101 protein-coding genes, 3 tRNA genes and 2 pseudogenes (2 of these 106 only partly in view) are annotated in these 114,680 nt (G+C 63.7%); 63 read left to right on the top strand and 43 right to left on the bottom strand.

Annotation, left to right across the window (positions count from 1 at the left end; genetic code table 11):
* On the bottom strand, window positions 1-681 hold the 5' portion of the coding sequence (locus VCS63_RS06690) for a Bug family tripartite tricarboxylate transporter substrate binding protein (RefSeq protein ID WP_042795280.1). 285 nt of this gene lie to the left of the window's left edge; the window shows 681 of its 966 coding nt (coding positions 1-681); its start codon is at window positions 679-681; its stop codon lies beyond the left edge, outside the window.
* Window positions 678-1,559: a dihydrodipicolinate synthase family protein gene (locus VCS63_RS06685; RefSeq protein WP_280133466.1), complete on the bottom strand. Its 882-nt coding sequence runs from the start codon at window positions 1,557-1,559 to the stop codon at window positions 678-680. The genes VCS63_RS06690 and VCS63_RS06685 overlap by 4 nt, the downstream gene beginning before the upstream one ends.
* Window positions 1,560-1,730: 171 nt before the next feature.
* Here VCS63_RS06685 and VCS63_RS06680 point away from each other — a divergent pair, with 171 nt between their 5' ends.
* From VCS63_RS06680 to VCS63_RS06665, 4 genes are all read left to right on the top strand, one after another.
* Window positions 1,731-2,177 carry a cupin domain-containing protein gene (locus VCS63_RS06680; protein WP_063639508.1) on the top strand — a complete coding sequence of 149 codons (447 nt, stop codon included), beginning with the start codon at window positions 1,731-1,733 and terminating at the stop codon, window positions 2,175-2,177.
* 73 nt (window positions 2,178-2,250) lie between these two features.
* Window positions 2,251-3,225: a Bug family tripartite tricarboxylate transporter substrate binding protein gene (locus VCS63_RS06675; RefSeq protein ID WP_076817462.1), complete on the top strand. Its 975-nt coding sequence runs from the start codon at window positions 2,251-2,253 to the stop codon at window positions 3,223-3,225.
* A 34-nt stretch (window positions 3,226-3,259) separates the two neighbouring features.
* Window positions 3,260-4,003, top strand: coding sequence for a GntR family transcriptional regulator (locus tag VCS63_RS06670; RefSeq protein ID WP_323879002.1), 744 nt, complete (start codon window positions 3,260-3,262; stop codon window positions 4,001-4,003).
* A gap of 144 nt (window positions 4,004-4,147) precedes the next feature.
* The gene (locus VCS63_RS06665; protein WP_042795284.1) at window positions 4,148-4,825 is read left to right on the top strand and encodes a GntR family transcriptional regulator; all 678 of its coding nucleotides are present in this window, start codon (window positions 4,148-4,150) and stop codon (window positions 4,823-4,825) included.
* Here VCS63_RS06665 and VCS63_RS06660 read toward each other — a convergent pair.
* From VCS63_RS06660 to VCS63_RS06635, 6 genes are all read right to left on the bottom strand, one after another.
* The gene (locus tag VCS63_RS06660) at window positions 4,797-6,143 is read right to left on the bottom strand and encodes an MFS transporter (protein ID WP_042795286.1); all 1,347 of its coding nucleotides are present in this window, start codon (window positions 6,141-6,143) and stop codon (window positions 4,797-4,799) included. The two genes, VCS63_RS06665 and VCS63_RS06660, sit on opposite strands and share 29 nt — an antisense overlap.
* 96 nt (window positions 6,144-6,239) lie before the next feature.
* Window positions 6,240-6,725, bottom strand: a complete 486-nt coding sequence (locus VCS63_RS06655; RefSeq protein WP_063639505.1) for a cupin domain-containing protein — start codon at window positions 6,723-6,725, stop codon at window positions 6,240-6,242.
* Window positions 6,726-6,983: 258 nt separating this feature from the next.
* Entirely contained in the window at window positions 6,984-7,679 is a 696-nt protein-coding gene (locus VCS63_RS06650) for a glutamine amidotransferase (RefSeq protein WP_149063650.1), read from the bottom strand.
* A gap of 11 nt (window positions 7,680-7,690) precedes the next feature.
* Window positions 7,691-7,963, bottom strand: a complete 273-nt coding sequence (locus VCS63_RS06645; RefSeq protein ID WP_042795288.1) for a hypothetical protein — start codon at window positions 7,961-7,963, stop codon at window positions 7,691-7,693.
* A 5-nt stretch (window positions 7,964-7,968) separates the two neighbouring features.
* Window positions 7,969-8,811, bottom strand: coding sequence for a YggS family pyridoxal phosphate-dependent enzyme (locus tag VCS63_RS06640; protein ID WP_042795289.1), 843 nt, complete (start codon window positions 8,809-8,811; stop codon window positions 7,969-7,971).
* 112 nt (window positions 8,812-8,923) lie between these two features.
* A complete protein-coding gene (locus tag VCS63_RS06635; RefSeq protein ID WP_323879000.1) occupies window positions 8,924-9,790 on the bottom strand; it encodes an AraC family transcriptional regulator in 867 nt (288 codons plus the stop codon).
* Window positions 9,791-9,912: 122 nt separating this feature from the next.
* Between VCS63_RS06635 and VCS63_RS06630 the strand changes: the two genes are divergently transcribed.
* Window positions 9,913-10,458, top strand: coding sequence for a carboxymuconolactone decarboxylase family protein (locus tag VCS63_RS06630; RefSeq protein WP_042795292.1), 546 nt, complete (start codon window positions 9,913-9,915; stop codon window positions 10,456-10,458).
* Window positions 10,459-10,464: 6 nt separating this feature from the next.
* On the opposite strand, the gene ptsJ is transcribed toward VCS63_RS06630, so the two are convergent.
* Together ptsJ and VCS63_RS06620 are read right to left on the bottom strand one after the other, a co-directional pair.
* Window positions 10,465-11,760 carry a transcriptional regulator PtsJ gene (ptsJ, locus tag VCS63_RS06625; protein WP_323878999.1) on the bottom strand — a complete coding sequence of 432 codons (1,296 nt, stop codon included), beginning with the start codon at window positions 11,758-11,760 and terminating at the stop codon, window positions 10,465-10,467.
* A gap of 115 nt (window positions 11,761-11,875) precedes the next feature.
* Window positions 11,876-14,140, bottom strand: a complete 2,265-nt coding sequence (locus tag VCS63_RS06620) for an arginine/lysine/ornithine decarboxylase (RefSeq protein WP_323878998.1) — start codon at window positions 14,138-14,140, stop codon at window positions 11,876-11,878.
* Between the two features lie 162 nt (window positions 14,141-14,302).
* Here VCS63_RS06620 and VCS63_RS06615 point away from each other — a divergent pair.
* Window positions 14,303-14,376, top strand: a tRNA-Cys gene (locus VCS63_RS06615).
* A 28-nt stretch (window positions 14,377-14,404) separates the two neighbouring features.
* Here the strand turns inward: VCS63_RS06615 and VCS63_RS06610 are convergent.
* On the bottom strand, window positions 14,405-15,295 hold the full coding sequence (locus tag VCS63_RS06610; RefSeq protein WP_042795295.1) for a LysR family transcriptional regulator: 891 nt from the start codon (window positions 15,293-15,295) through the stop codon (window positions 14,405-14,407).
* Between the two features lie 104 nt (window positions 15,296-15,399).
* Between VCS63_RS06610 and VCS63_RS06605 the strand changes: the two genes are divergently transcribed.
* The 6 genes from VCS63_RS06605 to VCS63_RS06580 are packed head-to-tail and all read left to right on the top strand — an operon-like array spanning window position 15,400 to window position 20,351.
* A complete protein-coding gene (locus VCS63_RS06605) occupies window positions 15,400-16,560 on the top strand; it encodes a M24 family metallopeptidase (RefSeq protein WP_131798616.1) in 1,161 nt (386 codons plus the stop codon).
* A 57-nt stretch (window positions 16,561-16,617) separates the two neighbouring features.
* On the top strand, window positions 16,618-17,373 hold the full coding sequence (locus VCS63_RS06600; protein WP_042795296.1) for an ABC transporter permease: 756 nt from the start codon (window positions 16,618-16,620) through the stop codon (window positions 17,371-17,373).
* A gap of 24 nt (window positions 17,374-17,397) precedes the next feature.
* On the top strand, window positions 17,398-18,375 hold the full coding sequence (locus VCS63_RS06595) for an ABC transporter substrate-binding protein (RefSeq protein ID WP_063639498.1): 978 nt from the start codon (window positions 17,398-17,400) through the stop codon (window positions 18,373-18,375).
* A gap of 2 nt (window positions 18,376-18,377) precedes the next feature.
* On the top strand, window positions 18,378-19,181 hold the full coding sequence (locus tag VCS63_RS06590; protein ID WP_278487049.1) for an ABC transporter ATP-binding protein: 804 nt from the start codon (window positions 18,378-18,380) through the stop codon (window positions 19,179-19,181).
* Window positions 19,178-19,918: an arylmalonate decarboxylase gene (locus VCS63_RS06585; RefSeq protein WP_323878994.1), complete on the top strand. Its 741-nt coding sequence runs from the start codon at window positions 19,178-19,180 to the stop codon at window positions 19,916-19,918. The genes VCS63_RS06590 and VCS63_RS06585 overlap by 4 nt, the downstream gene beginning before the upstream one ends.
* 13 nt (window positions 19,919-19,931) lie before the next feature.
* The gene (locus VCS63_RS06580) at window positions 19,932-20,351 is read left to right on the top strand and encodes an Lrp/AsnC family transcriptional regulator (RefSeq protein WP_149063645.1); all 420 of its coding nucleotides are present in this window, start codon (window positions 19,932-19,934) and stop codon (window positions 20,349-20,351) included.
* Window positions 20,352-20,372: 21 nt separating this feature from the next.
* On the opposite strand, the gene VCS63_RS06575 is transcribed toward VCS63_RS06580, so the two are convergent.
* Window positions 20,373-21,452, bottom strand: coding sequence for a sensor histidine kinase (locus VCS63_RS06575; protein WP_063639495.1), 1,080 nt, complete (start codon window positions 21,450-21,452; stop codon window positions 20,373-20,375).
* 113 nt (window positions 21,453-21,565) lie between these two features.
* Between VCS63_RS06575 and VCS63_RS06570 the strand changes: the two genes are divergently transcribed.
* Window positions 21,566-22,252, top strand: coding sequence for a LytR/AlgR family response regulator transcription factor (locus VCS63_RS06570; RefSeq protein WP_063639494.1), 687 nt, complete (start codon window positions 21,566-21,568; stop codon window positions 22,250-22,252).
* A 157-nt stretch (window positions 22,253-22,409) separates the two neighbouring features.
* Here VCS63_RS06570 and VCS63_RS06565 read toward each other — a convergent pair whose 3' ends face one another.
* The gene (locus VCS63_RS06565) at window positions 22,410-24,014 is read right to left on the bottom strand and encodes a gamma-glutamyltransferase family protein (RefSeq protein WP_323878991.1); all 1,605 of its coding nucleotides are present in this window, start codon (window positions 24,012-24,014) and stop codon (window positions 22,410-22,412) included.
* A 7-nt stretch (window positions 24,015-24,021) separates the two neighbouring features.
* The gene (locus VCS63_RS06560) at window positions 24,022-25,041 is read right to left on the bottom strand and encodes a Bug family tripartite tricarboxylate transporter substrate binding protein (RefSeq protein ID WP_082884494.1); all 1,020 of its coding nucleotides are present in this window, start codon (window positions 25,039-25,041) and stop codon (window positions 24,022-24,024) included.
* 142 nt (window positions 25,042-25,183) lie between these two features.
* Between VCS63_RS06560 and VCS63_RS06555 the strand changes: the two genes are divergently transcribed.
* Both VCS63_RS06555 and VCS63_RS06550 read left to right on the top strand, forming a co-directional pair.
* Window positions 25,184-26,098 carry a LysR family transcriptional regulator gene (locus tag VCS63_RS06555; protein WP_323878988.1) on the top strand — a complete coding sequence of 305 codons (915 nt, stop codon included), beginning with the start codon at window positions 25,184-25,186 and terminating at the stop codon, window positions 26,096-26,098.
* Window positions 26,099-26,207: 109 nt separating this feature from the next.
* Window positions 26,208-27,821 (top strand): diguanylate cyclase, encoded by a 1,614-nt coding sequence (locus tag VCS63_RS06550; protein WP_149063641.1) that lies wholly within the window; start codon window positions 26,208-26,210, stop codon window positions 27,819-27,821.
* Between the two features lie 142 nt (window positions 27,822-27,963).
* Here VCS63_RS06550 and VCS63_RS06545 read toward each other — a convergent pair whose 3' ends face one another.
* A complete protein-coding gene (locus VCS63_RS06545) occupies window positions 27,964-28,749 on the bottom strand; it encodes an IclR family transcriptional regulator (RefSeq protein WP_323878986.1) in 786 nt (261 codons plus the stop codon).
* Between the two features lie 204 nt (window positions 28,750-28,953).
* Here VCS63_RS06545 and VCS63_RS06540 point away from each other — a divergent pair, with 204 nt between their 5' ends.
* The 14 genes from VCS63_RS06540 (at window position 28,954) to VCS63_RS06475 (ending at window position 44,864) form a co-directional block, all read left to right on the top strand.
* On the top strand, window positions 28,954-30,096 hold the full coding sequence (locus tag VCS63_RS06540) for an ABC transporter substrate-binding protein (protein WP_323878984.1): 1,143 nt from the start codon (window positions 28,954-28,956) through the stop codon (window positions 30,094-30,096).
* A gap of 28 nt (window positions 30,097-30,124) precedes the next feature.
* Complete coding sequence (locus VCS63_RS06535; protein ID WP_042795305.1) at window positions 30,125-31,000, top strand: branched-chain amino acid ABC transporter permease; 876 nt, start codon at window positions 30,125-30,127, stop codon at window positions 30,998-31,000.
* Window positions 31,001-31,002: 2 nt separating this feature from the next.
* Window positions 31,003-31,980 carry a branched-chain amino acid ABC transporter permease gene (locus VCS63_RS06530; protein ID WP_063639491.1) on the top strand — a complete coding sequence of 326 codons (978 nt, stop codon included), beginning with the start codon at window positions 31,003-31,005 and terminating at the stop codon, window positions 31,978-31,980.
* The gene (locus VCS63_RS06525; protein WP_063639490.1) at window positions 31,977-32,756 is read left to right on the top strand and encodes an ABC transporter ATP-binding protein; all 780 of its coding nucleotides are present in this window, start codon (window positions 31,977-31,979) and stop codon (window positions 32,754-32,756) included. Before VCS63_RS06530 ends, VCS63_RS06525 begins: the two co-directional genes overlap by 4 nt.
* On the top strand, window positions 32,743-33,438 hold the full coding sequence (locus tag VCS63_RS06520; RefSeq protein ID WP_063639489.1) for an ABC transporter ATP-binding protein: 696 nt from the start codon (window positions 32,743-32,745) through the stop codon (window positions 33,436-33,438). The genes VCS63_RS06525 and VCS63_RS06520 overlap by 14 nt, the downstream gene beginning before the upstream one ends.
* A 19-nt stretch (window positions 33,439-33,457) precedes the next feature.
* Complete coding sequence (locus VCS63_RS06515) at window positions 33,458-34,786, top strand: aspartate aminotransferase family protein (protein WP_323878983.1); 1,329 nt, start codon at window positions 33,458-33,460, stop codon at window positions 34,784-34,786.
* Complete coding sequence (locus VCS63_RS06510; RefSeq protein WP_063639487.1) at window positions 34,783-36,801, top strand: hydantoinase/oxoprolinase family protein; 2,019 nt, start codon at window positions 34,783-34,785, stop codon at window positions 36,799-36,801. Before VCS63_RS06515 ends, VCS63_RS06510 begins: the two co-directional genes overlap by 4 nt.
* Window positions 36,802-36,816: 15 nt before the next feature.
* Window positions 36,817-38,457 (top strand): hydantoinase B/oxoprolinase family protein, encoded by a 1,641-nt coding sequence (locus tag VCS63_RS06505; protein WP_323878980.1) that lies wholly within the window; start codon window positions 36,817-36,819, stop codon window positions 38,455-38,457.
* 200 nt (window positions 38,458-38,657) lie between these two features.
* Complete coding sequence (locus VCS63_RS06500; RefSeq protein WP_323878978.1) at window positions 38,658-39,644, top strand: Bug family tripartite tricarboxylate transporter substrate binding protein; 987 nt, start codon at window positions 38,658-38,660, stop codon at window positions 39,642-39,644.
* A gap of 47 nt (window positions 39,645-39,691) precedes the next feature.
* Window positions 39,692-40,603, top strand: coding sequence for a fumarylacetoacetate hydrolase family protein (locus VCS63_RS06495; protein WP_063639484.1), 912 nt, complete (start codon window positions 39,692-39,694; stop codon window positions 40,601-40,603).
* 46 nt (window positions 40,604-40,649) lie between these two features.
* Window positions 40,650-41,852 (top strand): aromatic amino acid transaminase, encoded by a 1,203-nt coding sequence (locus tag VCS63_RS06490; RefSeq protein ID WP_063639483.1) that lies wholly within the window; start codon window positions 40,650-40,652, stop codon window positions 41,850-41,852.
* 290 nt (window positions 41,853-42,142) lie between these two features.
* Window positions 42,143-42,802, top strand: coding sequence for a molecular chaperone (locus tag VCS63_RS06485; RefSeq protein WP_063639580.1), 660 nt, complete (start codon window positions 42,143-42,145; stop codon window positions 42,800-42,802).
* Window positions 42,799-43,794: a fimbrial protein gene (locus VCS63_RS06480; RefSeq protein ID WP_063639482.1), complete on the top strand. Its 996-nt coding sequence runs from the start codon at window positions 42,799-42,801 to the stop codon at window positions 43,792-43,794. Before VCS63_RS06485 ends, VCS63_RS06480 begins: the two co-directional genes overlap by 4 nt.
* A gap of 107 nt (window positions 43,795-43,901) precedes the next feature.
* Window positions 43,902-44,864, top strand: a complete 963-nt coding sequence (locus VCS63_RS06475) for a bifunctional GNAT family N-acetyltransferase/nucleoside diphosphate kinase regulator (protein ID WP_063639481.1) — start codon at window positions 43,902-43,904, stop codon at window positions 44,862-44,864.
* An 11-nt stretch (window positions 44,865-44,875) separates the two neighbouring features.
* On the opposite strand, the gene VCS63_RS06470 is transcribed toward VCS63_RS06475, so the two are convergent.
* Window positions 44,876-45,841: a fimbrial protein gene (locus tag VCS63_RS06470; protein WP_063639480.1), complete on the bottom strand. Its 966-nt coding sequence runs from the start codon at window positions 45,839-45,841 to the stop codon at window positions 44,876-44,878.
* A gap of 212 nt (window positions 45,842-46,053) precedes the next feature.
* On the bottom strand, window positions 46,054-46,980 hold the full coding sequence (locus VCS63_RS06465; RefSeq protein ID WP_063639479.1) for a LysR family transcriptional regulator: 927 nt from the start codon (window positions 46,978-46,980) through the stop codon (window positions 46,054-46,056).
* Window positions 46,981-47,041: 61 nt separating this feature from the next.
* On the opposite strand from VCS63_RS06465, the gene VCS63_RS06460 reads away from it, so the two are divergent.
* Both VCS63_RS06460 and VCS63_RS06455 read left to right on the top strand, forming a co-directional pair.
* Window positions 47,042-48,184 carry a 4-oxalomesaconate tautomerase gene (locus VCS63_RS06460; RefSeq protein WP_063639478.1) on the top strand — a complete coding sequence of 381 codons (1,143 nt, stop codon included), beginning with the start codon at window positions 47,042-47,044 and terminating at the stop codon, window positions 48,182-48,184.
* A gap of 59 nt (window positions 48,185-48,243) precedes the next feature.
* Window positions 48,244-49,212 (top strand): Bug family tripartite tricarboxylate transporter substrate binding protein, encoded by a 969-nt coding sequence (locus tag VCS63_RS06455; protein WP_063639477.1) that lies wholly within the window; start codon window positions 48,244-48,246, stop codon window positions 49,210-49,212.
* 78 nt (window positions 49,213-49,290) lie between these two features.
* Here the strand turns inward: VCS63_RS06455 and VCS63_RS06450 are convergent, their stop codons facing one another.
* Window positions 49,291-49,668 (bottom strand): hypothetical protein, encoded by a 378-nt coding sequence (locus VCS63_RS06450; RefSeq protein WP_207545743.1) that lies wholly within the window; start codon window positions 49,666-49,668, stop codon window positions 49,291-49,293.
* Between the two features lie 321 nt (window positions 49,669-49,989).
* Window positions 49,990-50,946, bottom strand: coding sequence for a DUF2332 domain-containing protein (locus VCS63_RS06445; RefSeq protein WP_063639476.1), 957 nt, complete (start codon window positions 50,944-50,946; stop codon window positions 49,990-49,992).
* Between the two features lie 195 nt (window positions 50,947-51,141).
* Here VCS63_RS06445 and VCS63_RS06440 point away from each other — a divergent pair, with 195 nt between their 5' ends.
* On the top strand, window positions 51,142-51,807 hold the full coding sequence (locus tag VCS63_RS06440; protein WP_416379181.1) for an imm11 family protein: 666 nt from the start codon (window positions 51,142-51,144) through the stop codon (window positions 51,805-51,807).
* A gap of 593 nt (window positions 51,808-52,400) precedes the next feature.
* Here VCS63_RS06440 and VCS63_RS06435 read toward each other — a convergent pair.
* Window positions 52,401-53,405, bottom strand: coding sequence for an AraC family transcriptional regulator (locus VCS63_RS06435; protein ID WP_323878973.1), 1,005 nt, complete (start codon window positions 53,403-53,405; stop codon window positions 52,401-52,403).
* Window positions 53,406-53,636: 231 nt separating this feature from the next.
* Between VCS63_RS06435 and VCS63_RS06430 the strand changes: the two genes are divergently transcribed.
* Window positions 53,637-59,627: an autotransporter outer membrane beta-barrel domain-containing protein gene (locus tag VCS63_RS06430; RefSeq protein ID WP_323878971.1), complete on the top strand. Its 5,991-nt coding sequence runs from the start codon at window positions 53,637-53,639 to the stop codon at window positions 59,625-59,627.
* 10 nt (window positions 59,628-59,637) lie between these two features.
* On the opposite strand, the pseudogene VCS63_RS06425 reads toward VCS63_RS06430, so the two are convergent.
* From VCS63_RS06425 to VCS63_RS06415, 3 genes and pseudogenes are all read right to left on the bottom strand, one after another.
* Window positions 59,638-59,997, bottom strand: a pseudogene (locus VCS63_RS06425) (nucleotidyltransferase family protein); the annotation flags it as partial.
* A gap of 272 nt (window positions 59,998-60,269) precedes the next feature.
* Entirely contained in the window at window positions 60,270-61,130 is an 861-nt protein-coding gene (locus VCS63_RS06420) for an NmrA family NAD(P)-binding protein (protein WP_323878968.1), read from the bottom strand.
* 354 nt (window positions 61,131-61,484) lie between these two features.
* The gene (locus VCS63_RS06415; protein WP_063639467.1) at window positions 61,485-62,240 is read right to left on the bottom strand and encodes an SDR family NAD(P)-dependent oxidoreductase; all 756 of its coding nucleotides are present in this window, start codon (window positions 62,238-62,240) and stop codon (window positions 61,485-61,487) included.
* A 120-nt stretch (window positions 62,241-62,360) separates the two neighbouring features.
* On the opposite strand from VCS63_RS06415, the gene VCS63_RS06410 reads away from it, so the two are divergent.
* Entirely contained in the window at window positions 62,361-63,428 is a 1,068-nt protein-coding gene (locus VCS63_RS06410; RefSeq protein ID WP_323878966.1) for an AraC family transcriptional regulator, read from the top strand.
* A gap of 144 nt (window positions 63,429-63,572) precedes the next feature.
* On the opposite strand, the gene groL is transcribed toward VCS63_RS06410, so the two are convergent.
* The 4 genes from groL to VCS63_RS06390 all read right to left on the bottom strand — a co-directional run bounded on the left by groL (window position 63,573) and on the right by VCS63_RS06390 (window position 67,700).
* Complete coding sequence (groL, locus tag VCS63_RS06405) at window positions 63,573-65,195, bottom strand: chaperonin GroEL (protein ID WP_323878965.1); 1,623 nt, start codon at window positions 65,193-65,195, stop codon at window positions 63,573-63,575.
* 31 nt (window positions 65,196-65,226) lie between these two features.
* Window positions 65,227-65,544: a co-chaperone GroES gene (locus VCS63_RS06400; protein ID WP_042795319.1), complete on the bottom strand. Its 318-nt coding sequence runs from the start codon at window positions 65,542-65,544 to the stop codon at window positions 65,227-65,229.
* Window positions 65,545-65,704: 160 nt separating this feature from the next.
* Window positions 65,705-66,325 (bottom strand): hypothetical protein, encoded by a 621-nt coding sequence (locus VCS63_RS06395; protein WP_063639464.1) that lies wholly within the window; start codon window positions 66,323-66,325, stop codon window positions 65,705-65,707.
* A 430-nt stretch (window positions 66,326-66,755) separates the two neighbouring features.
* On the bottom strand, window positions 66,756-67,700 hold the full coding sequence (locus VCS63_RS06390; RefSeq protein ID WP_175201840.1) for an AraC family transcriptional regulator: 945 nt from the start codon (window positions 67,698-67,700) through the stop codon (window positions 66,756-66,758).
* A 290-nt stretch (window positions 67,701-67,990) separates the two neighbouring features.
* Between VCS63_RS06390 and VCS63_RS06385 the strand changes: the two genes are divergently transcribed.
* The 7 genes from VCS63_RS06385 to VCS63_RS06355 all read left to right on the top strand — a co-directional run bounded on the left by VCS63_RS06385 (window position 67,991) and on the right by VCS63_RS06355 (window position 74,210).
* Window positions 67,991-69,205: a cytochrome P450 gene (locus VCS63_RS06385; protein WP_323878962.1), complete on the top strand. Its 1,215-nt coding sequence runs from the start codon at window positions 67,991-67,993 to the stop codon at window positions 69,203-69,205.
* A gap of 12 nt (window positions 69,206-69,217) precedes the next feature.
* Window positions 69,218-69,451, top strand: coding sequence for a ferredoxin (locus VCS63_RS06380; protein WP_164794631.1), 234 nt, complete (start codon window positions 69,218-69,220; stop codon window positions 69,449-69,451).
* Between the two features lie 37 nt (window positions 69,452-69,488).
* A complete protein-coding gene (locus VCS63_RS06375) occupies window positions 69,489-70,433 on the top strand; it encodes a PDR/VanB family oxidoreductase (protein WP_323878960.1) in 945 nt (314 codons plus the stop codon).
* Window positions 70,434-70,521: 88 nt separating this feature from the next.
* A complete protein-coding gene (locus tag VCS63_RS06370) occupies window positions 70,522-71,400 on the top strand; it encodes a fumarylacetoacetate hydrolase family protein (RefSeq protein ID WP_164794633.1) in 879 nt (292 codons plus the stop codon).
* Between the two features lie 38 nt (window positions 71,401-71,438).
* Window positions 71,439-72,263, top strand: coding sequence for a polysaccharide deacetylase family protein (locus tag VCS63_RS06365; RefSeq protein ID WP_323878957.1), 825 nt, complete (start codon window positions 71,439-71,441; stop codon window positions 72,261-72,263).
* A 103-nt stretch (window positions 72,264-72,366) separates the two neighbouring features.
* Complete coding sequence (locus tag VCS63_RS06360) at window positions 72,367-73,293, top strand: SphA family protein (RefSeq protein WP_164794635.1); 927 nt, start codon at window positions 72,367-72,369, stop codon at window positions 73,291-73,293.
* Window positions 73,294-73,580: 287 nt separating this feature from the next.
* On the top strand, window positions 73,581-74,210 hold the full coding sequence (locus VCS63_RS06355) for a LysE family translocator (protein ID WP_323878954.1): 630 nt from the start codon (window positions 73,581-73,583) through the stop codon (window positions 74,208-74,210).
* Between the two features lie 76 nt (window positions 74,211-74,286).
* Here VCS63_RS06355 and VCS63_RS06350 read toward each other — a convergent pair whose 3' ends face one another.
* Window positions 74,287-77,604, bottom strand: coding sequence for an autotransporter outer membrane beta-barrel domain-containing protein (locus VCS63_RS06350; protein ID WP_323878952.1), 3,318 nt, complete (start codon window positions 77,602-77,604; stop codon window positions 74,287-74,289).
* Window positions 77,605-77,877: 273 nt separating this feature from the next.
* Between VCS63_RS06350 and VCS63_RS06345 the strand changes: the two genes are divergently transcribed.
* The gene (locus tag VCS63_RS06345) at window positions 77,878-78,798 is read left to right on the top strand and encodes a helix-turn-helix domain-containing protein (RefSeq protein WP_323878949.1); all 921 of its coding nucleotides are present in this window, start codon (window positions 77,878-77,880) and stop codon (window positions 78,796-78,798) included.
* Window positions 78,799-79,256: 458 nt separating this feature from the next.
* Here VCS63_RS06345 and VCS63_RS06340 read toward each other — a convergent pair whose 3' ends face one another.
* Window positions 79,257-80,138 (bottom strand): YihY/virulence factor BrkB family protein, encoded by an 882-nt coding sequence (locus tag VCS63_RS06340; RefSeq protein ID WP_323878946.1) that lies wholly within the window; start codon window positions 80,136-80,138, stop codon window positions 79,257-79,259.
* Between the two features lie 98 nt (window positions 80,139-80,236).
* Window positions 80,237-80,310, bottom strand: a tRNA-Gly gene (locus VCS63_RS06335).
* A gap of 183 nt (window positions 80,311-80,493) precedes the next feature.
* Here VCS63_RS06335 and trmB point away from each other — a divergent pair.
* The 5 genes from trmB (at window position 80,494) to lysM (ending at window position 83,560) form a co-directional block, all read left to right on the top strand.
* A complete protein-coding gene (gene trmB, locus VCS63_RS06330; protein WP_063639457.1) occupies window positions 80,494-81,318 on the top strand; it encodes a tRNA (guanosine(46)-N7)-methyltransferase TrmB in 825 nt (274 codons plus the stop codon).
* The gene (gene pip / locus VCS63_RS06325; protein WP_042795328.1) at window positions 81,318-82,256 is read left to right on the top strand and encodes a prolyl aminopeptidase; all 939 of its coding nucleotides are present in this window, start codon (window positions 81,318-81,320) and stop codon (window positions 82,254-82,256) included. Before trmB ends, pip begins: the two co-directional genes overlap by 1 nt.
* Window positions 82,257-82,270: 14 nt before the next feature.
* Complete coding sequence (gene thiS, locus VCS63_RS06320; RefSeq protein WP_042795329.1) at window positions 82,271-82,471, top strand: sulfur carrier protein ThiS; 201 nt, start codon at window positions 82,271-82,273, stop codon at window positions 82,469-82,471.
* Between the two features lie 281 nt (window positions 82,472-82,752).
* Entirely contained in the window at window positions 82,753-83,070 is a 318-nt protein-coding gene (locus tag VCS63_RS06315; protein ID WP_042795331.1) for a hypothetical protein, read from the top strand.
* A gap of 43 nt (window positions 83,071-83,113) precedes the next feature.
* Window positions 83,114-83,560 (top strand): peptidoglycan-binding protein LysM, encoded by a 447-nt coding sequence (gene lysM / locus VCS63_RS06310; RefSeq protein ID WP_042795332.1) that lies wholly within the window; start codon window positions 83,114-83,116, stop codon window positions 83,558-83,560.
* A 306-nt stretch (window positions 83,561-83,866) separates the two neighbouring features.
* Here lysM and ffh read toward each other — a convergent pair whose 3' ends face one another.
* Window positions 83,867-85,273 (bottom strand): signal recognition particle protein, encoded by a 1,407-nt coding sequence (gene ffh, locus VCS63_RS06305; RefSeq protein ID WP_063639456.1) that lies wholly within the window; start codon window positions 85,271-85,273, stop codon window positions 83,867-83,869.
* 107 nt (window positions 85,274-85,380) lie between these two features.
* On the opposite strand from ffh, the gene VCS63_RS06300 reads away from it, so the two are divergent.
* The 4 genes from VCS63_RS06300 (at window position 85,381) to VCS63_RS06285 (ending at window position 87,780) form a co-directional block, all read left to right on the top strand.
* Complete coding sequence (locus tag VCS63_RS06300; protein ID WP_323878944.1) at window positions 85,381-86,223, top strand: cytochrome C assembly family protein; 843 nt, start codon at window positions 85,381-85,383, stop codon at window positions 86,221-86,223.
* Window position 86,224: 1 nt separating this feature from the next.
* Window positions 86,225-86,488, top strand: coding sequence for a PP0621 family protein (locus VCS63_RS06295; RefSeq protein ID WP_042795333.1), 264 nt, complete (start codon window positions 86,225-86,227; stop codon window positions 86,486-86,488).
* A 75-nt stretch (window positions 86,489-86,563) separates the two neighbouring features.
* A complete protein-coding gene (ampD, locus tag VCS63_RS06290; protein ID WP_042795334.1) occupies window positions 86,564-87,142 on the top strand; it encodes a 1,6-anhydro-N-acetylmuramyl-L-alanine amidase AmpD in 579 nt (192 codons plus the stop codon).
* A gap of 17 nt (window positions 87,143-87,159) precedes the next feature.
* A complete protein-coding gene (locus tag VCS63_RS06285) occupies window positions 87,160-87,780 on the top strand; it encodes a glutathione S-transferase family protein (protein ID WP_042795335.1) in 621 nt (206 codons plus the stop codon).
* A gap of 23 nt (window positions 87,781-87,803) precedes the next feature.
* On the opposite strand, the gene VCS63_RS06280 is transcribed toward VCS63_RS06285, so the two are convergent.
* Window positions 87,804-88,622 carry an IclR family transcriptional regulator gene (locus VCS63_RS06280; RefSeq protein ID WP_063960801.1) on the bottom strand — a complete coding sequence of 273 codons (819 nt, stop codon included), beginning with the start codon at window positions 88,620-88,622 and terminating at the stop codon, window positions 87,804-87,806.
* Window positions 88,623-88,960: 338 nt separating this feature from the next.
* On the opposite strand from VCS63_RS06280, the gene VCS63_RS06275 reads away from it, so the two are divergent.
* Genes VCS63_RS06275 through VCS63_RS06260 form a run of 4 tightly spaced genes read left to right on the top strand, consistent with a single transcriptional unit; the run spans window position 88,961 to window position 93,123 of the window.
* Entirely contained in the window at window positions 88,961-89,962 is a 1,002-nt protein-coding gene (locus tag VCS63_RS06275) for a 2-dehydro-3-deoxygalactonokinase (protein ID WP_063639454.1), read from the top strand.
* Between the two features lie 9 nt (window positions 89,963-89,971).
* Window positions 89,972-90,625 carry a 2-dehydro-3-deoxy-6-phosphogalactonate aldolase gene (locus VCS63_RS06270; RefSeq protein WP_063639453.1) on the top strand — a complete coding sequence of 218 codons (654 nt, stop codon included), beginning with the start codon at window positions 89,972-89,974 and terminating at the stop codon, window positions 90,623-90,625.
* Entirely contained in the window at window positions 90,622-91,770 is a 1,149-nt protein-coding gene (gene dgoD / locus VCS63_RS06265; RefSeq protein WP_042795338.1) for a galactonate dehydratase, read from the top strand. The genes VCS63_RS06270 and dgoD overlap by 4 nt, the downstream gene beginning before the upstream one ends.
* Window positions 91,771-91,812: 42 nt before the next feature.
* The gene (locus tag VCS63_RS06260) at window positions 91,813-93,123 is read left to right on the top strand and encodes an MFS transporter (RefSeq protein ID WP_323878940.1); all 1,311 of its coding nucleotides are present in this window, start codon (window positions 91,813-91,815) and stop codon (window positions 93,121-93,123) included.
* Between the two features lie 92 nt (window positions 93,124-93,215).
* On the opposite strand, the gene VCS63_RS06255 is transcribed toward VCS63_RS06260, so the two are convergent.
* The 5 genes from VCS63_RS06255 to VCS63_RS06235 all read right to left on the bottom strand — a co-directional run bounded on the left by VCS63_RS06255 (window position 93,216) and on the right by VCS63_RS06235 (window position 98,941).
* Window positions 93,216-94,391: an amidohydrolase gene (locus VCS63_RS06255; RefSeq protein ID WP_323878938.1), complete on the bottom strand. Its 1,176-nt coding sequence runs from the start codon at window positions 94,389-94,391 to the stop codon at window positions 93,216-93,218.
* Between the two features lie 51 nt (window positions 94,392-94,442).
* Complete coding sequence (locus VCS63_RS06250) at window positions 94,443-95,750, bottom strand: MFS transporter (RefSeq protein WP_104653848.1); 1,308 nt, start codon at window positions 95,748-95,750, stop codon at window positions 94,443-94,445.
* 222 nt (window positions 95,751-95,972) lie between these two features.
* On the bottom strand, window positions 95,973-97,172 hold the full coding sequence (locus tag VCS63_RS06245; RefSeq protein WP_042795340.1) for an MFS transporter: 1,200 nt from the start codon (window positions 97,170-97,172) through the stop codon (window positions 95,973-95,975).
* 205 nt (window positions 97,173-97,377) lie between these two features.
* Window positions 97,378-98,154: an IclR family transcriptional regulator gene (locus tag VCS63_RS06240; protein ID WP_063960803.1), complete on the bottom strand. Its 777-nt coding sequence runs from the start codon at window positions 98,152-98,154 to the stop codon at window positions 97,378-97,380.
* Entirely contained in the window at window positions 98,141-98,941 is an 801-nt protein-coding gene (locus tag VCS63_RS06235) for an IclR family transcriptional regulator (protein WP_063960804.1), read from the bottom strand. The genes VCS63_RS06240 and VCS63_RS06235 overlap by 14 nt, the downstream gene beginning before the upstream one ends.
* Window positions 98,942-99,133: 192 nt before the next feature.
* Between VCS63_RS06235 and VCS63_RS06230 the strand changes: the two genes are divergently transcribed.
* The 5 genes from VCS63_RS06230 to VCS63_RS06210 all read left to right on the top strand — a co-directional run bounded on the left by VCS63_RS06230 (window position 99,134) and on the right by VCS63_RS06210 (window position 105,731).
* Entirely contained in the window at window positions 99,134-100,300 is a 1,167-nt protein-coding gene (locus tag VCS63_RS06230) for an acyl-CoA dehydrogenase family protein (protein ID WP_323878935.1), read from the top strand.
* 102 nt (window positions 100,301-100,402) lie between these two features.
* On the top strand, window positions 100,403-101,386 hold the full coding sequence (locus VCS63_RS06225; RefSeq protein WP_063639448.1) for a Bug family tripartite tricarboxylate transporter substrate binding protein: 984 nt from the start codon (window positions 100,403-100,405) through the stop codon (window positions 101,384-101,386).
* A gap of 29 nt (window positions 101,387-101,415) precedes the next feature.
* A complete protein-coding gene (locus VCS63_RS06220) occupies window positions 101,416-102,585 on the top strand; it encodes an acyl-CoA dehydrogenase family protein (RefSeq protein WP_323878933.1) in 1,170 nt (389 codons plus the stop codon).
* Window positions 102,586-102,603: 18 nt separating this feature from the next.
* The gene (locus VCS63_RS06215) at window positions 102,604-103,599 is read left to right on the top strand and encodes an acryloyl-CoA reductase (RefSeq protein WP_175201826.1); all 996 of its coding nucleotides are present in this window, start codon (window positions 102,604-102,606) and stop codon (window positions 103,597-103,599) included.
* A 17-nt stretch (window positions 103,600-103,616) separates the two neighbouring features.
* The gene (locus VCS63_RS06210) at window positions 103,617-105,731 is read left to right on the top strand and encodes an acetate--CoA ligase family protein (protein ID WP_323878930.1); all 2,115 of its coding nucleotides are present in this window, start codon (window positions 103,617-103,619) and stop codon (window positions 105,729-105,731) included.
* A gap of 207 nt (window positions 105,732-105,938) precedes the next feature.
* Here the strand turns inward: VCS63_RS06210 and htpG are convergent, their stop codons facing one another.
* Together htpG and VCS63_RS06200 are read right to left on the bottom strand one after the other, a co-directional pair.
* Entirely contained in the window at window positions 105,939-107,837 is a 1,899-nt protein-coding gene (htpG, locus tag VCS63_RS06205) for a molecular chaperone HtpG (protein ID WP_042795347.1), read from the bottom strand.
* Window positions 107,838-107,971: 134 nt separating this feature from the next.
* Window positions 107,972-109,375 carry a DKNYY domain-containing protein gene (locus VCS63_RS06200; RefSeq protein WP_323878928.1) on the bottom strand — a complete coding sequence of 468 codons (1,404 nt, stop codon included), beginning with the start codon at window positions 109,373-109,375 and terminating at the stop codon, window positions 107,972-107,974.
* Window positions 109,376-109,546: 171 nt separating this feature from the next.
* On the opposite strand from VCS63_RS06200, the gene VCS63_RS06195 reads away from it, so the two are divergent.
* The 3 genes from VCS63_RS06195 (at window position 109,547) to VCS63_RS06185 (ending at window position 112,067) form a co-directional block, all read left to right on the top strand.
* The gene (locus tag VCS63_RS06195) at window positions 109,547-110,935 is read left to right on the top strand and encodes a uracil-xanthine permease family protein (RefSeq protein WP_042795349.1); all 1,389 of its coding nucleotides are present in this window, start codon (window positions 109,547-109,549) and stop codon (window positions 110,933-110,935) included.
* 120 nt (window positions 110,936-111,055) lie between these two features.
* Window positions 111,056-111,140, top strand: a tRNA-Leu gene (locus VCS63_RS06190).
* A 303-nt stretch (window positions 111,141-111,443) separates the two neighbouring features.
* Window positions 111,444-112,067, top strand: a complete 624-nt coding sequence (locus VCS63_RS06185) for a hypothetical protein (RefSeq protein ID WP_323878926.1) — start codon at window positions 111,444-111,446, stop codon at window positions 112,065-112,067.
* A 139-nt stretch (window positions 112,068-112,206) separates the two neighbouring features.
* On the opposite strand, the gene VCS63_RS06180 is transcribed toward VCS63_RS06185, so the two are convergent.
* The 4 genes and pseudogenes from VCS63_RS06180 to VCS63_RS06170 form a co-directional block, all read right to left on the bottom strand.
* Complete coding sequence (locus VCS63_RS06180; protein WP_323878924.1) at window positions 112,207-112,761, bottom strand: hypothetical protein; 555 nt, start codon at window positions 112,759-112,761, stop codon at window positions 112,207-112,209.
* Between the two features lie 15 nt (window positions 112,762-112,776).
* A pseudogene (locus VCS63_RS29750) lies at window positions 112,777-112,902 on the bottom strand (restriction endonuclease); the annotation flags it as partial.
* Window positions 112,903-113,192: 290 nt separating this feature from the next.
* Window positions 113,193-113,840, bottom strand: coding sequence for a DUF4145 domain-containing protein (locus VCS63_RS06175; RefSeq protein ID WP_323878922.1), 648 nt, complete (start codon window positions 113,838-113,840; stop codon window positions 113,193-113,195).
* Window positions 113,841-114,441: 601 nt separating this feature from the next.
* Window positions 114,442-114,680, bottom strand: the end of a protein-coding gene (locus VCS63_RS06170) for a metallophosphoesterase (protein ID WP_323878919.1). It continues 451 nt past the right edge of the window; 239 of the gene's 690 nt are visible here — the last part of the coding sequence; its start codon lies off the right edge, out of view; it ends in the stop codon at window positions 114,442-114,444.

Genomic DNA, 114,680 nt, shown 5'->3' with positions numbered 1-114,680 from the left:
CGACGAAGTCACGGCAAACGGACGGATCTGCTTTGCCTCGATGAAACCTACGGCCGTGACGGCCGAAACCGCCGTCAGGTCCGTGTTGCGGCTCATCACCGCCGTCATGGACTCCGAACCGCTCTTGTAGGGCACGTGCAGCATCTTTACGCCGGTAGCCTGTTGCAGCAGCTCCAGCACCTGGTAATTGTCGGAACCTTCGCCCGCGGTGGAAAACGCGATCTTGTCCGCCTGCGCCGAAGCGGCCTTGATGATGTCGGGCAGAGACGCGTACGGACTCTCCGCTCCCACCGCCAGCACGGTAGGCGTATTGGCCAGCATGGCAACGTAGGTGAAGTCCTTGTTCGGATCGTAAGGCAGCTTCTTGTAGATCAGCGGATTCACGGCGACCATGCCGTTGGTGATCACCAGCAGCGTGTAGCCATCGGCCGGCGACTTTGCCACCGCGCCCGCAGCAATGGAGCCGCCCGCGCCGCCCCGATTCTCGACCACGACGGGCTGGCCCAGCTCGCGTGTCAGGCCCTCGGCGAACACGCGCGCCGTCGTATCCGTCACGCCGCCCGCGCCAAAGGGCACGATCAGGCGTATGGGCTGATCGGGATAAGGCCCCGCCCAGGCCACCGCGGCCGGAATCACCACGCCCAACAAAGCCGCCGTCCAGCGGCGCAATCCCTTGTTCATCGAACTATCTCCATTTTTTTGAGGATTTCAAGTAGCCGTTGTTCCGGTTCCGCGGCCAGTGGCGCCAGCGGCGCGCGCAGGCGTCCGGGGTCAAAGCCGCGTAATTGCAGGCCCGCGGCGACGGTCCTGGGCAAGCCATGGTCCATCAGGAAGTTCAACAGGTCGATCTGCCGGGAGAACCATTCATCAGCGCCGCGCGCGTCCCCAGCCGTCGCACAGCGGTAGAGATTCAGGGCGTGCGATGCGCTGATGTTGGCCGATGCGGTGCACCAGCCCGCAGCGCCTTCCGCGAATCCCGTGCGCGCCATGCAGTTCAAGCCGATGTACACGGCCGTCTTTGCCGGGCAAGCCGCCCGCAACCTTGCGATCTTGGTTGGATCGGGGCTGCTTTCCTTGATCATGGTGACATTGGGAAGTTCGGCCAGACGGGCCAGGAACTCGACAGGCAGATCCATGCCCGTGGTGAACGGATTGTTGTAGACCATCACCGGCGCGGATACCGACTCGCAGACTTCGCGGTAGTAGGCAAGGATCTCGTCCTGGGTCAGCTTCCAGTAGGTGCTGGGCAAGAGCTGCAGGGCCGCCGCGCCCGCGCGTTCCGCATAGCGCGCATGTCGCACGGTGCTGGCGGTGCTCAAACTGGAAACGCCCGCAAGCACTGGCACACGTCCGCGCGCCGCGCCGATGACTGTGTCGATGACCTCCTCGCGCTCGCCATCGTCCAGGTACGGCAGACAGCCCACACTGCCCAATGGCGCAAGCGCATGCACGCCTTCGCCGATCAAGCGCTCGACGTGTGCCTCCAACAGCGCATGGTCCACCCCGCCGCTTTCGTCGCAAGGCGTGAGCAGATACCCGATGATTCCCTTCAAATGCATAGCTCGCTTCTCCATGTCGGCTTGCAGTCTAGGGAGGTCGCGCAGGCCGGTCCAATACCTATTTCCTGGGTGCCTGATATCTCGCGCGCGCTGCCAACGGCGAATCTTGTATCCAGTAATTCCCGCGCAACACCGATAGACTTTCCTCGCCAATTCACGAAGGAGCAAGCCATGAGCAGCAACGATGTTCTCGACCCCGTGCAAACCCATCACATGCCCGAGTACCGCAGGCCGGAAGATATGGAATGGGAAATGGGCAGATTCAAGAACAAGACGAAGTTCCTCTTCCATACGCGGGAAGAACGCCCCACCGAACCCAATGCCGGCTTTCTGCGCTATGAACCTGGCGCGGGATTCCGGCTCCACAAGCACGACTTTGCGCAGGTCTGGTACGTCATCGAGGGCGAGTTCAACATGGGCGGCAAACAGTACGGCCCTGGCACCGTCGTCTTTCATCCTGATCCCCACATCGAGGAGGCGCTCAGTACCGAGACCGGCGGCACGCTGTTCTTCGTGCAGTACCAGGGCCCCACGACCGGCGGCCGGCCGGTGTACGAAGGCCGCATGAACATCAAGGGAGATCTGCCGGAAATCACCGAGCAGGACCTCGAACACTGATATCCGCGGGCCGGCGGGGCGGTCCCGACATGCCGTCCGCCCAGAACCAGAAAAAACCAAGGAGACAAACACCATGCACGCCCCCAACCCGCGCGCCTGCCTTGCGTCCCTGACGCTTGCGCTGTCGTTCACGCTGTCCGCTCCCACCCTTGCGGCCGCCTGGCCGGATCGGCCCATCACGCTGGTCGTGCCCTTCGGCGCGGGCGGCATCACCGACCTCACGGCGCGCACGGTGGCCAAACAGCTGCAAGCCGAGCTGGGCCAGCCCGTGGTCGTGGAGAACAAGCCCGGCGCCGGTGGCAACATCGCCGCGGACATCGTGGCCCGGGCCAAGCCCGACGGCTACACGCTGATGGTGATCACGAACGGCATGGTCGCCGTCAATCCGCTCATCCACAAGCAGCTGAACTACGACGCGCTCAAGGACTTCGCCTACGTCTCTATGATCGCCAACACGCCTCTGGCCCTGGTCGTTCCCGAAAACTCTCAGGTCCAGGATCTGCCCGCGTTGATCGCCCGCGCCCGCAGCCGCCCCGACGCCGTTTCGTTCGCCAGTTCCGGCCAGGGCACGTCGATACACCAGGTTTTCGCCCTGATGCAGCAGCAGACCGGCGCCACGTTGATGCACGTGCCCTACAAAAGCGGCGCCGAAGCCGCCACCGCTCTGCTGTCCGGCGTGGTGGACGTAACCGCGGTGGAGACCGTGGTCGCCGGACCGTTCATCCAGTCCGGCAAGATGCGGGCGTTGGGCGTAACGTCGGGCCAAAGGGTGCCGAACCTGCCGGACGTTCCCGCGGCCCGCGAAAGCCTGGGCGCTGAATTCGACGTCGGCTCGATCTCCGGACTGGTCGCGCCCGCCGCAACGCCCCAGGACATACTCGACAAGCTGGAGCGCGCCATGCACGCAGTCGCGGGGAGCCAGGGCATGGCACAGCTGTACGCGCAGGGCAGCCAGCCCATGCCCCCGGGTTCGCAGGTCTTCCTGGAACGCATGCGCCTGGAGCAAAAGAAGTGGGCGCTGGTATTCTCCGCGGAACCCGCAAAATAGCCGCATGATCGTTACCGGATAAGGAAGTCAGGCCATGGATCGCGCATATCCCGCCGCCGAAGAGTTGGTGCAGCACCTGGTAGAGTCCATCTCCGCAAAGATCTTCAATGGCGCCTATGCGCCCGGGCAGAAGCTGCGGCAGGAAAGCCTGGCAGAGGAATACGACGTCAGCCGCACGCCGGTGCGCGAAGCATTCCGGCAGTTGGAGATCAAGGGCCTGATCGTGCAGCAGCCGCGTTACGGCGCCACGGTAGTCGCGCCGACCATCAAGGACATCGGCGCGAACTACTGGCTGCGCGGCGAACTCGAAGGCATGGCCGCCGAGCTGGCGGCGCGCTGGATTTCCGACGCAGACCTGCAACGGCTGCACTCCACCCATACCGAGTGCGCGCATGCCGTCACCGCGCTGTATGCCGAGGTCAATGAGGGAGGCGCTGGCGCGCCGAGCCATGCCGCCGCGTCCATGCGGCACTGGGTCATCAAGAACCAGGAATTCCACGCCCTGATCTTCCGCGCCGCCGACAACCCGTCGCTGGAACGCATCATCAAGGACCTGCACACCGACTACACCAAGAACATCCTCAACATGACCGTGCTGGGCATGTACGAAGCCCGCATGAAGAAGAACATCGAACACCATGCGGCCATCGTTGCAGCGCTGACGGCGCGCGACGCCGCCGCCTCGCGCGCGGCCATGCGCAGCCATATCCACGAGTCCGGAGAGTTCGTGGTCGAATGGCTGCAAAAGCGCCCTGAAGTCCGCCGACCGCGGCGGTAGCTTCGGCCCCAATTCGCTCGAAAGCCGCGTGCTACCATGCCGGCGAAAGGGCGCAACGCGTAGCCCAGGCGCATGTATAGGCTTGGCAATCCGCGTACCGTAGAGCGCCTGCCGACACGCACAGGAAGCGACACGGATTCGAGCATGAGCGAGACCAGGAACACGTCTAGATCCTCGATCGAGATCTCGGAAGAGATTCTGCGGCGGATCAGGAACGGGCAATACCTGCCCGGCGATGCCTTGAGCCAATACGAGCTTGCGACCGAGTTCGAAACCAGCCGCACCCCCATCCGGGAGGCGCTGCGGTTTCTCGAAGCGCGCCGAGCCATCACGCTGACCAGCACCGGACGCGCCGTGGTCACCGTACCGTCCATCCGGGCGATCCGCGAAGCCTTCCAGATCCGCGCAGAACTCGAAGGGCTGGCCGCACAGTTGGCGGTCGACTGGATCGACGACAAAGACCTGGAGCTGCTGGCGCAACACCAGAAGCATTATGCGGACGCCTTGCGCTCGCGCGTGCGCAGCGAAAGCGGTTCCGACTGGCTCAAGTTCAACGCCAAGTTCCATAGCTTGATCACCCAGGCCAGCCATAACGAGCGGCTGCATGAGCTGGTCGGCGAATTGCAAGGCAGCATCGTGTCCAACGTGCTGGGCTTCGCCTCCAAGATGCCGCCCCGCCTGATGGAAGAGAACATCAAGCAGCACGAGGACATCATCGCCGCCCTGACCCTGCGCAATGGCCCCGCCGCGCGAGAGGCGATGGCCACGCATATTTCCCGGACGACCGAGCTCGTTATCGAATGGATGGAGACGCGGCGCTAGCCAGTTTCGCGCTGACCGCGGCGCGTTGCTGCCCATAGGGGCGCATCAAAATGCCGCAGCCCGCCGCGATCAGGCCAAGTCCGACCAGGTAAAGCACGATCAGCCGCGGCGATCCGTCGCCCAGCGACAGCAGGTACGTCGCCACCAGCGGCGCAGTGCCGCCTCCAATTGCTCCACCTATCTGCACGGCCAGCGATATCCCGGTATAGCGGACCGCAGGCGGAAACATGCTGGAGAATAGACTGGACTCCTGCGCGTACATCGCGGCATAGACCACGCCGAAGGCCACCACCATCGCGATGTTCGTGTGATAAGAGGTCTTTTCACCCAGCAACGAGAAGAACGTCGAGCTGAACAATGAAATGCCCAGGGCGCCGACGATGAATATCGCGCGCTTGCTGATCACGTCGCCCAGCAGGCCGAATAATGGAATGGTGAACAGCGCCGCCACCGCCCCCCAGATGACCCCGGTCAATATGGTCTCGCGAGGCAGGCCCAGCGTGCCCACGGCATAGGTCAATGAGAACGTCGCCAGCGTGTAGAACCAGGTCTTTTCGGATATGCACGCGACCAGCGCGGTCAGCACGGGAACCTTGTGCTGTGCCAGCACCGTCTTCAAAGGCAGCGCATCCTGCCTGGGTTGGGCCTGGGCCTGCTTGAACTCCGGCGATTCGCTGACCTTGGCGCGGATGTACCACCCCACCAGTAGCAGGAATACGCTTGCCAGGAACGGCAGCCGCCATCCCCAGCTCAGCATGTCTGCTTCCGGCAACCGCGAGACGGCGCCCATCGCAAGCGAAGACAGGATCAAGCCGGGAGCAACGCCCACCTGCGGCAAGCTGCCGAACAATCCCTTCTTGCCTTCGGGCGCATGCTCCACCGCCATCAGAACGGCACCGCCCCATTCGCCGCCCACGGCCAGTCCCTGGAGAAAACGGAAGAAGACGAGAGCCACGGCGCCCCAATACCCGATCGCCTCGTAGCTTGGTGTCAAGCCGATCAGGATAGTGGGCACGCCCATCAGCATCAGGCTGATCATCAGCATCGACTTGCGTCCGACGCGGTCGCCGAAGTGGCCGAACACGATTCCGCCCAAGGGCCGCGCAATGAAGCCGACAGCATAGGTGCCAAATGCCGCCAAGGTCCCGCTGATGGGATCAATGGCGGGAAAGTAGATCTTGTTGAAAATCAGTGCTGCCGCAATGCCGTAAAGAAAGAAGTCATACCACTCGATGGTGGTCCCGATCATGCTGGAAAGACCCGCGGTCACGTAATGCTTCTTCGAGCGCGAGGAAGGCTGTTCTGAGATGGCTTTCATCTCTGGTCTCCAATATTTTTTTCTGCGCCGGCGCCTGGGCCATGCCCTGCTGCGCGCAGGGCTTGGGGCCCAGTAGTCGGCAGGCTTACCGTCCGGCTAGACCGCGGTGGTTTCTTCGGCCAGGCTCTTTCTTTCGCTGACGTTGAAGCGGCCTTCGTAGATCGCGCCCTGGCGGGTGTGCGGGCCCACGTATTGCACGTACAGGATGGAGCCGGCCTCGATCGTCTCCAGCGCGCTTTCGAAGTGGGGGTCCGGGTGGAAGATCATGGATCCCTTGCCGTAGAGCTTGCCTTCAATCAAGAATTTTCCGTCCAGGATGTACCAGACCTGCGCGAAGTAGTGGTTGTGCAGCGGGTGCCCGGAACCCTTTTCGTACCGCACGATGCCCGCATTCGGAATCGTTGGATCCTCCGCCGTCGGATGGAACATCATCTTCGCGAACTGGCCTTCGTAACGCAGGTTGGTCCACTCGAGATCATCCTCGTGATGGGCGCGCATGCCCTGGTGGTCTTCGGTCAGCGGGCCTGCGCGGCCGCCCTCGTTGATGATCTTCTTGCCTGTAATGGTGTCGATGCTGGTCATGTGCAGTCCGTCCAAAGAAAGTGACACATACAAATGGGATCCCATTTATATAAATCGGGATCCTATTGATCACGCACCTGGGCGGCTACTGGGTTTAACCCTTAGGTCCAGCGTGAGGAATGGCGGCCGATTGAAATGCCGACAGCCGCAAGGCTGCGGCGGGCAAAAGCGGGGCGCGGCGCGCCCCAAAGACACCTGGGCGAGGCGATGACGTCTAAGGAGCCCGGTTGCCCCAAAGGCGCCAACGCAGGGGAAAACTCAGATCTGGTCCAGCCACCGTTCCATCACGAGGCGCGCGCTGCGTTCAAGCCGTTGACCGTAACGCCGCGCGTCCTCCCGGATCGCTGCGGGATCGATATGGCGCAGGCTTAGCTCGCAGGCATGACCGATCAGCCAGCGTTCGATCTGCGTGGCATCCGCCTCCAGATGGAATTGCAGGCCCAGTATCCTCGGTCCAAGCGCGTACGCCTGGTTCGGGAAACCCGGCGTTTCAGCCAGGCGCGCCGCTCCCTCGGGAATAGCGAACTGGTCTCCGTGCCAATGCAGCACGGGCACGGACTCGACCGCGCTCAATACGGATTCCTGCCCTTGGGGCGTGAGCGTCAGCGGCGCATAGCCGATTTCCGCGCGGCCGGTGGACACTACCTCCGCGCCCAGGGCCGCCGCCATGAGTTGCGCGCCCAGGCAGATGCCCAGCGTGGGCTTGTCCAGCCGCAAGCGGTGCGCGATGGCGCGCAACTCCAACTCTAGAAAGGGATAGCGGCCGGTTTCGTAGACTCCGATCGGCCCGCCCAGGACCACGACGAGGTCGGCGTTGCCCAGGGTGGCGGCGTCGATAGCGTCGATGCCGGCATCCAGGTATTGCACGCTGTAGCCGCGTTCAGCCAGGATAGGCGCCAGGATGCCCAGGTCTTCAAAAGGAACGTGGCGGATCGCCACTGCGTTCAGACTCATTCGGGACTCTCCTATTGCGGGTTCGGGTGGCCGTCCAGGCCGCCCAGCAAGCCGTCGGGCGTAGAAACGAACAGGTTTTCCGACGCCAGCAGCCGGATCCCCTGGGGCGTGCTTTCCAGCAGACGCCGTTCGCCGTCTGCAACCTGCAGGCTGAGTTGGTAGCCGTCCTTGGCCGGCAGCCGCGCCGCGATGTCGCGGCTGTCGGCCAGCGCGGAAGCGGCGGTAGATTCGAAGTGCCCGATCAGGCGGCCGTCGCGCCTGATGATGAGTCGATACACCGGCATGCGCGTTACTCCTGCCCGTTGGGCGAGCGCGACTCCGCGCCGCTTTCGGTCGGCCAATAGTACGAATCGGGCGTGTTGCGCGCCCCGAAGATGGCTTGCCCGACACGTACCACGGTGGCCCCTTCCTCGATGGCGATCTCGTAGTCGCCGGACATGCCCATGGACAATTCATCCAGGCCTATCCCCGATGGCGCATCCTGACGCAACTGATCGCGCAAGTCTCGCAGCAACACAAAGCACTGACGTACGCGCGCCGCCTCGGCCGAGAACAGCGCCAGGGTCATCAAGCCGCGCACACGCAGTCCCGAGAACGCCGGCAGTTCGCGCAGGAATGCCGCCGTCTCGTCCGGCTGCAACCCGTACTTGCTGGCTTCACCGGATGTGTTGACCTGCACAAACACGTCCAGCTGCCGACCTTCCGCCTGCAGCCGGCGATCCAGCGCCTCCGCAACGCGGAGGCTGTCCAGCGCTTGAAATTCGGCCGCATAGCGGGCCACGAGCTTGGCCTTGTTGGTCTGCAGGTGGCCAATGACCGACCACTTCAGATCGGTCAGGTCCGCCATCGCTTCCCATTTTCGGGACACTTCCTGAAGCTTGTTCTCGCCGAGATAGCGGCACCCGGCCTCGTAGGCGAGCCTGATGCGCGCTTCTTCCACGGTCTTGCTCACTGGCAGCAGGCGCACCGCTGCGGGGTCGCGGCCGGCGCGCCGGGCCGCGTTGGCGATGCGCTCATGGACCGTAGCCAGGTTGTGCCGGAAGTCCTCGACCGTCTGCGCCTGCGGCCAGCGGCCATGCTGGTCATGCTGTGTCTGGGTGCCGTTGTCTTGTTCCGGGCCGTGCTCGCTCATGCCTGAACCTCGCGTAGGAATGACGGCCCGCGTTCTGCATAACGCTTATGCCGTCCGTTGTTTTGTCATAGGTCAATATTATCACGATGACATGGGCGTCTGCGGACAGACTTCAAACCTTGGCGGTCAGCCATTCCCGCGGCGACACGCCCATCCGTTGGCGGAATGCCTTGGACAGCGACGATGCGCTGGCGAACCCCAACTCCGCGGCCACCAGCTTGACGGCGCGCCCCGATCGCATCATGGACGCCGCCAGGCTCAACCTCCAGTCCGTCAGATAGGCCGCAGGCGTAGAGCCCGTTGCCTCCTTGAAGGCCGCCGCGAATGCGCTGCGAGACATGCCTGCCATCGTCGCCATCCTGGCCAGGGACCACTCTTCGCAAGGAGACCGATGCAGCGCCACCAATGCCCGGGCCAGGCGAGGATCCGCCAGCCCCATTACCAGGCCGCCGGTCACGCCCGCTTCCTGCGGGTGATCGAGTATCCACCTCAACAATTGGATCAGCACCACCTCGAACAAGCGGTCGGCCAGCAAACGCGAACCGCAGCGCACGTGATCCGCCTCGGCGAATAGCAGGTCCAGCGCAGGCCTCAGACCTTCCACCGCATCCAGCGGTATCCGTATCACGGATGGCAGCGACTGAACGATGGGATTGCGTTCTCCGCCGTCGAAATCGAGCGCCGCGCAGGTGAAGTCCGAACCGTCCCGCGGCGGGTTCACGAACTCATGATGCACGGCGCGCGGGTAGAACAACAAGGTCGGCTCGGCCAATCGCAGGCACGGCGTGGCGGTTTCGCCCGGCCGGTGCCGCACTTCCATCTCGCCTCGGCGCAACACATGCAGAAAGCCACGTCCCGGCACAGGCTCGAACGCCTGGGTGCCGCACAACGCGCCCGTGTGGAACAACGTGGCGCGCACGCGGAAACGATCCAGCAGCGCCGACAGGCGGTCAACCTGGAAAGGGATAGGATCGTTCATGCATTGGACTCCAGGACATATTTTATGGACTGAACAACACCTTTCGTCCAGACATTCTACGTACGATTTCTCCAGCCAGTCCGATACCGGCGGCCCTTTTTTCATTTTCAGGAGTTACCGACATGTCCCGAGTCCCTCTTATCGATGCCAGCACCACCACTGCGGACCGCAAGGCGCTGCTTACCCAGATCCATGGCGCATTTGGCGCAACCCCGAACATGTTCAAGGCGGTCGCCAACTCGCCTGCGGCGTTGCAAAGCATGTGGGGTGCATTCGGCGCCTTGGGCGGCGGCGTCATTCCCGCCAAGCTAGGCGAGCAGATCGCCGTGGCCGTGGCCGACCGCAATGCGTGCGAATACTGCCTTGCCGCCCATACGGCTCTCGGCCGCAAGGCTGGCGCCAGCGCCGAGGAAATGTCCGCCGCCCAAGGCGGCAACGCCGCCGATCCCAAGACCGCCGCGGCGCTGCGCTTCGCGCTGAAGCTGGTGGACGCGCGCGGACAGGTGAGCGAAGCCGACGTGCAGGCGGTGCGTGCGGCCGGCTACAGCGACCAGGAGATCGTCGAAATCCTGGCGCACGTTGCGCTCAACCTGTTCACTAACTACGTCAACGTGGCGTTTGCAGTACCGGTGGATTTCCCGGCGGTAAAACTGCGCCAAGCCGCGTAAATCGTTTCAGCCCAAGCTTTCCCGGATGTCGCGCGCCAACTTGCGGCACTGGCCGGGCTCGATGGCAGATATGGTGATGCGCAAGCCCCTGACCGGCTCCTGCACGCCGAAGGCGTCGCCGTGGCGTACCAGCCAGCCGCGATGGGCCAAGGCCAACGCAACGGCCTGGTCGTCGGTGTCCAGCGGCACCCAGAGGTTCAGCCCGTCGCCTTCCGTAGCACACGGCACGCCCTGCTCAAGCAGGGCATTTTCCAGGTCTTTGCGGCGCTGCGCGTAATCCTTGCGCGCCTGCGCCATCTGCTTGGCGACCTCGGGGCGGCCCAGCGTAACTTCGACCACGTCCTGAAGCAGATGGCTGACCCAGCTGGTTCCCGAGGCCAGCCGCAGACGCAACTGCCGCGACGTCGCGGGATCGCTGGCCACCATCGCCAGGCGCACGTCGGGCCCCAGGGTCTTGGAGAACGAACGAATTAGCGCCCAGCGCTGCACGCCCGCCGGCAGCACTGAATGGTATTCCTTGTCCGATAGCAAGGCGTAGTGGTCGTCCACAATGACCAGGGCGTGGGGATACCTGGCCAGCACCCGCGCCAGCGCGCGCGCCCGCTTTTCCGTCAGGCTGCACCCCGTGGGGTTGTGAGCCCGTGGGGTCAGAATGACGGCCTGCGCGCCCTTCGCGAGCGCCGTTTCCAGGGCCTGTGCCTGCATGCCCTCGGCATCCACGGGCACGCCTAGAGCTTGCAGGCCGGCGATGCGCAGCATATTGATGCTGCTCAGGAAGCAGGGATTCTCGACAGCCACCTTATCCCCAGCCACCAGGTGAGAGCTGAGCAGCCGCTCGATGGCGTCCACCGCGCCATGGGTCAGATTGACCTCGAAGGGCATCGGGCAGTCAGGCGCGAACCAGGCCTGCGCAAAACTCTCCAGCCCGGCGTTGACGGTGGGCTCGCCATACAGCCGCGGCTTGTACGGCCGGATGGCCAGGGCCGCGCTCAGGTCAGGCAACCACGCCGGGTTCGGATTGCCGCTGGCCAGGTCTGCCAGCGGGGAATCCGATAGCGCGCCTTCCTGTTCACCGGGGCCGGATTGGTCGCGAATGATCGTACCCAGCCGGCCCTGCGTCAGGGCTATGCCTGCCGTCACCAGCCGCTTGTAGGCAGCCGCGACGGTATTGCGGTTGATGTCCAGTTCGACCGCCAGATCGCGCACCGGGGGCAGCGCCTGGCCCGGCGGCAGCTGTCCCGATTGTGCCAGCGCACGCACGCAATCGAAGATTTCTGCGGCGGTCTTTCCTTGTATTTTCATAGCGTCCTAAGACAATCCGGTTCCTGGCACTGACAGCGGCCGGCCCGCGTGAAGTCAATGCTGGTCAATTCCAGGCGTAAGTTTGACACGGATCGCATGTCCGGATAAAGCGTGCTTACCGCACGCAATCCACGTAATAGCGGCGGTTTCCGTCCGCATCGGGCAGCTCGACGAAGCCATGGATGTCCGTGCCGAATCCCGGACATTCCCGGTTCAGTTCGCGAGAGAACTTCAAGTAATCGACGATGGTCCGATTGAACACTTCGCCCGGCACCAGCAGCGGAATCCCTGGCGGATAGGGCGTAATGAGGCTGGTGGTGATGCGGCCCTCCAGATGGTCGATCTCAACCCTTTCTGTCCGGCGCTGGGCAATGCAGGCATAGGCGTCGCAGGGCTTCATCGCCGGAGTCACGTCGGTCAGGTACATGTCCGTCGTCAGCCGGGCGATATCGTGACGGGCATACGTCGCATGCACGTGCTGGCACAAGTCGCGCAGGCCCATCCCCTCGTAGCGCGGAAACTTGCGGCAGAACTCCGGCAGGATCCGCCACATGGGCTGGTTTCGCTCATGGTCCTCCTTGAACTGCTGTAGAGCCGTCAGGAGAGAGCTCCAGCGGCCTTTGGTGATCCCTATCGTGAACATGATGAAGAAGCTGTACAGGCCCGTCTTCTCGACGATGACGCCATGCTCGGCCAGGAACTTGGTGACGATAGAAGCCGGAATGCCGCTGCCAGCGAAGTTGCCGTCCAGATCCAGCCCGGGCGTGACGATGGTGGACTTGATCGGATCCAGCATGTTGAAGCCGTCGGCCAGCGCGCCGAATCCGTGCCAGGTCGCCCCGGCGTCGCCTGCCCGAATGATCCAGTCGTCAGGCGAGCCTATGCCTTCCGGCGCAAGCGATTCCGGCCCCCACACCTTGAACCACCAATCATCCTGCGCGAAATGCGAGCCGACCTCCTTCATCGCCCGGCGGAAGTCCAACGCCTCCGCGATGCTCTCCTCCACCAGCACGGTTCCGCCGGGCGGCTCCATCATGGCCGCGGCCACGTCGCAGCTGGCGATGATGGCGTACTGGGGGCTGGTGCTGGTGTGCATCAGGTAGGCCTCGTTGAACAGGTGACGGTCCAGCCGCCGCGTCATGGAGTCCTGCGCCAGCACATGGCTGGCCTGGCTGATGCCCGCCAGCAGCTTGTGGGTAGACTGCGTGGAGAACACCAGCGATTCCCTGGGCCGCGCGCGTTGCTTGCCCATGCAGTGGTACGCGCCATAGAACGGGTGGAACACCGCATGCGGCATCCAGGCCTCGTCGAAATGCAAAGCGTCCACGTAACCGTCCAACGCCGCCTTGATCGTCTCGGTGTCGTAGATGATGCCGTCGTAGGTGGACTGCGTCAGCGCCATCACACGTGGACGGACCTCTTCGGCGTCCAGATGCTTAAGCAGCGGGTGGGCGCGAATCTTCTCCCGGATCGTCTGGACATCGAACTCGCTACGCGGAATCGGGCCGATGATGCCGAAATGGTTGCGCGTGGGCCGCAGGAACACGGGAATGGCTCCCGTCATGACGATGCTATGCAGGATCGACTTGTGGCAGTTCCGGTCCACCAGCACCACGTCGCCCGGCGCCACCATGTGGTGCCAGACGATTTTGTTGCTGGTGCTGGTGCCATTGGTCACGAAGTAGCAATGGTCCGCATTGAAGATGCGCGCCGCGTTGCGTTCGCTGGCGCCGATGGCGCCGTTGTGGTCCAGCAGCTGGCCCAGTTCCTCCACCGCGTTGCAAACGTCCGCGCGCAGCATGTTTTCACCGAAGAACTGATGGAACATCTGGCCGACCGGGCTTTTCAGGAAGGCGACGCCGCCGGAATGCCCGGGACAGTGCCAGGAATAGGAGCCGTCCTCCGCGTAATCCAGAAGCGCCTTCAGAAAGGGTGGCTTGACGCCTTCCAGATAGGCACGCGCCTCGCGGATAAGGTGCCGCGCCACGAACTCCGGCGTGTCCTCGTACATATGGATCACGCCCTGCAGCTCGCGAAGGATGTCGTTCGGAATATGCCTGGCGGTCTTGGTTTCGCCGTACAGGTAGATCGGCACGTCCGCGTTGCGGCGCCGGACTTCGTTGATGAATTCACGCAACGCCAGCAACGCGGGCGCCACGCCCTCCCCGTGAAGAAGCTCCTCGTCGTCGATGGAGAGTATGAAGGCGCTGGCACGGCTTTGCTGCTGCGCGAACAGGCTTAGATCGCCATAGCTGGTAGTCCCCAGCACGTCGAAGCCCTCGGCCTTGATGGCCTCGGCCAGGACCCGGATGCTGAGGCCGGACGTGTTCTCCGAGCGGAAGTCCTCGTCGATGATCACGATGGGAAACTGAAACTGCATGGCTGTCCTCTGACGAATCCGGGCCGCCCCCATGGCGGCCCAGCGGCAAGGACAGCCGCGCCCCCTGTGCATAGGGGTGCGCGGCAGCAGTGCGTCGCATTGGACGCTTGCAAATTATTTTGTCCTCGGTCAGAATTATATATGTCTTAGGACAAAACAAATGGCGCGGTGGCAGAGTGGCTATGCAACGGATTGCAAATCCGCGAAGGTTGGTTCGATTCCAGCCCGCGCCTCCAGTTTCCTGGCCGGGACGGATGCGGCGCTCTAGGTTGCGTGATCGCGCAGATGCTCGCGCAACGCGTCCGCGAAGGACAAGGCAATGACCGACGACGGCCAGTGCTCCGGCCACACCAGGCTCAGGTCGAAGGACGCCACCGGCTCCAGCGGCCGCAACTGATCCAGCCCGCCCGGGATGCGCGCGGCGGTCAGGCGGTCCACCAGCGCGATGCCAACGCCGCGCATCACGAGTTCCATCGCCACCGATGTCCAGAACACCTGCACGCGCCGGCGCGCGTAGACCTTCTGTTGTTCCAGCAGCGCTTCCAGCCAGAAGCGCGTGTGATCCAGGTTGTCATAGATGATGAGATCCCGGCCGGCCAGCTGTTCGACACGGATGGTGTCGAACTTTTCCAGCGGGTCGCCAGGAGGAATGGCGCAATACAGCTGCAGGCTGACCAGCGGCTCTGCCACGATGCCCGGGTGCTGCGCCGCGCAGAAGCACACGCCCATGTCCACTTGGCGCGCGGCCACCCACTCCACGATGCGCGCCGAACTGCGTGTCTGCAGCGCCACGGAAATATTGGGACGTTCCGCCATGAAACTGGCCAACACGTCAGGCATGACGGTCAAGGACAGCAGCGGCAGGGAGGCAACGGTCAGGTGCCCTTGTTTTTCGCTGCCCAGGTCCTTGATAAAGCTCTCCAGCTGCGAAATACCCGAAAAAAGCCGGTCGACCTGTCCGTAGAGCGCCCTGCCTTCGGGCGTGGGCAAGAGGCGCCCGCCCTTGCGCACGAACAGCGCCACGCCCACGCGCCGTTCCAGCTGGGCGATGTATTTGCTGGCGGCAGGCTGCGAAATCAGCAGCACCTGGGCTGCCCGGGAAACCGAGCCTTCGCGCATCACCGCCCTGAAGATTTCTATCTCTCGCACGTTCATGCGGTGACTATAACTATTTGGCTATAGACATGGCAATTATTGGTATTAGGCAGTTATGTAGTTTGTTCCTAGGATGAACGCTCGACTTCTCTCCAGGACCCATCGTGTCGGAAAACTACGCTTCCATGGAATTGCCGTTCGGCCCGGACGTCTATGCCGCGAATCTTGCGCTGCTTGCGCGAGACATCGGGACCCAGGGCCTCTCGGCGGCCATTCTGTTCGACCCCGAGAACATCTACTGGCTTACCGGCTACCGCTCCATCGGCTACTTCACCTTCCAGTGCCTGGTGGTCACCGCCGACGGCCGCATCTCCATGGTTTCACGCCAGGTCAACCACGCCGTGGCGACCGGCAACCGCAACATCGCGCGCTTCATCGCCATCGACGACGTCAGCGATCCGGTCGAGGTGCTGGCTGCCTACCTGAAAGACATCCTGCCGTCCGGCCGCATCGGCCTGGAAACGACGTCCGGCTACCTGAGCGTGGCCGCCTACAAGCAGCTGCTGGCTCGCCTGGACGCGCGCCTGGCCGACTGGCAAGGTCCCATCGAAGAGGCGCGCAAGATCAAAACCCCCGCGCAGCTGGGCTTCATGCGCCAGGCGGCGCAAGCGGCAGTCGCCGGCATCGATGCGGCGGTGCAGTCCATCGCCGTGGGCGCCACCGAAAACGACCTGGCCGCTGCCATGTTGCACGGGGCCACCAAGGCCGGAAGCGAATACACCCGCGTACCGCTGGTGGCGGTCGGGCACGCCAGCGGCGTGTGCTTCACGACCTGGCAGCGCCGCGAGCTCAAGCGAGGCGATCTGGTGTTCCTGGAGGCCGCGGCCAATATCAACCGCTATCACGCCATGATCTCGCGCAACTGCGTGGTCGGGCGCGCGACCGAGCGGCAGCGGTTCCTGGCCGGCACTGTCATCGCCGCGCTGGACGCCGCCATCGACGCCATCCGGCCCGGCGTCACGTCCGCGCAAGTGGATCAGGCTTGCCGGGCGGTTTTTGAACGCGCCGGCCTTGCGCACTACTTCGACCACCGCACCGCCTACGGCATAGGCATCGGGTTTCCGCCCAATTGGGCCGAAGGACGGTTCCTGGCGCTGCGCCCGGACGATCCCACGGTGCTCGAACCGGGAATGACCTTCCATCTCGTGCCTTCGCTGTTCATGCCCGAGGGCGGTTTCATGGCCAGCGAAAGCGTGGCTGTCGCCGAGGACGGCTGCGAAGTCCTCACCCGCTACCCGCGTGAGCTGATCGAAATCGACGCCTGACAACCAAGACCGGCGCGCCAACAACATACAAGGGGAATTGCCGTGTTGAAGAATTGGATGTATCCAACGATCGCGGTCATCGGGGTGCTGCTGCTGTGGCACTTCTCGATACCGCTTTTCGGCCTGCCTGCCTACCTGCTGCCCACGCCGCTGAGCGTGCTTGAACGGCTGTGGACGGACTCGGCCTTCCTGGGGCACCACACCTGGGTCACCTCCGTCGAGACGCTGGGCGGCTTTCTGCTCAGCATCGCCGTCGGCATACCGCTGGGCATCGTGCTGGTCTGGTCGCGTCCGCTGGAACGCGCCATCATGCCGCTGCTGGTCGTGTCGCAGGCGTTTCCCAAGGTGGCGGTCGCCCCGCTCATCATCATCTGGTTCGGCCTGGGCCTGTTTCCCAAGATCCTGATCGCCTTCTCGGTGGCCTTTTTCCCCATCGTAGTCAGCACGGTGGCCGGCATGCGTTCGGTGGACGCGGACCTCAACGACCTGGCCCGTTCGATGCGGGCGGGCGCCCTGCGGACCTTTCTGCGCATCCGCTTGCCCTATGCCCTGCCACAGATATTTTCCGGCCTGAAGGTCGCCATCGCTTTCGCCACCGTGGGTGCGGTCGTAGGTGAATGGGTGGGCGCGGAAAGCGGCTTGGGCTATGTCCTGCTGTCCGCCAACGCCAACCTGGACACCACACTGCTCTTCGCCGTGCTGGTCGCGCTCATGCTCATCGGCCTGGTCTTCTATTACCTGGTCGAATTTTCCGAACGGTTCCTGATTCCCTGGCACATCAGCGTGCGCAGCGACGCCCTGCCGTCGGTTTGATCCTGTCCTAACGGAGACTCCATCATGAAATTCCAAACCCGACTTGGCTGGGCCCTGACTTTGCTGCTGGCTGCCGGCGCCGCCAGCGCACAGGACAAATTGAGCCTGCGCCTGGACTACAGCATCTATGGCACGCATGCACCGCTGTACTACGGCATCGACAAGGGCCTCTACAAGGCCGAAGGCATAGACCTGAGCATCGGCGAAGGCAGCGGCTCGAGCAACACCGCGAAACTGGTGGCGCAGGGCATCGATCCCGTCGGCTTCATGGACTACGGCACCATGCTCAAGGGCGTGGCCGCAGGCATGCCGCTGAAGGGCATTTTCGCCGTGCACCAACGTTCGCCCATGGTCATCATCAGCCATGCCGACGCCCCCGTGCGCGCGCCCAAGGACCTGGAAGGAAAAGTCCTGGGAATGAGCGCGTCCGAATCGACGGCCCAGATGTTCCCCGTGCTGGCCGCCCTGAACGGCGTGGACCAGAAGAAAATCAACGTCATTGCCCCCGCCGTAGGCACCAAGACGGCCTTGTTCCTCCAACGGCGCGCCGACGCCATCACCGGCGTGACCTACTTCCACATCCCTCCGCTGGAAACCCAGGGCGCCAAGGTGCATTACTTCTCCTATGCCGACTTCGGCGTCAACGCGCTGGAAGGCGGACTTGCAGCCAACACCAAATGGCTGGAGGCCAATCCCGAGATTGCGCGCCGCTTCCTGCGCGCCACTCGCAAGGCCTATGAGGCGGCGCAAGCCGACCCCGCCGCTACGGTCGACGCCCTGGTGCGCCAGCGGCCCGAACAGGCGCGCAACCGCGAACAGCTGGTGCGGCAGCTGCAACTCTCGTTGCAGGCGGCCAGCACGCCCAATACCAAGGGGCTGCCGTTCGGCGTGTCTTCGGAAAAGGACTGGCAAGCCATGGTCGATCAGTTCGTTCAGTCGGGTCAGATCGCAAGCCCGGTCCCGACCAGCACGCTCTACACCAACGACTACAACAAGGACTAGACATGGCGCACCACGCAGCCCTGGCGCTCGCCCCCGACGCGGACGCGCCCGATACCGCCATCGACATCCGCGGCATGGTCCAGCGGTTCGGTTCCTACGTCGCAGTCGACGGCATCGACCTTTCCATACCCGAAGGGCAGTTCCTGTCCGTGCTCGGCCCGTCAGGCTGCGGCAAGAGCACGCTGATGCGCGCGGTGGCAGGCCTGACGCCACCCACCGCCGGTGAAATCCAAGTACTGAGGGAACGCGTGACCGAACCGGGTGCCAACGTGGGCATCGTGTTCCAGCGGGCGGCGCTCTTGCCCTGGCGCGATGTAGCCGGGAACATTTCTCTGCAACTGGAAATGCGCAATCTGCCCGCGGCACGTTACGAGGCCCGGTTGCGTGAACTGATCAAGCTCAGCGGTCTGGAAGGCTTTGAACAATGCCTGCCGCACCAGCTTTCCGGCGGCATGCAGCAGCGCGTCGCTCTATGCCGCGCGCTTATCCACAATCCCGACATCCTGCTGATGGACGAACCCTTCGGCGCCTTGGACGCGATGACGCGTGAAGCCATGAACCTTGAGCTGCAGCGGGTATGGCTGGAAAGCAAGAAGACCGTCATGTTCATCACCCACAGCATCTCGGAAGCCGTGTTCCTGTCGGATCGCGTGGTGGTGATGAGCAAGCGCCCCGGGCGGGTGGCGCTGACGGTGGACATCGACCTGCCGCGGCCGCGCGACTACACCATGGTCGGCCATCCAAACTTCGTCAAGGCGGCCACGGTCATCCGCGAGTGTTTCGATGCCGCAGGGATGACGGAATGAAGCCCATCCGCTACGACGCCGGCCCGTATCCGCGGGCGCGCCTCGCCTTCCTGTGCGTGGCCAATGCGGGCCTGACCGAAGGGGAGATGCACGCCATGGCTCCCGATGGCGTGGGACTGAGCTTCGGCCGCGTGCCCATGGCGGCCGCGTGCTCAGTGGAAAGCCTGGCCGCCATGGAGAGCGAGCTGCTCCAGGCCCTGGGCAGCCTGGCGCCGGAGCGCCGCGACATCGACGTGGTCTGCTACAACTGCACCGCCGGCAGCGTCGTGATCGGCAACGACAAGGTGCGCTCCCTGCTCGCGCAGGCACGGCCCGGTGCGATCGCGGCGACGCTGCTGGACGGCGTCACGGCGGCGCTGGCCGCGGTAGGCGCCCGTCGCCTGGCCATCGCCACCGCCTACGACGATGCGGTCAATGAGCTGGAACGACGCTGCTTCGAGGGCATGGGCTACGACGTCATCTCGTTGCAGGGCCTGGACCTGCCTGATGATGAAACCATGAACCGGGTCTCGCCCGAGTTTCTGTACGAATTCGCCCTCTCGGTGGACCGGCCCGACGCGGACGCCGTCTTCATCAGCTGCGGCGCGCTGCGCTCCACGGCCGTAATCGAACGCCTGGAGGACACGCTGGGCAAGCCCGTGATCGGCAGCAACCAGGCCAGCATGTGGCATTGCCTGCGCCTGGCTGGGGTTCGCGAACGGATGCGCGGATACGGCAGCTTGTTCAAAGACCATTGAATCCGCCCGAGCCATGGACGAAATCGATACCCGGCTGATCGGCATCCTGAGGCGGGACGCCCGCACCCCGCTTTCCGTCTTGGCCAGCAAGGCCGGCGTGTCGCGCGGCACGGTCTCCAACCGCCTGCGCAAGCTGGAGGATGACGGCGTCATTGCCGGCTATACGCTGAAGCTGCGTCCCGACGCAGACCAGGACGGCCTGCGGGCCTGGATGGGCATTACCGTGGACGGCAACCAGACTCGCGCGGTACTGGCCAGCCTGCTGGGCGAACCCAGCGTCGAACAGCTGCACGACACCAATGGCCGCTGGGACCTGTTGGCCGAAATCCGCGCCGACTCTACGGCCGACCTGTCCAAGGTGCTGGAACGCGTGCGCCTGATCAAGGGCATAGCCTCCACCGAAACCAGCATCCTGCTGGCAACGTATCGCTAGAGGCGCCCCCCCGTCCGTGCATCACGCCGGCTCGGGCTCGCCTCGCAACCGGATCTGCGCCACGGTTCTTTCCCCGCGCTGCTCCAGCAGGAACGCATGCCTGTCGGGGTACCTCAGCACCAGGCGGCGGCACAGATTCCCCAAACCGCCCCCGCCGTTGGCCAGATCGAAGGGCGCGTGCAGGCGGCCAGGGTTGTCCACCTCGATGAGCAGTTCATCTCCCTGCAACCGCGTGCGTATGCAGATGGGGAAATGCGCATGTTCCGAGCGCATGCCGTGCTTGATCGCGTTTTCCACCAAGCCCTGCAATGTCATGCGCGGGATGTTGATTTCAAGCGTGGCCGGATCGATCTGGCATCGGCATTCGAGTTTCTTGTCAAAGCGCAGCGCCTGTATGCGCACATAGGCCTCGGCAGCCTCGATTTCCTCTTCCAGCCTGGACAGCCCCCGCCCGCGCCGATCCAGCGAATAGCGCAGGTACTCTGCCAGGCTGCGAGTCATTTCCTCGGCGATGGCGGGCCGATCGGCGATCTCCGCCACGATGGTGTTAAGCGAATTGAACAGGAAATGCGGTTCGATCTGCAGCTGCAGGTGTTCCAGCTCCAGCTTCAGCGAGCGCGTCTCCGCCTTCATCTTGGACAGCCGCTCTGTGCGCGCGCTCAGTTCCGCGGACACGCCGAAATAGATCAACGTCCAGATCGAGAGCATGCCCATGTAATAGAGAAAGCCCAGCCGATACTGATTGCCCGGCAGGACCCGTATCGCGCCGGGCAGGAACAGACTGTGGATGCCATAGGCGATCGAGGCCAGCAGCGCCGATGCGGTCAGGCAGAACAGCACCGCGCAAACCAGCACCAGAAGGGGTGGATCGCCCTTGCCGGAGCGGCGGCCATGCAGCACAGCCGCCCCGCTCGTCAGGACGAATGCCAGCGGCTCCAGGGCCGCGGTAAGCCAGAAGGCCGCCGTAGCGTTGCCGAATATCGCCAGCCGGATAAAGAAACCCACGATCGCAAGAAAGACCCAACCCAGCGTCTGCGCCCGCCAGAAGCCGAGCGACGACTCCCCGGGGCTGAGGCCCTGGTTGATGGATGTGAACTTCATGAACACGCCCTCCGGGCCGGCAAAGGGTTCTCTGGAAACTGCATTGGCCTTATATTTACCCGCGTGCCAGACCGCACGACTATACCCGCCACATCACGGCGCCAGGGAGGAGAATGCTGCGCGCGCTTGTCATTGACGATGAAGCCCCGGCGCGGCGCTACCTGCGCCGGCTGCTCGAAGCCTCGGCCGCCGTCCACGTCGCGGGCGAAGCCGGAACGCTCGAACAGGCGCGTACCTTGATCCGCGAGCATCGTCCCGACGTCCTGTTCCTGGATATCGAACTGACTTCCGGAACCGGCTTCGATCTGCTGGACGAGCTGGAGGCTCCGCCCGCCGTGGTCTTCGTCACCGCGCACAGCGACTACGCAGCCCGTGCGTTCGACGTCCAGGCCGTCGACTACCTGCTCAAGCCCGTCCGTCCGGACCGGCTCGAACAGACGCTGGCGCGGCTGCGCCCGCGCGCCAGCGATCATCTGACGCTGCGGACCCGCAACGGCACCAAGCTCATCAAAGTCCATGAACTGACCATGGCGCAGGCGCAGGGAGACTACGTGCTGCTTTGCAGCGCCCTGCACGCGAATGAACTGATGCACATCACCTTCAAGCGCCTGGCGGCCCAGTTGCCCTGCCCGCCTTTTTGCGCCTTGTCCCGGTCCGTCATCATGAATCTGGAACATATCTCTCATCTGTCGGCGCTGCCCGGCGCGCAGACGGAGGTGACGTTCAATAATGGCGTCGCTGCCGTCGTGCTGGGCCGGGTCGCGTCGCAGCGCCTGCGGCGCGCGGTAGCGCAGCGTTGAACCGTTCGGCGCGGCATGGCCCGCGCCGGGAATGGACCGCCGCGCCCCGCTACTGCACCGGAATGGTGCCGATTGTCATCGAGCGGCGGCGGGATTTCACCCTATTTTCGACGAAACAGGGGTTTGCCTCGACCAAACGTCGGTCTGGCAGGCGGCGTCAATAGCCTATCGGGTAGCCATCCTTGCGATGATCCGATGCGGCCAGGTAGCCGCCCTGCTCAAGCCGCATGGCCATCTGCGCGCTGCCGAACTCCAGATCAAAGCGTGGCGCCACGTCTACCTTGTGGCCGCAGGCGCGCAGATGCTCGACGGCTTCCGGCGGGCAGTTCCATTCCACCGCCACGCCGACGTTGTCGTCCTTGATGCGCCAGCGCGGCGCGTCGCTGGCGGCCTGCGGGTTCTGGCCGAAGTCCGCCAGGCGGCTGGTGACCTGCAAGTGGCCTTGCGCCTGCATGGACCCGCCCATGACGCCGAAGCTCATCAACGGGCGCCCACGCTTCATCAGGAAGCCAGGAATGATGGTGTGGAACGGCCGCTTACCCGGCGCCACCACATTGGGATGCCCGGGCTTCGTGGAAAAGCCCCAACCACGGTTCTGCATCGCGATGCCCGTTCCCGGCACCACCACGCCAGACCCGAAGCCCTTGAAGTTTGACTGGATGAACGACACCATGGTGCCGTGCCGGTCGGCGGCAGTCAGATACACCGTGCCGCCGCTATGCGGATCGCCCGGCCGAGGCGCGCCCGCGCGATCCGGATCGATCAGCTTCGCGCGTTCGGCCAGGTAGGCCGGATCCAGCAACTGCGCGCTGGACACTTTCATGTGAGCTGGATCGCCTACGTGTTCGTACAGATCGGCGAAAGCCAGGCGCATGGCTTCTATTTGCAGGTGCAGCGCGCGGCCGCTATCGCGACCGCAACTGGCCAGGTCGAAATTTTCCAGCATGCCCAACGCCATCAATGCGCCGATGCCCTGTCCGTTCGGACCGATCTCGAACAGTTCCAGGTCCCGGTACCGCATGCCTATCGGCCCCACCCAGTCGGCGGCATGGTTCGCCATGTCGGCCTCGGTGATGTAGCCGCCCGTATTGCGCGCGTGGGCCGCGATCGCCGCAGCCAGTTCACCGCGATAGAAGCTTTCGCCCTTGCTGCGGGCGATGCTCTCCAGCGTGCTGGCCTGACCCGGGCTGCGAAACCGTTCTCCGGGCAGCGGCGCCCGGCCGCCCGGCGCAAAGGATTCGGAAAACCCCGGCTGGCCGCTCAGGCGCGGCACCTGCTTCTGCCATTGGCGATGGACCGTGGGCGACACCAGGTAGCCGTCCCGCGCATAGCGTATGGCAGGTTCGAACAGGTCTTCGAACGGCAGCGAGCCGAACTTCTCCCAGATGGCGCGCCAGCCGGATACAACGCCGGGCACGGTCACGCTGCCCCAGCCGATCGGGTCCATGCCGTCCAGGTGGGCGAATCTGCCGGTCTCCCAGGCCGCCGGCGCGCGTCCGGACGCGTTCAGTCCATGCAGGCGTCCGCCATGCCAGACGATAGCGAACATGTCGCCGCCGATGCCGTTCATGCACGGCTCGACCACTGTCAACGCTATGGCGGTGGCCAGCGCCGCATCGACCGCGTTGCCGCCGCGGGCGTACATCTGCAGGCCGGCGGCGCTGGCCAAGGGCTGCGACGTGCTGACCACGTTGTCCGCCAGCACGGGCATGCGCTGCGATGCATAGGGAAGCTGCCAGAAGGGATCGTTGGGTATGGGCATGGGATGGCTACTTGCTTGCGGTGATGTTCAAGGCCTTGACCTTGTCGCGCCAGAATGCCTGCTGGTCCAGGATGAACTGCGGCAGTGTCTTCGCCGGAATCTCGCTGATCTGGAAGCCCTGGGCTTCGATGGCCTTACGGAATCCTGCATCGCCCTGCGCCTTGGCAAGCGCGCCGGCCACGATATCCAGCCGGTCCTTCGGCGTGCCCTTGGGAGCCATCAGCGCAAACAGGTTCTCGGCTTCGAGGCCCTGTACGCCCAATTCCTTGAGCGTAGGCACGTCGGGCATGACGGGCAGGCGTTTGGCGGAGGCCACGCCCAGCACGTCGATGCGGCCGCCCTGCTTGTGCGGCAAGGAGCTTGTCACGCTGTCGAACATGAATACCGATGCACCCGAGATCACCTCGGGCAAGGCTTGGCTGCTGCCCTTGTAGGGGATCTGCAGCGCGTCCACGCCTGCCTGCTCCTTGAAGATTTCACCTTCCAGGTTGGACAGCGTGCCCGCGCCCATCGACGCGTAGTTGTACTTGCCCGGCGCTGCCTTCAGGTAGGCCACCAGGCTGGCATAGTCCTTGATCCCCAGCGTTGAAGGCGTCACCAGGATGTGCGGGGCGCTCGCTATCGCGCCCACCGCATCGAAATCTCCATCCAGCGACACCTGCTGTTTGCCGTTGAGCGCTTCGTAGATCGAGTTGGACATCACCGACGAGATATACAGCGTATAGCCGTCCGCCTCGGAGCGCGCTGCCGCCTGCATGCCAATCAAGCCGCCCGCGCCGGGCCGATTCAATACCACCACGGACTGGCCCAGCGTATCGCCCAGCTTCTGGCTCAGCTCGCGCGCCAGCACGTCGGTTGCGCCGCCAGGCGGGAACGACAGGATCAACTGGATCGAACGCTGCGGAAAGTCCGCCGCCCCCGCGCCTGCCGCCGCCGACAACGCCAGCACGGCAAAGGCGCGCCTCAGAAAACGGATTCCTTGCGGCCGCGTGACGGCGCGGCCCGATTTGCAAACAACAGTAGCCATGCGATTCCCCTTGAATGAAGAGCTGCCCGCGGGTCTGTTGCCCGTGTGTCGTGGCGGCCCTGATCAGCCCATTCTATGAATTGCCTTTCAGGCAATCAATATCAATAATTAGCACCTTGATTGCGTTTTTGTGAATCGAATCATGCTCAGCACCGCGCACCGCTATTTCCTGGAAGTCGTCCGCGCTGGCAGCATCAAGGACGCCGCGGCCGCCCTGCATGTGGCGCCCTCGGCAATCAGCCGGCAAGTCGCCAAATTGGAGGAAGGCTGTGGCGCAGCCTTGTTCGAACGCCGACCGCATGGCATGGAATTGACGCGGGCAGGGGAAATGCTGGCCGACTACGCGCGTCGCGTCGCCATGGACGCGGAACACGTGCTGCGCGACATCCGCAGCTTGCGCCACGCGGAACTGACCACCATCCGTATCGGCTCGAACGAGGCCGTGGCGCGCAACGTGTTGCCGCCGATCCTGGGCGCCTATCGTTCCCGCAACCCCGGCGTTGCGTTCCAGGTTCACGTCGCGTCGCCGGGTGTCGTGACGCAGCGCCTGCGCGACGGCAGCATCGACGTGGGCCTGGCCTTCAGCCTGAACGCAGGCAGCGGCATCGATGTGCGCTACGAGATCGTCTCGCCCGTGCGCGCCATCATGGTGCCTGGTCATCCGCTTGCCGGGCGCGGCAGCGTGTCGCTGGAAGACCTGCGGCAGTATCCGATAGCGTTGACGGATTCTGGCACCACCGTGCGCCTGCTGTTCGACAGCTCGGCCGCCGGCAGCGATGGCCCGCCCTTCGATGTCGCCTACTCGAGCAATTCCTCCTCGGTCATCCGCGCCGTCGTCGAGGCCGGCCACGCCGTCACGCTGGCCGGCGAGATCACCCTCGCCGAACCGTTGCGCAGCGGCGCGCTGGTCGCCGTGGCATTGCAGCAGCCGATATTCGCCGAGCGCACGCTGCAGGTCCAGACCGCGAGCCACGCCCAGTTACCCGAAACGACAGACGCATTTGTGCTGCACTTGATCGAAGCCCTATCCCCAGGCGCGCATCAACGCAATTCTTGACTTCGCACAGGCTTGCCGCAAAACTGAACCTCCTACGCGCGCAAGGGCACTGCCGGGCGCGGAATGCCCCGATTCAATGGTCATAGAGAATGATTGAAGGAGCGCCGCATTGACCACTGCAGGTATGCCCAGACTGAAGTTGCGCCGGTTGGTCACCATGCTGGCGCTGGCAAGCGGAATCATTGCCTTCGTCAATACGCTGTACGCGGCCTATCTGGTCCAGCGCGAACAACTGATCGCGAACACCCTGGAGGCCAACCGCGCCTATGCGATCAAGCAGGCGGAAGTCACCGACCTGTACATCGAATCCATCCAGCGCCAGTTGACTCTCGCCGCCAACCGCGCCCCAGCCCTGCTGGGCTCCAGGCCCGCCATGGAAGATGAACTGGCGCGCCTCGTCCATCAAACCGACGGCGTCATGACCGCGGCCATCACCGACAAGAACGGCACCATCCTGGCCACCGCGCCGGCCCATCTCGGCATGGAAGGCAAGACGCTGGTGCCCCAGCAGCTGGCGTCCGGCCCTCAACGGCTGGAGGGGCGGATATCCGCGCCTTACATCGGCATGGCGGGACATCTGATCCTGGCTTTCTCCGAGCCCTTCCTGGACACCGGAGGAGCCTATGCCGGCACGATCGTCACCGCCATACCCCTGAGGCAGGGCAACGAGCTGGACAAACTGGTCGGAGACCACTTCTACCGCGACGGTTCCTATCTGTACGTGGTCGATGGCGAGGGCAACATCATCTATCACAAGGACAAGGAACGCATCGGCACCAGCGAGAGGGACAACGCCGTGGTCGAGGCCGTGCTGCGAGGCGAGACCGGCGCCATGCCCGTCGTCAATACCCGGGGCACGCACCTGCTGGCCGGGTACGCTGCCCTCAAGCATGCGGGCTGGGGCGTGGTCGCGCAACGCCCCTTGGACGAAACGCTCCGCCCCCTCCAAAGCCTGACCTACAGGATCGTGCTGTACGCCCTGCCCGTGGGGCTGATCATGTTCCTGGCGATCTACCTGCTGGGCCGCTGGATCTCCAGACCCCTGGAAGAACTGGCGCAGGTCATCGAACGGGACCAGCCCGGCGCGACGGCCGACGACCTCGGCAGGATAAAAGGCTGGTACTACGAAGCCGCCCGGCTGAGGAATGCCGTGACGATGAGCCAGCATTCGCAGAACCAGCGCATCGACAAGCTGAACTCCGACACCATCACCGACCCGATGACCGGCCTCATCAACCGCAGGGGACTGGCCCTGCAGGTCGCCAAGCAACAACAAGCGCGACAGGCATTCGCAGTGCTCGCGCTGGACCTCGACCACTTCAAGCGCGTGAACGACACCTTTGGGCATGCGGCCGGCGATCAGGTGCTGATCGCCCTGGCAGGCATACTGCGGACCAGCATCCGCGGAGAAGACATGCCTTGCCGCGTCGGCGGCGAAGAATTCCTGGTACTGATGCCGGACGCCTCGCCCGCAATCGCGGGGAAGGTCGCGGAACGCATCAGGTCGGCAACCGCAGGCCACACGATGCCGCAGGCAGTCGGCCACATCACGGTTTCCATCGGAGTCGCACTCTGGCCAGCGGACGATCCCGCCATCGAGCAAGTCCTGGTCAAGGCCGACCAGGCCTTGTACAGGGCAAAGCATTCGGGGCGCAACCGGGTGGAGGCCTGGTCGACAACCACCGCCATGAGATCGGACGGCGTTGGTACCCGGGAAGGATAGGTCACGACCGCCTCCCCGCGCCGCCGCCGGATGCTTACTCCAGTTCTTCGATGCTCTTCAGCCGAGTGGGTTGTTTAACTAAGCCGGACGATCCTGCCTTCCGGCGAGTTCTGCCGAAGGGCAACGCCAAGGCCACGCAGTCTTAGCCTTGATCGGCGGGGCGCCGCGTATAGCCCGCGGCCAATGCGTGCGCGACGCGTTCGGCGTATCGCTGCATGACGGCAGCCAATGTCTCAAGGTTCTTGGATTTCAACCGCTGCAATGGCCCGGTTACGCCGAGGCTGTAGATCACACCAAGGTGTTCCAGATGCACCGGCACGCCCAGTGCAGCCAGGCCCTCATCGATTTCGCCGATGCACGTCGCATAACCCTGCTGGCGAACCACCGCGTATTCCTCCTTGATGCGGTCGCTATCGATGCATGTATGCGCGGTAAGGCGCGGTAGCGGTTCCGCCAACGCGGCATCGATGACATCGGGAGCTTGAAACGCAAGTATTGCCTTGGCCGATGCGGCGGCATGCGGCGCCATGCCCTTGCCTGGCAGCACGAACCCGCGCCAAGGCGTATCGGGCGCTTCCATCAGCACCGAGGACACCCGGTGGTCGCCGTGCAGCTTCGCCAGATAGCAGGTTTCGTCGGTTTCGGCCGCAAGATCCGCCAAGTGCGGCCTCACGACCGCGCCGATCCACTCCGTGTCCGCGCTGGCATACGCAAGCCGCTTCACCCGCGCTCCCAACACGTAGGTGCTGGAGACCAGATCCACAAGTTGCGAGTCCTGCATGGTGCCAAGCAGGCGATGCGCGCTGGTCTTGGGAAGCGCCAGCATGCGCGCGATCTCGGTCAGCGCCAATCCATCGGGAAAAGACGCAAGCAACTCAAGGATGCGCATGTAGCGCTCCAGCGGGGGAAGTTTGGAATCTTGGCTCATAGACGTTCCTTGAAGGCCGGATTGTAGGGGCGGCAGAACGCCCATGCCGGGAAAACCCGGTCTTGCTGTCCATGCCAGCAGTTTTTTATTATACCGAAAAAAGGAACGTTGTACCGATTTTCGGAACGCCTACGAGTCCATTGAAAACAACCAAGGGGAAAGCCGCCCCGCCTTCAACGTCAATCGTTACAGGAGCGCAGCACCATGTCCATCAAGCACATCCTCACTCTCACTCGCCGCATCCTTCCGGCGATTACCCTGGCAACCATGGCCGGCGCCGCCTGCGCGCAAAATGTAATCGTGGGCGCCACGGTCCCCCTCACCGGCCCCTTGTCGTTGACCGGCAAGCAGTACTTCAACTCGCTCAAACTGGCCGAGGACGACATCAACAAGGCAGGCGGCCTGCAGGGCAGGCCGGTCAAGTTCGTGTTTGAGGATGCCCAGGCCTCCAACGGCACCGCGGTCAACGCCTATGTGAAGCTGGCGCAGGAGAACAAGCCCGCCTTCACCTTCCTCACGAGCTACAGCACCCAGAACATGGCCGTTGCGCCGGAAGTGGCGAAAGCCGGCATTCCCGCGATGTATGCCGGCGGCGCCGACGCCGTCGCGGACCTGCGCAATCCCTGGATGTTCCGCATCCGCCCTCAGGACAGCACGGCGGCCGTCGCCATGGCGCGATTCATCAAGGACGAGCTCAAGCTGTCCAAGCCCGGCATTCTCTATATCCAGAATGATTTCGGGCAGGGCGGCGCCAACGCCGCAGCAGCTTTCCTGAAAGACCAGGGCATCACCCCCGTCGGCACCGAAGCCTATGGCCAGAACGACAAGGACATGTCGGCGCAGATCCTCAGCCTGAAGAACAAGGGCGCCGACGTCATCCTGGCTTTCGTCTATCCGCAAGACGGCGCAATGGTGCTGCGCCAGATCAAAATGCTCGGCCTCAAGCAACCCGTCGTGGCCTCGTCGGCCGCCTTTGTCCCTGCCGCGATGCAGCTGCTGTCGCCTGCCGATCTGGATAACGTCTGGGGCGTGATCGACACCTACCTGCCCGCGACCGACAAAGGCAAGAGCTATGCGGAACGCTTCAAGCAACGCTTCTCCATGGACGCCGACCCCTACGGCGCCGCTTACTACGACGGTGCGATGCTGATGGCCCAGGCCATCAACGCCGTTGGCGCCGATCCGCAAAAACTTCAGGGTTATCTCCAGGACCTGAAGGGCTACCAAGGCGTTTCGCACGTCTACAGCTTCGATGCCAAAGGCAATGGGGTGCACGATGTTGCCATCGTGAAGTTCGCCAAGGGAAGCAAGGACATGCAGTTCATCAGCACCATCAAGGTCGACTGAACATGGCCGGCGCCACAAGGGGAACACCATGCAGGAAATGATCCAACTGCTGGTCAACGGCGTCGCGCTCGGCAGCGTCTACGCCTTGGCCGCGCTGGGCTTCGTCATTGTGTATTCGGCCACCAGCGTGGTGAACTTCGCCGCAGGCCAGTTCGTCATGCTGGGCACCTTTTTCGGGGTCAGCACCATCATCCAGGCGCAGTGGCCCGCGGCCCTGGCCTATCCCGTGGCCATTGCGATGATGGCGGCCTTCGGCCTGCTGTTCTATGCACTGGTCCACCTGCCGCTCCAGAACCGCCCCGTCGTGACGGTCATCATCGGCACGGTCGCCGCCGGCATCGCCATGCAGAACGGCGCGCTCCTGGTCTGGGACGCCTGGCCCTTCCGCATGCCTTCCCCTTTTGGCGATGGCACGATCAGCCTGGCCGGCGGCGTCATCACGGTACATGCGCTGGCCACCATCGTCATCACGTTGCTGTTGATTGTCGGGCTCTACGCGCTCCTGCACCGCACCTCCCTCGGACGTTCAATGCGGGCGGTGGCGCAGGACGTTGAAACCGCAAGGCTTATGGGCCTGCCGGTGCGCATGTTGCTGGGCTTCGCCTGGCTGCTGGCTGCCGTCTTTGCAGGCTTCGCAGGCCTGTTGGTGGGGCCCATGTGGTTCGCCGACGTCAACATGGGCGACGCCGTCGCGCTCAAGGCCTTCGCCGCCACCATCATCGGCGGGTTCGGCAGCGTGCCCGGCGCGATAGCGGGCGGACTGGTCGTGGGCCTGATCGAAATCCTCGGCGCGGCGTACCTGTCTTCCACCTACAAGGACCTGCTGGCCTTTGGAATCATGATTCTCTTCCTGCTGCTGCGGCCGCAGGGCATCTTCGGCGAACGCATCGCCGATCGGGGCTGACCATGAAACGATCCCATCTGCTCTGCGGCCTGGCTGTCCTGGCGCTGGCCGCCGCCCTGCCTCTTTTCACGCAGGGCTACGGCAACCGTCTTGCCAATACCGCCGTCATCTCGGCCATTGCCGTCATCGGTTTGAACTTCGTTTTCGGCTATGCGGGGCTGATCTCGCTCGCCCACGCCGCCTTCATGGGCGTGGCCGCATACACGGTGGCCGTGCTGACCACGTCCCACGGTTGGAATCCCTGGCTGGCGGCGCTGCTCGCCATTGCCGCCACCTGCCTGGTCGCCTATGTCACTGGCCGCATCCTGCTGCGCTTGAAAGGTCACTACCTGGCGTTGGCGACCTTGGGATTGAACGTCAGCTTCACCATCGTCGTTTCCAACTGGATCGACATCACGGGCGGCACGAATGGCATATCAGGCATTCCGCCGCTCACGCTGGGCGTCATCAAGCTCGACGACGAGCCCAGCTTCTACCTGTTTTCGCTGGCGGTCCTGACGTTGCTCGCGCTGCTCGCCGCCCGCATCCGCCACTCCCACGCAGGCCGCACGCTGATGGCGGTGCGCGACGACGAGCTGGCTTCGGCCATGACCGGCCTGCCGGTCACCGAAGTCAAGGTCGCCGCCTTCACGCTAGGCGCAGCCTACGCTGCGGTGGCCGGCTGCCTGTTTGCCTTCCACATCCGCTTTGTTTCTCCCGAGGACTTCAACTTCTCCCACTCCATCATTTACCTGGCCATGCTGGTCGTGGGCGGAGAAGGCAGCATCATCGGAGCGATTCTGGGCGCGGTGAGCGTTACCCTGCTGCCCGAGCTGCTGCGCGGCGTCGGCAACGCCTATCTGCTGGTTTTCGGCATCCTGGTGCTGGTCATCCTGATCGTGCTCCCCCGCGGCCTGATCAGTTTGATCGATCCGGCCACCTACCGCCGGCGCGCCAAACGCGGGAACCGCGGCGTTGTGCATGGAGGCAGCCTGTCATGAGCCTCATGCAAGTACAGAACATCAGCAAGCACTACGGCGGCGTGCAGGCGCTTTCCAATGTCAGCCTGGACATCGGCGCCAACCAGTTCTACGCCATCATCGGTCCGAACGGCGCCGGCAAGAGCACCTTGCTCAATGTGATGACCGGCCTGGTACCTCCGACGTCCGGCCAGGTCAGATTCGACGGCAAGGTGCTGACGGGGCTGCCCACGCACGCAATCATCCACGCGGGCATAGGCCGGATATTTCAAAGCGGCCGCCTGTTCACGCGTCTCAGCGTCCTGGAAAACGTCATGTTGGGTGCTGCGATGCGTGACCCGCGCTCGCTGAGCGCGCTGCTGCTGCGCCCCAGGTCCACCCGGGAACGCGAGAAGACCGCCCGCGATGCCGCCTACGAAACCCTGCGTCAATTCGACCTGCACACGCTCGCCGACCGCAGCATAGGCTCACTTTCCTATGGCAACCGCCGCCTGGTCGAAATGGCGAGGGTCATGGTGGCGCGCCCCCGGCTGCTGTTGCTGGACGAACCAGCGGCCGGCCTGAACTCCGGCGAGGTCGAGCAATTGATGGACCTGCTGCGACGCCTGCGCGAGCAGCACCGCCTCTCCGTCGTGCTGATCGAGCACAACATGGGCATGGTGATGCGACTGGCCGAGAACGTGGCAGTACTCAACTTCGGCGCCAAACTCGCCGAAGGCACACCCGCCGAGGTGCAGTCCGATCCCGCGGTGCTCGAAGCCTATCTTGGAGGAGGCTATCAGCATGTTGCAGTGTAGAAACCTGGGCGCGGCCTACGGCGACATCGTCGCATTGCGCGCTATCGATCTCGACGTTCGCGCCGGTGAAGCCGTGGCGCTGATCGGCGTCAACGGCGCCGGCAAAACCACGCTTTTGCGCGCGATTTCAGGGTTGCTTCCCACGACGGGCGCACTGAATTTCGACGGCGGCTCCCTGGATGCCTGGCCAATCCAACGCCGTGTAAAGGCGGGCATTGCGCACGTCCCGGAAGGGCGGCGGATCTTTCCGGGCCTCACCGTGAAGGAAAACCTGGAGGTCGGCGGCTCGGTGCGCGGCGGCGGATCCAGCGAGGACTTCGACCGCGTCTATGACCTCTTTCCACGACTGAAGGAGCGGGCCAGCCAGCTGGGCTGGTCCTTGTCTGGCGGCGAACAGCAAATGCTGGCGATCGGCCGCGCCTTGATGGCGCGTCCGCGTCTGCTCCTGCTGGATGAACCGTCGCTCGGCTTGGCGCCGCGCCTGGCCGAAGAAGTCTATGCCCGCATCGCCCGTATCAATGAGGGCGGCATGACCGTCCTGCTGGTCGAGCAAAACACCGTGCTCGCGCTCGGCGTGGCCAATCGCGGCTACGTCATCGAAAACGGCAGCATCGTGCTGACCGACACCGCCGAGACGCTACGTCGACACCCGCGCGTCCGGGACGCTTACCTGGGCCGCTAAATCCTGCTTGAGAGAAACCATGTATCCCGATCCCTCCTCCCGTTCACAGGCATTGCACACGCGCGCCAAGCGCTCCCTTCCGGGCGGCAATACCCGCACGACCGTCTATCTGTCGCCGTACCCCGTGTACGCCGCGCATGGCGCCGGCTGCCGCGTCCATGACGTTGACGGCAATGTATTGATCGACTGCATCAACAATTTCACTGCGCTTATCCATGGTCATGCGCACCCCGCGCTGGCCTCTGCAGCGCATCGCCAAATTGATCTGGGCACAGCCTTCGGCATGCCGACCGAAAGCGAAATTGCGCTCGCCGAACTGCTGGCCGAACGCGTGCCGGGCATCGAGCAAATCCGCTTCACCAATTCCGGCACCGAGGCCGTCATGATGGCCCTGAAGGCCGCCCGCGCCTATACCGGTCGACCCAAGATCGCCAAGGTAGAGGGGGCCTATCACGGCTCGTACGATTATGCCGAGACCAGCCTCGATGCGAGTCCCGCCAACTGGGGCGAGGCGGCCGCGCCCGCGTCCGTGGCGCACTCGCTTGGAACGCCACAGGGCGTGACCGCAGATGTCGTGGTGCTGCCCTTCAATGACAGCAAGGCCACCGAGGCCCTGCTGCGGGCAAATGCCGCCAGCCTGGCCGGCGTACTGATAGACCTGCTACCCAACCGCGTCGGATTGATTCCCGCCAGCGCCGAATACCTGGAAATGCTGCGGCGGGTCACCACGGAACTGGGCATCCTGCTGATCGTCGATGAAGTCATCACGCTGCGCCTGGCGTCCGGCGGCGCGCAATCGCGTCTGGGAGTCACCCCCGATCTGACCACCGTCGGCAAGATCATGGGCGGCGGCTTTCCCATCGGAGGCGTGGCCGGACGCGCGGACGTAATGGCCGTCTTCGATCCCAGCGCCGGCCGCCCTGCAGTCCCCCACGGCGGCACCTTCTCGGCCAATCCCGTCAGCATGGTGAGCGGGCTTGCCGCCATGCAATTGCTGGATGAGGCAGCCTACGCCCAGCTCGACCGCCACGGTGACATGCTGCGGCAGGGATTGAACCAGGCTTTCGCCGACACCGGCATCGCTGGCCAGGCCACCGGACTGGGATCACTGATCAAGCTGCATCTGAAAGCAGACAAGCTCACCAGCTACCGCGATGCCTACCCCAGCCCCGAACAGGCGCGGGCCATGGCGCGCTTCAACCGCGAAATGCTGAACCGCGGCGTCCTGATGGCCAGCTATGGACTGATCGCGCTGTCCACGCCCATGCAGGACCCGGACATCGCACAGATCATCGAGACCGCGCATGAAGCGCTCAATGTCTTGCGCCGCGAGGAGGTGCTGGCATGACGATCACCGTAGGCATAGACGTAGGCGGCACTTTCACCGACCTCATCCTGGTGGATGACGCATCCGGCGCGGTACGCATTTCCAAGGTTCCCAGCACGCTGGAGAATCAGGCGTTTGGCGTGCTCGAGGCGCTGCGCCGCACCGGGGTCCCTCTGGAACGCGTAGACAGCATTGTCCATGGCACCACCACCACAACCAATGCCGTGCTTGAACGCAAGCTCGCCAAGGTCGGCCTGATCACCACCGAAGGATTTCGCGACGTGCTCGAACTGGGCCGGCGCACGCGGCCGCATGCTTATGGGTTGACGGGCAGTTTCGTGCCGCTGATTGCACGTGAGTTGCGGCGCGAAGTCGCTGAACGCATGGACGCCCAGGGCAATGTGCTGACTCCGCTGGACGAAGAGGCTTTCGTGGCCCGGGTGCGGGAATTGGTGGAGACCGGCGTGGAAGCCCTGGTCATACACTTCCTGCATAGCTACGCCAATCCCGCCCATGAGCTTCGCGCCCTGGAACTGGCGCGCCAGCACTGGCCCAACGACTACATCACCGCCGGGCACACCATCATTTCCGAGTTCCGCGAGTTCGAACGCGGCACCGCCGCCGCCGTCAACGCCTCGGTGCAGCCGATTCTCGACCGCTACATCGACCGCCTGCAGAACAGCCTCACGGCGGCGGGCTTTCGCAATGATCTGTTGGTTATGCAAGGCAATGGCGGGACCGTCTCGGCGCGCACCATCTCGCGCGCGGCCATCAATACCGTCATGTCCGGGCCGGCCTCCGGAGTCATGGCCGCCGCCTATTCCGGCAGGATGTCGGGCTACCCGAATCTGATCACGTACGACATGGGTGGGACGTCCTCCGATGTCGCTCTCATCGAAAACAGCATTCCCAAGGTATCCAGCGAACTGGAGCTCGAATACGGCATGCCCCTGCACGTGCCGATGGTCGATGTCCATACCGTCGGCGCGGGCGGCGGATCCATCGCCCGAGTGCAGGCTGGCGGCTTGCTGCGCGTTGGACCCGACAGCGCCGGCGCCCGCCCCGGTCCCATCTGCTATGGGCGTGGCGGCGAACTGCCCACCCTGACCGACGCCAATCTGGTGCTGGGACGTCTCGACCCAGACCGGCTGCTCGCCGTCGATCGCGCCGTCAGCGTGGACGAGGTTGCGGCACGCATCGAAGAGACCATCGGCCGCCCCCTGGGCCTGGACGCCGTGCAGGCTGCGGCGGCCATTCTGCAGATCGGCAACAACAATATGGCGGGCGCCGTGCGCCTGGTCAGCCTCGCGCGTGGCTATGACCCGCGCGACTTCGCGCTCTTCGCCTTCGGCGGCGCGGGGCCGCTGCATGCCGTCGCGCTGGGGCGTGAACTGTCCATACCGACCGTGCTCATTCCCGTGCGGCCCGGCCTGACCAATGCTCTGGGCTGCCTGGTGGCGGACGTGCGGCACGACTTCGTCAAGTCATTCAACAGACCGCTGAAGGATCTGACGGACGCCGATCTGCAAGCCTGCCTGCATGACCAGATCGCCCTTGGGCATGCCGCGATCGAACGCGACGGCATCGCCGTCTCGGACATCGAGATCTTCCACCACGCGCAGATGCAATTCCAGGGCCAAAGCCACCTGCTGACGGTCGCTGTCGACGCGGGCGCCGCCACGGTCACCCAATTGCAAGAGGCCTTCGCCCGCGCCTACTGGCAACGTTTCCAGGTCGAACTCTCCGAGCTTCGTCCGGTGCTCGTGACGCTGGACACCAGCCTGGTAGGCAAGCGTTATGCCATATCGCTGGACTCGCTGCGCAGCACGGGCGCCCCGGCCGCCGCGCCACGACGCCGCCAGGTATGGTTTACAGAGACCGGCTGGATCGACACGCCCATCTACGCGCGCGAGCATATCCCCGCCGAAGGCCTGCATGGCCCCGCGATCATTGAACAGTTGGACGCCACAACCGTCATCGACCCAGGCGCGCATGCCCGCGGCGACGACTACGGCAACCTCATCATCACTCTCTAGGGCAGATGCATTCCCATGACCCATATCGACCCCGTGACGCTGACCGTCATCCAGAGCGGACTTCATCAGGTGTGCAACGAAATGGACCTCGCGCATTGCCGTGCGGCCTTCTCGCCCATCATTTCCGAATCGCAGGACCGGTCCAACGGTATTTACCACCGGGACAGCGGTGAACTGATTGCTCAAGGAGAGCTCGGCCTGCCCATATTCGTGGGTACCATGCAGTTCTCCACCCAGGCCGTGATCGCCTTGGCCAAGGATATCGCCCCGGGCGACATCTTCATGGTCAACGATCCCTATCTAGGTGGTACACATTTGATGGACGTGCGCTTCGTCAAGCCCTACTTCTATCGCGGCAAGCTTTACGCCTGGCTGGCCAACACCGGCCACTGGCCCGACATGGGCGGCATGGTTCCCGGTGGATTCTCCGCTCACGCCACCGAAATCGAGCAGGAAGGTCTGCGTCTACCCCCGGTCAAACTGTACAAGAAGGGGGAGTTGGATCCGGAAATCCTGTCCATCCTCATGTCCAACATTCGCATCTCCGAGCAACGCATCGGCGACATCAAGGCCCAGGCCGCCGCGCTGGCTATCGGCGAACGCCGGTTGACTCAGCTGCTGGACCGATACGGCCTGGACACCGTCGATGCCGCCATCGCCGAACTCAAGCGCCAGGCTTCCGTCCAGACACGCGCCGTGATCACCGCCATCCCCGACGGCGAGTACCACGGCCAGGCCTTTCTGGATTCCGACGGCGTCCAGGACCAACCGCTGAAGGTGTCCGTTCGCATCCGCAAGGAAGGCGAACTCATGAACTTTGACCTAAGCGAATCCAGCCCCCCCTGCGCGGGCCCCATGAATAGCGTCATTGCCACCACGCGCTCTTCCATTTACCTCGCGATCAAGCACGTTTTCCCGGAACTGCCCATCAACGCGGGCCTGTTCGAGCCGCTGCGTATCCAGGATCCCGAAGGCACTTTCCTGTATGCGAAGTATCCCCGGCCGGTATCCGGTTGCGCGGCGGAGGTCAGCCAGCGCATCGCCGAGGCGGTCTTCGACGCCTTGCAGAAGGCGATTCCGCACCGCCTGTTCGCCGCCCCCGCGGGCACGACAGCCAACCTCGCTATTGGCGGGGACGATCCCATGCACGGACGCTCCTATGTCATGTACGTGATTTCTGGAGGCGGCTATGGCGGCCATCCGGGAGGCGACGGGCTGACCAATGGCTGCTCCACCATCGGAATATCCAAGGCGGCCCCTGTCGAAGTGCAGGAACAGTTGTATCCCATACTCTTCGAGCGCTACGCAATCCACGAAGGCTCAGGCGGGCGCGGCGAGTTCCGCGGGGGCATGGGCATCCACTATCGCATCCGCCTGCGGGCGGGCTCGGCGCGGGCGTCCATGGTCATGGATCACGGAAAATTCGGCCCGCCCGGCGCCGCTGGCGGCGAGGACGGCGGACGCACGCGGGTCACGGTCTATCGAGACGGCACGGCCTACGTGCCGGCCCATGTCTCCAAGGATCAGGGAATCGCCATGCAGGCAGGCGACGTAATTGAGGTCTACACGCCCGGCGGGGGAGGTTATGGCGACCCCGAGCGACGTTCACCGCTCGCCCGTGAAAACGATATCCGACAGGGCTATTACCCTGGTTGATCGAGATTCGCGCATGAAGCGCGACAAACGTTGTCCACACGGCAGCCGCGGAGATCGCTCCGCGGTGTCGACGCCCGCGCTTCCAGTTTCTGACATTCCTCTTTACTTTCACCCGATGACTATTCTTCATTAGACGGTTTTCACCAGCCGCCTAAAATCCCGGCCAGGGTCAACCCATATAAAAAGACCGTGGAGACAAGATGAAGAATGCCGTGCCTGGCGGGTCCTCCTTTATCACCCGACTCAAGTATCTTGCGCTGGCCGGCCTGTTGATGGCTGCCTCGAGTCATGCGCAACAGCAACCGGCCAAGCTGGTCGTGGGCCTGCCCGCAGGCGGCTCCTTTGACACCATCGCCAGAATCGTGGCGGAAAAACTTCCCAGCTATCTGGAGCGGCCCGTGGTGGTGGAAAACCGCCCTGGCGCGCAGACGCGCATCGCCATTCAGGCGGTCAAGGGCGCGGTTCCGGACGGCAACAACCTGCTGGTCGCGCCCGGCGTGGCGATCTTTCTCTATCCGCATCTGTTCCGCCAGCTGAGCTACGACCCCTTTACCGATCTCAAGCCAGTGACGCAATTGGTGAGCTGGGACATCGTGCTCGCCGTCGCGGCGGATAGCCCCATCGCCTCGTTCGAGGAATTCCGCGCCTGGACCAGACAGCATCCCGACAAGACGTTCTACGGCACGTCTGGTACGGGCAGCCTGCAGCATTTCCTGGGAGTATCGCTGGCCAAACGACTGGGCACGCCTCTGGAGCACATCGCGTTCAAAGGCGGCAAGGACGCGGTTACCGCGCTGCTTGGGGGCCACATCAACGCCATCGTGATGGATGCTGGCGAAGTGGTGCCGCTGGCCCAAGCCGGCAAGCTGCGCGTGCTGGCGACCTTCAGCGCGCAGCGTGAACCTGCCCTGCCGCAAACGCCAACCATGCGCGAGCTGGGCCTGGGCGAACTGGAAACCTCCGGCTGGGCTGGACTGTACGCGCCAGCCGGCACGCCCGAGCCGGTCGTCCACAAACTGAACGCAGCAGTAAATGACATCCTCGCGCTGCCCGACGTGGCACGACGCATCGCGGAACTCGGCATGCGTCCGGCGGGCGGCACGCCGCAAGCCGTCGATGCGCTGGCACGCGAGCAACTCGAGCAGTGGCGCGATACGGTGGTCCAGTCCGGCTTCGTAGTCGACTGAACCTCATCGCGCCCTCCAATCCTTCCCTATCGTCGGATCTTCACCCCATGTTTGCATTGACCACTCTCGACATTGCCGCTCGCCCCGTCGCCTGCCTGGAAATCGACGGCAGGAACTACCCATTGGCCGCCTGTGCCAAATTACTGGACCTGCCGGCTCTGGACACGTCGGTCCGGGACCTCTTCGAAGACTGGCCGCGCTCGCTGGCGCTGCTTGAACAGGCGGCCGCCCGCCGGGCGGCGCTCGCGGGCCACGAGGTCACCGGGACAGTACGGCACCTGGCCCCGCTGCAGTACCCAGGCAAGGTGCTTTGCGCCGGCGCCAACTACCACGACCATCTGGCCGAGATGAATGTTCCTGACGCGGCGAACAAGTCGGCGCAGCGCCTGTTCTTTTTTTTCAAACCGCCGCGCCAGGCCGTGGTTGGAGAAGGTCCCACGGTGCGCATGCCTATCGATTGCCAGCGCCTGGACTGGGAGATCGAACTTGCACTGGTTATCGGCAAGACCGCCAGGAATGTGAGCCTGGAAAATGCACTGGAGCATGTCGCCGCCTATACCGTTGCCGTGGACATGTCGGCACGCGATCTCAACAAAGCGCCCGACACCTTCTACAAGCTGGACTGGGTGGCCGGCAAAGCCCATGACACGAGCTGCCCGCTGGGCCCCAGGCTGGTGCCCTCAGCATTCATCCGCGACCCCATGGACCTGGGCCTCAAGCTCAGTGTCAACGGTCAGATCAAACAGGATGCCCGCACCAGCGGCATGGTGTTCGACATCCGGGAACAGCTGGTGACCCTGAGCCGCATCATGACGCTGGAGCCTGGCGATCTGATACTGACTGGCACGCCCGCCGGCGTGGGCGCGCCACAGGGCACGTTCTTGAAGGTCGGCGACGAAGTCAGTGCCACGATCGAAGGCATCGGCACGCTGGCGGTACAGATACAAGCATCACGCTGAAATCCCGGCCTGACCGTGGCCGCTCTCTTCTTCATGAGGCAGTTCCATGCAGTCGCTTTTTTCTCCCCTGCCCGCGGTAAGCGGCGACGCGATCTTCGCGCTGGTTGAAGCATTCCAGAACGACCCAACCCCCAATAAAGTCAGCCTCAGTATCGGCACCTACTTCGATGAGAATGGCAATATTCCGGTGATGCACGCCGTGCGCCAGGCTCGCGACATGCTCGCGCAGGCAGGCACGCCGCACCCCTATCTGCCCATTCCCGGATCGGCGGCGTATCGCGACGCCGCCAGATCCCTCGTCTTCGGCGCGAATGGCCCGGAACCCGACCGCGTGGTGACCGTGCAAAGCGTGGGCGGGACCGGTGCCTTGAAAGTGGGTGCGGACCTGCTGCGCCGTACCTGCCCTGAAGCCGCCATCTGGGTCAGCGATCCAACCTGGGAAAACCACGGCCAGATCTTCCGTCAAGCGGGATTCGCCGTACATGAGTATCCCTACTACGATGCCGCGACCGCCACCGTGCGCTTCGCGCAGATGCTGGCCGCGCTGCAGGCCTTGCCGAAGGGCTCCATCGTCGTACTGCACGCCAGTTGCCACAATCCCACTGGAGTGGACCTATCCTCGGAGCAGTGGGAAGCTTTGACCGGGCTGTTCGAGCGCCAGGGCTTGATACCCTTCTTCGATCTGGCGTATCAGGGATTCGGCCAAGGCCTGGAAGCAGATGCGGCGCCCATCCGGATGATGGCGCGCGCCGGCCTGGAGTGCCTGGTCGCCAGCTCCTTCTCGAAGAACTTCTCTCTGTATGGCGAACGTTGCGGCGCTTTGCATATCGTTTGCCATGATGCCGCCGCCGCCGACCGGGCACTGGGCCAGGTCAAATCCCTCATCCGTGGTAACTATTCGACCCCTCCCACGTTCGGCGCCGCGCTCATTGCCTGCGTCTTGAACGATACCGAGCTGCGGCGACTCTGGGCCGAAGAGTTGGAGCAGATGCGTAAGCGGCTAGCCGGCTTGCGCACACGCCTGTCCGCCACCCTGGCACAACTGACCGGCGAGGCCGACGCCTGGCAATACATTGAACAGCAGCAAGGGCTATTCAGCTACCTGCGGCTTAACCCTCTGCAAGTCGAATCGCTACGCCAGGAACATGCCGTCTACCTGCTGAAGTCCGGCCGGTTGTGCGTGGCCGGCCTGACGGATGGCAACATCGATTACGTAGGACGCGCCATTGCGGCCGCCGCGCGGCGCTGAACGCCCTGCCCCCACGTCCAGGCCGAAGCGCCCATTTGGCCTGAACGCGGCACAACCGCGGTCTCTTTTCCACTAAGCGGCCCGCTTTAGTAAGGCATTTCCTAAATTACTCGCAGCAAGAGCAAAATCCACGCTTGCTTTGCTAAGCTCTCACAAATTCATAAGGCCAGGCTACGTCCAGCTGGCGCGGGCGATTTTCCGTGAGAGTATTTTCCACATCAAAAAACATCGTGTTCGGATTTGCCAGAATAGTGCTCCTGGCATGCGCTTTCCTGGCCTCGTTCCCCTCCATGGCTGATATCCAGCTAGCGGGAAAAAACCGGGTGATATTCACAGGCGACCAGCGTAGGGTTTTACTGCAGCTCGTCAATTCCGACGATAGCGCCGCGCTGGCCAATATCTCCCTTGACTGGGGAGACGGGCGGCAGGCGGACCCTCATATGGTCGTATCCCGCCCCGTGATCAGTATTCCTCCGCATGAGCAGGGCTCGGTCGAGGTGTTCTATCAAGGCGTTGGATTGCCGCAGGACAGAGAATCCTATTTTCTGCTGAGCCTGCTAAGCGCCCCACTTGCGCCCAGCCCCGGAAACACCCTGCAAGTGGCTTTGCGGCACAGATACAAGTTCTTCTATCGCCCTCAACTGACCGTCGCTCCAGCGGAAGCCGCAAACAGCCTGAGGTGGCAACGCGTCCGTAAAACAGGCGCAGTCAAGGCGATAAACCCTTCACCCTATTACCTGACGATCACCGATTTGAAATTGCAGGAAAAATCCGGGAAAAATTGCGGAATCCATATTCCACACACGATGCTTGCCCCATTTTCCGAAGCCACGCTGCAAACCGAAGGCTGCGAAAAAGCCATAGAACGTTTGCAATACAACCTCGTCTCGGATAGCGGCCGGGAGCATAGCCATGTCGTCGTCGTCAGCCAGCCGGAAGTGGAAACATGAAATTTCTCCTCTCGATCATTTTCTTTGGGGCTCTGTTGTTCTCCCAAAGCAGCTTTGCCGCCATATGCCTGCAGGACGGCACCAACTCGACCGCAACAATATCCTTCAACGGCACGATAGCGGTTCCCAGCACGGCCCCCAAAGGCATGATTCTGTGGCGCTCCCCTGATTACGTCACAGAAATCATCTGCTACCAGGAAACAAATTGGGGCATGGGTGAAGATGTTTACTTCTACCTGAGCCCCACGGATCAGGGCATGGTGCAGTTGGGCCCGGACCTCGAGTTCGGCGTGAACTTGGGTGGAGTCGACATGACATGCAGCAGCCTGCCCAAGTGCCGCACCAAGATAGGCATTATTGATCCCTGCATCGGGCCTTCCTGCACTAGCCGTAAAAATCGGTTCACGCTTTCCTATAACTTTTTTGTCGCCAAGCGGTCGACCGCGGAGCAAAGCAAAGGCAAGGATGGCCCGCTCGCAGGCATTGCGTCGTATGACGCCTTCCAGATCGATGGCGCGAACGGAATCAATGCCAAGCCGGACAAGAACTTTCGCATGACTGTTCAGGGGTTGGAGCAAATACGATTCATCGATTGCTTTTCCCAACTGCAAATACTTCCCCAAACCATCGACTTCGGCAGACTGCACGTATCTACTGCAAAGGCCTCAACGGTTGCCAAAGAGAAAGATTTTTCCATCCTGATCAGCAAATCGTGTTCCAGCGTCTATGGCATCTCTGCCGTCATGACACCCATAGACGCGACGGTGCAAGGCGGGGATACCTTGGTGCCCAGACAAAATGATTCCGTGGGGATCATGCTGCTGCGCGACAATAAAGTGCCGCTGCCATTCCATCGGGAATTCGAGCTGACTTCACCCACCGGCGACCAGCTGGTGACCAAGCGGTTTACCGCACAACTGAAGTGGCTCACCGATCAGCCCAAAGTGGGAAGCTTCAGCGCCGGCGCAACATTTGATATTTACTATAAATAGACCAAACCCGCGCCTGAGAGATCTGCCTCGCAGGCGCGGCCGTGGCGCGCCTTTTCGACATCCGCTCGCTTCCGTCCTAAAATCGCGGATTTGCCGAAAGAACCGTCATGGCCATAGCCATGAAGGGCTTTCATCCTTTACAAATAAGTGTGGTGAAGATGAACAAGCCTTTCATTTCGCTGTGCCCTGAAATCACTCGGGCACACGCGCTGACTCTGATGGACTGGTTGGAAGACGAGCGCGTCACCTGCTACTTGAGCGATTCGCGCCATGTCTCGCGCTTTATCGAACAAGCCATCAATCGGACGCAACTGCCGATTCTGACCCATCTGTTTAATCAGGGCGGCCGATTCTTCATGGCCTATGACAGGCGTGACACCCCGGTGGGGTTCGTGCGTCTCGTCAAGACCGGCCCGGACTGCGAAATCGTCCTGGTCATCGGCGACAGCGACAACTGGGGCCAAAACCTGGGCGCAAGCACGATCCGCGAAGGCATGAAACTGGCCTTCCTGGATATGCGGTCCGAGAAGCTCATCGCCAAGATTCACCCGGACAATGTGCGCTCGCTGAAGGCCTTTCTGCGCACCGGCTTTCTGCTCGAAAGCGAAACGCCAACACTGAAGTCATTGTCCCTCACTGCGGGGCGCTATCTCCGGCTGCTGCGCGAGGGCGCCATCGTTGATTCCACTGATATCTACATCACTGAAATCGACAAGGCCCGCCTCAAGAACCTGATCGAACTCGAGTATGGCCCGGCTGTTGTCGAACTCGAGCACGAGATTGAACGAGCCATCGTGGTCAAGCCCGAGCAGGTCGCGGGGAACGTGGTCACGATGAATTCCAGGGCCTTGCTGCAACTGGACGACGAAGAAATGGAAGTCGCCCTGGTCTACCCCGAAGACGCCGACAGCAGCGCCGGCAAGTTTTCCGTGTGTTCCGACGTAGGGGCCGCCATCCTGGGCTATCGGGAGGGCGACGCTATCGACTGGCGAATTTCGGACCGAACCCGCCGGATCGGCATCAGAAAAGTGCTTTACCAGCCTGAAGCCGCTGGCGATTTCCACCTGTAGATCCGCGTTCGCTACAGGTAACTCATGATGAAGGTTACCTCAGTGTTGGCGGCGCCGGGCCTGAGCGGCTCGGTGCCCACGCGGTAATAGTTGGCGGCCAGAGGGACCCGGAAGTTGGTGCCATTGGTGGGGTAGCCGCTGAACGTGCGCATGGTGTTCAACGGCACGGGCAGGCCGTTTGCGTCCTTGATCTGCAGGCCGATGCCCGCGGCGGACGACGTCCGGTTAAGTCCAACGACGCCTAGGGTAGCGTTGATGACCGGGGTGAGCGCCTGCAGTTGGTAATTGATCTTGGTGATCCCTGCGGGACAGTTGTTCAGCTGGAGGTAGAAAGGAACTTCGCGGGTGGTGGAGCCTGGGCCGCCGAAGTCGAATAACTTGTAGTTGTCGCCCATTGCCACCGCGACATCCGGCGTTTCGCAGGATCCAGCCACGACATTGATGTCTCGACCCAGCACGAGATCCACGATTCTTCTGGGACCATATCTCACAAGCCCCAGATCGCCCGCGCCGACGACTCTGCGAGGCGCCAAGGGACCAGTTTTGTAGATTTCCAGGATCACGTCGCCTTCGAGGTGGTAGAAGCCCCACCTGAGCGGAGCCAATGACGCGATATAAGCCAAGCCATCTCCCAGTTTCGTCTTGATCCTAAAGGAAAGCCCGGTATTGCCGAGGGGAAATTCTTCCACGTTCGGCTTCGGAACACGCCCACGCCCGGGGGCCAGTTCCAGCCCCCAAAGCTCCTCGCTTGTGCAATCGAATTCGCTGCGAGGGATGACCTGGGCTTCGGTGTAGACCAGCGTTCCATCCGGCGTACCGGTCGGTATCGTGAGATTGATGGGGCCGGCATAAGTAAGGTAGCGCGTGGAGTGCCCAAAACATATTGCCTGGGCGGTATCCATGACACCTAACATAGCGACTATGACAACGAGGATGCGGATAGCCAGTTTGCCGTGGGGGAATTTGCCATGGTTCATGCTGCCTGTACTCTCCTATGGGCCTGTCGCTCCTCTTTGTCAGTCAGCAATTGAGAGCGCTCTGAAAAAGAGCCTTAGAGCCTATAGAGCAGCCGGCGGGCGCTCCATCAGACAAGTCCTAATTTCCTTGCCTTTCCCGCAGACAATGGCAGGTAGTGCGCGGATTGGCGGCGGCTTGCGGCTCCATGGGGTCGGAGACTCAGGGCGCGGCGTCAAGCTTGCTTGGGAGGGCCGCGCTTGGCGCCTTTGCCGGCCTGCAGGACAAGGTTGTAGAGCTGTTGCGCGGCAGGCGCCAAAGGGCGGCCCCGGCGCGAGATCAACCCCAGGCTGCGGGTGACGCGTGGATGTTCCAGCTTGATGCCGGCCAAGGTCGCGTGGCCGGCTGGCGGCATCGCCAGCTGCGGCACGGCCGCCACGCCCAGGCCCGCCTCCACCAGACCCAGCAGGGTCATGACGTGGCTGACCTCGAAGGCGCTGACCGTGCGCTTGCCGCTCTTGGCCAGGGCGTCGTCAATCAGCAGGCGGTTGCCGCTTTCCTTGGCCACGGTCATGAAGCGTTCCTGCGACAGCTCTTCCCACGACACGCTGCGACGCGCGGCCAGCGGATGGTCGCGCCGCACCGCCAGCACGAAGTCTTCGCGCAACACTGCCTTGAAATCCACGTCCGGCTCCTGGGTGCCGAAAAAGCTGATGCCAAAGTCCGCACGGCCGGTCACGACGCTATTGAGCACGGTGTGGGCGGTCTCGTCGATGATGCGGACCCGGATGCGCGGAAAGCGCTCGGCGTACTCGCGGACGATGGCAGGCAGGAAGTAATAGGCCACCGACGGCACGCAGGCCACTGTCACCAGCCCGCCACGCTGCGCCGCCAGGTCGCCGATGCTGAGCACCGCGCGTTCCAGTTCGTCGATGGCGCCGCGTGCCCGTTCCAGGAAGATGCGACCCACGTGAGTCAATGCCACGCGGCGGGTCGTGCGCTCCAGCAGACGCGCGCCCAGCAAGTCTTCCAGTTTTTCGATGCGGCGGCTCAGCGCCGGCTGCGACAGGTTCAAGTCTTCGGCCGCGGCGCGGAAACTGGCGCGTTCGGCCACCGCAACGAAAGCCTGCAATTCCTGTAAATCGAAATTGATGCGCGCCATGCATTAATCCATCCGTAAGTTGCAATTCAAATAATAACCGCCACGTCGGAGAATGCACCGCATGGAAACGATCATCCCTTGCGTACTGATGCGCGGCGGCACCTCCCGTGGCCCCTTTTTCTTGGCAGACTGGCTGCCGGCCAATCCCGCCGACCGCGACCGGCTGCTGCTGCAGGCCATGGGCTCGCCCCACGCGCTGCAAGTCGACGGCCTGGGCGGCGGTAACTCGCTGACCAGCAAGGTCGCGATCGTGTCGCGCTCGACCCGGCCGGACTGCGATATCGACTATCTGTTCGCGCAGGTCTCCGTAGACCGGGCCAGCGTCGACACCCGTCCCAATTGCGGCAACATGCTGTCGGGCGCCGCGCCCTTCGCCATCGACGAGGGGCTGATCGCCGCGGCCGATGGTGAAACCTCGGTGCGCGTCCACAACGTCAACACAGGCGCAGTGATCGAGGCCGTGGTGCAGACGCCGGGCGGCCGCCTGACCTACGAGGGCGACACACGCATCGACGGCGTGCCGGGCGCCGCAGCCCCCGTGCGCCTGAATTTCCTCGACGCCTGGGGAGCGGTCACCGGCCGCCTGTTTCCCACCGGGCGACGCCAGGAAACGGTGGACGGCGTGGCCGCCACGCTGATCGACGCCGCCATGCCCATGGTGTTGCTCCTTGCGGCGGACCTTGGCCTGCGCGGCGACGAATCGCCCGCGGAGCTGGACGCCAACCCCGCGTTGCTTGCGCGCCTGGAACGCATTCGCCGCGAAGCCGGCGCCCGCATGGGCCTGGGTGATGTATCGGACAGCGTCATCCCCAAGCCGGTGCTGCTCGCGCCGGGCAGCGACATCTCCGTCCCGTCTCTGCGCTCCCGTTACTTCACGCCTCATGCCTGCCACCGCGCCCACGCCGCCACTGGCGCGGTGGGCGTGGCCGCCGCCTTTCTCATGCCGGGCACGGTCGCGCATGATTGTGGCGGCCCGGCGCCGCTACCAGGCTACCGGGGCGTACGCATCGAACATCCGTCGGGCGCCATGGACATCGACGTGAAGCTGAACGACGCCAGCGGCGAAGTGCAGACCGCCGGCTTGGTGCGCACCGCGCGCAAGATCATGAAGGGCCTTCTGTATGTGCCGGGGCGCTATGGCGCGGCACGGCAAGAGCAGGAGGCACGCGCCCGGCTGGCATCGCGCCAACCGGTCGCGGCGTAAAAAAACTCGACACACAGCGGTCCGCAGAGGCCGCCCACAGATCCATCTGGAGACATGACATGGCTATTCCCACCCGCGCCACCTTGTGCGCCGCCACCCTTTGCCTGGCCCTGGGCAGCACGGCCGCGCACGCCGAATTTCCCGAACGTGCCATCACCATGGTGGTGCCCACCGCCGCTGGCGGCGGCAACGATACCCTGGCCCGCGTGATCGGGCAGAAAATGGGCGAACTGCTGGGCCAGACCGTCATCGTGGTCAACAAGCCCGGCGCGCAGGGCGCCATCGCCGCCGACTACGTGGCGCGCCAGCCGGCCGACGGCTACACCCTGATGCTGGGCTACATCGGCACGCACGGCATCAATCCGGCGCTGCAAAAGGTCAACTACGATCCGGTGCGCGACTTCACCGCGATCGGCATGGTGGCTGACTCTCCCACGCTCATGGTGGTATCCAGCAGCATCGGCGTGCAGGACGTGGCGGGCCTGCTCAAGTATGGGCAGGCCCATCCCGACGGCCTGAGCTACGCCTCGGCCGGCCCGGGCACGGCGCCAGCGGTCGCGGGCGAACTGTTCAACCGCGCCACCGGCGCGGCCATGCTGGAGATTCCCTACAAGGGTTCGGCGCCCGCCATGACTGACACGCTGGCTGGCGTAACGCAGGTCATGTTTCCCAGCCTGTTCAGCGCCTATCCGCACCTGAAGTCGGGCAAGATCCGCGCGCTGGGCGTAGCCGGCACGCGCCGCGCCAAGGTGCTGCCAGACATGCCGACCTTGGCCGAACTGGGTGTGCAGGGCGTGGACGTAGCGCAGTGGTACGCAGTATTCGCGCCCGCCAATGCCGATCCGCAAGTCGTCGCCAAGCTCAACAGCGCGCTCAATGGTGCGCTCAACGATCCGGCCGTGGCCGCCAAGATCGACGACCAGGGTGCCGAAGTGCGCACCAGCACCCCTGCCGAACTGGCGGCGTTCGTGCGCGAAGAAGCCGTCAAGTGGAAACGGCTGGCCTCGACGATCCACGCCGCGCTGTAAATGAGTCCGACACCGTGGAGTCGGAATGGCGCCTTGAGCTGCCGAGGGGGCCCAGATACAAGGGCTCCCAACGACAAGTCAAGGCATGGTCACGGTAACCAGGTAAGTGCCGGAAGTGACGGGCTTGCCGGCGCGATCAACCAATGTGTACTGCTGATCGTAGTAGCGACCCAGGGTCATCCTGCTGGCGACCAGCTTAGCCTGCACCGGCGTGTGATCCGTTGCACTGAGCGACGATTTCGGCTGGACACGCCGCACATCCAAATCAATGTTGCGGGAAGGCACTGGACAAGCATCCATACGCAAGCCGTTGGCCTGGAAGGAGGTTGTGCATGGGGATTCGACCACTCGGCCGCTAAAACGAATGACCCCAGACCCCATCGATGTCTCTGCTTGGCACATGGGAAATGCACTCAGCATTGCTATCGCGACAACTAACGAAAACTTGCCGTTCACGCCAGATCTCCTTGAGGAATAGCCTCACCTTGGGTATCGACCGAACCATGGGATTCTTAAGGATTGTCTGATTGCGAATAACAATGGCTAAACGCCGCTGCTCTATGAAAATCGGGTCATTTGGGGCTGCAACGCGAACGAAAAATCAGACCGTCGGAAGTCGATAGTTCTGCTCAACCATCGGCTCGGTCGCAAGCTTTGATGCCGATACGGGATGACCAGCCTGCTTGTAGTGAGCACCGACGGCAATCGCCCCAAAGCGATCTCTTGCATCTCTTGATGACGAAGATTCCGACGGCGGGTAGTGAAGAAAGCGCTGAATCACAGCCATTGCAGCGCAGCACCATGCGGATCCGTCCAGGCCAACGCATGGCCATCGGCGCATAACAGGAACATGCCGGACGGTTGCGGCGTGGCCGCGGGCACGAATTGTGGAAAAACCAATGGACTTTCGTTGCTAACCCAGACGCAACGCGAGGCCAACATGTTGCGTGCGAATTCATTGCGCAGCGCCTGGTCCATCACGTAGTTCAGGACAGCGGAGTGATACACAACCACGGTCGCTTCCGCCGGAGCCTGTTCGATTAAGGAAGCAAGATCCCGCAGCAAATCGCCCCGGACGATCTGAGGCGGCTCGCGTCTGCAGATCCGCAGCGCAGACTGAAGGCGCGCGAGTCGATTGCCATCCTCGGGCCACACCAAGTCCTCCAGCCACTTCCTGTCCTCATCGCAGTGAACGTCGATTGGGCTCAGGTCTAGTCCCGCCCTCCACACAATTTCAGGATAGGTGTGGGGGAGCGAGCCCGCGCCGGTGACCGCACAGGGAAATACCGGATAACCCGAATCGTCTCCACACGGAACCAGGCGTTGGGACCCCCAGTTGTAGCCGTATTTGTCCATCAGCAGGCACAGCCCTGCAGAGGCCCCCACTTCAATGAGCGCTATCTTGCCCCCGATCGAAGCGAGAGCAGGCAGCAATACTGCACAGCGCCCCGGTTCGTTAGTCTGCGTGGAACGAGTCAGCATAAGATCCCGGATGGCGGCGCCATGTTGCGCCAGGCCTGCATCGAACTCCGCGGTCGACGTGGGCGCGCCTACGGTATGCCGGAACGCTGCAAACAGCAGATTGGGTTGCTGTTTATCGACAGGCAGACCCTGTAAAAACGCCAGTGCGTCAAACGAATTCGCGACATGCAACGCCCATTTTTCATACAAGGGCGAGCGGCCCGCCGCCTCGATTCTTGCAAATCTCAAATAGCGGTCAGCAATTCGATCCATGACATCTCCCATACGCAGATGAGTCTCGGCAGATTAGCATCGGTCGCGGGGAGCTATCATCTGTCGACCATTTTCCGAACCCTCCCGGGACTCACGTGGATCACGTATCCTGGGCACCGTTTCGACGAAACTTGTGGCTGCGCTAAAGCCCCGCTAGCATCGGCTCAAATGCACTCCCGCCCTGCCCCCGCATCCATGACGGAAGCCACCATGACCGAACCCACCGACATTGAAGTTTCCGCCGAAGCCGAAACTCATAAGGGCGAATTTTTCCTGATCGACGCCAGCTTCTTGGGCAACGGCGGGGTTCCCGGCATAGAAATCGCCAACGAAGAGAAGCTGATCGATCCAGGGATGAATGTCGTCTCGCGTCCTAATGGAATGCCAGACCAGTATCCGGAGCGTCCCCACCTGGTTCATGTACCGGCGAAGGGCGTAATGCCACGCGATCTGGAAGAGCTTGCTGGCATATGGATTGTGTCGGAGCCGTTGAAGCAACTGTTTGAGCAGTTGGACGCCGAGGCGTTTGCATTTGTGGCATGCGACTTCAGCCTTGCTGACGGCAGCCCCGCCCCTCGGTACTACCTGGGCAATGTGCTGCGCAGGCTGGATGCCCTGGATGAAGCCGCTTCTCGTGTGAGGATCAAGCTCGACCACAATGATCAGACCGGCAAGGACGAGAAACTTTATAGCCTCGTCGGCGGGGCCAGCTTGGTGTTCAAGCAGGACGTTGTGGGAGATGCCCATATCTTCCGCCAGGATCGCATGGGAGCACCGCCCATCTGCGACCGCGCGATGTTTGATGCATTGCGTGCGGCCAACTTCTCGGGCGTACGGCTGCGCGATGTCGCCGATATTTAGCAAGACCACCTGGTGCGCGGCCGTCGGATCACTCCTGATCTCCTGGGCCAGTGCGCCGCCCGTTACGGCGTCTCTCTGACGGCCTCAATTGTCAGGTGGCTGGAGTTCACCCATCAGGCTGCCTTTGCGCATGACAAACAATCCGCCTTCATTCGAACTCTCACCTTCAGCAGATCAGGTAGAAAGCTCGGGCCATTTTTCGCTTCAGAGCGAACACTCGTTTGACCTTAATGAATGTCCGTTTTTCGCCGGGAGCGGTCATCGAATGACAGACAGATCCCGACTCATAGCAGTCGTTCGGGGCGGGCTTGGCCAGCGCCTGTTTTGCGGTGCCAACGCCTCGGGTTCGTTTGTGTTTCTATTGCAGCAGTGTGTGCAAATGTCCGATACCGATGGGCATCCGAAGGCTCAGCCAGACTCAAGAGCACTCGTCCGAACGACTATCGAAATAGCGGACGGCGCGGATTGGGCTGTGCGAGGACGCACTCTTGAGCAAATTGGCACCAGAAAGGAGTTCAAAACTCTTGATTTGATCTTTGCCGATTCCCGTACTGCTTCGAAGAGCGCATCCCAGGTCTGAAGCCGAGAACCTGTTATGAGATCCGGCGGCGCGTCTGTAATGGTGTTTCGCCGAAAGCCTGGCGGTACGTTCGCGAAAAATCGCCCAGATGTGTGAAGCCGAACCGCTCCGCGATCTCACTGACCTTGTCCGTGTTCCCGTCCTGCGACAAGGCCCGCCGGACCGCCTGCAGGCGTTGCACGCGCAGCCATTGCAGGGGCGACTGCCCGCACTCGTCCTGGAACAATGCTTGTAAGCGTCTGATCGACAGGCCGCAGTGGCTGGCGACCATGGCCACCGGCAGGCGTTCGCCCAGGTGTTCAAGCATATACCCCTGTGCGCGGCGGATGGCCTGGGGCGCGGAAGGCGGCGGCGCTGGCCAAAGATGCGCCGCCATACTGTGGGGCTGGTGCAATAGCAGCGTGGTGGCGACCAGCATCTCGGTCTGGGCCAGCAAGGCTGCCAGGGCGACGTTCTCTCCCTCGCGCAGGCCGGCGCACCGCACCACCCATTGCAGCATGGGAATCAGCGCCTGCCAGCCGGCGGTATGCAAGGGGATGACCGCATCGAAACAGATGTCGGGCGCTTGCTCCTGAGCTGTCAGGCTGCACCAGGCGTCGGCGATGGCCGTTCTGTCCAGGCGTAGCAGGACCTGTTCGTAGTCATGGCTGGCCGTGAAATGAAACGGCCTGTCGGGGCTTAGGAGGAATGCCTTGTCCGGCGACACCTCTATGTGGTGCCCATCAAAATGAAATTCCGCATGCCCCTGCGTAGGCAGTACCAGCAGGTAATAGCCGTCCAGGCCTTCGCAATCGGGATCGATGCTGATGTCCGCCCCGTACCCATGCCTGAGCTTGAGCAGCGACAGGCGCCCGCACGGAACGAGCTCCAGCCGGCTGTGTACGATGCGCCCGCGAATGACATGCAAGCGGTATGAATTGAGCACGCGGCCGATCTGCTGCCGCGCCTCGTCGAGGTCGGCGGTATTCACTATCCGATACTGCTCGAACGGCACTTGGGCAAACAGGGTGGCGGTCATCGAGGTTCACGTGTGCGGGGTGCTCACATATTACTGGGCATTCATCGCGGCGCAACAAAAAATGCGCTTTTCCGATAGTCGGCGGCGCGAAACCGATAGACGCCCCAGGCACGCGGAAACGACCATAACGCGCTGCGCATGCGCGCCGAATGCCGGGCGCCGCAATCATCTGTACCCACCGCGGAACAAGCCTTTGCGGGCGGTCGCCGCGAGTTTGCCGGAGGCTAGAAAATGAAACGCACGTTGTCCCCCTTGTTATTGACGCTCGCGGTCTCGGCTCCGGCTCATGCAGCAGATGCCGTGTACCAATACACAGACGGAAGCCGCTCATCCACCGCGGGAGGGAGCGAAACCGGCGGTAGCGGGCAGGCGAACAGCGGCCAGAGCGGACAGACCGCGGGGAGCGTGACGGTCGGGCTCACGGGGAGCTCGACGGGCGTCGACATTATCACCAGCAATGCCCCGGGCGTGCGGGCCGGCAGCACGGGCGGCACCGGCGCGAACGGGGCGCCTGGTGTCGGCGATACGGGTTCAGGCGGCGGCAATGGCGGAGCGGGCGGAGATGTCGGCGTGACCGGAACCGGGATCGTTAGCGTCAACGTGTCGGGCGACAACGCGGTTGGCGTTCAGGCGACATCCACTGGCGGGCAGGGCGGGTTCGCAGGTTCCGAAGGCGATGGCCCCGGTTTCCAGGGGGGGTATGGCGGGTACGGGGGAAACGTGACCGTCGATTTCTCGCAAGGTTCCGGCACGATAGGGACGTCCGGCGCCGATGCCTTCGGCGTGCAGGCGACCTCCGTTGCGGGAAGCACAGGCACCAACGGCACCAATTACATCATTATCGACGTCAAGGATCTGTCCAATGGCCGTCATGGCGGCAACTCCGGATTGGTGGACGTGACCATGGGTAGCGGCATGGTGATCACGACCTCCGGCACCAATGCCATCGGCGTCGTCGCCCGCGGCGTCAGCGGCAATGGCGGCGATGGCACCTCTGCCGCGGGCCCGATCAGCACCGGCAAAGGCGGAACGGGCGGGAACGGCGGCGTCACGCAGACGGTCTCCGTGAACAATGGGGGATTCATCGGCACATCCGGCACGGGCGCCATAGGCATCTTCGCCCAGTCCATAACGGGCAGCGGTGGCGCCGGCGGCAATTCCCAGGATGTCGGGGGTAGCCATGCGGGGGCCGCCGGCGATGGCGGTGTCGCCGGCGAGCTTTCTGTTGGCAATACGGGCAAGATCAGCACCTCTGGTAGCTATGCTCCGGGCATTCTGGTGCAATCGGTATCCGGCGCCGGCGGCATCGGGGGCAGCGCATCGGGCCTATTCGATGCTCACGGCGGAACGGGCGGTACGACCCCGGACGGCGGCACGATCACCATCACGAATTCCGGCACGATCATTACCAGTAACGCGAACTCGCAGGGCATCGTCGCCCAGTCGCTGGGCGGGGGCGGCGGCATGGGCGGCGATGCCGGCGGCATGATCGATATCGACGGCGGTACCGGCGGTACCGGCGGCAATGGCGGCAGCGTCAATATCACCTACCTTGGCGGCGCCATCAGCACGAGCAACCAGCTTTCGCAAGGCGTGGTTGCGCAGTCGATTGGCGGCGGCGGCGGTATGGGCGGCGTCGCCACCGGCGCCGGCGCCATCGGCGCCAGCACGGTCGGCGGCAATGGCGGCATCGCGGGCGCAGGCGGTACCGCGAAGATCTCCACCAACGCGCTGACCTTGAGCGCGACAGGAACGGCATCAACAGGCCTGCTTGCCCAGTCGATCGGGGGCGGCGGAGGCGCCGGAGGCGGCGCATATTCCACGTCCGCAGGCCCCCTCCTGGATATCGCCGTGGCGGTCGGCGGTACGGCCAATACCGGCGGCAGCGGGGGCACGGCGGCCGCCACCGTTCAGAATTCCAGCATTTCGACGGGCGGGGGCGGGCAGAACGTTCAGATCACGAGGAATGGCGAAGTAACGACAGTCAACCTGCCGTCAGTCGATTCCCACGGCGTCGTCGCCCAATCCGTCGGCGGCGGCGGCGGCAATGGCGGCGCCGGCTCCGCGGCGTCGTATGCCATCGCGATACCAAACGGTTCGGAAGACCCAGGCGCGAAGATTACGTTCTCTGGGGCTTTCTCGACCGGGGGCTCTGGCGGCTCGGGAGGCAGCGGCGGCCAAGCCACTGCAACCATTAGCGACGGTTCCAAGGTCACAACAGCCGGTGATGGCAGTATCGGTGTCATCGTCCATTCGATTGGCGGCGGCGGTGGCAATGGTGGCGACAGTTCGGCCATGGCCGGCACAATTGGCTACGGCATACCGATACCGTTCCTCAGCACCAAAATAACGCCCTCGACCAATGCAATCAACGTTGCCCACGGTGTCGGCGGTTCGGGCGGATCTGGTGGCAATGGGGGGACCACCACCTTTACGCTGGGCGACGGCAACAGCCAATCGACCTCGGTCGTCACAACTTCCGGTGACGGGGCTATCGGCGCGCTGGTCCAGTCGATCGGTGGGGGCGGCGGCAATGGTGGCATCGGCAATGCCGCCGTCAATAGCTGGTCGACCAACCAGAACGCCGACTTCGCCATCGGCGTGGGCGGCCACGGCAGCAGCGGCGGCGACGGCGGCTCGGCCAACGCCACGGTCAATGCCAATGGCGCCATCGCTACCCAAGGCCACGGTGCCGAAGGAGTGCTCGTCCAGTCAATTGGAGGCGGTGGCGGCGTGGGCTCGGGGTCGGCCGTCAATGTCTCCGGGCTGAACACCTGGGCGACGGCGGTGGCCAATATTCCCGTGGGAAGCGAGATCGACGAGGACGGCAACAAAATCGCCGTCGGCATGAACGTCAAGCGCACGATCAATGTGGCGGCCCAGGACGGCAGCGGTGGGCATGCCAATACGGTCACCGTGACGCACAACGGCGCCATCACGACCTCCGGCATCGATTCGGCCGGTATCGTGGCCCAATCCATTGGCGGCGGTGGAGGGTCTGCGGGATCGGCCGGCGCCGATGCTTCGACGGGCGTGCTTTCCGGTATGCCCGACACGTTGGCGGCGCAAGACCTGGTGGACGACGGGGTAACGGTCACCGTTCCCGTAAATCTAACCAGCACGATAAATTTGGGCACCACGGCGTTGAACACAGGTAGCGCGGGCACAGTCAAGATCAATAGTACCGGCGGAAAGATCGTGACGCTTGGCGACTATTCCAGCGGTGTGATCGCACAGAGCATGGGTGGCGGAGGAGGACGCGCTCGGGTCGTGACCGTCGGCGCGGAGACTGGTGGCGCGCTCGACAAGGGCTCGCAGCTATCGGTTAAGGCCGACCTTACGCTCGGCAGCGTTATCACCGATCAATTGGACGTGGAACCGACCCTGGGACATGGCAACGACGTGCAAGTCGTTCTGAACGGCGCGACGATTTCGACTGGCCGGCAAAGCTCTAACGGCCCGAAGTCGTCGACGCCGAACAGCGGCCTTCATGCCTATGGCATTCTGGCCCAGAGCATTGGCGGCGGTGGGGGTTTGGCGATTGACGGATCTGCCGATCCGAATGGGTCGGCAACACTGGGGCTGAATTATGCCTGGGAAGGAAGCTTCGCCGCTCCACCCCTCGGCGACAGTGCCGGCGGCTCGGTGTCATTGCATATCGGGCAAGGGGATAGCAGCACCAGCATCCAGACCTATGGCGATGGGGCACACGGCGCGGTGCTCCAGTCCATCAGTGGCGGTGGCGGCGTTGCCAATTTTGGCTCGTCAGCGCTCAACGTGCCTGACGGCTCGACGCGGAAAATTGCGGTACGACTTGGCGCGACCGTAGCGGGACCTACAACCCTGGAGAGCGGTGCCGTGCAAGTTTCATATGACCAGGGCGCAGCGCTGAACATTGCGACTTCGGGAAACGGTGCTTTCGGCATTCTGGCGCAGAGCATTAATGGCGGAGGCGGTCTGGTCGGTGTCAGCCAGGGCGTTGCACTTAACTATTCGCTGATCGGAATGAATACTGAAAGCGGGGATCAATTCTCGTCCTCAGGCACCGCCGGATCCGTGTCCATCTCCCTGCCTGCAGATACCATGATCAATACTACGGGAACGGGAAGCCACGGCATTGTTGCTCAGTCGATCAGTGGCGGCGGCGGTGTGGTCACGTCATACCAGTACGCCCAGACGCCCAAGCTTGTCGGAACAGCATTTTTTGTCCCGACAGAGGCGTCTGGAGACGCCGGCGCCGTCAATGTGTCCACCAATGGGCAGATCAATGTTGCAGGCGCTGGCGCCTACGGCGTGGTTGCTCAATCCATCGCAACTAGCGGCGGCCTGTTCACGTCAGGCGGCGATGTCTCCCTGGGTCAAAATCCAGCCGGCTCCGGTTGGGGATCGTCAGCTGGCGTGACGGTCAATGTTCAAGGGTCGATCGCCGCAAGCGGCGAAAACGGAATTGGCGTCCTGACGCAAAGCCAGGGAGCCGGAACCATCAAGGTCAACGTAGGCGGCGCCAGCCCCGGCACGGTGTCGGGCGGTTCCGGCGATCAGGGCGTAGGCATCCTGGTCGTGGGCGGCAACAGCAATAACACGATTACTGTCGGCCAGAACTCCTGGATCTGGGCCGCCTCGGGAAGCGCCATTAAAACGGTCGGCACGTATGGCTCCCAGAAGGTCGACGTCGACAACCAGGGTCAAATTTACGGAAACACCTGGCTCCAGGGCGGCTCGATCTCCGGCAATTTCCAGAATCCCAACGGGACGCCTCCCGGCGCGCAAAGCGGCACATTGACCAACGCCGGCTCCCTGATCGCCATGCCGGGCAAGGTCTCGTATGTCGACGGCCATCTGATCCAGACGGCCGCCGGCCGCATCGTTCCACATCTGGATTACAGCAACAGCGTCAGCGGGCAATATGTGGTCACCGGTTCCGCCACGCTTGCCGGAACGATCGAACCCGCGCTTGCCAGCGCGATGCCGAACAAGTATCTGCCGGTATTCACCACCTTGGGGCCCACCGCTGGATCGCTACACACGCCGGATAGTCCCTTGTTTGCATACACCACGCGCCAGACTGGAAATCGGCGCGACGTCGCGATCACCGGCACGCATTTCAACGCGCCGGCATTGGGGTTGAACCAACACAAAGGCGGCGTCGCGCGCACGCTGGAAAACGTCTTTGCTTCGGGCAATTCGGCGCTGGGGCCATTCTTCGCGGGCCTGGATGCGACGGCCCGATCCAGCCTGGAAAACTATCACGATGCGATCGGCGAATTGTCACCGCGCAGCACGATGACGCTGCTGTCGCGCGTGGCGGCCGACGCGTCGCGGATTGCCGACGCGTCCATGAGTTGCCCGGAATTCGCTTCGGGCTCCGGGCAGGCGGGTGCGATCCTGATCGAAGGCGAGTGCGGGTATGTCACCGTGCGGGGTAATACGACATCCCTCAGCGGCGACGCGGACCGCGGCAGTTCGCGCCTGAAGTCCTTTGCGCTGCAAGGCGGCGGCCAGCGCGAGGTCGGTTCCGGGCTCTTGCTTGGCGGGTCGCTGGCCTACCAGGCGGACAGCTTCAGCAGCCACGATGGCGTATCCGCCGACGGCAATAGCGTGCAAGGCGCCATCACCTTGAAGAAAAACCTGGGCGCCTGGCAGTTGAGCGGCGCCGTGTTTGGCAACTACGGCGAATTCGACACCAAACGCCATATCGGCGCACCCGGATTCTCCGCGACCGCCAAGGGCGAAGCGCCCACGTACTCGCTCGGCGTGCGCGGCCGCCTTGCCTACACCGCCGGCACGGAACAACTCTATCTGCGCCCCTCCGTGAATCTGGACCTGGTGCACGCCCGCAGCAGCGCATTCAACGAGAAGGGAGCAGGCGACCTGGGCCTGAAGATCGCGTCGTCAAGCTACAACACCGCCATCCTCACGCCCGAAGTCGAAGTCGGCGGCCGTATCGACCTGAAGGGAGGCAGCGTCCTGCGCACCTTCGCGCTGGTCGGCGTGGGTCTTCGTTCCAACGACGAGTGGAACGGGCGCGCGTCGTTCATCGGCGGCCAACGCTCACCGAGCTTCGGCATGCAGGCGCCCCTGGACCGCGCGGCGCTACGCCTGGGAGCGGGCGCGCAGCTGTTCGCGAACAAGCAGGTGGATTTGCAGATCCGGTACGACGCCGAATTGGGCAGCGAAGCAAAATCGCACAATATCGCAGCGAAGTTCGCCTATCGGTTCTAACGGAGAGCGATTCATCACCGTCCAGGTAAATGCCAACGCAGGTGGCGAACTCTGGCCAAGTGGCCAGCCCATCGTCCAAAGACGTTAGGGGTGAAACCACCTGGCCGAGGGCTTCTGCGAGCCACTCGTGCACTCTGGCCTGGTTTGTCACTTCTCAGGTGAGCGAGGGAAGGAAAAACTGCAGCCGCTTTTGAAGTTCGGCATCCAGAGCTAGAGGCGCTTCGGCATCAAAGTACGCCACGTCGACATCATCCACGTTCGAGGGCACCTGAAAGCCATGCAAGTTATCCCAAACCAAGGATCTGATGGCCCCTGCACCGATGCACCACGAGGGTAAACCAAGGCAGCGAACCGCCCGCAGCGCGGCCATCAGTTGCTCAGAGGATTCGACGAGGTCGCACAGTCGTTGCTCATAGCCTGCTCGAACGTTCGCCATCATTTCGCCGGAAACTGGAATCTCGGGTGGGTTGATATGTGGAACTAGCATATCCGGAATCATTGGCCGTCCGCTTCCTGGCCGCAATCGGTCAGTCGCAGCTGTTAGCTCATATCTCCGCTGCTGCCATACGCTTCGTAGACAGAACGCTCGCGCCGGCGCGCTGGTGAGCGTGCGCGTCGTGGCGTACTCAGTTGCTGGCTTTATCAGACATGGACCACCAGGTCCCGAATGTAAGCCTCCAGGGTGGTCGATCCGCGCAGCGGGGTGTCCGACAAGTCAAAGCCGCTGTCGACGCACACCTCGGTCATACGGGCATAGGATTCAGCGGCGGCTTCAGAAAACCCCTGGTTGACGAACGTCTGCTGCCATTCCGCTCGCGGTACGACGTGGACCTCGACAGGCCGGCCCAAGGCCTCCGCGAACGCTCGCGCTACGTCGCTGGTTGAATACCGCCTCGGGCCTTCTACGTAGCGGACGCCGCAGTCGTCGAGAGACGACATTAAACGGGCGGCTGCGACTTCGCCCAGGTCTTTCGGCGCGACCATCGGAATGGCGAGATCCGCCGGAAAAAGACTGGGCAACACGCCGGTGTTGCGCACCGTTTCGAGTAACCCGTCCCAGTTGCTCATGTAGTAAGCAGCGCGGTTCACGGCCGCCGGCAACGCCTGGGCCCTTAGCCCTTCTTCCAGTTCCCACAGCACGTTCAAATCGCCGATGCGGCTGCCCGGCTGGGCGCCGCCCGTCGACTCGGCAACGACTTTTTCAAGCCTGGATCCCTCGAGCGCGGCGAGTATGTTCGCAACGGTATGTCTTTCGACGACGTCGGTGTCGGTGGTGGTGTCCGCCGGAGGATTCAATAGAAAAGCGCGTCGGCCACGCCGGAACGCGGCGCGTAATGACGCCACGTCTTCCACATTGGCTTGGACAATGTCGGCGCCCCGAGCGCGCCAGTGCGCGGCGCGAGCCGCCGAGCGGGTAACGATGGTTACCTCCGCGCCACGCGCGAGCAAAGCGCGCGCGGTAGCCGCCCCGACGTGGCCGGTGCCCCCCATGATGATGTACATGTGTATATCCTCCGGTTGATGCGCGTTGCGAGCGTCCCGGCATCCGGGCCGCGCCTCATCGAGTCAAACTGAGTCCCAGCTATCGCTGGCCACATTGTGTAACGGCGGTGCCCCTCGGAGTAAGGGGGCAGCGCAGGACGCCCGATCAATATCCATGATTGTGCGCAATCGGGATCCGGGTGTCGAGCGGCTCTAACTCGGCGAGAACCGTCCTTGAGGACAGCCCTCTCCCGCACCCAAAGCGGCGGCGGACTTGGCTGCGGCGATGGGATGTCGGAGGAAATTGAGTCCCTGGGACATTGGAGGGACCGTAGCCGCCATACAGGGCTTTGGCCAGGGCCGATGCCGGCTCACTCAGATTGACTGCCCCCCGGAGACTTCGATGCGCTGGCCGTTAACCCACCGATTGTCCGGTCCCAGCAGGCTGGCGATCATTGGACCGATGTCGTCGGGAACACCCACACGGCCAAGCGCGGTCATGTTGGCGAAGGCCGCGTTGTAGTCGGGGATGTCGCGCACGGCCCCGCCGAGAAAATCGGTCTCGATAGCGCCCGGGGCAACGGCGTTAACCGTGATGCCTCGGCGTCCAAGTTCCTTGGCCATATATACAGTGAGCGTTTCCACGGCGCCCTTGGCTGCGGCATAGGCCGAGAAACCCGGGAACGAAACGCGGGTGAGGCCAGACGACAGGTTGATGACGCGCCCACCGTCCGCCAGCGATGGCAGCAGCGCCTGAGTCAGGAAGAACACACCCTTTACATGCACGCTAAAGAGCGTGTCGAACTGCGCCTCGCTGGTGGATTCAAAGTCCGCCATTTCGCCGTGCCCGGCGTTGTTGACGAGGTGATCGAAGCTGTCGCGGCCCCATTTTTCTTTCAGCGCTCCGCGCAAGGCTGCCACGAAGCCGGTGAAGGTGGCTACCTGGCTTGTGTCCAGTTGCAGCGCGACGGCCTTGCGGCCAAGAGCCATGATTTCGGCGACCACCGAATCCGCCGATGCCTGATTGCCGCGATAGGTGACTATCACGTCGCCACCGTGGCGGGCGATGCTCAATGCGGTGTTGCGGCCCAGACCTCGGCTGGCGCCGGTAACGAGAGAAATCGTTGTCATGAAAGAGCTCCAGAATCGTTGAGCGTTCATCTTAGGAGTTGCCGCATTGATCGGATTGCCTGATCATGTTGGCCAATTGCCTAATCGTTTTGTTGTAGAGAATCGAAGGTCATAGGCTCCATGTTTCTCTACGATTTCGCCCACTTCCGTCTCCCGAAGACAGTGAACGCTTTTGCCCAATCTTCCGAATTCTGGACTGCCGCCGCCGACCAATACAGACATGCCGGTGTGGCCGACGCATTGCTGCAGGCGGCGCAACGCTACGCCGATGCAAACGTAAACCGCGAGGGCGTCGCGGCGATGCCCGTCGAAGGCGTTGCCATTCTGCGCGAAACGTCTCCTTCAGCGCTTCAATATGCCATCACCAAACCATTGGTCGCGCTGGTCCTGCAAGGCCGCAAGCGGGTGACCATGGGCGCGGAAACTTTCGAATTCAGCGCGGGCGAGTCCTTGCTGATCACGACGGACGTGCCCACCGTAAGTCAGATAACCGCAGCCAGCAGTGCCGCGCCTTACTACTCACTGGTCATGGAGCTGAACGCCGGCGTGATCACGGATCTGGTCGGCGAGATGGGATCCGCATCGACCGAACAGAACCGCGCCGTGTGCGTGGACCCAACCGAAACTGAAGTGGCTGACGCCGCATTGCGCCTGCTTAGATTGCTGGACAGGCCGGCCTCAATTGCCGTGCTTGGGCGTCAACTTATCCGCGAACTGCACTATTGGCTGCTGGTCGGGCGGCAAGGCAGCGCCATTCGCGCACTGGGAGTCAACGGCAGTCATACCAACAGGATTGCGCGAGCCATTGCCGTATTAAGGAAGAGATTCGCCGAGCCCTTGCCCGTTGAGACCCTCGCTAAGGCCGCCAGCATGAGCTTGTCGGCGTTTCACACGCACTTTCGCAGCGTTACCACGCTTACGCCGTTGCAATTCCAGAAACAACTCCGCTTGCTTGAGGCACGCCGGCGCCTGCTCGCGGAAGGCGCGGCGATTAGCACCGCCGCCTACGCAGTCGGCTATGAGAGCGTGACTCAGTTCACGCGAGAATACGCGCGAATGTTCGGTCAGCCGCCCGGGCGGAGCATCCGCGAAGCACGCGCGCAAGCTCATCCGCCTATGCCCAACAGTTCTGACGAAGTCCGCGTGACGCAGGGGCCAGAGGTGCGATTGCCTTCGCCAGAGTCATAGGTGCCTGCGAACCTGTCGAAATGCTAGTGCGTCAGTCGATCTCTCGATATTTTTTTTCGGCCCGTTGCAACGACAAAAATGGGCATCGCGCCGCTGGCGCGATGCCCTCAGAGCAGACTGGGTGGCTTGGCCGTTATTTCGCCGTCAGAAGTCCATCGCCTCAGCCGGCGCAACCTGCGGCTTGGTATCTTCTGGAACCTGCGCGATGGTAGCGGCGGTGGTCAGAATGAGTCCGGCGATGGAAGCCGCGTTCTGCAACGCGGTACGAGTGACCTTCGTCGGATCGACGACGCCGATATCGACCAGGTCGCCATAGTCGCCGGTGGCGGCGTTGTAGCCATAATTGCCTTTGGCTTCCCTCACCTTTGCCACGACTACCGAAGGCTCTTCGCCTGCATTGGCGACGATGGCGCGCAGCGGAGCCTCGAGCGCTCGCAGGATGATGCGAATGCCCGCATCCTGATCGGCATTGGCGCCTTTCATATCCTGTATTGCCTCTCGGGCCCGCAACAGCGCAACGCCGCCGCCGGGCACGATGCCTTCCTCGACCGCCGCGCGGGTCGCATGCAGCGCATCCTCGACCCGATCCTTCTTCTCTTTCATTTCGACTTCGGTCGCGGCGCCCACCCGGATGACGGCGACGCCGCCCGCCAGCTTGGCGACACGCTCCTGCAGCTTTTCGCGGTCGTAGTCGCTGGTGGCGTCGTCGATCTGCTTACGGATCGATTTGACGCGCGCATCGATGGCCTCCTGCTTGCCGCCGCCGTCGATGATGATGGTCTCTTCCTTGCGAACGTCGATCCGCTTGGCGCTTCCGAGGTCTTCCAGCGTGGCCTTGTCCAACTGCTTGCCCGTTTCTTCCGAGATCACCGTGGCGCCGGTCAGGATCGCAATGTCCTCCAGCATCGCCTTGCGGCGATCGCCGAAGCCTGGCGCCTTCACCGCGGTGACCTTCAGCACCCCGCGCATGGAGTTGACCACCAGGGTGGCAAGCGCTTCGCCTTCGACGTCCTCGGCGACGATGAGCAGCGGCTTGCCCGCCTTGGCGGCGCTTTCCAGCACAGGCAAAAGCTCGCGAACGTTGGAGATCTTCTTGTCGTACAGCAGGATCAATGGGTCATCGAGCTGAGCGACCTGCTTCTCCGGGTCCGTGATGAAGTATGGGCTCAGATAGCCGCGGTCGAACTGCATGCCCTCCACGATATCCAGTTCGTTGTCCAGCGACTTGCCGTCTTCCACCGTGATCACGCCCTCGCGCCCGACCTTGTCCATCGCGTCGGCGATGATCTTACCGATCGCCTCGTCGGCGTTGGCGGACAGCGCCGCGACTTGCGCCGTCTCTTTGCTGGTGGAAATGGGCTTGGACATCTTGCGCAGTGCCTCCACCACACCGGAAACGGCCTGGTCGATGCCCCGCTTGAGATCCATGGGGTTCATGCCGGAGGCCACGTACTTCATGCCTTCCTGAACGACTGCCTGCGCCAGCACCGTGGCGGTGGTCGTGCCATCGCCCGCGACGTCGGCCGTCTTCGATGCGACCTGCTTCACGATTTGTGCGCCCATGTTCTCGAACTTGTCCTTCAGTTCAATGTCCTTGGCCACCGAGACGCCGTCCTTGGTAATGACCGGCGCGCCGAAGCTGCGTTCGAGCAGCACATTCCGGCCCTTTGGGCCGAGCGTCACCTTTACCGCCTCGGCCAGGATATTGACGCCCTTGACCACACGGCTGCGGGCACTGTCGTGGAACTTAACGTCCTTCGCACTCATTTCTAGCTCCTCAATCCATAGGCCGGCGGCGTCAGGCCGCCTTCTTCAGTTGAGCATCTTGCGACGTGAGCACGGCGAAAACATCCTCTTCGCGCATGACCAGCAGTTCTTCGCCGTCGACCTTGACGGTCTGGCCGGCATACTTGCCAAAGAGAACGTGGTCGCCGACCTTGAGCTCGGGCGGCTGCAACGAGCCATCCGCGTTGCGCTTGCCCTGACCGACCGCGAGGACCTCTCCCTGTTCGGGCTTTTCCGCCGCCGAGTCGGGGATGACGATGCCGGAAGCTGTCTTTCGCTGCTGTTCGATTCGCTTGACGATAATCCGGTCGTAAAGGGGACGGATCTTCATGACTCTATCTCCTGAAGTCTTGATCATCAAAAATTGAATGCCGGCGCACTGCAGCGACATGGCGAGGCAGCATGCGCCGTACAGCCCGGGATGGGTGCGGAAAAAAAACTATGGGCGCCGCCCAGCCGCTTCAAGAGCGATAAATGATTCAAAATGAAACTTATTGAATCAAAAAATCTCTTCCTCGCCCCAGGCGGTACACGACCTTTCGACGCGGCTCGCGGCCGTCCGGCAGCAGGGTGACGGGACAAGGCGCGGAACGGCCGCCATCGGCATCCAGAGTGCGATCGTCGCCGTCCATTTGGCCCCACAGACCGCCCTTGCGAGGCCGGAACAGCCAGCGGACATAGCCGCGGCGAGCGGCGATGTCGAGCAGGGCCTGCTGATCCGGAGCCTCGACGACGACCGCCTGGTTCGCCTCGCGCGCGTCGGAATAATCCGCGAACGCTCTACGGCAGGCGAGCGCTTCGGACACCGGCGCATTTAGGCGCCACCATCCCGGCCTTGCCACTCGCTCCACATCCCAGGCGCCGAGTTTCCATGCCGCCTCCAGCATTGCGTGGTCGATGACGGCATAGTCGCGCCAGCGCTGGTTGATCTGCAACGCAGAACCCGCGACGGAGTGCAAAGCGCCGGCCGTCCCTTTGTCGCGGCGGAATCCATGCCAGTGCAGGATAAGGATGATGGGCGTGTCTGATTTCTGTGTAGCGGTTGCGCTGACGGCGTACAGCGGAAGCTGCAGCGCAGCTACGTGCGAAGTGATGGTCTCAAGGATATCCATTCGCTGACTCCAACGACTTGCAGCCTTTTTGTCAAAGGCCATTGCGACAATATCGTTTCGCAGAATTTATCGCAGGTGCTTTGCCCGGGCAACGTCAGTTGGGGTGCACGTAGCCCTCGCCAGCGCGCCTTTGCCCGGGCCACTCCATCCACAGGGCCGACGACGCCAGCGGTAGCAGGAAGTTGGCGGCACAGGATTGCGTCGGTCTCAGCAGCCGGACGTGGCAAGGGCCGTTCAGGTCGACCAAGCTGTCCGTCACTGAGATTACGCTGGTGCAGGCGAGTACGTGGGAATTGAACACCACTCTTAGCTCGACTGGCGCGCCGCTCTGAGCCTGGCTGATGGAAAGCTCAGGGCGGGACAGATGAAGCGAAGTTGAGCGAGCTGAGAGGTCAGCTTGGCTCACAAATCTTGTGCAGTTAGCATCGGCCTACCGTAGCGCGAACGGCCGCCGGTCGCCTGCACGGAACTGCCTCGGCTGCTCGCCGCTGTAGCGCTTGAACGCGATCGAGAACGCCGCTTCAGATTGGTAACCCACCTGCCAGGCAATCCGGCCCACCGACATCGAAGTGTCCACAAGCAGGCGTGCGGCTTCCTGCATTCGGATGCGAGTCATGTAATTGAAAATGCCCGTGCCCAGCTCCCGTTGCGCCGCGGCGATCAGCCGCGAGCGCGAGGTTCCGGCAGCGCTGGCCAGCATTTCCAACGTCCAAGGCCGGGAAATGTCGCGGTGGAACTCGCGCAGCGCAAGCGCCACCCTTGAATCGTCGGGCAGCGCTATCCATGCTGGCAGTAACGCCGTGTGCGCAGCGATGTAGTGCCGGATCAAGTGGATCACGACCAACTCGGCCTGGCGCAACGCGACGGCGCGAAAACCCGGGCGCCGCGAAGTCAGTTCGTCGCGGATGGATTCGGTCGCGCGGCACAGCCACAGCGGCAGTTCGTCGAAGTCCAGTTGCAGCACGTCGGGCAACGCGTCGAACAGCGCCGTGCTCGTGCCCTTGGCCGGCGCCATGCCGGCGTAGAACGTCGACGTGACACCCGTATCAGGCGACTCGCCGAACGTGAGCGTACGGAAGCGATCGGCATTGGCGGGATTGCGCAGATCAACGGGTTGGTTGGGAGAGGTGTGCAACGCATCCTGGACGATATGTTCCTGGGCGCGCAGGATCAGGCACACGGTCTTGTCGCGCATCGCGTTCTTTTGCCCCGAACGGGTCATGAGCAGGTTGCAGCCCGCGCCGGTGAACACATATAGCGACACCGGCCAAACGCCGCCGGGCATGTGCACGGCCCATGGGCTGCTCGATTCCGCCTGGCCCGCCTCGATCTCGGCGAGGCGGCAAGCGTCAAGCGCGGCGCTTATCGGGTCCATCTGTGTCTTCCATCCATTTCGACCCTCCGGGGAGGGGACATGTGGCACCAATTTTTGCTCGAAGGGCCATGCCGGAAGGTAAACACTGTCGAACGGGCGCGCAATCCGTGAATCCCCGAGCATCCGGGCAGCCCCGCCAGTGGCGCTTTCGCAAAAGGAAATGGGTCCCTTGCACGGCGGCGCGAAACCATACTCCCACCAGACCAACGCGCAGACGTTCCGAGCACAGGAGACACTAGGCTGGACTCAAGACGCGCGGCGGATCGTTCACCCATTTCAAGAAGAATGCGATGCGCTCTACCGACCTCCCCGATCTCAAGTCCGCGGCTTTCCTCGCCGACCGATATCCGACCTATCGCCGCCTGCAAAGCGACTTTCCTCATTTCGAGATGGACATCAATGGCGAAGAGTGCATCGTCCTGACGCGTTACAGCGATGTGGACGAAGCGCTGCGCAATCCGCTGGCGACCGTGCAGCAGGCGCCCGGCGTGTTTCCCGAGCGCATCGGCCATGGCGCGGGGGCACGCTTCTATCGCGAGTCGCTGCCGAACATTGACGCGCCCGACCATACCCGCATCCGCCGCATCGTCACACCTGCGTTCAATCCCAAGACCGTCGCCAACATGCGCGGTTGGGTGGAAAAGGTAATCGTCGAGCATTTGGACAGACTCGAGGGCCAAGACGAAATCGACTTCGTGTCTTCCTTCGCCGATCCGGTGCCCGCGGAAATCGCCTGTCGTTTGCTGCATGTGCCGGTGTCCGACGCCCCAGAGTTGTTCGCGCGCCAGCACGGCCTGAATGCGGTATTGAGCGTGTCGGACATCACGCCGGAACGGCTGGCCGAGGCTGATGCCTCGGCAGCCTTCTACTACGAGTACATGGATGACGTGCTGGACACGCTCAAGGGCAAACTGCCCGAGGACGACTTCGTCGGTGCGCTGATGGCTGCCGAGGTCAGGGACAGCGGCCTGACGCGCTCTGAGCTGGTGACCACGCTGATCGGTTTCCTGGTGGCCAGCTACCACACCACCAAGGTGGCAATGACCAACGCGGTACTGGCCCTGCTGAACCACGACGGCGAACGGGCGCGGCTGATGGCTCAGCCCGACCTGGCTCGCAACGCCTGGGAAGAGTCGCTGCGCTATGACTCGCCGGTGCATTTCGTGCACCGCTACGCGTCCGAGCCGCTCACGATCGGCGGCCAGCCCGTCGCGGAGGGCAAGCGGCTATTGCTGGGGCTGCATGCGGCGAGCCGGGACGAGAACCGCTTCGCGCAGGCCAATCGCTACCTCATCGACCGTCCCGACAACCGCCATCTGGCGTTCGCGGGCGGCGGACATTTCTGCTTGGGGTCGCAGCTGTCCCGGCTGGAAGGCGACGTGCTGCTGCGCACGATCTTCCAGCGCTTTCCCGCCATGCGGCTGACGGAAACGCGCTTCGAGCGCGTGCCGGACCTGACCTTCCCGATGCTCCTGCGCATGACTGTCTCGCTCCGCGCCGAGTAAGGTTGAACGGCCATGAGTCAAATCACTGTCCAAATCCTGAACGGCATGTGTTGCGGCTTCGGCAACTGCGCGGCGCTGTGCCCCGAGGTCTTCGCGCTCGACTACGACACGAACCGGACCCGAATCCTGCCTGACGCGCCGCTGGCCAACTATGCGGCGGCGATCTCGAAGGCCGCCAGCGAGTGTCCGACACAGGCCATCTTCTTCAGCGCATCCGGCGGCCAAGCCCGGGCTTCGCATGGTTGAGCACACTCCGAGCCGCGCGACGGCGGATTGGCGGCCAATGCAGCTGGCGCGGCGCCAGCGGATCGCCGACAACATCTATGCGGTGACGCTGGCCTGCGAACAGGGCGCGCCGCTGCCCGACATCGCGCCGGGCGATCACATAGAAGTGCGGGTGCCGGGCGGTACGCGCGCCTACTCGCTGTGCAATCCACCCGACGCACGGGATAGCTACCACCTGGCCATCCATTGCGCGTCCGCGCATGGCGTAGCGCATTATCTGTGCGAGACGCACGCCATCGGCGCGCCCTTGCTGGTGCGAGGGCCGCACAACCATTTCGCGCTGTCACCCCGGCATCAGCGGGTTGTGCTGATCGCGGGGGGCATCGGCATCACGCCCATTATCGCCATGGCGGAATTCCTGGCGCGGCGCGGCCTGGACTTCGCCATGCACTACTGCGCGCGCAGCCGCGCCGCCGCCGCGTTCCTGGATCGGCTCGATGCCGGCTCCTGCCGGCACCAGGTGCGATACCACTTCGATGACGACCTCAAGGAGGGGCGGTTGGATCTGGACAGGCTGTTTGCCGGGCTGGACGCGGACCAGCACGTGTATCTATGCGGCCCGAACGCGATGTTGGCCGACGCCGTGGCTTCGGCCGAACGGCATGGCCTGGCCGGCCACCTGCATTACGAGCGCTTCGGCGCGAGCCGACCGCCAGCGGCACAGCAGGCGGCAGAGGGAACGTTCGCAGTGGTGGCGGCGCGCAGTGGCCGGCGCGTCGACGTGCCGCCGGACTGCTCGATCGCCACCGCGCTGGCCCGCGCCGGCGTGGAGGTACCGCTGTCCTGCGAGCAGGGCGTGTGTGGCATGTGCATGACGCGGGTCCTCGACGGCATCCCCGACCATCGCGATGACGTGCTGTCGGCGGCCGAGCGCGCTTCGAACGACCTCATCCTACCCTGCGTTTCGCGCGCAAAGTCGGCGTCGCTCACGCTGGATCTTTGAGGCGGCGCGCTGGGGGCAATCGAACATCACTTGCACCCGTCATCCAGTTCGCTGGCGGTCGGGCGCCACAACATGCCTAGGAGATAAGATGAAACTTGCCATGTTCCACGAGGGCGGCCGAGACCGCCTGGGCGTCGTAGAGGCGGACACGATCATCGACGTGACCGCGAACCTGCCGGCGCTGTCGCCCGACCTTGCCGACTGGCTGCCAGGGCAGGACACGTCGTGGCGGCTGCTTGCGCTGCTGGCGCGCGAGTCAACGGCGCGCCTGCCGCTGTCCGCTGTAAGGCTGCTGCCACCGCTGCGGCGGCCGTCAGCGTTCCTGGCCATTGGCGGCAACTATGCCTCGCATCTGAGGGAGATCGCCCGTCTGAACGTCAGCGTGGGAGAGCACCAGATCTGGTTCAACAAGCAGGCCTCCTGCATCACCGGGCCGTTCGATGACCTGATCATTCCCCCGGGCATGTCGACGTTGGACTACGAAGTGGAACTGGCTGTGGTTATTGGCCGGCGTTGCCGCAACGTGCGAGCCCGCGACGCCATCCATTACATCGCCGGATACACCGTCTGCAACGATGCCAGCATCCGCGAGCGCCATCACCGCAGTCCGACAATCACGCTGGCCAAGTCATTCGATTCGCTGGGTCCGCTGGGGCCGTGGCTGGTCACGGCCGACGAGATCGCCGACCCGCACGCACTCCAGGTTCGCACCTGGGTCAATGACGAACTGCGGCAAGACGGCAACACGGCGGAAATGCGCTTCAACATCTTCGATCAGATCGAGGAGCTGAGCAGCGCCATGACACTGGAGCCCGGTGATGTGCTGGCCACAGGCACGCCGGCCGGCATCGGCGCCGCGCGCCAACCACCGTTGTTCCTCGCGCCCGGCGACGTCGTGCGCATGCATATCCAAGGCATCGGCGACATCAGGAACCGCGTCGTGGCCGCGCCGCCCGCGCAGACCTGAACGGCGGCGTCCGCACCTTCAAACCAGGACTTCCGATCATGCTATGCATCACGTTTGACAACTTCGGCAGCGCGGCCGGCGACGCGCTGCCCTGGCCCTGCCCCGCCAGCATCCCCGCCTCCGAATGGGCTGCCTATAACCAAATCGGCCTGGAGCTGGGCCATCCGCGCATCCTCCAGTTGTTGGATGAATTACAGATCCGCTGCACCTACTTCGCCGAGGGCTATGCGGCCCTGCGGTATCCGGATGAGCTGCTGGCCTGGCATGCGGCCGGGCATGAGATTGCCATGCACGGCTGGAAACATGAAATGTGGACGGGCATCGCCTCGCGCGAAGAAGAAGACCGCCTGATCCAGCTCGCCGTGTCGAGCATCCGCGGGTTGACAGGACTGGCGCCGGTCGGCTTCCGGCCGCCGGGGCTGGCCATCAATCCCTGGACGGACGAGTTGCTGGCGACCCACGGCATCCGCTACGTATCGCTGTCACTGGTTGGCGGGTCCGGCGCGGCGCGCGCGCCAGCACCCGGCGCCACGGCGACGATGCCGACACGGGTGGCGGTGCTGCCTACCGATCCGGCGCTGATCGACGGCGCGGTCATCCATCCACGATTCGGCGGCATTTTCGGAACATTGGACGCGACGGCAGCCTATGAGCAGCTGTATCTGTCTGCGCTGGCCCACGAGACTGCGCGCCCCGACGAACCCTGGGTGCTGGTCGTGCATCCGTTCACCTCCGGCAACCGGGCCTGGTTCGGCTTCGAGCAATTCATGCGGCGGCTGGCCCTGGCGTTCGGGCCCGCACGCTTTGCGCTGGCGAAGGACGCAGTGCCTTCAACGACGCACGCCCGCGCGCCCCTGGATTGATTTCAAGCCGTCCGTCTGTGCATCGGCGCGGGCCGGCAGGCCGCGCGGACCCGCGCCATTCGAGCAGCGGTCACACACAAAATACCTATAACGGAGACAAGTCATGAGGCATTTCGTTTTCATCGGCATCCTGCTCTGGGCCTGTTCGCGCAATGCGCTGGCGGCCCAAGGCGTGACCTATGGTGGCCCGGTCGGGGGCACCGACATACAGAGCGCCTACCTGCCGCCGTATCCGGGCCTATATGGTTCGGCCATCGCCGTGGGCGCGTTGGGGGAAAAGTTCTATGACAACGCCGGGCAGAGTTCAACGACTTCCGGAAGGCTGCCGGGCGGAATTGCGCAGTTCGGTCTTCTGTATGTCTATCCGCATAAGTTGTTCGGCGGCACGCTGGGCAGTTCCGTCTCCACTGGCTACGGCTGGGGCAGTATCACCGTCAACGGAAAGCATCAGAACTTCGAGGGTATGAACGACATCTACACCGACGTACTCATGTGGAGCAAGCATCTTGGCACTGTCGAAGCGGGCCGACCGCGCGGCTTGACGATGAAGCTGGGGTATTCCATGGTACTGCCCACTGGCAAGTACGACGCGAAAGAACTGTACACGACGGGACGCAATACGCTCTATTACATTCCGAACGGCGCGTTCACCTATCTGACCGGGCCGAACTTCTTGGGCGACGGCACCGAGTTCAGCATGAGCTATTTCCTGGACATTGCCCGCAAGAATTCTGCGACCGGCTATCGGAACGGGATGGTGGTGGACGTGGACATGGCGATCAGTGAGGTCATCGGTCGATGGCAGCTGGGCGTGGCGGGGTACTACGCGCGCCAGATCGCCGACGACAGGCTGAACGGACAACGTGTGTCGGGTAATCGCTTCGCCAGCGCGGCCGTCGGGCCGGTCATCGCGTACAACATGCCGGACTGCAAATGCAGCGTCAAGTTCAAGGCACAGTTCTCCGTGTTCACGCGAAATTCACTGGCGCCTAACGCCGCCTATTTATTCTTCAACAAAGCATTCAACTAGAGCGAAATATGAATATGGCGCGGTCTTTCGGCAATCAGACGACCGCTTGCTGTGCGGGACGGGTGTGCTGTTGTCTTAGGAACGCAGTGGACGAAGGTTCTCTCAATGGCCGAAAGCCGTCTTTGCTGATCACGGCGTCCCTCCTGAAATCGACATTCCGCATTCATCCGACCAGCTCATCATTACTAACCTCTCCAGCGCGCGGGCACAGCGCTTGCTGGCGCCGCAATGTTCCCAGCTACATCGAGATGCAGCGACGATGTTCCCCGCGCATCGCAGGAGATACCGTGAGCGACCAAACTCAGTTCTTTCTGTTTCTGGCAGCCGCTGGCGCGCTGGCCGTCATGCCGGGTCCGGGTTTGCTTTATTTAACCGCTCGCGCCCTGAGCGAGGGGCGAGCCGTGGCCCTGCGGTGTTGCGTGGGATCTTTCGGTGGTGGCTTGGTGCACGTCGCGGCAGGTTCGGCGGGCTTGTCGGCCCTGCTGCTAACGAGTTCGACCGCTTTCACCGTCCTCAAATTGGCGGGCAGTTTTTATCTGCTGTGGCTGGCATGGAAGACATGGCACCGCGCGGGCGCTCCCCAAAGTGCACCTGGGACGTGGAGGCGCGGCGGACCGGTAATTCAGGGATTCATCGTCGAAGCCACAAACCCGAAAACGGCGTTGTTCTTCCTAGCCTTCATCCCGCAGTTCATCGATACAAAAGCAGGTTATGTCGCGATGCAGTTCATTGCTCTAGGCGCCGTATCCGTGGTGCTGAATACCGCTGTCGCATTGATCGTGATTGTCACTGCGGCGCATCTGCAAAGACGCATCGCTCATCATCGCGGCATGGTGGGGTACACGCAGAAGGGCTCTGCCCTCTTGCTTGCAGCGCTTGGTTTTGCCACTTTGCTCGTCCGCAGGCCGCAAACGTGAAAGTGTAAATACCCTTTCCCGGCGTCAGCGCGCACGTGGCAAGATTTCGCGATTCAAGCGCACAAAATGCGGCATCTCAAAACGCCCACGACACCGACACATCCGCCCCGACGTCCTGCTGGCCCGGGCTGAATAACCGGGTCGCCACGCTGGCGCGCACCGCGACGTTGGGTTGCGGCGCGAAATCCATGCCGGCGCGCAGGCCCATGGCGTCCGGCGCGCCCACGGCGATCCGCTGGCTGAAGGCGATGCCGGGCGAGCTCGCGAAGCGGGCCTGTTGCGTGGCGTAGCGGGACAGCCATTCATGTTCCCAGGTGACGGCCATGTAGCCTTGCAGGCGCTGGGCGTTTTTTAGTTGCCAGTCGGCGCGCGCCATGAGGCCCAGGCTGCTTTGCAGACTGTCGGCCTTGAGGGAGGACAGGTTCAGCTTGCTGGCTGCGGGACCCGATTCCTCCACGCCCGGGCGATAGGCGTGCACGTAGTCCAGGCCCAGCACGGGACCGACGGAAACGGCCTTGTTCAGCGGCCAGGCATAGGCGGTGGCCAGGCCGGCATTGAAGCTGGCGCCGCTCCAGTCGCTGTCGTGGCTGGCTTGGTAGTCGGAGAAGCCGACGCCGCGTTTCATCTTGCCCTGTTCGGCCCCCGCCCTGGCGTAGGCGGCGAAGTGCATGCGCGGATCTTGCGCGGGCTGGTAGCGCGTGTGCACGCCCAGCTGGAAGGCCGTGCTGGAACCCTTGCCGTTGTGGGGCGAGCGGCTGGTGCTGTCGAGTTCGGAGATGCTGAGATTCAGACCGTAGGTCCAGTCCTCGCGCGTGCTGCGTTCAAGCCCGACGAGCACGCCGGTTTCGCTGGTGCGGTGGCTGGCCAAGCCTTCGCGACGGTCCTGTGTGGCGTGGTATCCGTAGGGCTGCACGAAGGCCTGCCAGCCCGACGGGCGCGTCGCCGGCAAGGCGGTGAACAAGCCGCGCGTGCCCAGCAGCGGACCCACGCGGTGGTCGCGCTGAATGGAGTCGGCGGTCAGCGCGCCATAGGCGCCGGGGCCGAGCTGTTCTAGCGCGGTGGTGACGTCGGCGCCGTCCATGCGGGAGAAGTCCAGCGAGCGGTACAGGTCGCGCAGGGGCAGCTGTTGTTCGGACGAGGCCCGGCCCAGCGCCCGGCCCAATGCCGCGCCGTTGCCGGAGCGGGCGAACTGCGAGTAGGCGTCGCTGCCGCGCATGACTGACCAGGCGTAGCCTTGCGGCGAGCCGGCGTCATCGCGGGTGTCGACCAGCAACGTGGGCGACGCGATGCTGGCGACCAGCACGTCGAAATCGCCTTTCTGGCGCGCGGGCTGGAACAGCTCGGAGGAACGGACCGTCCAGCCGTCGGCGTACCAGTCGGGCTGCAAGGCCACGTGCAGTTCGCCCGCGACGGAGGCCAGGCCGTTGACGGTAAGCGTGTCGCGTCCGCCGCGGGCATTTGTTTCCAGCACCAGCCGGCCGGTGGATTCCTGCACGTAGTTGCCGGCGATGGTGATGTTGCCGAAGGAGTTGCCGGGGCTGAGCGTGCCGCGGTTGCGGAATGCACCGGCGTCGTTCATGGTGTAGCGGCTGTTGCCGGACAGCGTGGCGCCTGGCGCGATGTCGAGCGAATAAAGCCGGTGTTCGCCATTCAGCGAAGTCTGGCCGCCAGCGAGCCCGACGTGTAGATTGCGTATACCCTCGATATTGCCGTCGTAGCGGAACTTAAAGCCGGCGTCGGGCGTGTCCAGCGCGCGGCCCTGCGCGTCGGCCTGCCTCCCGAGGTTGAGCGACGTCAGGCGTTGTCGGCCCTGTTCGTCGACGCGCTCGTACAGGGAAACGATGTCCCCTTGGATGGAGGCGCCGCGCAGCACGTTGATTTCGCCGACCAGGGCATTGTCGGACATATAGATGGCGGCGCGGCGGCCGGCGACCGATCCGCTGATGTCGACCCTCCTGGCCAGCGGGCCTTCCAACTCGGGTAGCAGCGGCAAGGGCCCGTCTTCGGTTTCGCGGATATAGGAGCCGCGGTATTCCGACGCCGAGCCCATGCTGTTGTTGCCGAAGTCGAAGGCCAGCGCGATGCCGTGGCGGCCCAGCGCCTGCACGTCGCCGCGCTGGATCAGCACCTGGTCTCTGCCGTAGCTGAACATGATGCCGCGCCCGTTCCAGCCGTTGCCGTGAATGCGGACGCCCGGCGCGATGGCCAGCGTGTTGGCGCTGCCGTCCACACGGATCCCGGCACCGCCGTTGCCGGCGCTGAGCAGGTCGGCCGACTGGGTCACGTGGTTGCGTTCGCCGTAGACGTGCAGGCCGAGGCCCAGTGTGGCGGTGTTGTACTTACCGAGGACATACGCGGTGCCGGCCGCGTTGCGGGCGGCGTAGGGGTTGCGGTTGTCCAGCGTTAGGCCGTCGCCGTAGATCGAAAACCCGAAGAAGTTGCGGCGGTCCAGTTGCAGCCCCATGTCCTGCATGGCGGCCAGTTCGGCTTCCATGAAATTCGTGTAATTGCGGTAGTCCTGGTGGCTCATCAGGCTGTTGCGCAGCTCGATGTGGCTCATGTAGTCCTCGTCCAATTGGCCGGCCGACAGCATGCGCACCGGCAGGCCTGGCATGGCGCCGGCCAGTACTTCGTCGACGTGCCGGCCCGAGAAATAACCCTGGTCCTTGCGCACGTCGAAAGCATCGGCGCTATACGAATGGTCGCATTGGCTGCACATGATGGCCTGACCGGGTCGAGCCGGATTGCCATTGTCGTCGCGCAGGTGCTCGGACCATTGATTCAGGCGCTCGCCGAAGCGCGGCGTGGGCGAGTCTTCGAGGTCGTCCTGCACACCGCTGAGGATACCCAGCGCATGCCCGAGCTCGTGGAACATGACGCCGGAGAAATCGAGCCGGGACGGGTCGCGCGGCAGCTGTGAAGGCATGTGCTCCAGCTCGTCGAAATCGAGGCGGCCTACGGCGATGTTGGCATGGCCGTTCGGCTCGGGGCCGCCGTCGCGCGCCAGGGCGGCGAGCAGCTTGGTCGTAAGCGTATCGCGGCCGGCGACCGGCGCGTCGGGGCTGATCGCGCCAGCGTTGGCTTCGTCGTAGGTGCCAATGTGCAGGACCGGCGGCACGTGGCCGGGTCGCAGCGTGACGATCTCGGCCCACAGTTGCAGGCCGGAGACGATTTTGCGCTTCTGTTCGGGCGAAAGCGTGAAGGTGGAGTATTCACCCGGGCCGTCATCGAACACGGCGAAGGGGCCATCGCCTGGTCCGAAAAAGCGGGCTTCGAAGGCCGTCTGCCCGTTCTGGTTCTTAATGGGCACGATGTCGAGCGCATGGCTGGACAACGGCAGAGCGGCGATGGCGGTGGAAACAATGGCGAGGGTGAGCCTGAAATTGCAGAGCATATGCGAGTCGGGAAGAATGGCGAGCGCCGGGCGTGCCCCGGCGCGAATAGGTGGGACGAGTCTAGGCCGGAGAACAAACCCTGCGTTATCACGTCCGTCCCAATCCACTGCCTCGTTTTGTCCCAGCGTCTCAAAGCCGGGAGGGGGCCGATCCCGCGTGCTACATTTCGCCGATACAAAATGAAACGGAGGGTAGTGGTGAGCATTCCTCGGCGACATTTTCAGAGTTCAGAATTGCCCGAAGAGGCAAGGTTCGAGATTTGGCGTGATCGCATGGGCGCGATGTTCGACATCGATACGATCGATGGCAATCGGGATCTACGCGTCGACGTCCGAAGTTTCAACCTTGGCGGCATGATCTTTAGCGACATGGATGTTGACCCGTTCGTGTTCGAGCGATCGGCCTGCAAGGTGCGGGCCGACATGCTGGATCACGTCATGCTGCGTTTCGACCCTCCCGCGCACGGCGGCCAGAATCCCCGGATGCTGACCATAGATCTAGGCCAGCCGCTGGAACGCGCGCTCATCTCCACGCGCAATCTCTCGATCATCCTCCCACGCGCGACCATGGCGGAGCTAGTCCGTCAGCCCGAACGGTTGCACGGCCAGTTCGTTGAGGGCGGCAGCATCACGCTACTTTATGAATACCTGCGCGCACTTTCGTCTTCCATCGGTTTGATCGATGCCGGCCAGGTGAGCGGCGTCCTGTCGGCCACCGAAGGCCTGATCGCGGCATGCGTGGGCGGCCTGTCAGAGAACCCCGCCAAGGCCCGCACTGAAGGCAAGGCCACGGCCTTGATGCGGGCGCGACGTCATATCGAAGCCCATCTAGGCGATCCAACACTCAGTCCAGATGGGATCGCCTGGGCGTGCTCGATTTCGCGTTCTAGTCTGTACCGGCAGTTCGCCGACCACGGCGGCGTGGCCGGATATGTGCAGGAAAGGCGTCTTGTGCGGGCATTCGCAATGCTCTCCAACCCCTCCAACACTTCGACCATTTCAACGACGGCCTATCGTTGCGGTTTCTCCAGCGACGCCTATTTCAGCCGTACGTTTAAACGCCGATTCGGCTGCTCTCCGAGCGAGTTGCGCGCCGATGCGATATCCGGCTCCCGCACGCAACGCTTGGGTGAGCGAAACAAGACGATGGCCGACAACGTATTCAAAGCCTGGGTTTCGGGACTGTCTACCTGATGGTCCCTTACAACCTTCGGGTACACCCCTCTCCTTCAGGCTGGTCCCGACATTGCTGCGCGCTCACGGAACCAGTGTGCCGTGGCCTCGTCGGCCGCAAAGAACGATTGGGCCGGGATGCTCGGGCGGGTGTTTTCAGAAATGGGAATTTCCTTGGAAGAATACTGGCGACGCGATTAGCCCCGACGTCATCGATGCGCAGGATCGCCCGATCGACAAGGGCATAGCCTGAAATTCGTGACCCCTACGAGAACCCCATGACAAGGCATGGCACATGCCAGATCCCATTTCCAAACGGGGCTACCGAGCGTACGTCGGAGCGCCAATTCGTGCGCCCGCCGACCAGCCTGGGAATTTGAATCTCAAGTCGCGCTCGCGCTTTGCGATCGACTGCTTGTTATGACGACTGTGTCGTTTCGCCACCCGTCAGATGCGGCCCGCATGCGGAGCCGCGCGGTTCACGTATCGCTGACGGTGGGCGAAACAGGGCTGCGTTCTCTGTGGGAACCATGCGCTTCGGCATATACGCGGGTAAATTCTGCGCCCAGCAGAAACACCTGGGCCGCGTAATAAACCCAAATCAGCACGATCACCAGCGACCCGGCCGCCGCGTACGACGAGGCGACGGACGCCTTGGCCATGTACTGGCCAATCAGGAACTTCCCGATTTCGAACAAGACGGCGGTGACGAACGCCCCTGTCCAGACGTCTCGCCACGCGACCGAGACTTGGGGCATAAATCGGTAGATCATCCCGAAAAGCAGGGTGAGTATGCCCAACGTAATTGCCTCGTTGACCAGTTGAAGAAGCATTCCCCAGCCCGGAATGCCGCCTCCCAGCCAACTGCCCAATGCGGCCAGCACCGTGCTTACGACCAACGAGACGAGCAACAAAAACGCCAATGTCAAAATCAGGCCAAAGGAAAGCAGGCGCGCGCGGATCAGGGCCCATATGCCGGATTGCTTCTTGGCGTTGACCTTCCAGATGCGGTCCAGCGCGCTTTGTAGTTCCGAAAATACTGTCGTCGCCCCGACCACCAGCACCACGACGCTGATGACCGTGGCTGCGATGCCCTGCGCGGGTTCTTGCGCCCCCAATACGACACTTTCCACCGCCTTCCCACCCTCAATGCCGACCAAGGCGCTGACTTGGTCGAACAACTGCCCTTGCGCGGCTTCGTGGCCCCAAAAGAACCCCGCGATACCGATCACGATAATAAGAAGTGGCGCCAGCGAGAAAACCGTGTAGAACGCGATGGCGGCGCCCATGCTCGGTGCATAGTCGTCCAGCCAGTTCGTCACCGTTTGCTTGACTAACGCATAGAACCCTTTGATAGCCATTTCCACACTCTCAGCGCATGCAGAGATGGAGCAAGTGGCGTGCCACCCCTGTATCAAGACCGGATGGCGGCGGTCCTAGAAATCTGGGGAAGGTGCTATGGAGCGGGTGATGGGAATCGAACCCACGCTTGAGGCTTGGGAAGCCGCCGTTCTACCATTGAACTACACCCGCTCGGGTGTCGTGCTGTCGGCCAAAGCCGAAGCAGAGGCGGCGATTATAGCGCGCCTTTTTTTATCGGCGGGAGTGGCTTTTCTGCCTGTGCCCTCGGCCTCACGCTACGTGAATTAAATATGTCCCCAATTTAGTGCGTATGGGCGACAGCGGCGCGCCGGACCTGCCACTACAATTCGGGCTATGAATACGAACACCCCCGAAAACCCCTCCGCGGCCGGTACGGCCCCGGATGCCGCAAGCACCCCCGCAACACCTGGCGGCGATGCCGCGTCCGCCGCCGTTTCCCCGGAAACCCGGGCGGCGCTCGCCAGCACCGCCCACGCTCCCAACAGCCCCGGCGCGACCCATATCCGCAGTTTCGTGCACCGCCGCGGCCACATTACTCAGGGCCAGTTGGCCGCCCTGGAGCGCCTGATGGGCGCCTGGTCCATTCCCTATGCGCCGCGCCGCCTGGATCCCGCCATTGCCTTCGGCCGCCAGGCGCCGACGGTGCTGGAAATCGGCTTCGGCATGGGCGAGACCACCGAGAAGATCGCGTTGGCGCGACCCGATGACAATTTCCTGGGCGTGGAGGTGTTCAACGCCGGCGTGGGCTCGCTGCTGCGCCGCATTGAAGACTCCAACATCCAGAACCTGCGCATCATCCAGCACGACGCGGTGGAAGTGGTGCGCGACATGATCGCCCCCGACTCCCTGGCCGGTGTGCATATCTACTTCCCGGATCCATGGCCCAAGAAGCGCCACCACAAGCGCCGCCTGATCCAGCCCGCCTTCATCTCGCTGTTGGCCAGCCGCATCGCGCCCGGCGGGTACATCCATTGCGCCACCGACTGGGAAGACTACGCGGTGCAGATGCTGGAAGTGCTGGGCAACGAGCCGCAGCTTGCGAATACCGCGGACGGTTATGCGCCGCGCCCCGATTACCGCCCCCTGACCAAATTCGAGAACCGCGGCCTGCGCCTGGGCCACGGTGTCTGGGACCTGATCTTCAAGCGAGTCGCCTGATGCTATATCCGCCCATCGAACCCTACCGCCAAGGCACGCTGGACACTGGCGACGGCCACCAGATCTACTGGGAACTCTGCGGCAATCCGCAGGGCAAACCCGCTGTGTTCCTGCACGGCGGTCCCGGCAGCGGCTGCTCGCCCGTGCATCGCCAGTTGTTCGATCCGCAGCGCTACAACGTGCTGTTGTTCGATCAACGCGGCTGCGGCCGTTCGCAACCCCACGCCAGCCTGGAGAACAACACGACCTGGGATCTGGTGTCCGACATCGAGCGTCTGCGCACCGAAGTCATGGGCGCGGAAAAGTGGCTGGTGTTCGGTGGTTCCTGGGGTTCGACGCTGGCGCTGGCCTATGCGGAAACGCATGTGTCTCACGTCAGCGAGCTGGTGCTGCGCGGCATTTTCGGCCTGCGCCACGCAGAGATCCAGTGGTTCTATCAGGAAGGCGCGTCGTGGCTGTTTCCCGACCGCTGGGAAGAATATCTGGCGCCGATCCCGGAGAACGAACGCGGTGACCTGGTTGCGGCCTATCACAAGCGCCTGACCGGCGACGATCCTGCCGAGCAGCTGCGCGCGGCCAAGGCCTGGAGCAAGTGGGAAGACAGCACCATCACGCTGCTGCCCAGCCCGCGCCATCAGCAAAGCCACGCCGCCGACCGCGCCGCGCTGGCTTTTGCCCGCATCGAAAACCACTACTTCGTGAATCGCGGCTTCATGGAAGAAGGCCAACTGATCCGCGACGCGCACAAGCTGCGCGGCATTCCCGGCACCATCGTGCAGGGCCGCTATGACGTCTGCACGCCCGCGCGCACGGCCTGGGACCTGCACCGCGCGTGGCCCGAAGCGGACTTCCACCTGGTGCCCGACGCGGGACACGCATTTGATGAACCCGGCACGTTGGCGCGGCTGATCGCCGCCACCGACGGCTATGCGCGATAACTGAGGAGACCTGCATGCACATCACCCTGAACGGAGACGCACGGGAGTTTCCCCTGGACACGACCGTGAACGAACTGCTGGAAACCCTGGGTTATGCCGGCAAGCGCGTGGCCGTGGAGCGCAACGGCGAAATCGTGCCCAAGAGCCAGCACGCGCAAACCGCGCTGACCGATGGCGACCAGATCGAAATCGTGGTGGCCGTGGGCGGAGGCTGATAGTCGCGCCGCACTCGAACGCTGCATAGACAAGGGCCGCTGCAATAGCGGCCCTTGTCGCATGTAGCCGCGCGCCGGATGCGGTTTAGACCCTCTGCCGCGCATTCCCTACAAACTGACCAGCATTCTTGCGTAGTCTGCCAACGGGCTAGCAACCTGTTACACGTTAACCCCTCGTCGTGCGGCGAATGTGCGAGTCATAATCGTTCCTGCTGGTTTCGTACGCTTGTCTTGCAGTTGTTCTAGCGTTGCACATCGCCCTCGCGGGCAGAGGAGGCATCATGAACACCGCAGTCATCATTAACCTGCTCATCCAGCTTGTCGCCGGCGCCGCCGGAGGCAACGGCTTGGGGAAGATGCTCCAGCAGTTCAACCTGGGTCCGTTGGGAAATACCATCGCAGGGGCCATCGGCGGCCTTGCAGGCGGTTCCTGGCTAGCCCCGATGATCACCGCGGGAGCTGGCGCGGTTGCAGCGAGCAATACGGGACTGGATCTTTCCGCGATCGCCAGCAGCGTGGTCGGCGGCGGCGTCGGTGGCGCCGTGCTCACCTTGATCGCCGGCATCGTGCGCAAAATGTTCATGGGCCAAAAGCCCTGATGGCACTTGTTTCTCTCACCGCAACATAGACAAAGGAAACACTATGGGTCTGCTCAATTTCATCAAGGACGTTGGAGAAAAGCTCTTCGGCGCCAGCGAGGCCAAGGCCGCGACGGCGGACGAATTGAAGAAAGAGCTGGATAAGCACGGCCTGAATGCCGACGGCCTGCAGATCTCGGTCGACGGCGACAAGGTCACGGTGGCGGGCGAGGCCCTCAGTACGGAAGCCGCGGAGAAGATCACTCTGGCGCTGGGCAACACCGTGGGCGTGGCCCAGGTGGACAATCAATTGAAGGTGAAACAGGCTACGCCGGAAGCCAAGATGTACACGGTGCAGAAGGGCGACAACCTCTGGAAGATTGCCGAAGCGCAATACGGCAAGGGCCAGGGCGCCAAGAACACCCTGATCTTCGAAGCCAACAAGCCCATGCTGACCAGCCCCGACAAGATCTATCCGGGCCAGGTGCTGCGCATCCCGCCCCTGTCCTGATCACCCTCGGAACTCGGACAGGCCGGAAGGCACCCATGCGCTTTCCGGCTTGCATCGCGGCAGGCGCCCCCTGCTAGCCGCGATTACTTGGCCAGACGCAACGTCTGGCCATTTTTTTCAGTCCGCCGGAGCGCTTGTTTAGTCCCCGCTAGAACGGCGGGCCAGCCCCCTCGGGGGGCAGCAAGCGCGCAACGCGCGCGCAGCGTGGGGGCCCCTTTTCCCGCCGGGCCGTCCCAAGGGAAAAGCGCCCCCCTCGGGGGGGCAGGAAGCGCACGCAGTGCGCGCGCCGTGGGGGGCCTCTCTACATCACTTCATGCCGAAACGGCCCAGGCCCTTCATGCCGCCCATCGCGCGCATCATCTTCGCCATGCCGCCCTTCTTCATCTGCTTCATCATGCCCTGCATCTGCTCGAACTGCGCGAGCAGGCGGTTGACCTCTTGCACCGGCACGCCGGAACCGGCGGCGATGCGGCGCTTGCGCGAGGCTTTGATGAGTTCGGGCTTGGCGCGTTCAGCGGCGGTCATGGAATTCAGGATGCCTTCCGTGCGGCGCAGCTGCTTTTCAGCCTGGCCGCCCTGCAACTGGCCGGCTGCCTGCTGGAATTGGGCCGGCAGCTTTTCAAGCAGCGAACCCATGTCGCCCAGCTTCTTCACCTGGCCCAGCTGGTCCCGGAAATCATTCAGGTCGAACTTGTTGCCCGACTTGATCTTCGCGGCCAGCTTCTGGGCTTCGGCGATATCGATGTTCTTCTGCGCCTGCTCGACCAGCGAGACGATGTCGCCCATGCCCAGCACGCGCTGCGCCATGCGTTCCGGATAGAAGGGCTCCAGGCCGTCCAGCTTTTCCGAGACGCCGACGAACTTCAGGGGCTTGCCCGTGACGTGGCGCACCGACAGGGCCGCGCCGCCGCGAGCGTCGCCGTCCAGCTTGGTCAGTACCACGCCGGTCAGGGGCAGCGCTTCGGCAAAGGCGCGCGCGGTGTTGACCGCGTCCTGGCCCTGCATGGCATCGACCACGAACAGCGTTTCCACCGGCTTGACCAGGTCATGCAGCGCGCGGATTTCGCGCATCATGGCCTCGTCGATGCCCAGGCGGCCGGCCGTGTCCAGGATCAGCACGTCATAGTGATGGCGGCGCGCGTGGTCCACCGCGTTGCGGGCGATGTCCTCGGGCTTCTGGCTGGGATCGGTGGGCAGGAAGTCCACGCCCACCTGCGCCGCGACGCTCTTCAGCTGGTCGATAGCGGCCGGACGGTACACGTCGGCGGACACCACCAGCACTTTCTTCTTGCCGGTCTTGCGGCCGTGCTGCGTGTGCTGGCCTTCGGAAAGCCAGCGCGCCAGCTTGCCGGTGGTGGTGGTCTTGCCGGCGCCCTGCAGGCCGGCCATCAGGATGACAGCGGGCGGCTGCACCGCCAGCGACAATTCGCTGGAGTCGGCGCCCAGGTCCCCGCCCATCAGGGCGGTCAGTTCCTTGTGGACGACTCCCACCAAGGCCTGGCCGGGGCTGAGGCTGCTGGCGACTTCTTCGCCCAGCGCTTTTTCCTTCACACGCGCGACGAACTCGCGCACGACGGGCAGCGCCACGTCGGCTTCCAGCAGCGCCATGCGCACTTCGCGCAGCATCTCCTGGGTATTGGCCTCGGTAAGGCGGGCTTCCCCGCGCAGCGTCTTGACGACGCGCGACAGGCGTTGAGTTAGGTTATCGAGCATGAGAGGCGTTTCCGCTTAAACTAGTTGATTGAACGGTGGCCGCAGGCGCGGATTCTGCGCTTTCGGGCGGCATGCGCCCTAAAGGCCCCATCCAGACAACGGTTTCTATGTCACTAGGCATTGTATTTCACACGGCGGCTGCCTTGGCGTACGCGGTGCTCGGAGGGTCGCTCTGGATCCGCCTGGCCGGCGCCGGCGGCGTGGAACAGACGGGGAAAGTCGCCCGGCTGTGCCTGCTGGGGACCCTGGTCCTCCATGGAATCGGGCTGCAACAATCGATGCTGGCGACCCAGCACCTGTTCATCGGCTGGGCGCTGGCCCTGTCAGCGGCCATCTGGCTGGGCATGGTGGTTTTCTGGCTGGAAAGCCTGCTGGTGCGCATAGATGGCCTGCAATTGCTGCTGCTGCCCGCAGCCACCCTGGCCAGCGGCCTGGCCGCGCTCTTCCCGCAGGGGCAGTTCGTGCCCCACGCCAACGACGCCTGGCTGCGCGTCCACCTGCTGATCGCGCTGGCGGCCTACGGGCTGATCACCATCGCGGCGCTGCACGCCATGATGATGGCGCTGCTGGACCGCCACCTGCACCGTCCGCTGGACGCCCCCGCCGAACGCAGCATTATCGGCCGCGTGCTGGACTCCCAGCCGCCCCTGCTAGTGCAGGAACAGCTGCTGTTCCGCATCATCTGGATCGGCTTCATCGTGCTGACCCTGGCCGTGGGAACGGGCTCGGTGGCCTCCATGAAACTGACGGGCAAGATCCTGCCGTTCGACCACAAGACCGTGTTCACCCTGCTGTCATGGCTGACCTTCGGGGTGCTGCTGGCGGGCCGCCACATCTGGGGCTGGCGCGGCCGCGTCGCCCTGCGCTGGACGCTGACGGGTTTCGGGTTCCTGATTCTGGCCTACACCGGCAGCCGGTTCGTGCTGGAAATGATTCTGCATCGAGGTTGACGTGGGCAAGTTGCTGTTCTGGATTGTTCTCATCATCCTGGTGCTGTTCGTGGCCCGCTTGGCCGGACGGATGGCGGCAGCGCGGCAAGCCGGCGCGCAGGGCGCCAAAAAGGCCCGGACCGACGCGCGCGGACCCAAGCCGCTGGAGTCCATGGTGCGCTGCGCCCACTGCGGCATCCACCTGCCCCGCTCCGAGGCCTTGCTGCAGAACGGCCAGACCTGGTGCAGCGCGGAGCATGCCCGCCTGGGCCCCGCCAAGCGCTGATCCGCCCGCCCATTAGAGGCTTGCCGCCTTGCACGGCATAATGCGTGTTGGAAATCACACGCATGCACTCATCCCATGGCCTTGCTTCTGGATCGTCATGGCTGGCTGGCGCCGGCCCCGGGTATCACGCTCATGCCCTCCCCCAACCGCGACGCGCGCCCCGCCGGCGCGCAGGTGTCGCTGCTGGTGCTGCACAACATCAGCCTGCCGCCGGGGCAGTTCGGCGGCCCTGAAGTCGCCGGATTGTTCCTGAACACGCTGGATTACGGTTCGCACCCCTGGCTGGAACGGCTGCGCGGTCTGCGCGTGTCAGCGCACTTCTTCATCCGCCGCGACGGCAGCATTGTCCAGTTCGTCTCCACCGACGACCGCGCCTGGCACGCAGGCGTGTCGCGCTACGCGGGCCGCGAACGCTGCAATGACTTCTCCATAGGCATCGAGCTCGAAGGCACGGACACGCTGCCCTACGCCGACGCGCAGTACTTGGCACTGCGCAAGCTGACGCCGGTGCTGCGCGCGCGCTATCCCCTGGCGGCCGCCTGGGGCCATGAACACATTGCGCCCGGACGCAAGACCGACCCCGGGCCCGCTTTCAACTGGACGCGCTTTTCGCGCGACAGCGGCTTTGCGCGGCGGCAATTGCCGCCCGTCTGACACTACAAGGACTGGTTATGTTGAAGATCTGGGGACGCCTGACGTCCGTCAACGTTCAGAAAGTCATGCTGGCGGTGCGCGAGCTGGCCTTGCCGCATACCTTCACGCAGGCCGGCGGCCCGTTCGGTGTGGTCGATACGCCTGAATTCGCCAAACTGAATCCCAACCGCACGGTGCCCGTCATCGACGACGGCGGCTTCGTCCTGTGGGAATCGAATGCCATCGTCCGCTACCTGGCCGCGCGCTACGGCGTGGGCAGCCTGTGGCCGGAGGATGCGTGCATGCGCGCGGATGCCGACCGCTGGATGGACTGGCAAGCCACCGAATGGCAAGGCGCGATGGGGCCGGCCTTTCTGGGCCTGATCCGCACGCCCGAAGACAAGCGCGACAAGGCCGCCATCGACAATTCGGTGAAACGCTCCAATGCGCGCGCCCTGATCCTGGACCAGGCCTTGCAGGGCCGTGAGTTCATCGCCGGCCGCCACCTGACCATGGGCGACATCGCCCTGGTGTGTTCCGCCCACCGCTGGCTGGCCCTGCCGATCGAGCGTCCCGATACGCCAGCGCTGTCGGCCTGGTACCGGCGCGTCATGATGCGTCCGGCCCCACAGGGCGTCTTGACGCTGCCGCTGGAATAAGGCGCAAGCGCAGGGCCGCGGCCTTAGCCGCGGTCCACCTTCCACCCCAGTTCCGCTGAAATCCCCGCAGCCGCGCCCTGGACCACGGCGACCATGTCGCGCATGCGTTCCAGCGACATATAAGGCACCGTGCTGGATACGCTGATCGCCGCCACGATACCGCTGGAGGCGTCGCGCACCGGCGCCGCCACGCAGCGGATGGACGGCTCGTTGTCTTCAAGATCGAACGCGTACCCGTTGGCGGCATAGTCGCGCATGCGGTCGCGGAACGCCTCCCAGGTCTGGCTGCCGCCCGGCGCGCGCGACGACACGGGCGCGCCTATGCGGTACAGCGCTTTCCATTGGGGCTCTTCGGTGTCCAGCAGCAGCGCCTTGCCCACGCCGGTGGCGGCCAGCGGCATGCGGTGCCCCACCCGCGAACGCATCTCCAGCCCCTTCTTGCCGGGAATCTTTTCCAGGTACAGCACTTCGTCGTTGTCGCGCACGGCCAAGTGGATGGTGTCGCCCGTCTGTTCCGCCAGGCTGTCCAGATAGGGACGCGCGAGCGTAGCCATGGGAAAGGCCTCGCGCGCCTGGAAGCCTAGTTCGATCAACTTGGGCCCCAGCACATACCCCACCCCGGGCAAAGCCCGCAGATAGCGTTCCTGCACCAGGCAGCTGGCCAGCCGATGCGTGGTGCTGCGCGCCACGCCGATGCGGGCGCAGATTTCCTTCAGGTCGCGCGCGCCTCCCGCCACCGCCTGCACCACCGCCAGGCCGCGCATCAGCGTCTGTGTGCCCGCAGGGGCGGCGGCGTCGGGATCCAGGGTGGGAGAACGGTCGGAAGTTTGTGAAAAGGTCATGAAAGCGGGCGCGGCAACTAAGAAAGTAAATGCAAGCATAACCGCCGCGATCGCAACGGGATGCTGGGAAAAGGCGCATTTTCCAGACGATTCCCTTCCTGGACAGGCGAGAGAGAGCCGTCTGCGAGCACGCCACTTATTCCCTGTATGTGGGATTTAATTCTATATTTTGAGATTTTTCAAGCGCTGATCTAGAATTTTTCGCATTACCTGGCGCGCGCGCCTCCCGCGCACGCCAGGTCTCAGACAACAAGGCTCGCAAGTCCCTTTACCCGCCAAGCACCGCCCCTGGCGCCCCCTGGCAACCGGACTTGCGGCCAGAGACGAGACAGATTCTGATGACTACCGGATCTCCCGCCCGCGCGGCACTTATCGCGCTGGACTGGGGCACTTCCTCGCTGCGCGCCTACCGGCTGGACGCCACCGGCCGCACGCTGGATACGCGCCACCTGCCCTGGGGCATCATGCGCCTGCCGCAGCCGCTGCAAGACGGCGCCGCCACCACGGCGCTGTCGGGCTTCGAATTGGCCTTTGAACAGGCTTGCGGCGACTGGCTGCGGGCCGAACCTGCGTTGCCGGTGATCGCCTGCGGCATGGTCGGAAGCGCCCAGGGCTGGAAGGAAGCCGCTTACCTGGACGTACCCGTCGACCTGCAGCGCATCGGCACGCTGCTGACCAAGGTCGAACGCGCCGGCGGCCCTGCGCTGCATATCGTTCCCGGCCTGATCCAGCGCCATGGCCTGCCCAACGTCATTCGTGGCGAGGAAACCCAGGTCGTCGGCGTGATGGCCGACCAGAGCGCGCGCAGCGCCGACAGCGTGTTGATCGGCCTGCCCGGCACGCATTCCAAATGGGTCAGCGCGCGCCGGGGCCGCGTCACGCACTTCGACACGTTCATGACCGGCGAGGTCTACGCCGCGTTGCGCAGCCACACCATCCTGGGCCGGACCATGGCGGATGCCGCCACTGCCGACATGGCCGCATTCGAGCGCGGCCTGAAAGTCGCCGGGGCGCCCGCCGGCCGCGCAGGCGTGTTGTCCACCATCTTCAGCACGCGCGCGCTCGGCCTTACCGGCGAACTGGCGCCCGAATCGCAGGCCGACTATCTGTCGGGCCTGCTCATCGGCCATGAAATCGCGGCGCTGGCGGACATGCTGCAGCAGCAGGGCGAACTGCCCCGCATCGTGCTTTGCGGCGACGCCGCGCTGTGCCGGCGCTACACGCAGGCCATGCAGCACTACGGCCTGGGCACGCCCGAACAGGCGCAAAACGCCACCGAACGCGGCCTGTGGCATCTGGCCGTCTGCGCCGGGCTGGTCGTCTCGCCCTCCACGGAATAGGAATCGAACATGAACCATCCTGGTCTGCAAACCGCCATGGCCCACTGCGGCCTGATCGCCATCCTGCGCGGCATCACGCCCGCCGAGGCCGAATCCATCGGCCTGGAGCTTTACGCGGCCGGCTTTCGCCTGATCGAAGTGCCGCTGAACTCGCCCGACCCGCTGGACAGCATCCGCGCCATGCGCGCGGCCCTGCCCACGGACTGCCTGATCGGCGCGGGCACCGTGCTGGACCCCGACGATTGCGCCCGCGTCCAGCAGGCCGGCGGCGAACTCATCGTCATGCCCCACAGCGATGCCGCGGTGATCCGCCGCGCCAAGCAGTTGGGCATGGCGTCCTGCCCCGGCGTCGCCACCCCGACCGAGGCCTTCGCGGCACTGGCCGCCGGCGCCGACGTGCTGAAGATGTTCCCGGCCGAGCAGCTCGGCCCCGCCGTGCTCAAGGCCTGGCGCGCCGTCATGCGCCCGCCCATCGCGCTGGCTCCCGTGGGCGGCATTACGCCCGACAACATCGCCATTTACGCCCAGGCGGGCGCCAGCGGCTTCGGCCTGGGGTCCGCCTTGTACAAACCCGGCCTGTCGGCCGCCGCTGTCGGCCAGAACGCGCGCGCATTCATCGCGGCCTGGCAACGCGCCTATCCCGCCCAGGAGACCCAAGCATGAAGATCACCAAGCTCACCACCTACATCGTGCCGCCGCGGTGGTGCTTCCTGAAGATTGAGACGGACGCGGGCATCGTCGGCTGGGGCGAGCCCGTTGTCGAGGGCCGCGCGCATTCCGTCGCGGCCGCCGTCGAAGAACTTTCCGACTACCTGATCGGCAAAGACCCCCGCAATATCGAAGACCACTGGACGGTGCTGTACCGCGGTGGCTTCTACCGCGGCGGCGCCATCCACATGAGCGCCCTGGCCGGCATCGACCAGGCCCTGTGGGATATCAAGGGCAAACACCTGGGCGTGCCCGTGTCGCAACTGCTGGGCGGCAATGTGCGCGACCGCATCCGCGTGTATTCGTGGATCGGCGGAGACCGGCCGGCCGACACGGCCGCGGCCGCCAAGAGCGCCGTGGAGCGCGGCTTTACCGCCGTGAAGATGAACGGTACCGAAGAATTGCAATACATCGATTCCTTCGACAAGGTCGAAAAGTGCCTGGAAAACGTGGCCGCCGTGCGCGACGCCGTCGGTCCCAACGTGGGCATAGGCGTGGACTTCCATGGACGTGTGCACAAGCCCATGGCCAAGGTGCTGATGAAGGAGCTGGACCCGTACAAGCTCATGTTCATCGAAGAGCCCGTGCTTAGCGAGCACTACGAAGCGCTGAAGGAACTGGCGCCGCTGACCTCCACGCCGATCGCGCTGGGCGAACGCCTGTTCTCTCGCTGGGACTTCAAGCGGGTGCTGTCCGAAGGCTATGTGGACATCATCCAGCCCGATCCTTCGCATGCGGGCGGCATCACCGAAACGCGCAAGATCGCCGCCATGGCCGAAGCCTACGACGTGGCGCTGGCCCTGCACTGCCCGCTGGGTCCGATCGCGCTGGCCACTTGCCTGCAGATCGACGCCGGTTGCTACAACGCCTTTATCCAGGAACAGAGCCTGGGCATCCACTACAACGCCGCCAACGACCTGCTGGACTACGTCAGCAATCGTGAAGTGTTCGCCTACGAAGACGGCATGGTGGCCATTCCGCAGGGGCCGGGCCTGGGTATCGAGGTGAACGAGGAATACGTGAAGGAACGCGCCGCGGTCGGGCATCGCTGGCGCAACCCCGTCTGGCGTCACGCCGACGGCAGCTTCGCCGAATGGTAAGCCGCTGACGCGCAGCCCATAAAGAGAAAGAGGAGACTTCCCTTGTCTACAGCCACCCACGCCGGCCTGCAGGGCGCCCAGCGCCCCACGCGCAGCCGGTACCTCATCATGGTGATGCTGTTCATCACCGTCGTCATCAACTACCTGGACCGCAGCAACCTGTCCATCGCCGCGCCGGCCCTCAAGGACGAGTTCGGCCTGGACACCGTGCACGAAGGCCTGATCCTGTCGGCCTTCGGCTGGACCTACGCCGCCATGCAGATTCCCGGCGGCTGGCTGGTGGACCGCGTGTCGCCGCGCGTGCTGTACGCGGCCGCGCTGATCCTGTGGTCGGCGGCCACGTTCTTCATGGGCTTCGCCGGCAGCTTCGTCATTCTGTTCGTGCTGCGCCTGGCCGTGGGCGCGCTGGAGGCCCCGGCGTATCCGATCAACAACCGCGTCGTCACCACCTGGTTTCCTGAACGCGAACGCGCCACGGCCATTGGCTTCTACACCTCCGGCCAGTTCGTCGGCCTGGCGTTCCTGACGCCGGTGCTGGCCTGGCTGCAGCACCACTACGGCTGGCACATGGTGTTCGTCAGTACCGGCCTGTTGGGCATCTTGTGGGGCGTTCTGTGGTTCATGATCTACCGCGAACCGCGCCAGTTCAAGGGCGCCAACGCGGCGGAAATCGAGCTGATCCAGAAAGGCGGCGGCGTGGTCGACCTGGACCGCAGCGTCAAGGAAAAGAAGGCTCCGTTCAATTGGAACGACCTGGGCCTGGTCATGACCAAGCGCAAGCTGTGGGGCGTGTACCTGGGCCAGTTCTGCCTGACTTCCACGCTGTGGTTCTTCCTGACCTGGTTTCCCACCTATCTGGTCAAGTACCGCGGCATGGATTTCATCAAATCCGGCTTCCTGGCGTCGGTGCCGTTCCTGGCGGCGTTCATCGGCGTGCTCTGCTCGGGCGTGCTGTCCGACTTCCTGATTCGCCGCGGCGCCACCGTGGGCCTGGCCCGCAAGCTGCCCATCATCCTGGGCCTGTTGATTTCCACGTCCATGATCGGCGCGAACTTCACCGACTCCACGCCCTGGGTGATCTTCTTCCTGGCCCTGGCCTTCTTTGGCAACGGACTGGCGTCGATCACGTGGTCGCTGGTGTCCACGCTGGCGCCCGTGCGCCTGCTGGGCCTGACGGGCGGCGTGTTCAACTTCGTCGGCAACCTGTCGTCGATCTGCACGCCCATCGTGATCGGCTTCCTGGTCACCAAGGAGAGCTTCGCCCCGGCCATCGTGTACGTGTCGTCGCTGGCCTTGCTGGGCGCGCTGTCGTACATCCTGCTGGTGGGCAAGGTGGAGCGGATCGACGCCTGATCCTGCCTCCACACAGCAACCGGACATGGGCACCCCTTGCGGGTGCCCTGTTTTTTTCCGGGGCTGGATCGCAGCCCGGCGAGGTACTTTGCCTAACGCAGCAGCGTTTGGGCCAGGTGCACCCAAAAGCTTCCGCCCACCAGGATCAGATCGTCATTGAAATCGTAGTGGGCGTTGTGCAGCGGCGCCCCCTCGCCCGCTCCGATATTGATGTAGCAAGCCGGCACCCGCTGAGCCATGAACGCGAAGTCGTCCGCCGCCATGATCGGGGGATGATCCACGACGCTGTCCGCGCCGAAGTACCGTTGCGCGACCTCGCGGGCATTCTGTACGGGCTCTTCGGCGTTCACCAGTACGGGGTAGCGGGCCGATGCCGCCTGCACTTGGGCGGTAGTGCAGAAGCAGGTGGCCTGGGACTGAACGATATCCTGGATACGCGCCATGATCAGGCTGCGCTGCGCCTCGTCGTACGCCCTGACCGACAGCTTCATTTCTACCTGCCCGGGGATCACATTGAACGCGCCATCCGCGTGAATGCTGGTCACGCTGACCACGGCGCAATCGTAAGGACTGATGTTGCGCGACACGATAGTCTGCAACGCCTGGATGATGGCGGCCGAAACGACGATGGGATCATGCGTGAAATGCGGCGAAGCGGCGTGGCCGCCCTTCCCGTGGACCGTCACGATCAGGCTATCCACCGACGCCATGATCGGCCCGGCGCCAATTGCCATCTGTCCGAATTTCAACGTGGGCGTCGGATAGTTGTGCAGAGCGTAGACCGCGTCGCATGGCGCTTGATCGAACAGCCCGTCTTCAACCATGGCCAGTGCGCCCGCGCCGCCCTCTTCGGCCGGCTGGAAGATCACGTTCAACGTGCCGGAGAAGTTTCGGGTTGCAGCCAGTTCCCGGGCCGCGGCCAACAGCATCACGGTATGTCCGTCATGTCCGCAAGCGTGCATCACCCCCTGGTTCACGCTGGCGTGGGCATGCTCGCCAGCTTCACGGATAGGGAGCGCGTCAAGATCGGCCCGCAAGCCGATGGATCGTTTGCCGTCCCCGGCCCGCAATGTTCCGACGACTCCTGTTCCACCCACGCCGCGCCGGACCTGGTAACCCCAACGCTCCAGAAAATCCGCCACGATGCCGCTGGTGCGCTGCTCTTGGTAACCCAGCTCCGGGTGCCGATGGATATCGTGGCGGATGCGCTTCATCTCATCGAACGACTCCAGCAGTCCTGGAACCACGCCCTGATACGCCTTGTTCATTTCTTCGATTCCTTTCCTGGATGCCTGGTAAATGTGTTCGAGGTTTGGCGTTCAGTCATCGCGCCGCTCTTTGAACAGGCATGTCGCTACCAGGCTGATTGCCAGCATTCCGATGACGTACCAAGCGGGCGCCATGGTGTTGCCCGTTATCTTCAGCAACCACGTGACGACCACCTGCGCCGATCCTCCGAAGATCGTCACGCCAAACGCATAGATCATCGACATGCCGGTCGCCCGGGAAGCCCGGGGCAAAGCCTCGATGATAAGCATGGTGCTGGTCAGCATATTGATGCCAAGCGCGACGATGAGCAGCATGCGGAACACAACAGCGAGCCACAGATAGCCAGGTATCTCCAGGATGTGGAAGGTGGGGTAAGTCAAGAACATGCCGGCCACGATGGACAGGATCATGGCTTTTTTGGTGTTCCTGAAACGATCCACGTATCTGCCGGTGAAATAGACCGATACCACCTGCACGGCTGCAGCAAGGCAGCTGAACAGGTAAGCCGTGGGCGCCGCGATGTGATGCGTCTGCATCATGTACGTCGGCATGTAGAACAGCACGATATAAACCATCACCGTGCCGGACATGATCATCAGGATTCCGAGGACCAGATCGCGCGTGTGGTTCGACAGCACTGCCCGCACCGGCGGCTGTTCCTCGGCGGCGCTCTGTTCGCCGACATAGGTTTCTTCGATGTGGCGCCGGATGTAGACGCCAACGGGCACAATCAACAAACCCAGGATGAAGGGCACGCGCCAGCCCCATGAATAGAGCGCCTGCTCGGACAAGACGGCCGTCAGCAGCAAGCCCATCGACGCGCCCAGCAAGGCGGCAATGCCCTGGCTGATCGATTGCCAGCTGACGAAGAACCCGCGCTGATTGGCCCCCGCGGACTCCAGCAGCAGCGTCGTCGCAGCCCCGACCTCGCCACCCGCTGCGAAGCCCTGCAGCAGGCGTCCCACGACAATCAATGCCGGCGCCAGGACGCCAATCTGGGCATAGGTTGGCGAAAACGCGATCAGGGCGGTGCCCACGCCCATCAGCACAATGGTGGCCAGCATCGCAGCCTTTCGTCCCTTCCGGTCCGCATAGGCGCCCAGTATCATGCTGCCCAGCGGCCGCATGACAAAGCCAACGCCAAACACCGCCACCGCCATCAATAGCGAGCCGTAAGCCGATTCGCTGGGAAAGTACAGCTTGCCAATGATCGTGGCAAAAAAGCTGTAGACCGTAAAGTCGAAAATCTCCAGGCCGTTTCCAAGGCTGGCGCCGAGGATTACCCGGCGATTGCCGGTCTTTTCAACAGGGACTTCCTCAGTATTCCGTACTGCTGCTACCGCCGCTACTCGCTCCACGATTTCCCTTCATTCTGATTATTCCTGGCGCAACGGGTTCAGCGTCAATCGTCTGAAGACGATCTGCGGCCATCATCGCGTCTACTATTGCCATGCCCACATCTTGTATATACAAGCATAGACACGACATTAGTAGTGACGCAACCTAGGGAAACCCCGCTCAGAACACAAAAGAGGGAAATGCTGGCGCGACGTCAACGACGCGCCAGCGCATCGAGCTGATCAGCAACCCTGCATCGCCAGCTTGCGGCGACGCGCATTGCCAGCACGCTGCAGCAACACCAGCGCCAGGCCAGCGGCGGCGATGACCGCTCCAGCCACGGGCACGGCGTCATAGCCCAGGCCAGCGGAGATTACCGCGCCACCCGCGGCCGCCCCCACGGCATTGCCCAGGTTGAAGGCGCCGACGTTCACGGAAGACGCCAGGCCCGGCGCATCCTTGGCCGCGCGCATCACGCCCATCTGCAGCGGCGGCACCACCGCAAAGGTCGCCACGCCAAAAATCAGCAGCGACACCGCTGCCCCGACCGGGGTGGAGGCCACCCAGGGGAACGCCAGCAGATCGACGATGACCAGCACCAGGAAGGCGATCAGGGTGCCGTCCAGCGAGCGATCCGCCATACGGCCGCCCACGCCATTGCCTACGGTAAAGCCCAGGCCCACCAGCACCAGCATGCCGGTAATGAACGCCGGAGACGCGCCGGTAATGTCGGCCAACGTCGGCGCGATGTAGGTGTAGAGCGTGAACATCGCGCCCGCGCCCAACACCGTGGTCAGCAAGGCCATGAGCACGACCGGGCTCTTGAGCACTGCCAGTTCGTGGCCCACGTTTGGACGACGTCCCGCTTCGCCCGCGGGCAAGGCCCGCCACAGCGCCAGCATCGCGATCAGGCCCAGGCCGGCGGTGGCGACAAACGACATGCGCCATCCGATCGCCTGCCCCAGCCAGGTGGCGGCCGGCACCCCGCCCACATTGGCGATGGTCAGGCCCATGAACATCGTCGCCACGGCGCTTGCCTGCTTATGGCGCGGCACCACGCTGGCCGCGACCAACGACCCCAGGCCAAAGAAGGCGCCGTGGTTCAGGCTGGTGACCAGACGGGCCAGCAACAAGGTGGCGTAGTTCGGCGACAGCGCGGACAACAGGTTGCCGATGGTGAAGATGGCCATCAACAGAATCAGGGCCTTGCGCTTGGACCAGCGCGAGAAGGCCAGGGTCATGACGGGCGCGCCCACCATCACGCCGACGGCGTAGGCGCTGATCAGCATGCCGGCGCTGGGAATGGACACGTCCACCCCTTCGGCGATGACGGGCAACAAGCCCATGGGAGAAAACTCGGTCACGCCGATGCCGAAAGCACCGACGGCGAGCGCCAACAATGGCAGGCCGGCCTTCACCGGCTGGGAGTCCTGGGGATGCATAGGGTTTCCTTGGGTTCGATTGCGCCGACCGGGGAGTCTCTGGAGCGGGCCGGCGCGGAGGGCCGGGGCGCGGGAAAGCCCGATCGGAAGGCAGGCGTCCAGTATGCCGCCCCCATCCTTGCCGAAAAAGGCAGAAAACAGCGAAACACTTTTGACTTGGAGTCACGAATTTCGGATGCGGCCCCAAAAATTCCGCCTTACGGAATCAGACCAGTCCTAGCAGCCTCTCCGTCTCCCTGGCCAGGGCGACCAGGCGCGGGCCGATGTCGCTGGCGCGCTCCCGATAGGGGCCATCTTCCGCCGGCACGCCGCAATTAAAGACGTACAGCAGCGACTGGTACGGCCGGCCCAGCGGCGCGGCAAAACCGTAGGCGTCCGGGCGCCACTCCAGGTTATTGCCGCAATAGCCCTTGCGCTCCAGATCGCGGCGCGCTGCCGCCAGACTGGGAAAATGCGTCTCGTAATGCCGGGCATCGGCCACGCGCAGCTGATTCAGCACCGCGGCCCGCTCTTCGTCCGCCACCCGCGCCAGCCACGCCTTGCCCGCGGCGCTGGACAGCAGCGGCAGCGACGCGCCGATATCGGGCCGCGTCTGCAAGGCTTCGTTGGAGCGGGCGGTTTCCACATACACCATCTGCAGGCGGTCGCGCACCACCAGCGACACGGCGCCGCGCGCGTGGTCGGCCAGCTGTTTCATCAGCGGCCGCGCCAGTTGCCGGATCTGCATGCTGGCCAGCAAGGGATAGCTCAGCGCCAGCACCGACGCGCCCAGGCGGTAGCGAGCGGGCTCGCCTTCGCGTTGCAAGAAGCCCAATTCCACCAAGGTGTGCGTCAAGCGCGCGACGGCGCTGCGCGACAACCCGGTCTGCTGCGCGAAATCCTTGTTAGCCAGCACCGGCCTGTCGGCCCGGAAGCACGCCAGGATATCGATGCCGCTTGCCAATGTGGTGGTGAATTCCCGGTCCGGGTCACGCGTCGTCATTCTGGCGCTCCAAGATTTTTTCCACCCGCGCCACCAGCGTGAGCAGGCGAGGCGCGATGCGACCGCGCAAATCGCCCGCGCGCAGCCGCGTCACCGGCACGCCGCAGTTGAACACCAGCGTCTGGCCGTCAACGCGCGTGCGCATGGGCACCGCCACCGCATGTACGTCCGAGTGCCAGTCGCCCTGCCCCACGCAGTAGCCATGTTCGGCATAGTCGCGCTGCGCCTGCTCCCAATCGGGCGCATGGCGCCGCCAGACCGCCGGGTCCTGGCGCCGCAGCGCCGCCAGCAGCGGTTCGGCCTCGTCGGCCGGCGCCTGCGCCAGCCAGGCGCGCCCCATGGCCGAGGGCAGCAGCGGCAGCAAAGCGCCAATATCCGGGCGGAATGACACCGCATCGTGGCCCCGGCAAGTTTCCACGTACACCATGTTCAAACCGTGATGCATGCCCAGCGACGCCGATCCACCCGCGGCATCGGCCAGGCGCTTCATCAATGGACGCGCCAACTGCCGGACTTTGATGCTGGCCAGGAGCGGATAGCTCAACGACAACACGGCCGTGCCCAGGCGATAGCGGCGCAGGCCGGCGTCATAGCGCAGCAGGCCGCGTTGCATCAGCGTGGTGGTCAGCCGGGAAATCGTGGCTTTGGACAGGCCGGTGCGGTCCGCCAGTTCGCGGTTGCTGAGCGCCGGCTCGCCGTGCCGGAAAGCCTGCAGCACCGAGAGGCCATGCGCCAGCGTGGTGGCGAAGGCGGGGTCGGCATGGCGCTCGCCTGGGCGGGTGGTCATGGTGGAGGTCCTGAGTCCGGGGCGCGCGGATATGCGCTTGTACTGCTGCCGATCATAGAGCAGCGGCCACGATGCCAGCGCGCGCGATGTTCAAGATATCAAAACACTTGTCTCAAATCCCGCGCCCTTTTGCTAGCCTGGATTCAACACGACGCGGCACCGCCCAGCGTCCGGATAAAACGGAGACTCACCATGATCAGGGACCCAGACGGCTTCCCGGCTTTCCTAGAATCGCTGCGCCGCTATGTGCGCGAACAACTGGTGCCGCGCGAAGCGGAGGTGGCCCGTCTGGACGAGGTGCCGCAGGACCTGGTTGCCAGCATGGCCGCGCAGGGACTGTTCGGCTATTCCATCCCCGAGCAATATGGCGGGGCGGGCATGACGACCGAAGAGCTGATCCTGGCCGCCATGGAACTGTCGCAATGCTCGGTGGCGTTTCGGGCCCGCGTCGGCACCAACACCGGCATCGGTTCCGAAGCGCTGGTAGCCGACGGCACCGATGCGCAGAAGGCCCATTACCTGCCCCGGCTGGCGTCCGGCGAATTGACCGGCTGCTTCGCGCTGACCGAGCCGCAGGCGGGCTCGGACGCCACGGCCCTGCGCACCATCGCCGTGCGCGACGGCGACCACTACGTATTGAACGGCGAGAAGTGCTTCATCACCAATGCGCCGCTGGCGAGCTTGTTCACGGTCATGGCCCGGACCGATCCCCAAGCGCCCGGCGCCAAAGGCATCACGGCCTTCATCGTGGAACGCGGCACGCCAGGCCTGTCGACCGGGCAGCCTTACGACAAGATGGGCCAGGCGGGTTCGCCCGTGTCCGCCGTGCATTTCCAGGACTGCCGCGTGCCCGCCGCCAACATCATCGGCGGACAGGAGGGCCTGGGATTCAAGACAGCCATGAAAGTGCTGAACAAGCAGCGCATCCATCTGGCCGCGCTGTGCATCGGCCCCGCCATCCGCATGCTGGACGATACGCTGCGCTTCGTGGCGGAGCGACAGCAGTTCGGCAAGCCGCTAATGGATTTCCAGCTGATCCAGGCCATGCTGGCCGACTGCCAGACGGAGATCCAGGCCGCCCGCGCGCTGGTGCTGCAAACGGCCCGCGAACGCGATGCTGGCGTGGATGTCACGCTGAACGCCTCGATCTGCAAATACTTCGCGTCGGAGATGTGCGGCCGGGTGGCGGACCGCTGCGTGCAGATGCACGGCGGCTACGGCTACATCGCCGACCACGGCATTGAACGCTTCTATCGCGATGTGCGCCTGTTCCGCCTGTACGAAGGCACTAGCCAGATCCATCAACTGACCATCGCCCGCCACACGCTGACCCAGGCGGGCTACGCGCCCGGCCGCTAGGGTCGGCCCACGACCCGCGTCCGTGTAAACAGGCCTCAAGGCCATCCCGGGACCGCAGCCGCAAGAAGCCGGCGGCCCGTCAAACCAAAGGAGACTTCCATCATGCTGAACAAGCACCTGCCGAAGTGGATCGGCGCCGTGGCCGCCGCTTTCGCCTGCGCCGCCCTGCCCCCGCAAGCCGCGGCCGCGTACCCCGACAAGCCCGTGAGGCTGATCGTGCCGTTCGCCCCTGGCGGCTCCACCGATATCCTGGGCCGCCTGCTGGCCGAAGCCTTGCATCCCATACTGGGCCAGCCGGTCATCGTTGAAAACAAGCCTGGGGCCGGCGGCAATATCGGAGGCGACTTCGTGGCCCGTTCCGCCCCCGACGGGTACACGCTGCTGCTGGCGGCGGCGGGCCCCACCGTCATCAATCCCAGCCTCTACGCCAACATGCCGTTCAACCCGGCGAAGGATCTGGCGCCCATCACCTGCCTGGAGCGCGAACACAACCTGATGGTGGTGACGAAGTCCATGCCGGTGAAAACGTTGCAGGAGTTCCTGCAATATGCGCGCAACAACCCCGGCAAGCTGTCGTTCGGGTCTCCAGGCAACGGCTCGCCCGCGCAGTTGGCCGGTGAACTGCTCAAGCAGCAGACAGGCATCCAGGCCGAGCATGTGCCGTACAAGGGCACCGGCCCCGCCATCACGGACCTGGTTGCCGGCCATATCGACTTCATGATCGACAACATGCCGGCGCTGCTGCCGCAGGTCAAGGCGGGCGGCCTGCGCGCGCTGGCAGTGCCCAGCGACCAGCGCGCCACGGCCGCGCCCGATATTCCTACCTTTGACGAGGCCGGCCAGAAAGGTTTCGTGGTGATGGCCTGGAAAGGCCTGATGGCGCCAGCGGGCACCGACCCGGCGGTCATCGAACGCCTGCACGCGGCCGTGGTCAAGGCGCTGCAAGACCCGCAGCTGCGCGCCCGCTTCCAGGAACTGGGCGCCGAACCGCTGGCCAGCACGCCGGCCGAATTCGCCAAACAGATCGCCGACGAAACCGCGTGGTGGGCCAAGCTGGTGCAATCCACCGGCGCTCGCATCCAGTAAGCCCATTGCAGGGAATCGAGGAATAAGCCATGCAGTCCAAGCAAGAACTCAACGGCGGCGACGCCCTGCAAGACCTGTGCGCGCGTGTGCGGCGCTTCGTGGAAGAGGTGGCCATGCCCGCCGAGTCTGCCGCCATCGCCCGCGACGTCGCCGCGTTGGACCATTGCGTTGCCCGCCTGCGCATACAGGCCCGCGAGGCGGGCCTGTATGCGCCGCAGCTGCCCAGGGAATGGGGCGGCCTGGGCCTGGGCTGGCGCGACCTGGCCCAGGTACTGGAAGAAGCGGGGCGCAGCTTCCTGGGGCCTGCCGCCCTGAACTGCGCCGCGCCCGACCAACCCAACATGCTGACGTTGCTGCGCCTGGGCACCCCCGCCCAGCTGGAGCGCTATCTTGGGCCGCTGGTGCGCGGCGAACGGCGCGCCTGCTTTGCCATGACCGAGCCTGCTCCCGGCGCCGGGTCCGATCCGTCCATGCTGCGCACCCATGCCGAACGGCGTGGCGCGCGCTGGGTATTGAACGGACACAAACAGTTCATCAGCGGCGGCGTGGGCGCGGATTTCGCGCTGGTTCTGGCGCGCACCGATACCGGCGCCACGCTGTTCCTGGTGCCCGCCGACACCCCGGGCTACCGGGTCGTGCGCGACATCGGCATGGTGACGGGCTACCAGATCGGCGGCCACGCCGAGATCCTGCTGCAGGACTGCGAGGTCGGCGACGAGGCCGTGCTGGGCGAACCAGGCCGCGGCCTGGAGTACGCGCAATTGCGGCTGGAGCCGGCCCGCCTGTCCCATTGCATGCGCTACATCGGCCGCGCGCGGCGCGCGCTGGAAACCGCGCAAGCCTATGTCATGCAGCGCGAGTCCTTCGGTTCCCGTCTGGCGGACCTGCAGCAGATCCAGGCCATGGTCGCGGACTCGCACATCGACCTGCACGCCGCCCGCCTGATGACGCTGGACTGCGCCGACCGCATGGACGCGGGCCTGTCGGTGAAGCAACACAGCGCCATGGCCAAGGTCTTCGTGTCCGAAGCCGTGAATCGCGTGGCCGACCGCGCCGTCCAGATGATGGGCGCGTCGGGCCTGTCCGACGACACGCCCGTCGCCATGGTCTGGCAGGAAATGCGCCCCTTCCGCATTTACGACGGCGCCAACGAACTGCACCGCGCCACGCTGGCGCGCCGGCTGCTGGCGCAAGCCTGAGCCTCAACGGAGACAAGCATGGAGAATCCCGAATTCCAGGCCTACCGACTGCACGCGGGTGCGGCTGGCGAACCGCCGCAAGGCCGTTACGACACCTTGACGCCGGACCAGCTGTCCGCGGGCGACACGCTGATCAAGGTCGCCTATGCGGGCCTGAACTACAAGGACGCGCTGGCGCAGGCCGGGCGCGGCGGCATCATCCGCGAGTATCCGCGCATTGGCGGCATCGACCTGTCGGGCACGGTGGTGCGTTCGGCCGATCCGTCGCTCGCGCCCGGCCAAGAGGTCGTCGTTCACGGCTTTGGCATCGGCGTGGACTGCGACGGCGGCTATGCCGAATATGCGCGGGTGCGGCACGACTGGGCGCTGCCGCTGCCCGCCGGCATCGGGCTGCGCGACGCCGCCGTGCTGGGCGCGGCCGGGTACACGGCCGCGCTGTCCTTGCACTGGATGGAGCATTGCGGGCTGACGCCCGCGCAAGGCGAGGTACTGGTCACCGGCGCCACCGGCGGCGTTGCCGGCATCGCCATCGACATCCTCAGCCAGCGCGGCTATCGCGTCTGCGCCATGTCCGGCAAGCCGGATGCGCAAAACTATCTGCGTGCCCTGGGCGCGCAGGAGGTGATCGCCCCGCCCGATCTCTCGGCCGGAATCAAGCCGCTGCTGAGCGCGCGCTGGGCCGGCGTGGTGGACTCCGTGGGCGGCCATCTGCTGGCCCACGCGCTCGCCAGCCTGAAGCCGGATGGCGTGGCCGCTTCCTTCGGCAATGCGGGCGGCGCGGAACTGCCGACCTCGGTCATTCCCTTTATCTTGCGCGGCGTAAAGCTGCTGGGCATCAACGCCAACAGTCCCATGCCGCTGCGGCGCCAGGTGTGGAACAAGCTTGCCACCGAATACCGTCCCTCGCGCCTGGACCTGATCGCCCGCGTCATCGAACCCCGCGAACTGCCGCAGGCGCTGGCCGCCATGCTCGAACGCGGCAGCACCGGCCGCAGCGTCGTGCGCTTCTCTTGATTGATCCCTGCCACACCATGACTCAGCTTCCTGATCCTTCGTTGTCCCGCCTCTTCGACCCGCAAGGCATCGCCATCGTGGGTGCCTCTGCCACGCCGGGCAAGATCGGCGCGATGCCCATCACCCTGCTGCTACAGCATGGCTACAGCGGCCGCATCATTCCGGTCAACCCGCGCGCGGACATCATCGCCGGCCTGCCGGCCCTGCCGGGCCTGGACGCGCTGGACGATGCAGTGGACCTGGCCATCCTGGCCGTGCCTGCCGCGCACGCCGCGCAAGCGCTGGAACGCGCCCGGCCGGGGCAAGTCGGCGCGGCCGTGGTGTTCACGTCCGGCTTCTCCGAGACCGGCTCGGACGGCGCCGCGCAGCAGGAGCGGCTCTGCGCCATCGCGCGCGAACGCGGCATACGGTTGCTGGGCCCGAACTGCCTGGGCTTCATGAATGTGCGGCGCAATGTCTACGCCACCTTCTCGCCCGCTCCCGCCAACGGCGTGGTTGCACCTGGCGGCATCGGCATGGTGTCCCAGAGCGGCGCCTTCGGCGCCTATGCCTACAGCATGGCACGCGAGCGCGGCCTGGGCCTGTCGCACTGGATCAGCACCGGCAACGAGGCCGACATCGACGTTGCCGACTGCATTGAATGGCTGGCACGCGATACCGATACCCGCGTCATCATGGCCTATATGGAAGGCTGCCGCGATGGCGCCAAGTTGCGCCGCGCCCTGGCGGCGGCGCGCAACGCTGACAAGCCCGTGGTCGTCACCAAGATCGGCCGCACCCAGGCCGGCGCGCAGGCAGCGGCCTCGCACACCGCCGCGCTGGCCGGCGACGACGCCGTGTACGACGCGCTCTTCCGCCAGTACGGCGCCCTGCGCGCGCGCACCATCGAGGAATTCTTCAACCTGGGCTACGCGCTGGACACGTGGAAGCGGCCGCCACAGGGCCGGCGACTGGGGATCTTCACCATCTCGGGCGGCGTGGGCGCACTAATGGCCGACGAGGCCGCCGACACCGGACTGGCGCTGCCCGAGCCCGCTGCCGACGCCCAGGCCAGGTTGCTGCAACGCGTGCCCTTCGCCAGCGGCCGCAACCCGGTCGACGTCACCGGACAGGCCGTGTCCGAACCCGGGCTGCTGCTGGCCACCGCCGACGACATGCTGGCGGACGGCCGCTACGACGCCCTGGCGGTTTTTCTGGCCGCTGCGGGATCGTCCGAAGCCTTGTGGCCCACTTTCGAAGCCTTTGCGCGGCAGATGCAGGCCCGCCATCCCGGCGTGCCGCTGGCGATCAGCGCGTTGTTCCCGCCCGCGCGACGCCGCGAACTGGAACGCCTGGGGTGCCTGGTGTTCCCCGACCCCAGCGCCGCCATCCGCACGATAGGCGCGGTGGCAGGCCTGGGTTCAGGCCCGGCCCCCGGCATGGCGGAAACGAGCCCCGCAACAGCGGACGCGGGCGCCCTGCCGCTGCTGGACGCCTACAACGAAGTCCAGGCCATGGAACTGTTGCGCCAGGCCGGCCTGCCCGCGTCTCCCTGCGTACTGGCCGGCGACGCCGACGCTGCGGTACGAGCCGCCGCCAGCCTGGGCGCTGCCTGCGTGCTTAAGGTGGTTTCGCCCGACATCACGCACAAGAGCGACGTAGGCGGCGTGAAGCTCAATGTGCAGGGCGATGACGCCCTGCGCAGCGCCTACGCCGACATCCTGGCCGCGGTGCGCCAGCACCGGCCCGACGCCCGCATCGACGGTGTCCTCGTGGCGCCCATGGCGCCCAAGGGCGTGGAATGCATCGCCGGCGTACATTGCGATCCGGTATTCGGACCGGTGGTGATGTTCGGGCTGGGAGGAGTATTCGTCGAGGTGCTCAAGGACGTGAGCTTCCGCCTTGCGCCCTTCGGCCGCGACGACGCCCTGGCAATGATCCGCGAAATCAAGGGCTATGCGCTGCTGCAAGGCGCGCGCGGCGCGCCCCCGTGCGACATCGGCGCGCTGGCCGAGGCATTGGCGGCGCTGTCCCGCTTTGCCCATGCCCGGCGGGCAGACTTCAGCTCGGTGGAAATCAATCCCTTGCTGGCGCTGCCCGAAGGACAGGGAGTGGTAGCGTTGGATGCGGTGGTGATACGGGCCGATGCCTAAGGCTGCCAGCCCCAACGTATCGCGAGCGTTTGGAATTCGTTTTGGGTATTCGTATTGATCCACCGGCCCAAACGCTCTACCTGCGTGCGCTCCGTACCGGCCAAGGCCTGCTCGGACAGAGCGCTTGGGAAACTGTGCCGAACGCCCATCGCCAGACGAAGAAAAGGCGCTCTGGAGCGCCTTTTCTTCTTCATACCCGCGTCGGGCTTACTTCAGCAGCAGCGCGTTCAGCCGCTTCACGAAGGCAGCCGGGTCGGCGATCTGCGCGCCTTCGGCCAGCAGCGCCTGATCCAGCAGCAGGCGGGCCCACTGGTCGAACTCGCCGTCTTCAGCCGCGCGGATACGCGCCAGCAGCGGATGCTCGGGGTTGATTTCCAGCACCGGCTTGACGTTGGGCGCTTCCTGGCCGGCGGCCTTGAGCATGCGCAGCAGATGCGGGCTGAGTTCGTTCTGGCCCACCACCACGCAAGCCGGCGAATCCACCAGGCGCAAGGTCACGCGCACTTCCTTGACCTGGTCTTCCAGCGTCTTCTGCAGGCGCTCGACCAGCGGCTTGAAGTCCTCGGCCACTTCGGCCTGGTGCTTCTTTTCTTCTTCGTCGGCCAGCTCGGCCAGATCCAGGCCGCCCTTGGCCACCGACACCAGCGACTTGCCGTCGAATTCGCGCAGGTAGGAGAGCATCCATTCGTCCACGCGGTCCGACAGCAGCAGGACTTCAATGCCCTTCTTGCGGAAGATTTCCAGATGCGGGCTGTTGCTGGCCGCGGCAAACGTATCCGCCGTGACGTAGTAGATCTTGTCCTGGCCTTCCTTCATGCGCGACACGTAGTCGGCGAAGGACACCGTCTGAGCCTGGTCGCCCGTATGGGTCGACGCAAAGCGCATCAGCTTGGCGATGCGCTCCAGGTTGGCGTGGTCTTCGCCGGCGCCTTCCTTCAGCACCTGGCCGAACTCGGACCAGAACGTGGCGTAGTCGTCCTTGCGGTTTTCAGCCAGGTCTTCAAGCAGCGACAGGATGCGCTTGGCCGAGCCTTCGCGGATGGCGCGCACGTCGCGGCTTTCCTGCAGGATCTCGCGCGACACGTTCAAGGGCAGGTCGGCCGAGTCGATCACGCCGCGCACGAAGCGCAGGTACGAGGGCAGGAGCTGGTCCGCGTCGTCCATGATGAAGACGCGCTTGACGTAAAGCTTCACGCCGCGGCGGCCGTCGCGGTCCCAGAGGTCCATGGGCGCGTGCTTGGGCACGTACAGCAGCTGGGTGTATTCGCTGCGGCCTTCGACGCGGTTGTGGGTCCAGGCCAGCGGGTCGTCGTAGTCATGCGACACCGTCTTGTAGAACTCGCGGTACTGCTCCTCGGACACGTCGGCCTTGTTGCGCGCCCACAGCGCATTGGCCTGGTTCACCGTTTCCAGTTCATCGGTCTTGACCTGTTCGCCCTTTTCCTGGTCCCACTCTTCCTTGGCCATGCGGATGGGCAGGGAGATGTGATCCGAGTAGCGGCGCAGGATCTCGCGCAGCTTCCAGCCGTTAAGCAATTCGTCTTCGTCGGCGCGCAGGTGCAGCGTGACGTCCGTGCCGCGCGTGGCCTTCTCGGCCGCGGCAATGGTGAATTCGCCCTGGCCGTCAGATTCCCACTGGATCGCGTCCGTCGCGCCGGCGCGGCGGCTGACCACGGTGACCTTGTCGGCCACGATGAAGGACGAATAGAAGCCCACGCCGAACTGGCCGATCAGTTGCGCGTCCTTCTGCTTGTCGCCGGTCAGTTGCGAGAAGAATTCCCGGGTGCCGGAACGCGCAATGGTGCCCAGGTTGGCCACGGCCTCTTCACGCGACAGGCCGATGCCGTTGTCGGAGATGGTGATGGTGCGGGCGGCCTTGTCGTAGCTGACGGTGATGGCCAGCTCGCCATTGCCTTCCAGCAGTTCGGGCTGGTCGATGGCCTCGAAGCGCAGCTTGTCGCAAGCGTCCGATGCGTTCGACACCAGCTCGCGCAGGAAAATTTCCTTGTTGCTGTACAGCGAATGGATCATCAGGTGCAGCAGTTGCTTCACCTCTGCCTGGAATCCCAGGGTTTCGGACGTGGAAGACGTGGCGGTTTGGCTCATAGTTCTACGTGGCTAGGTAAAAATTAGGGACGGTTATTGGCGGCCGGGGCATTCTGCCCGCGCGGACGCCGGGAAACCCTACTGATGTGGGGGCCAATCGCGCGCTTTCAAGAGCCGCCGAATATCCATCCCGTTCAAAAGATAGAGAAGATCTTGCGGTAGCGCGTCTTGGCCTCCAGCACGGTTTCGTGCTGCGGCACAGCAAGCTTGCCATCCCGGATCAGCTTGCGGATATCAGCCGCGGTGATCTGCCGGGTCTCTTGCGAGCGCAGCAGGAAATCCGCCGCCGAGCGGTTCAGAATCCGATATATCGGGTTGAAAACGAGTTGCGTGGGGCCCAGCTCGTCCAGGTAGTAGAGCGCCTCGCCCTTCTGCCAGACCGTGCCGAAGTCGTGATACACGACGCCCAACTTTTTCCATTCCCCGTCCGGCGCGTCTTGCAGCCGGTTGATCAGCGTGGAACGGGAAATCAACCCGCCACCTCCGCCCCGAGAGGACCGCGCCCACGATTCCTGCGCGCGCAGGAACAGCACCTGCCGGCCGTCCGTGTACACGTAGGGCGACAGCTTGGTGTACCCGCCCGCGGCAAAGGGATCGTCGCCCGCGCGCTCCACCTGGCGCGTCTGCGTGTTGTAGAAATAGATGCCGCCCTTGGCGGCGAACAACGCCTGATACACATGCCGGCCGCGCTCATTCAGCAGGCGGTACGGCGCGTGCGCGGCATCAAAGGCCTGCGCCCCCACGTACACCATGCCGTCGCGCCCGTCGTACAGATAGGGCTGGCGATACAGGTCGCCCACCATGAATGCGCGCAACGCGGGATCGTCCGACAGCGGCAGCAACTGCTCATGGAAATAGACACGGCGCCCGTCGGCAAAGAAATCATCGCTGGGCCGCACATCGCCGTCCCGGCCTGCGGGCACGCGCCGCAACAGGGCCGGGTTTGCCTGCGGCATTTCGCGGCCCCGGTAATACACGCGCGCGCCGTCCGTAGCCAAGTCGCGGTCCAGCAGCGGCCGGTAGGCCTGGGCACTGGCCGGCAGAGCCGTGTACGGATACAGATAGGTCTGCGGCTTGGGGCCCGCGTCCGCCCGGAACCGCAACTGCTGCCAGACCTCGTCCAGCCTGCCCAGATCCCGGTTCAGCACGCTGTGCAGCGCGCAGTAATACGTGACCGCCCCGTCGCTGAAATAGCTGTTGCCCAGGTAACGCGTCCGCGCCGGGTCCATGTCGGGCAGCACCCGGTTGCCGCAATACACGTGGCGCTGGTCCCGGGCCGCCTGCCGACCCTCGAAAACCCCGGTATCGAACGCCTGGAAACTCGCCGGATCCGCCTGCTCCACGCGGTAGTAGCCATTGCTGGGAACGGCAGCGTAGACGTCGCCCTGATAGTTCTTATAGATGCTGTTGCCGTACGACTGTCCGCGATCGACGGCCGCGAAATTGTCGCTGTCCATCGTCCACAACAGCAGGCACATCGGCAGCACGGCAATGATCAGCACCAGCGCGATCACGGCCCATTTGGCGCGTTTTGACATGGGGTGACGGACCGGCGGCAAAGTGATCCGGCCCCTTGTTGGAGTCCAGCGATTCTAACCAGCTGGCCGCCGCCGGCCACCCTACGAGCCCCGCCCCGGACGCCGGCGGGCCTTCCCCGCTAAAATCCCGCACTTTCCTCCCCTTCCCCGCCCCTGGCCGGCCCATCCGCCATGCAACCCGCCTCCCTGACCCAACCCGTCCCCCACGGCGCATCCGACGCCGCCCCCAGCCACGACCTGGTTTACGGTCCCGACGACCGCCCCGCGCCTCTCGTCACCTTCGTCGCCGCCCTTCAGCACTTGCTGGCCATCCTGGTTCCCATCGTCACCCCCGGCCTGCTGATCTGCCAGGCCCTGGACGTGAGCACCCGCGACACCACCCTCATCGTGTCCATGTCGCTGGTCATCTCCGGCATCGCCACCTACGTCCAGTGCAAACGCTTCGGCCCCTTGGGCGCCGGCCTGCTCATCGTGCAGGGCACCAGCTTCAATTTCGTCGGCCCGCTGATCGCCGGCGGCTCGGTCATGGTCAAGCAAGGCACGCCGGTCGAAACCGTCATGGCCGCGATCTTCGGCGTCGTCATCGCCGGTTCCTTCGTCGAAATGGGCATCAGCCGCATCCTGCCCTTCGTCAAACGCCTGATCACCCCGCTGGTCACCGGCATTGTCGTGCTGCTCATCGGCCTGACCCTGATCAAGGTCGGCCTCATCAGCATGGGCGGCGGCTACAACGCCATGGGCAACGGCACCTTCGCCAGCGCCGAGAACCTGACCCTGTCCGGCCTGGTCCTGGGCACCATCATCCTGCTGAACCGCGTGCCGATCGTGTGGGTGCGCAGCACCGCCCTGGTGCTGGCCCTGGCCGTCGGCTACATCGCCGCCGCCTACATGGGCCGCCTGGACTTCACCGGCGCCCGCGAAGCCGCCCTGTTCCAGATCCCCACGCCGCTGCACTTCGGCCTGGGCTTCTCGTGGGCCTTGTTCGTGCCCATGCTGATCATCTACCTGGTCACGTCCCTGGAAGCCATTGGCGACGTCACCGCCACCAGCAAGGTCTCCAAACAGCCCGTCGAAGGCCCGCTGTGGATGCAGCGCATCAAGGGCGGCGTCCTGGTCAACGGCGCGAACTCGCTCCTGGCCGGCATCTTCAATACCTTCCCCAGCTCGGTCTTCGCGCAGAACAACGGCGTGATCCAGCTGACCGGCATCGCCAGCCGCCACGTCGGCGTGTGGATCGCCGGCATGCTGATCCTGCTGGGCCTGTTCCCGGCCGTGGCCGGCATCCTGCAAGCCGTGCCCGAGCCCGTGCTGGGCGGCGCCGCCATGGTCATGTTCGGCGCGGTGGCCGCGTCCGGCATCAATATCCTGGCCGGCATCCAGCTGGACCGCCGCGCGCTGCTCATCATCGCCGTGTCCCTGGCCCTGGGCCTGGGCGTGTCGCAAGTGCCGGAAATCCTGTCGCACCTGCCCCATGCCGTGAAGAACGTGCTGGAGTCGGGCGTGGCCACCGGCGGCATCTGCGCCCTGGTGATGAACTGGTTCCTGCCCGAGAAAAAGTAAGCGGCAACACCGCGCCAGGGGCCATTTGCGCCCCTGGCCTGACAATTTTTCTCAGACCGCATATAATCGCGGTCTTCGCTTCTCCCGCGACCGTCACCTGGACGTGTCCGCGACCTCCTAGCCCGGGTGGTGAAATTGGTAGACGCAGGGGACTCAAAATCCCCCGCCGCAAGGCGTGCCGGTTCGATTCCGGCCCCGGGCACCATCTCCAAATCTTCTGCTAATTCAAGCCGTTAGAAGATTTCGCAGTACAAGCCCCGCACCGGGGGATTTTCCTAGCATTGTGGTCAGGTCAAGTTTCGGTACTCGTGTTCACCGAGTCACTTGCCAACCCCTGCGCCCGCCCGAAACCGAACTCGCGTTCTTCGGCGCACCCGACCAAGATCCCATACGACGCCCATACCCGTTCGACAAAGCGTGGCCCGATGCCAATCAAGCAACGGGCCTTAAGGATTTCCGCTTTCACAATCTGCGCCATAAGGCTGTCAGCCGGTTCATAGAAGCCGGCTTGAGCGATCCGGAGCTATCCGCCATCAGCGGCCTTGCTCTTACCCTTGCCGCGTGCGGCAGCGCCAAGGACGCCAACAAGAGCAACTTCAGCAAGGCCATACAGGCATACCTGGACACTCAGAAGGGCCTGTGCGCTGCGATTCCTGGAAAGGGCTTTCCGTTCACCGTGGCGAATCAAGACATGCTGGGCGGTCAGAGCAAGAAGCGCGCCGACGCGCTGGTCGATGCCGGGCTGCTGACGAAGCGGGACACCGAAGTCAAAGCCATGTTCGGCAACAAGATGGAGCCGGCCACCGAGTACCAAATCACTGACACCGGCAAGAAATTCCTCGTCGCCAATGGTGCCAACACGATGGCTGGACAAGATGCCTTCTGCACCGGCAAGTACACCGTTGTGGAAGTGAGCAACTTCACTGAACCCAGCGACATGATGGGCGTAAAGCTGTCGCAAGTGAACCACCGCTACAAGGTAGATGGCGCAGATGGCTGGGCCAAGTCGGAAGGCCTGCGTGCCAATTACAAGAATTTTGCGGAACAGACCCAGGGAGATATACAGGGTAAGGCGGCTGTCATCCTGACCAATGAGGGATGGATGCACGAGCGCTTGTTTAAGCGCGGATAAACCAAGCTGAGTCAGTTCTAGAACGAAAGGCCTTTCACCTATGGGTGAAGGGCCTTTTCTTTGGTGCTACGCCGGTCTGCGAGGTGGCTGGGGGTCGCAGAACGACCCAAAGCGGACATATTGCAGCTGCTGTTCTGGTTCATCGACGGTGCTTGGGGGGGACCAACCGGCCCTGAGTGTCGAAGGTAAACTCGCGTAGTTTTTCGTCAGTCAGAATTTTCACGGGTGTACCTGTTTCATCGAGCACGACAAGCCGATATGTACTGTTGTCGGTGATTTCGAACGAGCGCGTATGGCTTGCATACGGCATTTCGTATTCAAGTCCGCAGATGGAAGCGAGAATTCCGTTGACCCTGACGTAATGGCCGAGCAACCAGTAACTACCTCGACTTACGCCATCTTCCCCAATGTCACCGTAGCCGCCCGACGTGAGCTCGAAAATCGAGGTGATCTTGTCGCCGTTCGAGTCGAAGAAATCTCTAATAATTTCAGCGAATTCAATCGTGGCCTTATCCCCCGGAACGAATGATAATAGGCTGGCACGCCCTTGTGACGACCAATGAGGCGTCCAGACTGCCTCGCTTAACTTTGGAATGTGATACGTGCCTTGGACGCGAATAGTCTTGATGAAGCCCTCTTCCTCAAGATGCGTACTCTCCCTCAGGCCCCTAAGAAGGATTTCCTCGCCCGTCATGGTCCTAGCCGCCTGGGCGTACTGTCGAGCGGGTTTCGTGTAGTCTGTAGCGGACCAGAAAATCCCCTTAACTACATCCGGAAGATCCACGAACGCGCCCGCAAGTTTTTGTAAATCTGGGCGCCCGACCTTCCCTCCACGGTTCTTTGCTTGAGTGGAATGTTAGCGAATAATCCATATGGCTATCTTCCATGCTTGAGCGATTAGCCATGTACGCTTAAGCGCTTGTTAGACGCCAACCCAACCGTACTTGTGGGCCAAATAAATTCGGTTCAATCTGCAACAACAATAGCGTACAAAAAATCAAGTGCTTTAGGCGAACCGAAAAATTGACAAATCGCGATTGGTGATGTGCACAGATGGCCAGTGAGCAAGTAGCTGTTTCTGGCCGAAGGCTAGGCCCGCCTAGCGGCAAACAAAGTCTCCATAGTTTAAATATCAGGTCTACGGACATTCTCATCAACGTTAATATTTTCCAGTTGTTTAAAGAAATCGATATCAGCGGAAAGAAGGTAGACATGCTCCAACAGAGCATCCAAAAATCTCTCTATTATTGAGACATGATGCTCATTCATAGGTCTGTCCGCGTTATGGGCCGAAGCGTTGCCTAATGTGCGCATAATAGTTATGGCTTCCGCGAGCTGCGGCGACATCTGTTCTTTCCGCACAAGTTCACTAAGCGATGTGGCCAGACTGCGGCTCTCGATACCACGATCCCTCGACACGGTTTCTAGTACACGACGAACCATGATGCCGTAGGCTGAAGCAGACTGTCGCTTAACCTTTCTCGCTTCGAGATATGCGGCTTGCACGGACGCAGGGAGACAGTATTGGGGTTCGGACGGATATTGTCGCTCGCCAACTTCGGTATCGGGACTATGAAGATTGGACCACACGTACAACGAAATGCGCAGGCAGCCGTTACATTGAAGCATTCTATAGGTGGCAGGCTCAACCATGCTAAAGCCTTCAGCATCGGTGTATTCGATATCCGATTCTGCCAAGCACAGCAATGAGTGAATTGTTCCTGTGCCACATCTATCGCAGGCAACAAACTTATTAATGCGTTTCTCGGGCATGTGTTTGGACTACAGTATTGTTAGCACTCGACCCTCTGGGGATAGTGATCTGATATTAAACAGGCTACAAACATACAGTCAAATTCAGCTTTCATAATTCACCGCTGCTTAGGCAGGCACGCCCATACCACACTACTTGACTAAAGTTGATTTCTATACGCGCGTGACGTGAAGGATTTATACCACCCCCTCCCGGCACAGGCTGTGTCGCCATACGAATAGCCTACTTTTAGCAGCAGTTACCTGGTTTTGATCTAAGTATTGGCCGCTTATTTGGGGGTACCCCATGACGTCGGTCGAGCTGTCTCGCACAAGATTGAGGACCGGAAAGCTGAACTTGACGGCTGGCTGCAATTGGCCGAACTCGGCCGTATATCTTCCTGAGGGAATCATCCCCGCCTACGCGGCGCCCCAGTGGTGCGCAGATCATTAGGTCCTCGCCCTGGCTGCTACTGCGCAATACCGAAAACGTCACGCGAGAAACCTTCCCCAGAAATGGGCGATGGACCTTTTCTTTTGCCCTATCTGATCACTTCTCTCATCTGCCTGTATGTCGGGCCTTTAAAGGCTGCGCCATGTATTCAGAGGTAGGAGAATGGAATTAGCGCGGCCACGACTTAAGCGTATGCAAGTCCAGCAACGTAAACCTCCCCGCATCCTGCCATCCACCTGTATCGATGTAGTAAACGTTGCCAAGCTGCGCAGGCTCGTGTAGGGTCATATGTCCATGGACCACCGCACGTACATTGCGGACAGGCTGGGAATACTGCATTCGATAACGATCTACGGACCATAGGCAGGCATCTTCGTCCTCTGGACTAAAGGTAGCGCCGTGAATAG

Source organism: Achromobacter sp. D10, from assembly GCF_035282245.1.
Classification (GTDB): domain Bacteria; phylum Pseudomonadota; class Gammaproteobacteria; order Burkholderiales; family Burkholderiaceae_B; genus Achromobacter; species Achromobacter insolitus.
The sequence above is the reverse complement of the archived record's forward strand: the minus strand, read 5'-3'. Positions and strand labels throughout refer to the sequence as shown.

Bases quoted from the DNA above. Each gene is read 5' to 3' on its own strand.
- VCS63_RS06685 (WP_280133466.1), bottom strand. From the start codon at position 1,559: ATGCATTTGAAGGGAATCATCGGGTATCTGCTCACGCCTTGCGACGAA.
- VCS63_RS06680 (WP_063639508.1), top strand. From the start codon at position 1,731: ATGAGCAGCAACGATGTTCTCGACCCCGTGCAAACCCATCACATGCCC.
- VCS63_RS06675 (WP_076817462.1), top strand. From the start codon at position 2,251: ATGCACGCCCCCAACCCGCGCGCCTGCCTTGCGTCCCTGACGCTTGCG.
- VCS63_RS06670 (WP_323879002.1), top strand. From the start codon at position 3,260: ATGGATCGCGCATATCCCGCCGCCGAAGAGTTGGTGCAGCACCTGGTA.
- VCS63_RS06665 (WP_042795284.1), top strand. From the start codon at position 4,148: ATGAGCGAGACCAGGAACACGTCTAGATCCTCGATCGAGATCTCGGAA.
- VCS63_RS06660 (WP_042795286.1), bottom strand. From the start codon at position 6,143: ATGAAAGCCATCTCAGAACAGCCTTCCTCGCGCTCGAAGAAGCATTAC.
- VCS63_RS06655 (WP_063639505.1), bottom strand. From the start codon at position 6,725: ATGACCAGCATCGACACCATTACAGGCAAGAAGATCATCAACGAGGGC.
- VCS63_RS06650 (WP_149063650.1), bottom strand. From the start codon at position 7,679: ATGAGTCTGAACGCAGTGGCGATCCGCCACGTTCCTTTTGAAGACCTG.
- VCS63_RS06645 (WP_042795288.1), bottom strand. From the start codon at position 7,963: ATGCCGGTGTATCGACTCATCATCAGGCGCGACGGCCGCCTGATCGGG.
- VCS63_RS06640 (WP_042795289.1), bottom strand. From the start codon at position 8,811: ATGAGCGAGCACGGCCCGGAACAAGACAACGGCACCCAGACACAGCAT.
- VCS63_RS06635 (WP_323879000.1), bottom strand. From the start codon at position 9,790: ATGAACGATCCTATCCCTTTCCAGGTTGACCGCCTGTCGGCGCTGCTG.
- VCS63_RS06630 (WP_042795292.1), top strand. From the start codon at position 9,913: ATGTCCCGAGTCCCTCTTATCGATGCCAGCACCACCACTGCGGACCGC.
- ptsJ (WP_323878999.1), bottom strand. From the start codon at position 11,760: ATGAAAATACAAGGAAAGACCGCCGCAGAAATCTTCGATTGCGTGCGT.
- VCS63_RS06620 (WP_323878998.1), bottom strand. From the start codon at position 14,140: ATGCAGTTTCAGTTTCCCATCGTGATCATCGACGAGGACTTCCGCTCG.
- VCS63_RS06610 (WP_042795295.1), bottom strand. From the start codon at position 15,295: ATGAACGTGCGAGAGATAGAAATCTTCAGGGCGGTGATGCGCGAAGGC.
- VCS63_RS06600 (WP_042795296.1), top strand. From the start codon at position 16,618: ATGTATCCAACGATCGCGGTCATCGGGGTGCTGCTGCTGTGGCACTTC.
- VCS63_RS06595 (WP_063639498.1), top strand. From the start codon at position 17,398: ATGAAATTCCAAACCCGACTTGGCTGGGCCCTGACTTTGCTGCTGGCT.
- VCS63_RS06590 (WP_278487049.1), top strand. From the start codon at position 18,378: ATGGCGCACCACGCAGCCCTGGCGCTCGCCCCCGACGCGGACGCGCCC.
- VCS63_RS06585 (WP_323878994.1), top strand. From the start codon at position 19,178: ATGAAGCCCATCCGCTACGACGCCGGCCCGTATCCGCGGGCGCGCCTC.
- VCS63_RS06580 (WP_149063645.1), top strand. From the start codon at position 19,932: ATGGACGAAATCGATACCCGGCTGATCGGCATCCTGAGGCGGGACGCC.
- VCS63_RS06575 (WP_063639495.1), bottom strand. From the start codon at position 21,452: ATGAAGTTCACATCCATCAACCAGGGCCTCAGCCCCGGGGAGTCGTCG.
- VCS63_RS06570 (WP_063639494.1), top strand. From the start codon at position 21,566: ATGCTGCGCGCGCTTGTCATTGACGATGAAGCCCCGGCGCGGCGCTAC.
- VCS63_RS06565 (WP_323878991.1), bottom strand. From the start codon at position 24,014: ATGCCCATACCCAACGATCCCTTCTGGCAGCTTCCCTATGCATCGCAG.
- VCS63_RS06560 (WP_082884494.1), bottom strand. From the start codon at position 25,041: ATGGCTACTGTTGTTTGCAAATCGGGCCGCGCCGTCACGCGGCCGCAA.
- VCS63_RS06555 (WP_323878988.1), top strand. From the start codon at position 25,184: ATGCTCAGCACCGCGCACCGCTATTTCCTGGAAGTCGTCCGCGCTGGC.
- VCS63_RS06545 (WP_323878986.1), bottom strand. From the start codon at position 28,749: ATGAGCCAAGATTCCAAACTTCCCCCGCTGGAGCGCTACATGCGCATC.
- VCS63_RS06540 (WP_323878984.1), top strand. From the start codon at position 28,954: ATGTCCATCAAGCACATCCTCACTCTCACTCGCCGCATCCTTCCGGCG.
- VCS63_RS06535 (WP_042795305.1), top strand. From the start codon at position 30,125: ATGCAGGAAATGATCCAACTGCTGGTCAACGGCGTCGCGCTCGGCAGC.
- VCS63_RS06530 (WP_063639491.1), top strand. From the start codon at position 31,003: ATGAAACGATCCCATCTGCTCTGCGGCCTGGCTGTCCTGGCGCTGGCC.
- VCS63_RS06525 (WP_063639490.1), top strand. From the start codon at position 31,977: ATGAGCCTCATGCAAGTACAGAACATCAGCAAGCACTACGGCGGCGTG.
- VCS63_RS06520 (WP_063639489.1), top strand. From the start codon at position 32,743: ATGTTGCAGTGTAGAAACCTGGGCGCGGCCTACGGCGACATCGTCGCA.
- VCS63_RS06515 (WP_323878983.1), top strand. From the start codon at position 33,458: ATGTATCCCGATCCCTCCTCCCGTTCACAGGCATTGCACACGCGCGCC.
- VCS63_RS06510 (WP_063639487.1), top strand. From the start codon at position 34,783: ATGACGATCACCGTAGGCATAGACGTAGGCGGCACTTTCACCGACCTC.
- VCS63_RS06505 (WP_323878980.1), top strand. From the start codon at position 36,817: ATGACCCATATCGACCCCGTGACGCTGACCGTCATCCAGAGCGGACTT.
- VCS63_RS06500 (WP_323878978.1), top strand. From the start codon at position 38,658: ATGAAGAATGCCGTGCCTGGCGGGTCCTCCTTTATCACCCGACTCAAG.
- VCS63_RS06495 (WP_063639484.1), top strand. From the start codon at position 39,692: ATGTTTGCATTGACCACTCTCGACATTGCCGCTCGCCCCGTCGCCTGC.
- VCS63_RS06490 (WP_063639483.1), top strand. From the start codon at position 40,650: ATGCAGTCGCTTTTTTCTCCCCTGCCCGCGGTAAGCGGCGACGCGATC.
- VCS63_RS06485 (WP_063639580.1), top strand. From the start codon at position 42,143: ATGGCTGATATCCAGCTAGCGGGAAAAAACCGGGTGATATTCACAGGC.
- VCS63_RS06480 (WP_063639482.1), top strand. From the start codon at position 42,799: ATGAAATTTCTCCTCTCGATCATTTTCTTTGGGGCTCTGTTGTTCTCC.
- VCS63_RS06475 (WP_063639481.1), top strand. From the start codon at position 43,902: ATGGCCATAGCCATGAAGGGCTTTCATCCTTTACAAATAAGTGTGGTG.
- VCS63_RS06470 (WP_063639480.1), bottom strand. From the start codon at position 45,841: ATGAACCATGGCAAATTCCCCCACGGCAAACTGGCTATCCGCATCCTC.
- VCS63_RS06465 (WP_063639479.1), bottom strand. From the start codon at position 46,980: ATGGCGCGCATCAATTTCGATTTACAGGAATTGCAGGCTTTCGTTGCG.
- VCS63_RS06460 (WP_063639478.1), top strand. From the start codon at position 47,042: ATGGAAACGATCATCCCTTGCGTACTGATGCGCGGCGGCACCTCCCGT.
- VCS63_RS06455 (WP_063639477.1), top strand. From the start codon at position 48,244: ATGGCTATTCCCACCCGCGCCACCTTGTGCGCCGCCACCCTTTGCCTG.
- VCS63_RS06445 (WP_063639476.1), bottom strand. From the start codon at position 50,946: ATGGATCGAATTGCTGACCGCTATTTGAGATTTGCAAGAATCGAGGCG.
- VCS63_RS06440 (WP_416379181.1), top strand. From the start codon at position 51,142: ATGACGGAAGCCACCATGACCGAACCCACCGACATTGAAGTTTCCGCC.
- VCS63_RS06435 (WP_323878973.1), bottom strand. From the start codon at position 53,405: ATGACCGCCACCCTGTTTGCCCAAGTGCCGTTCGAGCAGTATCGGATA.
- VCS63_RS06430 (WP_323878971.1), top strand. From the start codon at position 53,637: ATGAAACGCACGTTGTCCCCCTTGTTATTGACGCTCGCGGTCTCGGCT.
- VCS63_RS06420 (WP_323878968.1), bottom strand. From the start codon at position 61,130: ATGTACATCATCATGGGGGGCACCGGCCACGTCGGGGCGGCTACCGCG.
- VCS63_RS06415 (WP_063639467.1), bottom strand. From the start codon at position 62,240: ATGACAACGATTTCTCTCGTTACCGGCGCCAGCCGAGGTCTGGGCCGC.
- VCS63_RS06410 (WP_323878966.1), top strand. From the start codon at position 62,361: ATGTTTCTCTACGATTTCGCCCACTTCCGTCTCCCGAAGACAGTGAAC.
- groL (WP_323878965.1), bottom strand. From the start codon at position 65,195: ATGAGTGCGAAGGACGTTAAGTTCCACGACAGTGCCCGCAGCCGTGTG.
- VCS63_RS06400 (WP_042795319.1), bottom strand. From the start codon at position 65,544: ATGAAGATCCGTCCCCTTTACGACCGGATTATCGTCAAGCGAATCGAA.
- VCS63_RS06395 (WP_063639464.1), bottom strand. From the start codon at position 66,325: ATGGATATCCTTGAGACCATCACTTCGCACGTAGCTGCGCTGCAGCTT.
- VCS63_RS06390 (WP_175201840.1), bottom strand. From the start codon at position 67,700: ATGGACCCGATAAGCGCCGCGCTTGACGCTTGCCGCCTCGCCGAGATC.
- VCS63_RS06385 (WP_323878962.1), top strand. From the start codon at position 67,991: ATGCGCTCTACCGACCTCCCCGATCTCAAGTCCGCGGCTTTCCTCGCC.
- VCS63_RS06380 (WP_164794631.1), top strand. From the start codon at position 69,218: ATGAGTCAAATCACTGTCCAAATCCTGAACGGCATGTGTTGCGGCTTC.
- VCS63_RS06375 (WP_323878960.1), top strand. From the start codon at position 69,489: ATGCAGCTGGCGCGGCGCCAGCGGATCGCCGACAACATCTATGCGGTG.
- VCS63_RS06370 (WP_164794633.1), top strand. From the start codon at position 70,522: ATGAAACTTGCCATGTTCCACGAGGGCGGCCGAGACCGCCTGGGCGTC.
- VCS63_RS06365 (WP_323878957.1), top strand. From the start codon at position 71,439: ATGCTATGCATCACGTTTGACAACTTCGGCAGCGCGGCCGGCGACGCG.
- VCS63_RS06360 (WP_164794635.1), top strand. From the start codon at position 72,367: ATGAGGCATTTCGTTTTCATCGGCATCCTGCTCTGGGCCTGTTCGCGC.
- VCS63_RS06350 (WP_323878952.1), bottom strand. From the start codon at position 77,604: ATGCTCTGCAATTTCAGGCTCACCCTCGCCATTGTTTCCACCGCCATC.
- VCS63_RS06345 (WP_323878949.1), top strand. From the start codon at position 77,878: ATGGGCGCGATGTTCGACATCGATACGATCGATGGCAATCGGGATCTA.
- VCS63_RS06340 (WP_323878946.1), bottom strand. From the start codon at position 80,138: ATGGCTATCAAAGGGTTCTATGCGTTAGTCAAGCAAACGGTGACGAAC.
- trmB (WP_063639457.1), top strand. From the start codon at position 80,494: ATGAATACGAACACCCCCGAAAACCCCTCCGCGGCCGGTACGGCCCCG.
- pip (WP_042795328.1), top strand. From the start codon at position 81,318: ATGCTATATCCGCCCATCGAACCCTACCGCCAAGGCACGCTGGACACT.
- thiS (WP_042795329.1), top strand. From the start codon at position 82,271: ATGCACATCACCCTGAACGGAGACGCACGGGAGTTTCCCCTGGACACG.
- VCS63_RS06315 (WP_042795331.1), top strand. From the start codon at position 82,753: ATGAACACCGCAGTCATCATTAACCTGCTCATCCAGCTTGTCGCCGGC.
- lysM (WP_042795332.1), top strand. From the start codon at position 83,114: ATGGGTCTGCTCAATTTCATCAAGGACGTTGGAGAAAAGCTCTTCGGC.
- ffh (WP_063639456.1), bottom strand. From the start codon at position 85,273: ATGCTCGATAACCTAACTCAACGCCTGTCGCGCGTCGTCAAGACGCTG.
- VCS63_RS06300 (WP_323878944.1), top strand. From the start codon at position 85,381: ATGTCACTAGGCATTGTATTTCACACGGCGGCTGCCTTGGCGTACGCG.
- ampD (WP_042795334.1), top strand. From the start codon at position 86,564: ATGGCCTTGCTTCTGGATCGTCATGGCTGGCTGGCGCCGGCCCCGGGT.
- VCS63_RS06285 (WP_042795335.1), top strand. From the start codon at position 87,160: ATGTTGAAGATCTGGGGACGCCTGACGTCCGTCAACGTTCAGAAAGTC.
- VCS63_RS06280 (WP_063960801.1), bottom strand. From the start codon at position 88,622: ATGACCTTTTCACAAACTTCCGACCGTTCTCCCACCCTGGATCCCGAC.
- VCS63_RS06275 (WP_063639454.1), top strand. From the start codon at position 88,961: ATGACTACCGGATCTCCCGCCCGCGCGGCACTTATCGCGCTGGACTGG.
- VCS63_RS06270 (WP_063639453.1), top strand. From the start codon at position 89,972: ATGAACCATCCTGGTCTGCAAACCGCCATGGCCCACTGCGGCCTGATC.
- dgoD (WP_042795338.1), top strand. From the start codon at position 90,622: ATGAAGATCACCAAGCTCACCACCTACATCGTGCCGCCGCGGTGGTGC.
- VCS63_RS06255 (WP_323878938.1), bottom strand. From the start codon at position 94,391: ATGAACAAGGCGTATCAGGGCGTGGTTCCAGGACTGCTGGAGTCGTTC.
- VCS63_RS06245 (WP_042795340.1), bottom strand. From the start codon at position 97,172: ATGCATCCCCAGGACTCCCAGCCGGTGAAGGCCGGCCTGCCATTGTTG.
- VCS63_RS06240 (WP_063960803.1), bottom strand. From the start codon at position 98,154: ATGACGACGCGTGACCCGGACCGGGAATTCACCACCACATTGGCAAGC.
- VCS63_RS06235 (WP_063960804.1), bottom strand. From the start codon at position 98,941: ATGACCACCCGCCCAGGCGAGCGCCATGCCGACCCCGCCTTCGCCACC.
- VCS63_RS06230 (WP_323878935.1), top strand. From the start codon at position 99,134: ATGATCAGGGACCCAGACGGCTTCCCGGCTTTCCTAGAATCGCTGCGC.
- VCS63_RS06225 (WP_063639448.1), top strand. From the start codon at position 100,403: ATGCTGAACAAGCACCTGCCGAAGTGGATCGGCGCCGTGGCCGCCGCT.
- VCS63_RS06220 (WP_323878933.1), top strand. From the start codon at position 101,416: ATGCAGTCCAAGCAAGAACTCAACGGCGGCGACGCCCTGCAAGACCTG.
- VCS63_RS06215 (WP_175201826.1), top strand. From the start codon at position 102,604: ATGGAGAATCCCGAATTCCAGGCCTACCGACTGCACGCGGGTGCGGCT.
- VCS63_RS06210 (WP_323878930.1), top strand. From the start codon at position 103,617: ATGACTCAGCTTCCTGATCCTTCGTTGTCCCGCCTCTTCGACCCGCAA.
- htpG (WP_042795347.1), bottom strand. From the start codon at position 107,837: ATGAGCCAAACCGCCACGTCTTCCACGTCCGAAACCCTGGGATTCCAG.
- VCS63_RS06200 (WP_323878928.1), bottom strand. From the start codon at position 109,375: ATGTCAAAACGCGCCAAATGGGCCGTGATCGCGCTGGTGCTGATCATT.
- VCS63_RS06195 (WP_042795349.1), top strand. From the start codon at position 109,547: ATGCAACCCGCCTCCCTGACCCAACCCGTCCCCCACGGCGCATCCGAC.
- VCS63_RS06180 (WP_323878924.1), bottom strand. From the start codon at position 112,761: ATGACGGGCGAGGAAATCCTTCTTAGGGGCCTGAGGGAGAGTACGCAT.
- VCS63_RS06175 (WP_323878922.1), bottom strand. From the start codon at position 113,840: ATGCCCGAGAAACGCATTAATAAGTTTGTTGCCTGCGATAGATGTGGC.